The following is a 114,161-nucleotide window of genomic DNA, read 5'->3' as shown; positions in this document are numbered from 1 at the left end:
GGACCCCGGGGCCGTCGTTTTTTCGGCGCCGCCCCCGAGGTGGTCGGGGGCGGCGCCGGTGGGGGATGTTCGAGGGTCGTCAGCCTCGGTCAGGGCTGAGAGGCCGCCAGTAGGAGCGCGGTCCATTCGGCGGCGGGGACCTCCAGGTGACCGAGCCCCGGATTCTGTGAGTCACGCACGGCAACGGCGGACGGAAGGTCCGCGACCTCGACACAGTCGTTCGCGGTCGCGCTGTAGCTGGACTTGTGGAAGTTCGGGGGAGGGGGACCGCCGGTGTGCATCGTCGTGTCTCCGGGGATGGGCAACGCTGTCGTCTCTCGTCTGCTTGCCCCTCACACCTGTCCGCGACACCCGACCTGACCTCATGAGGCCACCGGGCTTCGCGGCCTTTCCCGTGCAGTACCGGGCTCAGGCCCTGGCGGCCTGACCTTCAATTAGCCGGTCCAACCATCGGGGACCAGTTCAAATTGAACCGGGTCTGCGACATCCGCCGCCTCTCCTCGATCCAGGCGTTGGGGGTGTGGGCGAGCGTCCACCACGTGCCCTTGCGCTACCTGGGGCCGACCCTCGAAGGGCACGCCGTCTACGCCGCCACCCACGGACGCGCCACCCGGGTCGCGGTCACCGCCGGACGCGACCGCACCCGCTCCCGCTCGTCTGGCGCAGCCCCTTGGAAGCGCTGTGACCACCGACCCGACGCCGCGCATGCCGGACGACCTCACCCCCGCCGAACGCGACGCGGTCCTGCGTCAGGGCAGGGTCATCGCCGACCAGCGCGCCGCCGGTGCCCCTCTCCTGGGCGATCCCGACCGTGACTACCGCCACGGCGACTGAACCCCGATCACCGCGACGCGACGGCGCCGGCCGGGAACACGTCCCGACCGGCGCCGTCCTCCGATTTCTCGCCGAGAGGTCACTCCTCCCAGCCGTAGTCGGCGTTCTGGTCCCGGAACATCGTGTGCTGGTGCACCTCGGAGGTCTCCACCCCGGGCTGGTTGGAGAACTCGATCCACGCCGAGGGCCCGTCCAGACGGATGTAGGTGTCCACGTCGTCGGCGTCGATGGAACCGCTCCACGACAGGCGGGTCTCGTCGTACTCGGACACGTACCGCTCGATCAGCGCGTCCGCGGCCTCCTCGTCCAGGTCGCCGACCCAGGCGCGGAGCATCGCGGTCACCCGGTCCTGCTGCTCCTGGCCCAGGTCGCTCACCAGGACCCCCTCCTCCTCGGGGAAGGGGCCGTCGGAACCCGGGCCCAAGAGCAGGTCCTCGGTCCCGCTGTCGATCTCGGCCTCGGCCAGCCGCTCCTCGTCCAGGGCCGCGACCGCGCCCAGCGCGGCGTCGCGCTTGTCCTCCAGCGGGGCGTAGGACTCCCCCTCGTACTCGAACTCCATCGGCTCGGTGCCGGTCAGGCTCGGTGACAGCGTCACGTCGTCACCGGAGTAGGTGATGTTGTAGGCGACGTGGTGCCCGCCGTACTGGACCATGAAGGACTCGGTCTCGTCGGGCTCACCGAAGAACGACAGGTAGTACTCCTCCTCGCCGAATTCGAGCTGTCCCGGCCCGCCGTCCTGCGGCGCCTGTCCGCCCCCACCCTCCCGGGGCGCCTGCCCGTCGCCGCCGGGCGGCTGTGAGGGCGGTTCGCCCTGCCGTCCGTCCTCCTCGGCCGGGGCGGTCCCGTCCTCTTCCTCCTCCGAGCCCTCCTCCCCGGTTCCGCCCTGGTTCTCGTTCAGGTAGCCGTCGGCCGCCTGGATGGCGAGCAGTTCCTCGTAGCCCTGCTCGCTCAGCGCCGCTTCCATGACCGCCAGCGCGGCCTCCCGCTGCTCCTCGGTGAGGTCCTTCAACGCGATGCCGTTGCGCTCGACCATCGACGCCGGGAAGTTGGACCACCCGGTCGTCTTGGCCTCGTCGTCGTAGTCGTAGAGCACCGACTCCCGCTGCTCCTCGGAGAGCGTGTCCAGGAAGGCCTCGGCGGCGGCCACCACCTCGGCGGTGTTTGCGTTGCCGGTCCGGCTCTCGGAACCCGTCGTCTCGGCCGTGGCCACGGAGTCGGCCGCCGTGCCGGTGGCCGTGCAGCCGGCCAGCCCTACGGCGGCGGCCACCGCCGCGGCCAGCATCGTCACCTTCGTGGCCCTGCGGCCACGGTGTGCGGTTGAAGTGCCGTCGGTCATGGGTCCCCCGGATGGTGTCCTGATCTTTTTCCGTTCCCCCGATGCTCGGTGAACAGGGTGATGGCGGGACCAGAGCCGGTTGAAGGACCCGTGAGAAAAGCGCCGAAGGAGCGCGGGCGCTTCACGGCGCGACGGCGAGGGCCTCGATCTCCACGAGGACCTCGGGGCGGGCGAACCCCGCGACCTGGAGCACGGTGATCGCGGTCGGGTGCGGCCCCCACACCTCGGCGGCGGCCCGGTATCCGGCGGTCACGTCACCGCCCGCCTTCAGGTGGACGGTCAGCTTGGCGACACCGGTCTGGTCGGCCCCCGCCTCGGCGAGCACCGCGAGCACGTTGCGCAACGCCTGCGCCGTCTGCTCACCGAGGTCGTCGGAGACGACCGCGCCGGTGGCGTCGGTGCCGTTCTGCCCGCCGACGACGATCAGGGATCCGCCGTCGACGCGGACCCCCTGCGAGAACGCGGGGTGGGTGTGGAGCGCGGCCGGGTTCAGGTGGGTGATCTCCGACATGTCAGTTCTCCTCGGGGTTCGCGGCGGCGCGGCGTTCGCGCAGCCGTCGGATCTTGTGGCGGTTGCCGCACCGGCGCATCGAGCACCAGGTGCGCGATCCCGCGCGCGAGGTGTCCAGGTACATGAGGGCGCAGTCGTCGGCGGCGCAGATGCGGACGCGGTCGGGGCGGCCGAGCGAGGTCACCGCGTCGCGCCCGATGACGGCGAGCAGCCGGTCGGACGTGGGCTCCACGCGCGCACCGAGCTGTGGCGGCAGGTCGGGCATCGCGGCGTACCGGTCGATCACGGCGGCGGCCTCGTCCGGGAGCGGCAGGTCGCGTGCGACCGCCATCACGGCTCGGGCGATCGCGTCACGCAGCTCGCGTGCGTCCCGGTACGCCGTCCCGTCGACCGGTACCGCCGCCTCGAACCGCTCCCGCCACCACCGCTCCACGTCGGCCGGACCGTGCCAGTGCTCCCACTCGGGTGGGCCCTCGAACCCGCCGGTGTAGGCGAAGTCGAACGCGAGCGCGCCGGAGTCGAACCACCAGCGCCGCCCGTCGGGGGCGTCCAGCCACTGACCCGTGGTCGGTGTGCTCATCATGTAACCAGACTAGGTGGTTACCGATGACGGCACAAGGACGTGGGCGGGTGACTCCCCGGTCACGGGCGGCGAGGCCGCCGGTCCTCCCCCCGGTCCGGGACCGCCGCCTCGGCGTACCGCTCGGCGAGGAGGGCGAAGGCGTCCTTGAGCGCGTCCGGGCCGACGACCTCGATGTCGGCGTCGAACCGGCCGAGGTCGGCGGCCAGTGCGACCCACGACCACGAGCCCAGGACGAGCCTGCACCGGTCGGGCCCCAGTTCCTCGACGACACCGTCGCGGGTGTACGCGGACACGGTGGTGGCGGGCAGGCCGAGGATCACCTCTCCTCGACAGGGGGGACCGCCGGGGCCGTCGGATCCACCGAACCGGGCGGCGACGAAGGCACCCGCGTCCCCTCCCGGAGGCTCGCGGGGGGTGAACCGCGGTCCGGTGGGCGTGCGCGGGGCGATACGGTCCGCGCGGAAGGTCCGCCAGTCGTCCCGGTCCAGGTCCCAGGCGAGCAGGTACCAGCGCCCTCCCCTGGTGACCAGGTGGTGGGGCTCCACCCGCCGTGGTGGGGGACCGAGGGGGTCGTCACCGCGTTCTCGCTCCGGTGAGGTGTGGTCGAAGCGCAGCACCTCGCGTGCGTGCACGGCGGCGCCCAGCGTCGTGAGGACGCCGCCGTCGACCGGTGTGTCCGGTCGGGGGCCCGAGGTCTCGACCGCCGCGACCTCCAGGGTGTCGATCCGGCGGCGCAACCGTGCGGGCATGAACTGCCGGACGGTGTTCAGGGCGCGCGTCGCGTCCTCGGCGATGCCGGCGCCCGCTGCGGAGGTGGCGGCCAGGCGGAGCGCCACGGCCAGGGCGACGGCCTGCCCGTCGTCGAACAGCAGCGGGGGCAGGTCGGCGCCCGCGTCGAGCCGGTAGCCGCCGTCGGGGCCCTTGACGGTCGCGACGGGATAGCCGAGCTCGCGCAGCCGGTCGATGTCACGGCGCACGGTGCGCGGGCTGACGTCCAGCCGTTCGGCCAGGAGCGCCCCCGGCCAGTCCCGACGTGCCTGGAGGAGCGAGAGCAGCGTCAGCAGCCGCACGGAGGTCTTCTGCATGTCCCCATTCTGTCCGGGGAAGAGGCCACACCCTGGCCTCTTCCCCGGCGATCGTGTCCATGGGACGGCGGGTCGCCGAACACGGTGATCCGCCATGGGAACGATCGAGTACGAGGAGTCGGACATGTCCGTCAATACCGTGGTCCACGCGAACTTCCGGGGGGACGCCCGTGCGGCGCTGGACTTCTATCAGGGCGTCTTCGGCGGGGACGTCGCCGTCATCACCTACGGGGACGCACACAACGTCACCGACGAGTCCGAGGCGGAGCAGGTGATGTGGGGGCAGGTGGTCTCCGCCGCCGGCTTCCACCTGATGGCCTACGACGTGCCCGGACACACCCCGTGGAACCGGGGGGAGAACGCCTACTTCGTGTCGGTGCGCGGCGACTCGGTGGAGGAGGTCACCGCCTACTGGAAGGGGTTGGGCGAGGGCGGCACCGTCGTACAGCCCTTCGCGGAGTCCCCGTGGGCGCGGGCCTACGGCATGGTCAGGGACCGTTTCGGCCTCACCTGGGTCCTGGACGTCCCGCGGCCCCACGGCGCCTCCTGAACGGGCCGGGGCCGGGCGACGCGCGCCCGTCCGGCCCCGGTCCGTCATCGAACCGGCCCGGCCCCCGTCGGGGGCCGGGTCTCGTTCATCCCTCCCGGGTCACTTGGTGACGAAGGGGACCAGCGCCTCGTTGACCTCGGCGGCGTGCGTCCACAGCAGACCGTGGGGAGCGCCCTCGATCTCGACGTACTCGGCCTCGGGCACGGCCTCGTGGAACGGGCGCGCGGTGGCGTCGATCGGCAGGATGTTGTCGGCGGTCCCGTGCAGGATCAGGATGGGCTTGCCCGCCTCACGGACGGCCGCGACGTCCGCGCGGAAGTCCTCGATCCAGGTCGGCACCACGGCGTAGGCCGCCACGGGGGCGCTGCCGACGGCCGTGTTCCAGTTGGCGGTCACGACCTCCTGGCTGATCCGGGTGCCCAGGTTCTCGTCCAGGTTGTAGAAGTTCTTGTAGAAATCCGTGAACCAGGCGTACCGGTCGGTGTACGCGGCGTCGGCGATGCCGTCGAAGACCTCCTGCGGTACCCCGGTCGGGTTGTCGTCGGTCTGGAGGAGGAACGGCTCCAGCGAGGCCAGGAAGGCCAGTTTCGCGACGCGCTCGTGGCCGTGGTTCTTGACGTACCGGGCGAGTTCGCCGGTGCCCATGGAGAAGCCGACGAGGATCACGTCGCGCAGGTCCAGGGTCTCCAGCAGGGTGTTCAGGTCGGCGGCGAAGGTGTCGTAGTCGTACCCCTCGCCGACCTTGGAGGAGCCGCCGAAGCCGCGCCGGTCGTAGGTGATCACGCGCTTGCCGGCCTTGATCAGCTCGCGCGCCTGGAGTTCCCAGCTGGCGCCGTTGAGCGGATAGCCGTGGATGAGGACGACCGGCTGCCCCTGGCCGTGGTCCTCGTAGTAGAGCTCGATGTCCGTGCTGTTCTCCGTGCCGACCTTGATGAACGCCATGATCTCGCCTTTCCCACTGTAGAGAACGGTCGTTCTCCCTCGTGTCGGCTACTATAGAGAACGATCGTTCTCATTGCAAGGAGGGGCTCGAAGTGATCGATGACGTGCAGGCCCGGGAGAGGATCGTGGTCGCGGCCGACGCCCTCTTCTACGCCCACGGGGTCAACTCGATCGGGATGGACGCGGTGCGCGAGCGGTCCGGTTTCCCCCTCAAGCGCATCTACAAGCTGTTCCCGTCCAAGGAGGACCTCGTCCTCGCCGTGCTCGATCACCGGTCGCGGAGCTGGGACTCGGGCATCGCGCGGGCCGCGGAGACCGCCGCCGACCCCACCGGCCGGTTGCTGGCCGTCTTCGACTTCCTCGCCGCCTGGTTCCGTGAGGACGACTTCCGGGGCTGCGCCTTCATCAACGCCTACGGCGAACTCGGCCCCGGCTCCTCCCGGGTGGCGGACGCGGTGCGCGCACAGAAGGAGTCCTTCCAGCGCTACGTCGACGACCTGGTCGGTCGGATCGGCGGTTCTCCCGGGCTGGCCGCGCAACTGGTGCTGCTCGCCGAGGGCGCGCAGACCGCCGCCGCCATCTCCGGCTCCCCGGCCGCCGCCGACGTGGCCCGCGACGCGGCCCGCACCCTCATCGAGGCCGACCGCGCCGCGGCCCGGGACCGGTGAGGCGACGCCCCCCATCGCGATGTCCGCCCCCTCGGGGTGGTCAGCGGCGCAACCACACGGCGGTGTCACCCGGCAGACGGTCCCCGACCGGGCCGCTGGCGAGCAGGACCCTCCCCTCGGGCAGCTCCACCGGTTCGGGGCCCGTGTTGACCAGGACCAGGGTCTCCGATCCCCGCCAGAAGGCCAGAACCGGGCCCTGGTCCGACGTGTCGTCCCAGACGAGGCCCTCGTCGGAGGCGAACCCGCGACGCAGTCCCAGGGCCCGCCGGTACAGGTGCAGTGTCGAGTCCGGGTCCCGTTCCTGGGCGGTCACGGAGTACCGCCCCCAGTCGGCGGGCTGGGGCAGCCACGACCCGTTCACGCCGAACCCGAAGGAGGTGCCCCCCTCGGTCCACGGGAGCGGCACCCGGCAGCCGTCCCGGCCCTTGTCGGTGCCGCCGCCGCGCACCCAGCGCGGGTCCTCCAGGGCCTCGCGGGGTAGATCGGCGACCTCCGGAAGGCCCAGCTCCTCGCCCTGGTGGATGTAGGCCGAGCCCGGCAGGGCGAACTCCAACAGGGCCAGCGCCCGTGCCCGGCGCGTGCCCAGGACGAGGTCCGGGGCCGGGTCGCGACCGTCCCCCAGGAGCCAGGTCCGGTGATCGGTGCCCGGGGGCAGCCCCAAGGACGACACCGGGCGCACCACGTCGTGGTTGCCCACCACCCACGTGGGCACGGTGCCCACCGCGCGGGCGTCGGCGAGTGAGGAGTCGATGACCTTCCGGTAGGCGTCCGCGTCCCACGGCGTGCGCAGGAAGTCGAAGTTGAACGCCTGGTCCAGTTCGTCCGGCCGGGTGTACAGCACGCGCCGGTCGCCCGGCAGCCACACCTCGCCCACGGTCGCGGGCGGCGGATCGAACTCCGCCAGCACCCGGCGCCAGTCCCGGTAGACGTCGTGCACCTCGGGCCGGTCCAGGAACGGGTGATCGGGGTTGGCCAGGATGTCCTCGAACCGATCGCCCTCCACCAGCACCAGGTCGCGCAGCGGATCCAGGTCCTTGACCAGGGCGTAGGCGACGTCGATGCGGAATCCGTCCACCCCGCGCCGGCTCCAGAACCGCAGGATGTCGCGGAACTCCTCGCGGACCCGCGGATGATCCCAGTTCAGATCCGGCTGCTCGGGGGCGAACACGTGCAGGTACCACCGACCGTCGGGCACCCGGGTCCACGCCGGTCCGCCGAAGGTCGAGCGCCAGTTGGTCGGCGGCAGCGCGCCGTCGGGCCCCCGGCCGGGGCGGAAGACGTACAGGTCGCGCTCGGGCGCGTCGGCGGAGGCCAGGGCGGCCCGGAACCACGGGTGCTCCTCCGAGGTGTGGTTGGGCACGATGTCCACCATCACCTTGAGGCCGAGCCGGTGCGCCTCGGTGACCACGGCGTCGAACCCGGCCAGGTCACCCAGCCGGGGGTCCACGTTCCGGAAGTCGCTGACGTCGTACCCCCCGTCGGCCCAGGGCGAGGTGTAGAACGGCGACAGCCAGACCCCGTCCGCACCCAGGTCCGCGATGTGCCCCAGCCGGTCGACGAGTCCCGCCAGGTCGCCGACCCCGTCCCCGTCGCCGTCCGCGAAACTGCGCGGATAGACCTGGTAGAGCACCGCGTCGCGCCACCATCGTCGTTCCATGGCCGCCTTCTCGTCCGCCGGATGTACCCGATGTCGCGTCCACGTTACGAGCGCGGTCCCTGAGGGTGCAATGCCCGGGTGGAGAGTGGCCGTATACACCATTCATGTGGCTTTTTGGGGGGTTTCTTCCGTGTTTCTATGTTGACCTGATCACACTTTGAGTGACATCGTTCTCACACGACCACGGGAAGCCTGACGACCCAGACGCACTCGGTGCCTCGCGACCGGACACCCTCCGGGCGCGGAAGGAGAGAGTCATGTCCGTACTGTCACGTCGTGGTGTGCGCGCGTTCGCCGCCGGCACCTCCGCCTTCGCCCTGGCCCTGGCCACGGGCTGCGGATCCCCTCCGGGCGAGGAGGTCGAGGGGGACGGGGAGAGCGCCGGTCTGGCCGACGACCCCCAGTTCGTGTGGGCCGTCACCGGGGCGGACCGGCAGATCCACGAGGACGTCGCCCGCCTGTGGAACGAGGTCAACCCCGAAGAGCAGGTCGAGGTCTTCTTCCTCGCCCCCACCGCCGACGAACAGCGCCAGGCCATGTTCCAGGACCTCCAGAGCCAGGCCGGGCAGTTCGACGTCCTGGGCCTGGACGTCATCTGGACCGGTGAGTTCGCGGACTTCGGCTACATCGAGAGCCTGGAGGACCTGCGCCCGGAGATCTCCGACGTCAGCCTGCCCGGCGCCATCGACAGCGCCCAGTGGCAGCAGGAGCTCTACGCCCTGCCCTACTCGTCCAACGGCGCGTTCCTGTACTACCGCACCGACCTGATCGACGAACCGCCCACCACCTGGGACGAGCTGTACGAGACCGGCACGGAGGCCGCCGAGGAGGCCGGGATCTCCGCCTACGTCGGCCAGGGCGACCAGTACGAGGGTTTCGTCGTCAACTACCTGGAGCTGTTCTGGGCCGCCGACGGCGAGCTGTTCGACGAGGGCCAGACGGAGAGCCTGTTCCTGGAGGGCGACGCCGCCACCACCGCGCTGGACTTCATGACCGAGGCCTATGAGAGCGGGTTCTACGCCGAGGGCTTCGACTCCATGGTCGAGGACGACGCACGCGCCCTCTTCCAGGCCGGCGAGGCCGTCTACATGCGGAACTGGCCCTACGCCGTGCCGCTGCTGGAGGGCCAGGAGGGCGAGGAGAGCGAGGTCGCCGAGGACTTCGCGGTGGCGCCGCTGCCCACCTTCGACGGTGAGGGCAGCACCAGCGCCCTGGGTGGGCTCAACAACGCCGTCAGCACCCTGAGCGAGAACAAGGAACTGGCCCGCGAGTTCGTCCTGTGGGCCGCCACCGACCCCGACGCCCAGGCGATCCTGGCCGACAACAGCCTGCCGCCCACCATGCTCAGCGCCTACGACGGGGCCGAGGACCCCAACTTCGAGATGCTCCGGGACATCCTGACCGACGCGCACGCCCGGCCGCCGGTGCCCGGCTACAACTCGCTGTCCCTGACGATCCAGGACAACCTGCACCCCGCCTACCTGGGGCAGGCCGACGCCGAGGAGTCGTTGGAGACGGTCGACGGGGCCGCCTCCGACGCGCTCGAACAGGAGTAGGGCCGCCCATGGCGACGATCCGCAGCGCCGGTCCACCGGTGCGTAAGAAGGACGAACGCATCCGTCGCGGACTGGGAGAACGGGCGATGGGGCGCATCTTCCTGGCCCCGTCGTTCACCTTCATGGCCGTGATCGCGCTGTTCCCGGTCTTCTACGCCCTCTGGATGAGCCTCTACCAGATCCGGGGCTTCCGCCAGGAGTTCATCGGTATAGACAACTACCTGCGGGCCCTGAGCGACCCCGGCTTCTACAACGCGGTCCTCAACACCCTGATCTTCACGCTCGCGTCGGTATCGCTGGAATTCGTCATCGGTCTGATGTTCGCGCTGATCATGCACCAGGTGTTCGTCGGTCGCGGCCTGGCCCGCGCGATCATCCTGGTGCCCTGGGTGATCCCGACCGCCGTCGCCGCCCAGGTGTGGCGGTACATGTTCGACCACAACCCCGGGTTCGTGAACGGGGTGCTGAACACGGAGATCAACTGGTTGCGCGATCCCGCCTGGTCGATGGTCGGGATCATCGCAGCCGACGTCTGGAAGACCGCGCCGTTCGTGGCGCTGCTGCTGCTCGCGGGGCTCCAGACCATTCCCAGGGACTACTACGAGGCGGCCAGGGTCGACGGGGCCGGGGCGATACAGCGCTTCTGGTCCATCACCCTGCCGCTGCTGCGTCCGGCGATCGTGGTGGCCCTGTTGTTCCGCACCGTGGACGCGCTGCGCATGTTCGACTTCGCGTACGTGTTCGCGGGGTACTCGAACTCGCTGGCGACGCTGTCGGTGTACGCGCAGCGCTTCCTGGTCGCCGAACCCCAGTTGGGGTACGCGAACGCGCTGTCCACGGTCACGTTCGTGGTCGTCATGCTGGTCGGTCTGGCCTTCATCAGCCGGATGGGCCGCCACATGGTCGGTGATGTGGCACGGCGAGGGGAGAAGCGATGACGGAGCGGACGGAGACGGACCGGGCGCGGGGGGCGGTGCGCCGCGCGCACCGGCCGCGCCGCACCACGCATCCGGCCGTGGTCGGCGGGCTCAAGATCCTGGGGCTGGCCCTGGTGCTGGGATGGTGCCTGTTCCCGTTCCTGTGGATGGGCATGACCAGTCTGCGCACCGGTTCGGTGGCGCTCACCGATCCCAACATCCTCCGGGGCCCGTTCAGCCTCGCCAACTACGAGCAGGTCCTCGACCTGGGGTTCCAGTACGCGCTGCGCAACTCGCTGATCGTGGCGGCACTGACCACGATCATCTGCATCCCGGTGGCCGCACTGGCGGGTTACGCGCTGGCGCGGCTGCCGCTGGCGGGCAGGTTCCTGCTGCTCGCGGCGACCCTGGTGGCGACGCTGTTCCCGCCGGTGGCGCTGGTCAACCCGCTGTACCAGATGTACCTCAAGCTCGGCGAGTGGACCGGGATCAACCTGCTCAACACCTACACGGGCCTGGTGATCCCGTACGTGGCCCTGACCCTGCCGCTGGCGATCTTCATCCTCGCCACGTTCTTCGCGGGCATCCCCCGCGAGATCGAGGAGTCGGCGAAGGTCGACGGGGCCACGCCGTTCCAGGCGTTCTGGCGTGTGGTGGTCCCGCTGGCGGCGCCCGGCGTCGGGGCGGCGGCCATCCTCACCTTCGTGTACGCCACCAACGAGTTCCTGCTCGCGTTCTCGTTCGCGCCCCGTGACCTCAACGTGCAGACCGTCCCCGTGTTCGTCGGCACGTTCGAGCGGGTCGGGTACGAGAACCCGATCGGGCAGATCATGGCCGCGTCGGTGCTGGTGTCGGTTCCGCTGATCGCCTTCGCGCTGATCCTGCAACGCCGGATCGTGGCCGGCCTGACGTCCGGGGCGGTCAAGGGCTGAGTCCGGGCGCCCGGGTGGCGGGACCCGGTCAGGACAGGCAGGCGCGGACCACGGCGGCCATCCGCTCCCGGGGTTCGAGGACCTCGGGGCGGGTGACCCCGCGCAGGATGAGCCCGTCGACGTAGGCCATGAGGCTGCGCGAGGCGGACTGCGGGTCGTCCGCCCCCAGGTGGTCGAGGATCCGCCCGCCCCACTCCTGGATGGCGGCGGCGCCCCGGGCCAGTGCCGCGGCGATCCGGGGGTCGTGGGTGGCCTCCACCGACAGCGCGTACCGGGCGACGGTGCGGATCCGGTCGGTGGTCACCGCCGCCCCGACGAATCGGGCCAGGGCGTCGATGAGGTGATCGACGGTGGGCTCGTCGGGGGTGTGCGTCCTCGCCCAATCCCGTCGGTCCAGCTCCTCCAGCCGTTCCACCACCCCGATGATCAGCGCGTCGCGGGTGCGGAAGTGGTTGGAGGTCGAGCCCTTGGGCAGGCCGGCCGCGGCGTCCACCTTTCCGTGGGTGAGGGCGTGCACGCCTCCGGTGCCCAGCAGGGTGATGGCGGCGTCCAGGGCGCGATCGCGGGTCCGTGACATGGCTCTACTATAAACGTAGTGACACTTCACTATGATCGTAGTAGCGTGGTGCCATGAACGGAAGAGCACTGATCGTCGGCGGCGGTATCGCCGGACTCGCGGCGGCCCGAGGACTCCTGCGCGCAGGCTGGGAGGTCGACGTCCGCGAACGCCTCTCCGAGCCCCCCGACATCGGTGGCGCCCTGGGCATGTGGTCGACCGCGCTGGACGCCCTGGACCGGCTCGGCCTCGTCGAGGAGGTGCGCGCCGTCGGATGCGCCCCCACCGGCGCCCTCATCGCCGACTCCGGCGGCCGGACCCTCGCCCGACTGGACTCCCGAGGTCCCTCCGTGCTCCTCGTCTCGCGTTCCACGCTGCTCCGGATCCTCGTCGCCGCCCTGCCCGCGGACACGGTCCGCTGGAACACCCCCGTCACGGCCGAGGAGATCGGACGGGCCACCGGGGCGGACGGGTTCGACGTGGTCATCGGCGCCGACGGAATCAACGGGACGGTCCGGCGCACCGTGTTCCCCGGCGCGCCCGCCTCCCGGCCGCTCGGCACCATCGCCTACCGCGGCGCGGTCCCCGGCCATGTGGACGCCTTCAGCGAGACGTGGGGGAACGGCCGGATCTTCGGGATCACCCCGATGGACGGTGAGAGGACCAACTGGTACGCCTCCCTCAACGCCGACCTGCTGCGCGGGCGCGACCCCGACGAGGACCCGGTCACGCTGCTGCGCGACCTGTACGGGGACTGGCATCCCGGGGTCGCCCGGGTCCTGGCGGGTCTGCCCGGCACCGCCATCGACCGGCGCGTCCTCCACGACCTGCCGGTCCTGTCCTCCTACGTGCACGGACCCCACGCCCTCATCGGCGACTCCGCCCACGCCATGGCGCCCCACCTGGGGCGGGGGGCCTGCGAGTCCCTGGTCGACGCCGCGGCCCTGGCGGAGGCGCTCTCCCTCGGACCCACGGTCGCCGACGGGCTGCGCCGCTACGACCGCCTCCGCCGCCGCCCCGCCGGACGGATCGTGCGCGCCTCGCGGGTGATGAACCGGGTCGCCATGGTCTCCCGCCTCGCGGGCGTCCGCGACGGCGTGCTGCGCACCGCCGGAACCCTGATGCGATGATCGCCGCGGTGCTCGGGGCCGACCGGAGCGGTCGGCCCCGTCCCTCGCCCCGGCCGGGGGAGCGGCCGGGGCGAGGGACCGGGAGGGATCGGCGACGATCAGACGGTCGCGGAGGGCTCGGGCAGATCGGCCCCGATCTCGGAGATGTGCAGGGCCGCCACCAGGTCCCGGTAGAGGCCGTCGCGTTCCAACAGCTCGGCGTGGGTCCCCTGGGCCCGTACCCGGCCGTCCTCCAGGAGGATGATCCGGTCGGCGTGGATCACCGTCGACAACCGGTGCGCCACCGTCACCACCGCCGCGTCGGCCGCGTGCCGGCGCACGCTCTCGGTGATCGCCGCCTCCGTGATGGCGTCCACCTGCGAGGTCGCCTCGTCCAGCAACAGCACGTCCGGAGAACGCAGCAGCGCCCGCGCCAGCGCCACCCGCTGACGCTGTCCACCCGAGAACGCGGTGGCGTCCAGCGGGGTGTCCAGCCCCTGCTCCAGGGAGTCGATCTTCTCGGTCAACCGGACGTCCTCCACCACCCGGCGGACCTCCTCCTCGGTGGCGTCCGGACGGCTGAACAGCAGGTTGTCCCGCAGGGTGCCCGGCACGACCGGGGTGTCCTGCTCCACGTAGGCGAAGTGCGCGCGCACCTCCTCGGGGGTCATCTCCCGGTAGGGGACGCCGTTCACCGAGACGCCGCCCCCCTCGGGCTCCAGGAAACGGAGCAGGAGGGACAGCACGGTCGTCTTGCCCGCCCCGGACGGGCCGACGATCGCGGTGTGCCCACGCCGCGGGATGGTCAGATCGACCCCCTTCAGGGCCGGCTCCGCGCCGGGGGCGTACCGGGCGGTGACCCCGTGCAGCCTCAGTAGCGCGCCCTCGGTCCCGGCGTGACCGTTGGCGGAGGGGCCGGCCTTCTCCACGGTCGACGCGGGTTCTTCGGCGGTCGGCTCCAACGGGATCGCCTCCACCTCGCGGATGCGCTTGGCCGCGGCGATGCCCGACTGGAGGGCGGTCATGCTCTGGGACAGCTCCATGACCGGGTTGAGCAGGGTGAACGCGTACAGCAGGAACGCGATCAGGGTGGACACACCGATGTCCCCGGAGGCGACCCGCAGGGCGCCCATGCCCAGGATGGCGATGATCGCCAACTGGACGCCGCTGAACGCGATCGTCCAGGCCACCGCCTCCCGGCGGACCGTCCGCACGCCGTGGTCGGCGGCCTCCTTCGCGTGGGCGAGGATCGTGTCCCCCAGCCGCCGCTCGGCCCGGCTGACCTTGACCGTCCGGACCGCCCGCAGCGCCCCGTCGAGGACGCCGCCCATGAGGCCGAGCGAGCCCTGTGCCTTCTCCTGGGCCGTGGCGATGGCGGGCATGAGGGTGAGGAACAGGACCGTCACGATGAGCACGGCCACGGCCGTGACACCGAAGAGGACCAGGTCCAGGATCGCCATCATCACCAGGGTGCCGACCAGCAGGACACCACCGTTGATCAGGCTGATGACACTGCTGGAGGCCGCCTCGCGGAGCAGGACGGTGTCGGAGGTGGCCCGGGTGACCAGCTCTCCGGAGGAGCGCTTGGAGAGCGGGATGAGGGCGGCGCGGAAGTAGCGGCGCACCAGGGAGGTACGCGCGTCCAGCACGACCTGCTCGGCGACGGTGCCGAGCAGGATCCAGTGGTACATGCCCAGGCCGGCGCCGACCACGAACAGGCCGAGCAGCAGCAGGATCGGCATCAGCAGCCCGCCGCCCTCGGAGAGGGTGTCCAGGACGAGCTTGATCACCATCGGGTTGGCCAACTCCAGGGCGGAGCCGAACAGGGCCAGGACGAGGCCCAGTAACAGCTTCCCCCGGTGCGGGCGAACGAACGACCACAGCACCTTGAGCTGGGCGAAGCGCGGCTCGGTGGATGCCGAAGATGGGGCATCACGGTTTTCGATAGGATGTGTCATGCTTCAAATTAGGTCATAGGTGACCGATTATTGTCAACAAAATATCCACAAGCCTAGGATGGACGCATGGTGAAGAGCGCTCCCGCAGACGAAGAGACGAGGACCCGTGCCCGAACCCGCCGCGCCATCCTCGACGCGGCGGTGGAGGTCCTCGGGGACAACCCGGCGGCACCCCTGTCCCACGTCGCCAAAGCCGCCGGGGTGGCCCGCAGCACCCTTCAGCGTTACTTCGCCGAACGCGCGGACCTGATCGCCGCCCTGGGCGAGTACGCGGACGAACTGGCAAACGAGGCCACCGAACGCGCCCGCACCACGGAGGGCACCGGCATCGAGGCGTTCACCCGACTGGTCGCGGAGTACTTCACGCTGCGGAAGATCATCATGCTGGCGTTCGGGTCGGAGGACTTCATCGACGCCCCTCCCGACGAGGAGAACTGTAGCCCCGCCGACCTGGCGCTCTTCGCGCTCGTCGAACGGGGACACGAGGACGGCACCATCGACCCCAAGATCACCCCGCTGTGGGCGCAGCAACTGCTGTGGTCCGGGCTGTACGCGGGGTGGACCTACGTCACCACGGCCAGGGTGCCCGCCTACGAGGCGCTCACCCTGTGCCTGCACTCGCTCGTCAAAGCGGTGGAACGACGGCCCGACCGGGGATAGGGACGAGCATCACAGGTACAGGCCGGTGCCCCGCTGGGGAGCCTCGTTCGCGATCGCGTGCACGTCCCGCTCGCGCAGGATGACGTACCGCTCGCCGTTCAGCTCGACCTCGCCCTGCTCCTCTGGGTCGAAGAGCACCCGGTCCCCGGTCTTGACGTGTCGGGCGCCGGTCCCCGCGCCGACGACCTCGCCCCAGGCGAGCCTGGTCGCCAACTTCACCGTGTCCGGGATGACCAGACCCGCGCTGCTGCGCCGCTCACTCTTGTCCGGGACCGTCTTCACCAACAGGCGGTCGTGGAGCATCTGGATCTCAAGCTTTGATTCGGCCACCACTCCAGGGTATTCGGCCGCGGACGGGGCTCGTCGCCCGCACCACGGACCCCGACGGCACCCCGTGGCGCAACCCGCACTTCACCTCCGGTACAGTATTTTCATCGCCGACCGGGGTAACCGAGCGGCGCACCAGGGGCTATGGCGCAGTTGGTAGCGCGCCTCCATGGCATGGAGGAGGTCTGGGGTTCGAATCCCCATAGCTCCACTCGACTCGGGACGACCCTGCTCGGGGGCCTTCGGCCGCCTCGCAGGGTCGTCTTCGTCATGTCCACCGGGGGGAGACCCCCCGAACCCCCCGAGGTGACCCCCTGTGGCTTGGGTCGCGTGGATCGGTGGGGTGGGTGGGGCCTGGTGCCTCAAGAGGACGGCTTCGCCTGTTCGCGGGGTCGTCCTTCGTGTTTCCGGGGGGAGACCCCCGGAACTTCCCGAGGTGACCCCCTGGGGTGGGGGCGTGGGTGGGGCCTGGTGCCTCGACGGGACGGTTTCGCTTGTTCGCGGGGGCGTCCTCGTCGTTCTGTAGGGAGCCCACCGGGTCGTCGTGGTGTGGCACGGGTCACGTGGGGCGAATCCTCTTCTTTCCTTTCGGGAATCACGTTCTCCGGTGTCGGAGAAACAACGGTGAACATTCCGCGACCGGTTCCGGTCACCGAGGAATGGTGTGGAGTTCGCGAACACCGCCACGGAAAAGGAGAATCCGCAGTTCACGCGGGCATCGCCACTTTCGTCGGTAGTGCCACCACCACCCGGGAGGTGGGCGTGGCGGGACGATGGTTCGGGAGTCGGCACCATCGAGCCCTCTGACCCGCGCGTCTAACGTCGGAGCACATGGGAAATCCCTCGATCCGACGGAGGAGCATGATCACCGCGGGCCCCCGAACCGCACCGTCCCCCACGCCCCTGCACTACGAGGAGCGAGAGTGGAACGGCCTCCGACTGTTGGCCTATGACGAGACCGGTGACGGGCGCATCGTCGAGGCGCTCGGCGATGTGGCGACCGCCGACCACATCGTCGTCCTCGTTCCGGGAAATGACAATTACCTGGGAAATTACTTCGACCCGAGCAGAGCCACCCGACCCCGGGTCAACGGCGCCACGCTGTTGAGGACCATGGGCGGTATCTCCCGGGGAGAACGGTTCGCCGTCGTGGTCTGGCTCGGCTATGACACCCCGCGCGGTTTCTTCGAAGGCGCCATGCGCGGCCCCGCGCGGGAGGGCGCTCGCGACCTGGTCCGGTTGACCCGCTTCCTGCCCCGTGACGCGCGGATCACCCTCATCGGCCACAGCTACGGCACCGTCGTGTGCGGGCTGGCCCTGGCCGAAGCGCGGGTCGACGACTGCATCGCCCTGGGCAGCCCCGGCATGGGCGGTTCCTCCGTCGCCGACCTGCGTTACGGCGGGAACCTGTGGGCCCTCCAGGGCGAGGAGGACTGGATCCGTTTCTTCCCGCGCGGCCGACTGGGCGACATCGGTCACGGCCCCACCCCGCTGCGGCCCGGCTTCGGGGCCGTGCGCGTCGAGACCGGACCCATCTCCGGACACTGCGCCTACTACACGGACGGCAGCGAGTCGGTGCGCAACATGGCCCGGATCGCGCTGGGCCGGTACGACGAGGTCACCCTGGTCGACCCCCTGACCCGGATCCCCCTGCCCCGGCCGGCCGTCGTCCTCTCGGAGGAGAGGATCCCCTCGTGATCACCCCGACGGGCCCGGTCATCCTCGCCGAAGGGGTGCGCAAGACCTACGCCTCCCGGAGCCGTCCCTCCCTGGACGGTTTCGACCTGACCGTGTTCCCCGGCACGGTGCACGCCCTGCTCGGCCCCAACGGCGCCGGCAAGACCACCGCCGTGCGGGTGATGTCCACCCTGACCCGCTTCGACGAGGGGCGGGTCCGGGTGGCGGGCCACGACGTGGTCGCCGAGAGCCGGCGGGTGCGCGAACGCATCGGCCTCACCGGCCAGTACGCCGCCCTCGACGAGGTGCTCAGCGGGCGACGGAACCTGGAGATGTTCGCCCGCCTGCACCATCTGCGCGCCAGGGCGGCCAAGGTCCGGGCCGCCGAACTGTTGGAGCGGTTCGGTCTCACCGACGCCGCCGAGCGGCCGGTCCGTCACTATTCCGGCGGCATGCGCCGCCGGCTGGACCTGGCCGCGAGCCTGATCCTGGACCCGAGGGTGCTGTTCCTGGACGAGCCCACCACCGGTCTGGACCCGCGCAGCCGCGCCGAGGTCTGGCGTGCCGTGCGGGACCTGGTCGACCGGGGCACCACCGTGCTCCTCACCACCCAGTACCTGGAGGAGGCGGACCGGTTGGCCGACGCGGTGTCGGTCGTCGAGGCCGGCCGGGTCATCGCCGAGGGCTCGCCCGAGGAACTCAAGAAACGGGTCGGGGGCAGCCGCGTGGAAGTGGTCCTCGCGGACCCCTCCCAGGTCGAGAAGGCCGCGGAGGTCCTGAAGAGGACGTGCGGGTCCCCCCTCGACGTGGATCCCGACACCCAGACGGTGCGCGCCCCCGTGGGCGGCCGTGGAAGTGAACTGGCCAGGGTCGTGCGGGCCTTGGACGAGGCCGGTCTGGAGGTGGAGGACATCGCGCTGCGCAGGCCGAGCCTGGACGAGGTGTTCCTCAGCCTGACCGGGCGCCGGACCGGGGAGGGGGCGTGATGACGCGCGTGGGATGGGCGGTGTCCGACACGTGGGTGGTGACCCGCCGCTACCTGTCACACCTGGTGTACAAACCCGACGAGCTGATCGGCACCCTGCTCATCCCGGTGCTGGCCGTGCTGTTGTTTGGGTTCGTGTTCGGCGAGACGATGGGCGCCGCCGCCGGGGTCGACGACTACCGCGACTTCCTGATGCCGGGCCTGTTCGCGCTGACGATGGCGTTCGGCATCGGCAACACCACGATCGCCGTGGTCACCGACGCCGGACGCGGTGTCATCGACAGGTTCCGCACCCTGCCGATGTCGCCCTCGGCGCTGTTGGCCGGGCGCAGCCTCTCCGACGTGATCTCCGGCGTGGTCGACCTGGTGGTGCTGGCGGGCATGGGCCTGCTCATCGGATGGCGCTGGCACGAGGGCTGGCTCTCGGCGCTCGCCGCGCTGGGACTGCTGCTGTGGCTGCGGCTGGCCTTCACCTGGATCGGCATCTACCTGGGCCTGGTGGTGCGCAGCCCCGAGTCGGCCATGAAGTTCTTCTCGCTGGTGTTCCCGTTGGCGATGGTCGCGGACACGTTCGTGCCGACCTCGGCCATGCCGGGCTGGCTGGCCCCCATCGCCGAGTGGAACCCGTTGTCGGCGACCGTGATCGCCGCCCGTGACCTGTTCGGTTCGCCCGGTGTCGTCTCCGACTCGTGGGTGGCGCAGAACGCCCTGCCGATGGCGCTGGTGTGGCCGCTGATCCTGTTGGCGGTGTTCGTTCCGCTCGCGGTGCACCGCTACCGCCGGGCCGCCCGGTAGCCGGCGGGTCGGGAACGCCGCCACCCGCGCCGGGGACCGCTTCAGGACACACCGCGCACCACCGTGCTCCTGTCGGCGCACGAGCACGTCGACCGCACCTCTTCAGGGACGGGGCGGCGCCGTGGAATCGCGCACCACCAGGGTGGGGGTGAGGACCTCGTGCCGGTCACCGGTACGGCCGCCCATGCGCTCCAGGAGGAGTTCGGTGGCCAACGTCCCCATGACCGCGCGGGGCTGGTCCACGCTGCTCAACCGGGGACGGACCACCTCGGCCAGGGACGTGTTGTCGTACCCCACCACGGAGACCCCGGGCGGGGCGTGGTCCAACACCGCGAGCGCGGCGAGGTCGTTGACCGCGAACACCGCGCTCGGACCCGCCGCCACGAGCGCGCCCGCCGCCTGCTCCCGGTCGGTGCCCACCGGCCGGACCAGCACCTCGTCGGCCAACCCCGCCTCGCGCATGGTCTCCCGGTAGCCCTCCTCGCGTGATCGCGACGACGGGCTCCCACTGCCGGACAGGTGCGCGATCCTCGTGTGGCCCAGCTCGACCAGGTGCCGGACCGCGGCCCGCGCCCCCGCGACGTCGTCGTTGGCGACCGTGTCCACACCGGGCGCGAACTCCCGCGGGCGTCCCACCATCACCACCGGCACCCGCCGCGCCGCGTCCGCCAGGGCCCGGGGCCCCACCCACGAGCTGACCACCACGACCCCGTCCACGTTGAGCTGCAACAGGGCGTCCAGCTGGTGTTCCAACCGCTTCCGGTCGCGGCGACCGTGGGCCAGCAGCACCGTGAACCCCCGGGCGTCGGCGGCCTCCTCCACCCCCGCCACGACCTCCGTGTGGTACGGGTTGGCCAGGTCGGTGAGCAGCACGCCCAGGATCATCGTGCGTCCCTGCACCAGCCCGCGCGCCAGCCGGTTGGAGCGGTACCCGAGCCGGTCGGCGGCGGCCAGGATGCGCGCCCCCGTCGCCTCGCTCACCCCCGGATCACCGCGCAACGCCAACGACACCAGGGATTTGGACACGCCGGCGGCCTCGGCCACGTCGACGATGGTGGGGCGGCGGCGGGGTCGTGTTCCTGTCACCCGGACATTGTGTCCCGAATCCGGTGTGCTCGCCCGATGTCGTCTGGAACGTTCCAGGTTCGTTTCCCGGCCATCCACCGCGTGTCCTTCCCGTGGCTCCGACCCCTGCCTAACGTCACCGGTGAACGCACACCGCGCCGGCACACCGAACCACGGGAGACATCTTGGAACCGGACATCCCCGCCCTGCGACGACGCCCCGACGCCCTCCTGTTGGACTTCGGCGGGGTCGTCTTCCAGACCCGCAAGCTCCCCGAGGGCCGCGACGCCGTCGCCCTCCACCTGCGGGAGACCCTGCTCCGAGCGGGCCACGACGTGCCGGCCCCCGTCCTGCGCGCCTCCCTGGACGCCGGCCTGGCCGCCCTCAAGGACTGGAAGAACGCCGCCGGTCGCCGCCGCACCCCGCGCGAACTGACCCACCGCGAGATCTGGATCGACTTCATCGCCTCCGACCTGCCCGAACCGGTCCGCGAGACCCTCGCCGGCAGCGCGGGCACCCTGCTCGCCGACATGTCCACCCTGATCTCCGAACACCGGGTCCGACCGGGCGTGCGCGACCTCCTGCACGCCGCACGCGCCCTGGGCGTGCGCACGGGCATCGTCTCCAACGCCCACGCGGGCCGTGCCCACCGCACCCTCCTGCGCGAGGCGGGCCTGGAGGACCGGATCGACGTGCAGGTCTACTCCGACGAGGTCGGCATCCGCAAACCCCACCCGGAGATGATCGGCCTGGCCGCCCGCGCCCTGGGCACCGTCCCCGAACGCTGCTGGTACGTGGGCGACACCCAGGACCGCGACGTCGTCGCCGGCCGCCGCGCCGGGGTGGCCGCCGCCATCCTCACCCGCCACCACCACACCGACACCCCGCCCTACCCGGTGCGCGAGAGCGCCGACGCGGTCTACGACACCCCCGAAGGGCTCGTCGACCCGCTCTGGCGCAGTGTTCCGGAGGAGGGCGTCCACCACGTGCCCGTCCTGCCGCGCCCCGCCGCGACCGAGGCCGGCGAGGACGCCGACCCCGTCCGGGTCGTCGCCCCGCGCACGGCCGACGCGACCCGCCCGCTCGGGCTCCGCCCCGAGGACCGCCTCCTCGACCACCACCCCGGCGCCCCGGGCGCGCTCCTGCTCGACCAGGGCGGCGTCATCGCCCTCTCCAAGGCCACCCCCGACGTCCAGCGGGACTTCGCCGCGTCCCTGGCCCGGCGCCTGGACCGGGCCGGCTACGCCACCACCACGGAGGCGGTCCTGTCCCTGGTGCGCGCCGGCCGCGAACGCTACCGCGCCTGGAAGGCCGAACACGACGAGGACGGGCCGATCCCCGAGATCACCCCCCGCGCGTTCTGGCACGACATGGTCGGCCGCGACCTGCCCGAACGCGCCCGTGCCTTCCTCCAGGCCGAGTCCGCGCAGCTCACCCTGGAGTACGCCGACTCCAAGAGCCTGGCCCGCATGCGCTCCGGGGTGCGCGAGGTCCTGGACTTCTGCGCCGAACGTGCGATCCCCGTCGCGATCGTCTCCAACACCGTGTGCGGACGGGCCGTCCGCGAGGAACTCGACCGGTTCGGCATCGCCCACCTCATCGGCGCCCACGTGTACTCCGACGAACTCGGTCACCGCAAGCCCGACCCCACCACCGCCCGCACCGCCCTCGCCGCCCTGGACGTCGACCCCTCCCGGGCCTGGTTCGTCGGCGACAAACCCTGGCGCGACACCGCCGCCGCCCGCCGGGCCGGCGTGGGCACCGCCGTCATCGTGCGCGGCGGCTCCGCCTCCGACGAGCGCATCCACGCCGCACTCACCGGCGACGACCCGCTGGTGCGCCCCGATCACGTCATCGACGAGATCGGCGACCTGCTCGGACTGTGGGCCGCGGAGCCCGCCCCCCTGGTCCCCTGACACCCGCCTCACCCATCCCCCGCCTCCCCTCCGCCGAAAGGTCGGTGCACCATGTCCGCCACCCCTCGCCCCGTCGACGTCCGCGACACCGCCGGACCGCCCGCGCTCAACTCCGGGCAGAAGCTCATGGTCTTCGTGCTGAGCATGACCCTGTTCGGACTGGCCAACATCCTCACGGAGGTCCTTCCGGAGGTCCGGATCGGCCCGGTCGAGATCTCGGTGTCCTACCTGGCGTTCGTCCCGGTCGTCATGGCCTCGCTGTTCCACCCGCTCTACGCCGCCCTGGGCGCCCCGCTCGGTGAGATCGTCTTCGTCGACCTGCTCATGGGCGACTTCTCCGGCCTCGGCGAACTGGAGGGCTACCTCCAGATGTTCCTGGCCGTGTACATCGGCGGCTGCCTGGTCCGCGACCCGCGCCGACGCGGCCAGCTGTTCCTGGCCGCGGTGACGGTCGTGGTCGTCGACAAGATGCTGTCGGCCATCGTCGACATCGGCAAGGTGATGGTCGGCGTCGAGGACGCCGAGTACGTGCCCGGCCTGCCCGAGTCGATCCTGCTGCTGGAGGGGGTCGGGTTCACCACCGACGTCATCATCAGCGGGGTGCTGTTCGGCGCCCTGCCCGCGATGATCCTGGCGCCCCGCCTCTACGGGAAGATCGAGCCTCTGCTCGGGCTGGCCCCGCGTGACCCGGCCCGCCCCCACCCGCTGACCGAACGCGGCACCGGCGCCTTCCTGCTGCTGGCCCTGGTGCTGGCGTTCGTGTCGATGATCGCGGCGTTCACCTCCGAGATCTTCGACAACTTCGGGGTGTGGGAGCCCGACTTCGTCGATCAGTACGGACAGCGGTTCCTGTGGATCGGGGTGTCCGCCGCGGTCATCGTCCTGGCCGCGCTGGTCGTCGCCATCAGGTTCGTCGTCCACTCCCGCCGCGAACGCGCCGCCCAGGAGGACCGATGAACAGCGGGCAGGAGCCGACGTCCGCCATCGAGGTCGACGGTCTGCGCTTCCGCTACCCGGGGGCCGACGTCGAGGCCCTCACCGGCGTCGACCTGCGGATCGAACGCGGGGACATCACCGCCGTCGTCGGCGGCAACGGCTCGGGCAAGACCACCCTGTGCAAGACCTTCAACGGACTCGTCCCGCACTACTGGTCGGGCGACTTCGCCGGCACCGTGCGGGTGTGCGGCGTCGACACCCGCACCACCTCCGTGGCCGACCTGTCCCATCTGGTCGGCTACGTCTACCAGGACTTCGGCAACCAACTGGTCCGGCCCACGGTGCGCGACGAGGTGTCCTTCGCCCCCGTCAACTTCGGGCTGGACGACCACGCCGAACGCACCGAGGAGGCCATGGAACTGCTCGGGGTGGCCCACCTCGCCGACCGGTTCACCTGGCAGCTGTCCGGCGGCCAGCAGCACCTGGTGGCGCTGGCCGGAGTGCTGGCGCTGCGGCCCGAGGTCATCGTCGTGGACGAACCCGTCGCCGAACTCGACCCGGCTCGGGCCGAGGGGATCTACGAGGCGCTCACCGGGCTCAACACCCGCCTCGGCACCACCATCGTCGTCATCGAGCACCACGCCGAGTTCGTCGCCCGGTACGCCCGCACGGTGCTCCTCATGGCCGACGGCGCGCCGGTGTGGCACCTGCCGGTGCGCGAGGCCCTGGAACGCCACGAGGAGCTCGACCGGCACGGCATCCCGGCACCCCAGATCGCGGGGGCGGTGCGCGCGCTGGCACCGGCGGCACCGGTCCCCCTCACCGTCCCGGAGGCGGCCGAGGCCCTGCGCGGGGTGCCCCTCGGCGGCCCCGCCGCGGCCACCCCCGCCCCGCCGGTGGGGGAGACCGTGGCCGAACTCGTCGGTGTGCACCACGGGTACCGCGAGGTCGGCGGTGGACTCACCCGGGTCCTCCAAGGCGTGGACCTCACCCTGCGCGCGGGCGAACGGGTGGCCCTCGTCGGCGGTAACGGGGCCGGCAAGTCCACCCTGCTACGGCTGCTCACCGGCCTCAAGGTGCCCCGCGAGGGCACCGTCCGGGTCGAGGGCACCGACACCCGCACCGTACGGCCCGCCGCCCTGGCCGACCGGGTCTGCCACCTGTACCAGCGGCCCGAGCAGATGTTCCTCAAGGACAACGTGCGCGAGGACATCGCCATGTTCCCCCGGGGGCGCGGCGTCCCGGACACCGACGCCCTGGTGGACTCGATCCTGGACCGCATCCGACTGACCGACCTCGCCGACCGCGACGGGCGGCTGCTCTCCGGCGGCCAACAACGCCGGGCCACCCTCGGCATCGGGTTGGGCGTGCGGCCCGCGCTGCTCCTCCTGGACGAACCCACGTCCAGCCTCGACACCGCCAGCCGGGACGCCGTCATCGCCATGCTCGACTCGCTCGCCGAGACCATCCGCTGCACGGTCGTGGCCACCCACGACATGCACCTGGTCGCCGCCTGGGCGCAGCGGGTCGTGGTCCTCGACGGCGGTCGCATCGTCGCCGACACCGACCCGGCAGCCCTGTTCGCCGACCCCGACCTCATGGACTCCGTGGGACTGATCCCGCCCCAGATCGTGCGGTTGGGCCTGGAACTCGGGATGGAACCACCACCGCTGTCCGTGGCCGAACTCCTCGACCGCGGTCTCGCCACCACCGGAGGGGGAAGCGATGCCCACCGCTGACCGACGCCGTGAACGCAAGGAGCGCGACACCCTCTCCGTCGAGTGGGTCAAGCTCGAACTCCTGCGCACCGCCTACGCCACCCGGGGCGGCCTGCTCGCGAGCCGGGACCCCCGGTTCGTCATCGGTTGGTACCTGATCTTCGCCGTGGTGCCCTGGTTCACCCACGACCTGACGGTGCTCGCCGGACTGTTCCTCGTGTGCGCGGTCGCCGTGGTCCTCAGCCGGGTGGGGCCGCTCATCCTCGGACTGTTCGTGTTCGGGTTCGTGCTGGAGAGCCTCTACGTGCTGTTCGCCGCCTGGTTCTTCGGGGGCGACCTCAGCACGGTGCTGGCGCTGGTGGAGCTGACCCTCAAACTGGCGACGGTCAGCCTGGCGAGCATGGCGGCGTTCGTTTCGCTGGACCCGGAGAAGCTGTCCGACGCGCTGCTGGCCCTGCACGCGCCCGCCATGGTCGCGTTCGGGGTGAGCTACGGGTACCGGATGCTGCCGATGCTCATGGAGGAGTTCCACACCGTCGTCGACGGACACCGGCTGCGGGCGGCGCCGCTGCCCTCGCCGGGGTTCCTGGGATGGCGGGCCGTGGTGCGGACGGGGAGCACGGTGGTGGCGGCGTTCTACCCGCTGATGCTCAACACCGCCAAGCGCACCCGCACCACGGTGGAGGCCCTGGAGACGAAGGGGTTCACGTACGCGGCCGAGCACCCGGCGGGACGGCGGATCCGACTGGCGCACCTGAAGGCGGACCGCTGGGACGTGGTGCTCATCGCCGCGACCGTGCTCCTGGTGGCGGGCTGTTTCACTCTGGGAGAGCTGTACCCGCTCCCGGTCCAGGTCGGCTGACCGAGGGTGTCGGGCGGCGGTGTGGGCCGCCCGACACCCGGCCCGGTCACGGCACCCTCCCGAATCCGATAGACTCGGTCATGTCGACGGGCCACGGCCCGGTCGGCACCCACAAGGGGCTATGGCGCAGTTGGTAGCGCGCCTCCATGGCATGGAGGAGGTCTGGGGTTCGAATCCCCATAGCTCCACCATAGACGGCATACTAGAACCCGGGGCCAAAGCAATGCCCCCTAGTAGGGCGTCTACGGTGTTAAACGACGCAAGCTCCCTCCCTTCGCGGGCAGGGAGCTTCGTCGTTTCGTGCAGCATCGGCGTTGTGGCTTCCACCACAGCCGAGCCGCTCATCTGGGCAGCCTGAAGCCGGTGCAGGGTCACGAACGGTTCGTTGAGCTCGAAGCCTTCGATCCCGCCCTCAACCACGTACAACGCCTCGAAGAACGCTTGGTTGAGCCAACGACGCTGCTCATCGTCACAGCGCAGGTACAGCCCCTGTGGATCCTCCAAGTACTTGATGGTGGCTTCCATGAGGCGTGCTGCCTGTGCGAGATCCTTGGACACATCTCCCAGCCGCCCGCTCAGCTTCTGGCGGCGTTGGTCGATCTCACGCAGCCGCGTCTTGATCTTCGCCTGGGGCAGTGTCCCGTCGGCCGCCAGGTCGAGGAGGTTCTCCTCCTGCGTGTCCAGAGCGGCAAGCTCCTTGGTGAGCTGCTCCTTCAACTGCCGTGCTGCCGCTTTCTCCTCGTTGATGCGTTCCTTCATGTGGGTGCGTACATGGTCGATGAAGTCTGGACGAAGGCGGAGACGGGCGTAGTGCTCCTCGACCGCTTCCTCCAGCCGCTGCACATTGACATAGGGCGTGTCACACGTATGGTTCTGCTTGCCGAGGCAGAAGAAGTACATGTATTCGGTGCCGTGGCGGTTGGTGGCTTTCTGAATGACCATCCGCTGTGTGATGCCTGCTCGCCGACACGCACCGCAGAACAGCGACCCTTTGAGGTAGTGGTGATGTACGCGCCGCTTTTCCTGGGCAGCGGCACGGGATTCGATGATGTCCTGCACTCGATCGAACAGATCTATGTCTATCAGTGCATCGTGTCGTCCCTTGATCTCCTCGTCTTTGTATGTCACGTAACCGATGTAGTAGCGGTCGCGTAGCATCTCCGACAACTTGCTCACCGATACCGCCTTGGCCGAATGCTTTGCCGTGGCTCGTGTGCGTAGACCCCTCTCGTAGAGTTCATCAGACAGATCAGCCAACGAGTAGTCACCCGTAGCGTATAGCTCGAAAGCGATTCGGATGAATGGGGCGCGTTCCGGATCGATTTGCACCGTACGAACTTCGTGCCCGTCGATTCGCACACGAGCGTTCAGATAGCCAAGCGGTGCCCTCCCAAGGGTGCCGCCGTTGCGTGCCTTGTTGGCCATCTTCGTTTTGATGTCCTCACCGCTCATGCGGACTTGCATTTCGTTGAAGATCGCCATCATGCCCTGCATGGCGTCGCCCAGGTAGCCCTCCCCGAAGTTCTCTTTCGCGGATGCGAGCGTGATGCCCATCTGTAGAAGTTGGGCCTTGGTCGTCAGTTCTTCCAGGGTGTTTCGGAAGGCTCGGCTCATCATGTAGACGATGACATACTTGATCGGCCGCCCTTGACGCTTGAGCTCCTTGATGTCGCGCATCATCTCTTGGAAGACCGGCCGCTTCTCGATGCTGGTGGCGGAACGACCTGGTTCGACGTACTCGCGGGCGACGGTTACACCGAGCATCTCAGCTTTCGCCATGCTGTGGTGCCGCTGGGTGGGGATGGAGTTGCCTTCGGGGTCGTAGTCAGATCCCGTATCCATCTGGCGTTTGGAAGAGACACGCAGGTACAGAATGGCTTCGTCGGGGGAGACTTCTTCCTCTTCGATAGCCTGGCGCTTCAACAGGGGAACCAGAGGAGAACCACGAAATGGTTCCTCCGCCGAGGAATTATCGAGGTAAGCACTTGGCATAGTCGACTTTTCCGTTTCGCTGCGAGGAGACGGGGCGGCGCTTGATGCGTATTCGTTGTTCGTCATGTTGCGCCTCCTTTCTTTAGTCCTTTGATTTGGATGATTTGGAGATGTTGCCGGAAAGGGTGGATCGGTATGCTTCATTTTGTTCGATGCGACAAACAGAATCTTCGATAGCCTGGATCGCTCTCTCCGGTAGGTGGCTGTAGCAGATCCGGAGATGCGTGGCTATACATGGCTTCCCACACGCATGCTCGTAGCCAGCGCGATGCATCAAATCGGCAAGAGGAACATCCAGCGCACGGGCCAGCGACTTCAGCGTGTCAACCTTCGGACGCTGGTAACCCTTCTCGAGTAGGCTAATCAATGACGGGCTGATTCCGCTGCCGCGTGACAGCTCCCGTAGGCCTAATCCTTTATTCTCACGCAGTGCTTTGAGGTATTCCCCAAAGCGCCGTGAATCCTCTTTCGTCATATCTCCTGAACTCCGTCGTTTGTTGACCCCATTTTACCTCCGAATTGCCTAAATTCCTAGGGTAATTATACGGTCACTTTCCGGAGTCGAATGGGTGTTCTATTTCTTTTCTCTTTCACCCTTGTCAATCGATGTAGCAGAGCCGACCATGGCATCGGTGAGTTGCTCCTCGGTAATGACCCGGAACATGTCCGCCTGCAAGCCGCGTTCAGTAGTCAGGGCGTCGTGCAACGCCTGTCGGCGTTTGGCATCGGGCACCACCCACAGCATCGCCGGGAACAACCCGTGCTCGGCCTGGTGGGCACCCGTCGCCGCATAGCGCTGGTAGACGTGGGCTTTGCGCAGCACCACGCCCAGGTGCTCGGTTGCCCGGTCCACCTCGATAAACCAGTGATCCTCAAACTCGCCGCTGGCGGTGATGGCGAACAGATCCGGCTTGAGCCACGACCGGGCGCCGTGGGGTGCCATGAACGAACGCCACGACTTCGGCTCAGGTTCCAAACCCACCACCTCCAAGGCGTCGTCACGCTCCAGCTCACGCAGCCGCACCGCCGCCTCGGCCACTGCCAGGGTGTGGTCGATGAACAGCGTCGAGGACGGCTCGCTGTAGCGGCGGCGCTTGTCCTCGCCGTAAAGCACCCGTAGGAACCGCTCACCGGCTGCCCCGAGCTGCCAGACGATCGAGGCCGATCCAGCCCGCACGCCGCCAATGCGGCGCATCAGTCGAGCGACCAGCCCGCGGGCCTCCAGACGCCCCATGACGCGCATTGCGGCCACGGCGGCGGCTGCCTCGGTAGTGTGCCCCTTCTTCCGGCCCGACTCCTCTTCGTTGTCGGACGTGTCGTCCTCCTGGTGGTGAAAGTGCAGGCGGCGAAGCTGGGTAGTGGTTAGCAGGCGCAGCTCGCGAAGCGAGTCAAGAATGCTGCGGTCGCGTTCGGACAGGTACAGCAGTAGATCGGCGACGTTGTCTCTGGTCATGATGGAAACCTCCTTTGCGTTAAAGGGCCGAGGTGTCGGCCACGATGACCGGCAGAATGCCGGTCAGTCCCCTCCAGGAAGGGCACGGGAAGCGGCAACGACCGGGGCGGATGGAAATCTGTGCTCGACGTGAAGACAGGGGCGAACACAGCAGCGAACCGACGACCGAACCCACGGGTTCCACCTCTGTCAGTCGGGTGATGTGAACGACTCATCGCTTGCCCCTGCGGCGTCGCTTGCGGCCGATCCGCTCGCCGTTGTGCTCCTCGTGCGGTGGCGTCTGGTCGGCCACCTGTTCTGACTCCAGGGGTGTGGGTGCTTCGGCCGCAGGCTCCTCGACGGGCGGTGGAGCGAAGTTGGCCCGCACCCGTGCACGCATGGCTGTCGCATCGTGCAGCACTGGGGGAGGTGGCAGAGTCTTCACCAGTGCCCAGCCGGAAGGTGCACCGTCGGCGACGAGGTTGGTGTAGGCGTGGAAGCGCGGCAGTGCCATGAAGTCCTCCGCTGTCAGGCTGGGGGCGAGTTTGGCCGCCGCCTGGGCGTCGCCGTGTTCGGTCGCAAACTGGATCTTGCTGCGCGCGTTGATATCCACCGCACTTTTGAGTGAAGGCGGGAACTGGTCGCGGAACTGTGAGGCCAGGAACCAGCCCACGCCCAGCGAGCGCGACACGGCGAGGGCATCGGCCAGGGATACGGGGAGGTTGAGAAATCTTGGAGCCTCGTCGATATAGACCACGCCGTGTTCCTGGTTGGTGCTCGTTTCGTTGGCGCGTTCCTGGGTGGCTTGCCACACCTCCGCGATGATCAGGCTGCCGAGGAGAGAGGCGGTGCCGGGGCCGATGAGCGCCTCGTTCAGGGGCACGAGCACGATCTTGTTGCTTTTGAACACATCGCGTAGACGGAAGGCGTCGGCTCGCTGGTCGAGCATCTGGATCAGGGCGGGCCGGAGGAGGAACTGGCGCAGCTTGTTCAGCGGTGGGGCGATGGCCGCTGCCTGCGAGGCGGGGGACTGATCCTCATACCAGGCCCAAAAACCTGCCAGGGCGACATCACCTTGGAGCCGTCCCACGTACGAACGACGGAAGGCGGCATCGGTGAACAGGCGCAGCAGGTCGACCAGCGTGGCCGGTGTCTCTGGGCGACTGGCTCGCGCCAGCGTGCGCAACCCGGCCGAGAAGATATCCGCAGTCCTCGGCCCCCACCCGTCAGCGAATACGGCTTGGAAGACAGCGAGGATGCCGTCAACGACCACATCGGGGTCGCGGCCGGTGACATCCAGCGGGTTGAAGCCGACAGGGGAGGCGTCGGCGGCGTTCAGCTCCACTACATCGCCCACGCGGTGCTCCGGTAGTCGGGCGAGGATGTCATCGATAAGTTGCCGCTTCGGATCCAGCACCACCACCGGCCGCCCCGCCTCGACGTCGGCGAGGATCAGGTGAAGGAGGGCGTTTGTCTTCCCTGAACCACTCGGCCCGTACGCCACGGCATGAAACGTCTGATCCTTCGCCCCAATACCAAGCAGCCGCTCATCTCCGGGTGCCGCACTTTGGGCGAAGACGCGCGATCCCGTGTGCGCGGTTGGAGAGGCACGTAGCGGCTTAGGATGTAGCGGTGGCAAGCCCGGAAGCTCACCCTCACCGAGCGGCCAGGCCAACAAGCCCACCAGCTCGGACACGCCCAGCGACAGCGGCCAAAAACGTGGCGACTGTGCCTTGTTGAAGCGGGTGGCCGCTTCGCGCACCAGTTCCAGACGCACGCCCGGCCCCTGGGCGGTGGTGAGCGCACCCAGCAGACTCATCACGAAGTGCCGTCGCCGCTCCGGTGTCCCACCCGTCGCACCGAGCCGGATCGTGGCGGCCACACCGACTTGCCCGAGCCGTTCCTTGAGACGGGAACGCAGCTCGGCATCAGCCGGGCGGGTGCCCTTGGTCAGCAGATGCCACCACGACACGCCAGGATCGTCCATCGTGCTCGGCACCAGACGCGGCGACCGACGCGGCCCGAGCACCACCTGCACGGCGACGGCTTCATCGCCGGTAAGCCGCACCGCGAAGGCAGACAGCAACGCCCGCGTCGTCACCTCGGCCATATCGGAGCGCAGCGGCAACCCCGTTGGACGCAGCCGCAGACGAGCCGCTGCCGTCATCGGTGACCGCAAGACAGGTTCACCGGCTTTCGGCGCCACGAGCACCGCACCGGGAAACAGATCCCCGAGCAGCCGGCGCACCCGCCCCAGTTCCGAGACACGGACCCCCAGCAGATGCCGCACCCCCTGGGCATCGGCACGAGCCTCCAACACCACCGGCGACAAGCCGGGTTCAGCCACGATTCGCTCCAACGCCGTGCCGACCGACTTCTCCTCCAATGGGCGCGGTAGGTGCAGCGCCGCGAATGCCAGGGGAGGCCGCTTAGCTGCCGCGCTGAGCATCCTGATCTCCTCCGCGCTGTGCGTCACCCTTGTGGTGCTCGGCCTCGGCTTGGCGCTCAGCTTCCGCCTGGGCGAGACTTAGTAGCGCACGACCGAGCTTGCGCATATCTGGCGGATCCCGGCGCACACCGCGAACGACAAAGTGCCGTTCGCGCTTACTGCGCCCCTTGTTAGTCTTCTTTCGTTTTGGCATAGGGTTACTCCTTCCTCTACGAGTGCTAGTGTTTAAAGAATTAAACACCAACGTTCGGCTCTAGTTATTAAATATTTCTGCTTGCGCGTCAAGGTAAAATGTCCATTCCACAACGCGCGACCTCTGTTATTTTCTGGTGCCGCACGTGCTTACCACTGGGACCGACGCCAGCGGATGAAGGCGATGGCGGCCCAGCCCACACCGACGATGAGCGCGATTCCGATCAGCCACGGCAGCAGATCACGCAACAGATCCATCGAATAGGTCAGTGCCAACATGGCGACCAACACCAGCAGGCTGGAGCGGAAGAACCACTGAATAGGGTTCTTGAACGGGCTTGACCCTTCATCGCTCACCGCTGCCACCTCCCCGGGCACGATCACTGGGAACCGGGTAGCCGGGGATCGAGATATCGGCTTCAATCTCGTTGCCCCACACAAACCACGGTGCGCGGCTGGGTGGTCGCCTGCGGGCGAACAGCTCCAGATACGGGCCAGGGGAGAGCCGTTCGATCATGGGGAACTGCTCTTCGGGCTTGTGTGAGTGGTCTTGCACCGGTGCATTGATCCACGTCGGCTGTGACCGGAACTGCACCGGTGCGTGGCCGCGTGTGGCGAACAGCAGATGCTCAGTGGCGTTGCGTAGGTAGGCGCCCAGCCCGAGCCGGAACTTGATCCAGGTCAGCGGTGAACGGACGGTGAACCCCCAGGCTTCGGCCACCTCGTAGCCATCGCGGAGAGTGGAGTTGGTGGTCCACAAGAAAAGATGGGCTTCGTCCTCAGCCAGCTTGCTCACAGGCATCGCCTTGATGCTCTCCATCGTCATCAGGCGGTAGTGTTGGCTGGCACCCTTGACGCCTTGCTGATGGACATCCCACGGCGGGTCAGCGAGGATCGTGCGGAATTTGCTCGGCACGGTGTTCGGCGGTCGTGCCGGTTGAGGATGGTCGATGGTCATTGATGTTTCTCCTTTCTGCCCCCAGCGCTGTGCTGGGATGCAGGCGTAGTTATGACGGAAACTGAGCGGCGTGGAAACCGTATGTTCGGGTGAATATTCATCCGCTTCTAGCGAGCGAAAACAGCCCACGCCGCTCTAGTAGGTGAAGGTGTTTGTGGTGACCCGTCGCTGCACAAATATCCGTTGTTGAATGCGCAGCGGCGGGCACTAAAGAGGAGCTACTTGGCGTCAGCGATGAAGCTGCCCGGCCGCTGGGCGACCAGACTGCGGAACAAGGCCCGTGCTACCGCACCGGGCGGATCCTCGCGCTGAATGGGTGTCACGGTGATGCGCGGGTCGAAGGCGTCGGCCGACATATACGAGCCGAGCACTACGGCATGCACCTCACCGGGAAAGGCAGCCAACTCGTGCAGGGCAGCAACCGGGTTGGCGTCAAACAGCATGAAGTCGCTCAGCACTACCAGCGTCGCGGCGTGCTGGGGATGAGTTTCGGCCAGCTTCACCGCCTGGCGCAGACTCGGCAACAACGCACTACTTCCCGCGCCATCGCTGGGCACCTGGAGGCCCGACCGCAACCGCCCCAACCCTTGACAGCTGAGTGGCACCGGAGGCACATCGCCCTTGGTCGGACTGTCAAAGTGCAGCACCGCACCAAGTTCGTGCTTGGCTGCCCGTCGCGCCACCGCGTGGAAAGCGTGCTCGACCTCCGCGAAGCGGTTGGACAGTGGATCCGTCCCGCTGGGACTGACCACCGAACCGGAGTTGTCGAAGTCGACGATCAGCAATGTCGGATCTGGCGACGGGGCGCCAGGGTAGCCGAGCCGAATCCGCCGAAGGGAGGAGTGAACACTTCCGCCCGCGGATGCCGGCCCAAGCAACCACCCAGACTGCAAGGAAGCGGGAAGGAGCGTCATCGCACACCGTTCCCGACGTAGCCGTTCGTCTCCGGCCGCAGCCGACGCCCTGTTGGGTGCTCACCTACAGGGAAACCGTGGCCGAGCACCTGCGGGTTGTTGTGCTGAATCCGGTAACGCAGCGACGCCATCCGATGGGCCGCCGCCTGACCCCTGGCCTGGTGCTCGGCGAACGTGGACCGGGCGGCCTCCGCGGCTGCGGCCCGCTCCTTGATCGCCTTGTCGCCAGCCAGGCGACGGAAGCGCGTTTCGGCCTGACGGGCACGCTTCTTGTAGGCGTAGACCACATCAGCCACCTCGTCAGCAGCCGAATAGCCCAGCAGGAATGACCCGAGCGCCGTGGCCGCCGCCAGCAACCCGAAGGTCATCCCGGCCGCTGCCCCCTCGACACTGCCCCGCAACAGGAAGATGCCAACGGCCACCAGCAGCACGACCACGAGGGAGACGACACCGACCAGGCCGACGAACCCGAGGCCCTTATCCGGCTTGCCAGAGAACAAGCGGGCATAGCGCCGCTCGTCTTCGGTCAGCAGTTCGGCGTCACGCTGGCGGGCACTGGCGTTTCGCAGGTGCTTGATCTCCGAGCCGACCAGCCCGGCGCTGCCCGCGGCGATACCTGACGCCAACGCCATGCTCACCGCCAGCACCGGCAGATCGCCGTGAATGATGGCCGCTGACGCTACACCGGCCATGTCACCCAGTACCAGGGCGTGCCAGCCGGTCCAATAGCGGAGCTTGTTGCCCGGTTCGCGGCGCATGTAGGGGGTGAGCACCCGGGCGGCGTGCTGGTGATCGGCCTTAGCCAGTCGCAGATCCTCCTCCTGGTGGACGAGCAATGTCTCAACGGCAGCGGCCGAACGCTCCAGACGACGGGCCTCCACCACGTGATCACGCGCCGCCTGTTCACCTTCGGCTGCCCACGAGGCGAGCTGCTCGTCGCCGAGTGCCCGGTATTGCTGTTCGGCGTACGTCTCCCCGATGTTGTTCGGCCGCGTCAGCCCACCGACTTCATCCAGACGGGGAATGGACACCGCATCGGCTTCGGCCGTCCAGGCATCCACCGACGAGGAAGCACCGAAGGGCAGCGAACCCGACAGGTTGAAACGCCTTGCCATGCTGTTCACCGCCCCACCGTGTAGTCGGTGACGGAGGTGCACGCCTTAGTCTTCGACTGCTGGCACAAGGCGTCGTAGTAGAAGACGAGCCCCTCCACGACGTCGGAGGCCACCGGATCCCCGGCCACACGACCGATCCCCGCAACCGTCACCGATGCGCCGGCCAGATTGGGCACGGTGGTCTCCTCGGCCAGGGCTTCGGCTTCCGACTGACTGAGTGCGCTGTCGCCCGGTTTGTGGCCCACGTTGTGAAACCCGTCGGTGAACACGTACAGGTGCAGGCGGTAGTCGTCGCCGAGCTGGGCAATGTGCTCCGCACCGAGGCGGTACTGCGCGGTGACATCACTACCGCCACCCGGCAACCCCTCGATAGCGGCTTCGTAGCCTTCGCTGATCTCAGTGATAGCGGCCTCGACGAGTTCCGGGACTTTTCGCAGCCGCGCGTTCGGGGTTGCGCCGTGGGCTTCGAGGGCACCGTCGAACAGCGTCGTCGTCGCACCGCTGGAGGAGCTGAACAGCAGCACCCGCAACCGGCCACCACACACCGCCGTCTGCCTGGTGATGTCTTCGACAGCAGCCAGCCGCTCGACGGTGATGGCTTCGTCATCGCTGGAGCCGGTGCCGTCGATGGCCACCAACGTCGCGGGCGGCTCGTCGCCGCAGTTGACGAGAAGCGCCTGGTCATCCTGAAGCTGATCGGGCGGCGGCGAGTCCGAGAGCAGGCTGCAAGCCGACAGCGACAGGGCAACCGCACCCGCGACGACGGGCGTCGCCATGCGCGAGGGGAGAGAAGGCCGGTGCCGCGGCACCGGGTTGAGTGTTGATCGCATGCTTACTGACTCCTTGAACGAAGGAAGAAGAGGCAGGGGGAGAAAGTGGGCCGGATGCGAGAGGGCATCCGGCCCGAGGAAGCCGTCACCAGCGCTGGTCAGCGGGGTTGGTGATCGGCACGATGTCGACCGCGTCCAGCTCGGCACGCAGGCGCTCACGACGAGGAGGCGTGGTGACTTCTGCTTCGGCCTCGAGGGTGCGGAGAACCCCGATGGCGGAGAGGTAGGTGGCGGCGAGGTTGCCGCGCAGGGTGATGAATTCGCCGACCGTTTCGGGCTTGAAGATGAGGGTCACTTGTTGTCACCGTCTTCCACGCTGAGCATGCGCCGGAGGGCGGCGTTCTCGTCGCGCAGCTCCTTGTTCTCGATAGCCAGAGGCAGACGGCTGATCTGCGTCACGCTGCCCGTCATGACACGCAGCGTCGTGCCCAGCACGAGGCAGACGATGAACCCGGTGATGAATGTGGCCGTCATCGGCACGAGGCCGATGACGTTTGCTGCGGTGCAGCCGTTCATAGGGAGTTCCCTTCCGCTGTGTGCAGAGGGAGGCGCCTCTCTCCTGCCGCTCTTGTTGGCGACAGTTCGAGGCTCGCCTAGTACTCCGTGTCCGTGAAAGATCGTTGGCGGACAGTCTGACGGAAGCGCCCTGTCCGTCAGACTTTCCGCCAGTGTTAGGGCAGGTCAAGGGGCTTATAATAATGGCGAGATTTATGCTGCAAAAATCCGCCACTATTGATTCGGAAGGCATGGTCGGTTAAAATTAAATTTAATAAACAAGGAAAAATCTCATGGTGGAGCAAGAACGCGCACCGCACACCCCGGAGAGGTGGTCGGAAAGAAGAACTGGAACTTTCAACTTGGAAAATCTCAATCCAGAGGAAGTTGCGCGCCTTGGCGAGGCACTAGTGTATGGAAGCAACGATAGGATTCGGAATAGGAGCGAAGGGCAGTATGATCCGATGAATCCAGACTTCCTTTTTGTGTGTGACTTCGAAGAGTATCTTGGTCGAGATTCGGATGGGGCAGAATCTGCTTATCTGGCGCTTCGGGAGGCAGATACGGACGAGGCACTTGAAATGGCTGCAAGGTTGTCATCAGCGATCGCTAGAAGCAATCCTCAGTTGGCAGCGAACACGATCTTAAAGATTGTTGGCCATCAGGAGCACCGCATCCGTGAGGCGAAAGAAGCAGCGATCTCCGCGCATGAGGCGGTGGTAGAAGCGCTGGAAGTATCGTCTCCAGAACAAGCGGCAGCGTTCGAACGAGCTTACGAAGATGCTTGGCAGAACCAGCCCTGAAGTTCGCTAGATCCCCTGACAGATACATGAATTTTGGCTAGGATCACTACAACATCCCCTAGAGCTTTGAAGGCGGCAGTCCATGGCTCGAGAAGAGCTGATTACCGAGCTGAGATTGGCTCTAAGGCGACCCCTGGTTGTGGGGATCTTCACTAGGCCGAGCGATGACGACCTATTTCCTCTTCTCGCCAGCATCTGCCGTGTGGTTGCTCCAGAGATGTGGGAGCGCTCAGGGAAGCGTTACACAGCTCGTGAGGTTATTCGTTCTGCCGTTGAACGACTGCCTGATGATGATTGCCCTGATGAGAATCCAGACCATGCCGCCGTGACTTGGCGTGAAGTCGGGATGACTCTGGGTGGCTTCCGAGAGGACCTTCCTAAACGAGAGAACGGGAAGGAGTACGACTATGATGCGCTGACCGCCGTGCTGAAATCTGATTCAAAGATTGATCCACGAGACTGGGAATCTAGAGGCCGAAAGAAGCTCGTGAAAGATTTCTATGGGCGCCTTGCGGATGCTCTCTTAGAGCTTGAGGAGCAAGCCCGTGGGGAAGGTGCAGGCAGCCCGGAGGGCAGGTCAGAGTCATTAGACGATGAATACATATATTCGGAACAGCCATCCAATAAGAGTGGACATAGTTCAGCTAACTACAGCAACTATGGCCTAGTCAACTTTGTTTTCCACGGGCCCACATCGATCAGGGCAAAAATTTCAAAAAGTAAACCCGTAGCGTCGGCTGCTCTAGTGATCATGCTTATAATTACTAGCGTGACAGCTAGCGCCAACTCGCGATTCTTTGCTGATGATTCAGAAACTTCTACCGAAGCGGCGGAAAGTGTCCCAGAAGGCGACGTTATAGTCACCTTAACTAGCGTCTTAGGCGCCGGTGCCTTGCCTGTGATCATGCCTCAGGGTTTGGAGCGGGAGACGCAGGAACTCGTTGATCAGCTCAATGGTGGATCGATCGAGCTTTGGGATTTCCAAGATTCGGCCATTTCTGAAGGCGGATATTTCAGAGGTTCTGTTGAAGTGCACGTGGAAATTGAAGGTAACAGTGATCGAGAAGTTACCATTTATGATATCCGCCCAGTGCCGGAAAAGAAAGATCTGGTAGACGGTTCAGTCCTCCTGCACCCTGGGGCAGGTGGGGCTGATACGCGCCGCATGCAATTCCTTCTAGACGAGCCAGAACCTTTGGCTCGAGAGTTCGTGCCAGGGGAATCGATTAACCCGCGCCAAAGGCCGTATTTTTTCCAGAGCCAAAGGATTGGTGTTGGGTCCGGAGAAAAGCAAACGATCGTAATGAAATTTATTGCCAATTGGGCGGCTTATGACTTCGAGATTGCAATCGACTATGAACTTTCTGGTGATCGGAAAACTGAAGTTTTTGCTAACGACCTGGATGGTGGTCGCCCCTTTAGGGTTAGCGGCTACCATTGCGTTAGGGAGCCCTGGGGTGAATGGTTGGAGAGCGAGGGAGAGCGCGTAGAAGACCGGGTTCTCGTTAAGAACCCCTGGGTGTATTACGAAGACCAGTTTGTGCCGATATCTTCTGAGGATTACTCGGCTTTCTGCGAAGGCTCTCTGGAAGTGTGGACTCAAGGGTGGAGCCCTGATGGGGAGGGAACTGAAGATCTAATTCCGGAAACTGATCTGTCTAGTTCCTTGGGTGATGACCTTTCCTGTGATGAATCTGAGTTTTCTCATTATGTTGAGTACAATTATAATACTCCTGAATCAATGGACACCTATTGCCGTGGGGGTCTTGCATACGTTCAAGCTTGGGGTGCTGGATTAAGTCTTCATGATCGTGTCGATCTCCTCTTTCAGGCAACAGAAGATGGTTGGAGTATGCTAGGTGGTGGAAGCAATAGCGACGGGACATTTAATGAAGTTTCTATCACCGGAATGGGCCTCGATGTTTCGGTGGTTAGAGAGCTTTTTCCAGAGATGGAGATCTCGGCTGAACGTTCTTGAAAAAAGACGAGAGTCACCCAAACCCACAGCTGTAGGTTCAGGCAGACCCCCGCCTTCACGCACAACCTCGAAGCACATCGCTCCTCGGCCAGCGTTCACGCGCGCAAGTTACTTCTTGCTGCGCGTCGATCGGGTCGAAGTACCCTCCGGCGTGCTGCTGGTGTCGTCACCACCGAGCATCGCGGACAGTGCCTGCTTCCGCTCCCGCAGCGCCCGCTCCTCAGCCTCCAGGTTGGCCATCGCCTTGTCGCGGACGGAGGCATCGGACAGGATTTTCGCTACCCAGTCCTCCAAGGCCTCGACGCCCGCGTTGTTCAGCGTCTTGTCCGTCAGGGAGACCACAGAGTCAAGCTGCTGCTTGAACGAAGGCGAGACACGGATCGCGACCGTGGCCTTCTTCTCCTCGCCCGATCCAGTCGGCTGTTCGCTCATCGAGCAAACCTCCTCAGTAAAATGCGGCCGACGAACCCGATCAGGTTCATCTCTTGAAGCCGCAGCAAACCGATGAGGTGCCGAGGAGGCAGCGGCCAGCGTTACTGCTGCTTCTCATGGCCTCGCCTCGCCCCTCGACACCTTCTGTTATGACGCATCCCGCCAAGTAGTGAAACCGTGTGTTCGCGCGAACCATCGACCGAACCCAACACGCGAACACATGCCCTCTCGCCCCTGATGCGTCGTCTCGTCACCGCTCCTGCCGTGCGTGGGATTCCTCGTTGTGGAATGTGCAGCACCTCTACGCCAGCAAAGCGCTCCTCACAGCCGCGCCAGCCCCGCCAACACGTGCTCCATGTCTTCCATGCCCAGCGGCGATGTTCTGTGAGGGATGTTCGAAGGTGGCGGGGTGTAGCCATGCGGCATCGTCCTGCGCGGCAACGGCAAGGGTGTAGCCGATGGGGGAGAAGCTTCGGCCGCCTGGTGCTCAGCCGGCCCCGCGGCGGCAAGGGCGAGCATGCACCACACCGTCTTGCCGTGATGAGGTGACGGCACCACACCCCATCGCTGACTGAGCATCTCCACCAGGAACAGTCCGCGGCCGTTCTCAGCGTCAGGGTGCACCGGCTTCCTCGAGGGGGTGCCGTTTCCGGCATCCCACACCTCGATCAGCAGCTGACCACCCTGAACGCTGATCGCCAGGTGGATGAAGTGCCACCGCGAGATCGCCGACACCGGCGTCGTCATCGTCAAGCCTCCGGCTTCGACCGCATTGGTCACCAACTCGGAGACAAGGAGCTCGGCGTTGTCCACCACGTCAGGAAACGGCATGCGGTGGAGGCTGCTGCGGGTGAACTCTCGAGCGAAGGCCACCGCGTTCGGCAACCCCACCAACGTCAACGAGACGTGCATCAGTCGCCGACCTCCCACACCGTCACGCCCAAGTCGTGCAGCTGGTCGATGACGCCGACCTGCAAGCTGGTGAACTTGGTGAAGTGCTCAAGCGTCGGCACCACCAGTTCCGTCGCCTCTCCGCCCTGGAGAAGCTCCACCAGGCGGACGAACGCCGAACGTTGTGCCAGTGGCGTATCCACCAGCACGCGTGCCAGGCGGTAGCCGCGCTCGCGGGCGTAGGTTTCCACTTGCCGGTGCAACTGCGCGAGGTGTGCGTGGTCGGTCGGATCGGGCACGCGCATGTAACCGAAGGCGACCGGTCTGGTGTCGAGGTCGTTCATCGCTGCTGCCCCTTCACCAGACGCAGACAGGGGCGAGCCTTCTCACGGCCGTGGGCGTGGGGCTGGTCACGGTAGGCGCGTACCAGATCGGCCACCTCGAAGATCTGCTCGTGGCTGCACTGGATCGTGCGCAGGCAATTGCCCTCGTCGTCGAAGTGCTCGAGCGTGTAGCGCTCACCCGTGGCGGAGATGCTCACACAGTCGATGTGCAGGAACGCTAGATCATCGCCGTCAACATCGGGCAGCGGGCGGATGCAGTCTTGGCGGAGGAGCGCGTCCAGGTGCTCAAGGGCGGTAGGCGCCGTTAGCGTATTCATTGATCGCCACCTTGGAAAAGTAGGGGCTTGGTAGTGGCTTAGCCACGCCCCGACCATTCCATTGCCCCAGGTAAGGCGGCTATGCGTACAAGCGGTTTGGCCATTAGCCGTAAAGTGGGGTTGTCATAGGTTGTGGCCGTGTAGTTAACTACCGGTCATGGCACGTATACCCCCCGGGGAAAACCCGGCTGTGCGGCGCTTCGGGCGAGAATTGGCCCGTTTGCGAAATTTGGCCGATATGTCGCAAAGCCAGCTTGCGAGAGCGATCAACGTGTCTGGTGCGTTGGTGGGGCACATCGAGCGGGCTGAGCGCACGCCGACACAGCGCTTCGCCAAGAAGGCGGATGAGGCGCTTGAGGCTGGTGATCACCTGGTTGACCTGTGGAAGGACGTACAGCAGGCGGCCTACCCCGAGTACGCGGGAAGCTTCATGCAGGCGTTGCCGCACGCCCTCATGATGCGCGACTACCACCCCATGATCGTCCCCGGCCTCCTCCAGTCGGAGTCGTACATCCGTGCCTTCTGTCGGGCCAACAACCCGATGGAGACGGATGACTATATCGACCGGGTAGTCGAGCAGCGGCTACGGCGACAGGAGCTGCTCATCGAGTCAGACCGGCCGGTGATCTGGGCGATCATCACCGAGTCAGTGCTGAGCTGCCTAGCTCATACCCCTGGCATCCTGCTCGAGCAGACCAGCCGCCTCCTAGAGCTGGTCGGATCTGGACGTGTCCAGCTCCAGGTCATCCTTGCTGGTGTCCGCTTCGACGAGCACCCCGGCATGGATGGTCCCTTCACCATCCTGTCGCTCCCCGACCGTCAGGAGGTGGCCTACATTGAAGGCGCTGCCTCCGGCAACCTCATCACTGAGTCGGCGGAGGTCGAGCGTCTGGCCCTCAAGTTCGGCAGCTTGCAGGGCGTTGCCCTCTCCCCGGGGCAGACAACTGAGTACTTGAAGAATGTGCGAGGCGAGATCGATGGACAACATTCAGTGGCGCACCTCGAGCTACAGCAACGCGCAGGGTGGCCACTGCGTGGAGGTGGCGGAGACTCTCCGAACGGCTCTGGTTCGGGACACTAAAAATCGCAATCGAGGACATCTGGCGTTTTCGCTTGCTGAGTGGGGTGTGTTCCTGAAGGGTGTAAGGAGGGAGAGGATTTAGGCGCTGATGACGTAGAGGTTAGATTCTTTCGATGCGGGTGCTCGGCACTAGATCTACCTGGGGTGCCCAGCTTGTGGCTATTGCTGGAGAAGAAATGATTTATTGGTATCGCCTTGATCCTGAGAAGATCGAACGGGCGGTAAGTATGCTTATCGTTAGGACGCATGAGGGAGCTCAGGCAATAGATGGTTCTGGTGGCGATGGTGGGCGTGACATTGTATGGCAAGGCCCAGAGGGACTTGTCATTTTTGAAGTGAAGTCGTTCAGTGATTCGTTGACTAGCTCGCGTAAGCGGCAGATCAAGCGATCGCTTCGGAGGGCTTCTGCGCACAACCCAATGCGTTGGGTGCTCATTCTTCCGCTCAATCAGACTCCTCCCAGCGAAAAATGGTTTAAAAGTCTGAAGAACGAATATCCAAATATACTTCTTGAGTGGCGTGGGAAGTCGTGGCTTGATGCGCAGTTTGCGCAGTTTGATGATCTTCGTCGGCTTGTTGAAGGTGATGAGTATGTACTTCATGAGCGAGCCAGGGAGTTTGAAAAAGAGCAGGCAGTGCTCGCGAACGGCATCGATGATGTAATGGATCGTAATCGCAATCTAGTGAAGAGGGCTCAGGATATTTCTCCGTGTTGGGGCGTTGGAATTACTGCAAATCCCGATGGAACACAGGAGATCACACTCAGTGAAAAGTATCCGGGTGCTGCTGATTTGGATCCTGTTTCGATTAAACCAACTTTCGCCTTCGAAATCGGTGATGAAGAAGCTGAGTCTGTCCGGGCTCAGCTTGAGGATGTGCTGAACTATGGAGGCGACATATCAGTCGATGAACGGTACCTCCAGTCGCTCGATATTGAGGCTTCCGAAGAGACAAAGAAGCTGATAGGAATGGATGGGAAGACTGGTAGATTTGAAATCTCATCTATCAGGGATAAAGAAGGGTTCCCTCTCCCTGCTGTCCTGGAGGTTTTGGACGGAACTTCTCAGGTGCAAGCAAACCTACCCGTCGTCTTCAATGAGCGTATTGGGGGATCCAAGGGAGTAAAGATAGTCGGCTCTGACGCTTCTGGCGTTCTTGCCGTGACTCAGACGCTCGACAATCCTGTAGATAGTCGCTACAGGGGTTCGCTAAATTTCTCATTTGGCGGGATAGCTGAAAAGATCCCTTATGCGCTACGTCCGATTGCTGATTTCCTATCTGCTCTGAGTTCGGATTCTACCATTGAGCTTCGTCTGGGTAGTTCGCCTATGAGTTGGGGTACGCTCGATGGTGGGCAACTCGAGGGTCTTAAGGAAACGGCTCGAGTGATCATTGCAATTGATGAGTTTCAGAAGATATTCTCAACACAGTTCAGGATTCCGGCTGATCTGACCCATGAAGACATTAGGAGGATTGAGATGGCTAATGATCTAATGCAGCATGGTTCGACTGATTGGATCTACGACGGCATTAAAATGGATATCCACCCAGATCGCTTGGAAAGCTTCCTTTCCAAGAGCGAGAACGAGCTAGGTGCTATCCTGGTTCGAATGGAATATCAGAAGTTTAAAATTGCAGACAAGGAGTTTGACTTGGGTCCAGTTCAGCTCCACTGCTCCAAGATGCGTATAGCCAATTGGGGAGAGTTGAAGGACATGTCTGCGGGTGATGGCCATCCTGTTGCACGTTGGGTGTGTATGGATGGAGAAAAGCTTCGTATCTCCCGTATCGCTAATGCAGAAAATAATGGGATTTCCATTTGAGTGTAAAGCTATCAAGTTGCTACGATGATGCTCCTCTGTATTGACGCTCTTTCGTGTCAGGCCTGAGGGTTGTTTCTTTTGTTAACTCCAGGTTCTCATCTCTCTACGTTGCGGCCGTGGGGGCTATGTAGGACGTCCATGAGTATCACGCATCTTTACGCCTCGCTCGGCAAGTCGATTCCAAACGGTCTTGCTATCAACGCTGAAGCGGTCGGCGATCTTGGCCAAAGACCAGCCGTCGGCATAGAGACGCTCTGCGTCGTCGAGCTGCTGTGAGGTGAGACCGGTGCCGCGCATCTTCACCCCGTTCTGCTTCAGGATTTTGCTGACCGTCACGCGACCGATCCGGTGTTTGATGGCCAGTTGGCGGATGGTGGCGCCTTCCTGGTAGCCGGTCACGATCGCTTCGATGTGCTTGTCAGTCGGGCGCTGCCTCGTCTGTGGCGCCTGCCGCGGTTCCTTCGGTGGGAGGGCCGTGTCCAGGCTTGGCAGCTTGGCCCACAGCGCCTCAAGGGCGGCGGCGTACCTACCGGGGTTGGAAAGAAGTCGCCCAAGGTCCACTCGACTCGGGACGACCTTGCTCGGGGGCCTTCGGCCGCCTCGCAGGGTCGTCTTCGTCATGTCCACCAGGGGGAGACCCCCCGAACCCCCCGAGGTGACCCCCTGTGGCTTGGGTCGCGTGGATCGGTGGGGTGGGTGGATCACCTCCTTGCGACGCGAGGCCGCGCCTCGTGGGTCGTGGTCGGTTCGTCCAGGGTCCACTCGACTCGGGACGACCTTGCTCGGGGGCCTTCGGCCGCCTTGCAGGGTCGTCTTCGTCATGTCCACCGGGGGGAGACCCCCCGAACCCCCCGAGGTGACCCCCTGTGGCTTGGGTCGCGTGGATCGGTGGGGTGGGTGGGGCCTGGTGCCTCAACGGGGCGGCTTCGCCGTCTCGGGACGACCTTGCTCGGGGGCGTGGGGTCAGCGGATTTTCCAGGCCTCTTCGAGGGTCCGCTTGGCCCGTTGGGCGTCCCCGCGTTCGGTGCGTGCGATCACCACGGCCAGCAGGGGGCGCAGGAGACGATCGCCTCCGGTCAGGGTCACCCGCTTGACGAGGTCCACCCGGCACGAATCCGCGCCGGTCGGGGTCACCGAGCGGCTGCCCTCGGCGATCGCGCCCTCGACGACGCGCCATGTGAACGAGTGCCCCTCGCGCACGTCCGAGACCTCGACCAGGCTTTCCACGACCCTGCCCAGCACGCGGAGGGTCTCCTCCACCCGGGCGCCGTCACGTACCGGGCCGGGCGGGCTCTGGACCATCTTCTCCAGGCCGGACCGCCAGGTCGGGTCGTTGTCGTAGACACGGAGGAAGTCCCACACGAACTCCGCGGGAGCGTGGACGGCGACAGAGGATCGTACGGCGATGGGTCTCATCGGAACACCTTTCCCATATGGTTAACCAGTTGACTATATACCGGTTGCGGTAGGATCTCGCTATGGCCGACAGATCCGAGACCCCGCCCGACTTCGCCGATGTCGCCGTCGCCCACTGGGAGCGCGAACGACCGGAACTCGACTTCACCGCCATGGCCCCGCTGGCGCGCTTCGCCCGCCTCTACATCGCCGGTAGCCGTTACGTGGAGGAGGTCTTCGCCGCCCACGGCCTGGACCGGGGCGAGTTCGACGTCCTGGCCGGCCTGCGCCGCACGGGAGCGCCGCACGAGCTGTCACCCTCCCGACTCGCGGACATCCTCCTCATCACCCGCGCGGGGATGACCAAGCGCGTCGATCGCCTTGAGGCGCGCGGTCTCGTCACCAGGCGTGTCGCCCCGGGGGACCGTCGCAGTCTCCGCATCCGACTCACACCGGAAGGGCTCGCGCTCATCGACGCCGCCGTCGCCGATCACGCCGAGAACGAGAACCGCCTCCTCGGACTGCTCACCGAGCAGGAGGCGCACGCGTTCGACGCGGTCCTGCGCAAGCTGTTGGCCGCCCTCGAAGAGCGTCCTTCGAAGCCGGTGTGATCGTCCGGCACGGAACGACGGGGGTCCGTCCCGGTGTTTCCGGGTACGTCGACCACGTGCGACCAACGGAGACGGACGTCGACGACCACCTGCGGAGAGCGGCCGACCGGACGCTGACCGAGATGGACGCGATCATCACCGGGATCCTCACCGGGCGGAGCCGACGCCTCTGGGTCGGCACGTTCTGGGGCGGTACCGAGCAGGAGATCATCGGGTACGCCGACATCGCGCAGCCGAGACCGCGCGGGCGTTCCGTGGAATGGTTCGCGGTCGGCCTGGCCCCACAGAAGAACCGTTACAGCCTCTACGTCAACGTCGCCGACGAGGGCCGTTACCTGTCCCGGAGGTACGCCGAGCGGCTCGGCCGGGTGAAGGTCGGTGCTGCCGCCATCGCCTTCGAGGACGTCGACTCGTTCGATCGGGACGCGTTGACGGAGATGCTCCGGCACGTCGATCGCCTGACCCCGCCCTGACCCGACGCTCCTGGGCTCAGCGGGTGTCGGCGGCGAGGTGCCGTTCGAGGCTGTCGAGGATGAGGTCGAGGCCGAACGCGAACTCGCCGCCGTAGGTGTAGTCCTTTCCCATGACGTGATCGGCGACCAGCTCCGCCAGGTGCGGATACCTGTCCGGGGGCATCTGCGGTCGGACCCCGCCGACGAACTCGTCGACGCTCTCGTCCGCGTCGAAGGGCAGGTTGAGCTCGGTCAGGACGAAGCCGTACACGTAGGCGTCGATCGCCGAGGAGGCGTGCGCCGCCAGCGGGATCGAGAAGCCGTTGTGCCGCAGGCACGCGAGGACCGCCTCGTGGTGGGAGAGCATGGCCGGCCCGGGCGAGCGCGACTCGATGACGCCGAGGGCCCACGGGTGTGTCGCGAGGGCACCGCGGGCCGACGCGGCCCGGTCCGCCATGGCCGGGCGCCACGGTTTCCGCGGCTCGGGGAGTTCGATCCGCGTGAAGATCCAGTCCGCGAGACCGTCGAGCAGGGCGTCCTTGCCGGCGAGGTGGTGGTAGAGCGACATCGCCTCGACGCCGAGTTCCCTGCCGACGTTGCGCATGCTCACCTGCGCGATACCGCCCCGGTCGGCCACGCGCGCCGCCGCTTCGATGATGCGCTCCTCGCTGAGCGCGGGACGACGGGGCATGCTTCTCCGAGACCATTGACGGGCTTACGGGTGTAAGGCTAGCATTCCCATCAGAGCCTTACACCTGTAAGGCGAGGTCGGGTGTGCGGCGGTCGTTCCTCGGTGCGAGCCCCCGGTCCCGGGCGCCCCCTTCCGACGGCACCGGCCGACCCGCCCGCGCATCAACGAAAGAGGCGCCCATGACCACCACGACGAACCTCGAACCGTCCCCCGTGAACGTGCGGATCAAGATCTCGGCGCTCTGGGTGACCGTGCTCCTGCTCTTCGCCTTCGTCGACATCTTCGGCCTCTACCGGCCCGACGTCCGAGCCGCCATCGAAGCCGGCGAGATCGGCGGATTCGCCGTCGACCAGGTGTTCCTCTTCTCGGCCGTCGCCTACGTGGTCGTCCCGAGCCTCATGGTGTTCCTCGTCCTCGTCCTGCGCCCACGGGTCAACCGGATCGTCAACATCGTGCTGGGCGTCGTGTACGCGCTCACCATCGTCGCCGCCGCGCTCGGGGAATGGGGCTACTACCTTTTCGCCAGTGCCCTGGAGATCGGCCTGCTCGCGGCCATCGTCTACTACGCCTGGACCTGGCCCAAGGAGCCCGCACGCGGTTCCACGCCCGGCCGGACCGAGGTTCCGTAACGCGCCGACGGCCTCACTCCGGGCGGGGCTCCAGGACCACGATCGCGGTGGGGCGTGAGCGGAGGGCCGCGTGGTCGTCGAGTTTCCCGTCCAGCCCCCGCCACAGATCCCACAGGCGGGCCCGTTCGGCTCCGACGGCCTCGCGGGCCCGGACCGGGCGCGGCCCCCCGGGGAGATCGACCTCCGCCTCGGGGTGCTCTCGGAGGTTGAGCCACCAGGCCGGCTCCCCGTCGGCCCAGCCGTTCATCGCCAGCGCGGTGAGGTTCGGCCCGTCCTCCAGGTAGGCGACGATCACGTCGCGCTTCCGGCCGGTGCGCCGCCCGGTGGTGGTCAGGCGCAACGCGCCCCAGCGGGTGTCCTTCGGACGCCAGGTACCGATCCGGCCGCCGGTCACGCGGTACAGGCCGCGGTGGAGGTACCAGAAGGAGCGCACGAACCAGCGCGGTGGGACCTTCACGGACTTCTCGCCCAGGTTCGACATGGCACCGGCCTCTCCGTGGTGACCAGCCGTCACATCTCGTGCGTGTCGGTCCGGCTCCCCGTCTCGATCGCCTTCAGCCTAGGAAGGCCCGCCTCCGGGCCGCAATCGGCCGGAAGGAGGATCCGGCCCCCGTTCCGAAGGAGGAGGCGGGCCCCGCGCTCAGGGGGCGACGGGCGCTGTCTCCTCGGCGGACTCCCTCTGCCGGGGCGGTCCTTCCCTGGGAATCCAGCGCAGCGCGAGCACCCCCAGGGCCAGGCACAGCGCCCCGCCCACGGCGACGGTGACGTGCAGGCCCGTCACGAACGCCTCCCTGGCCCGGTCGGCCGCGGCGGCGGACACCCCCGGTGTTCGGAGCGTCTCGTCGAGGGTGCCCGCCACGTCTGGACCCAGCAGCCGGAAGATCAGCGCCGCCAGCGACCCCAACAGGGCGATGCCCAGCGCGTGCCCGAGCTCGTTCCCGGTCTCGGCGAGTGCCGCCGCCGCGCCCGCGCGCCCGCTCGGCGCGGCCGAGACCGCGATGTCGGCCACCAGGCTGAAGGAGATGCCGTAACCCACGCCCGCGATCATCGTCGCGGCGACGAACGGGCCGACCCCGCCGGTCGCGGTCAGGGTCAGCAGGAGGAGCAGGCCCGCGCCCATGCAGAAGTGCGCCGTGATCAGCGCCGCCCGCGCTCCGATCCGCCGGACCAGCACCGGCGTTCCGACACAGGTCAGCGTCAGCACCGCCGCGCCCGGCAGGGCGAGCAGGGCGGCGATCAGCACCGGCAGCCCGAGCACCGATTGCAGGTGGATACCGGTCAGGTAGATCGACGCCGCCCACACCACCAGGGTCGACGCGCTGGTGATGATCGCGACGGTGAACACCCGATCGCGGAACAGGCCCACGTCCATCAACGGGTGTTCGAGTGTGCGCTGCCGCCGCACGAACCACACCAGGAGAGCCGTGCCGGCGAGCCCCGCCGCCATCGGGACGACCGCGATCCCGTGCGCGGCCACGTCCTTGACCGCGTACACCGCCAGTAGGAGACCACCGGCGGACAGCGCGACGCTCGCCACGTCGATCCTGCCGGGGCGCCCCGCACGTACCTCGCGCAGCACGATCGGCCCCAGGACCAGGAAACCCACCACGACCGGGACGTTGATCAGGAACACCGACCCCCACGGGAAACGGCTGAGCAGTAGCCCGCCCACGACCGGTCCGATCGCGAAACCGACCGCGAACGTCGCCGCGAAGATCCCGATCGCCTGGGCCCGCCGGCGCGGATCGGCGAACAGTTCACCGATCACCGCCAACGAGGAGGGCAGCAGCGTCGCGCCCCCGAGCCCCATGAGCACCCGGCATCCGATGAGCGCCTCCGGGGTGGGGGAGAGGGCCGCCCCCACGGACCCCGTGCCGAACACCACCGCCCCGATCATCAGCAGCCGCAGTCGTCCGTACCGGTCGCCCAGGTTGCCGAACGCGATGAGCAGCGAGCCCACCACGAAACCGTAGGAGTCCAGGATCCACAGGGCCTGGTCCGCGCTCGGCGCCAGGTCCGCGATCACCCGGGGCATGGCCAGGTACAGCACCGACGCGTCCATCGCGACCAGGAGCACCGGCCCCAGCACGATCACCAGTCCGAACCACGTCCGGGCGGACGTCCGTTCTCGATTCATGTCCATGGCCGCAACGGTGCCGTCGACACCGTCACCCGAACCGGACACCTGTCATGGGTACACCTCGCAGGGGCAGGCACGCCGCCCCGTCGGCCGTCTACGATCGGTCCCATGAAGCCGGACGGCCTCGGAGCCTTCCTCAAGACCAGGCGGGACCGCGTCACCCCGGAGGACGCGGGCCTGCGCACCTACGGCACGGTCCGGCGCGTCCCGGGTCTGCGCCGTGAGGAACCGGCCCAGCTCGCCGGGGTCAGCGCCGGCTACCACACCCGGCTCGAACAGGACCAGGCCGGCACCGCCTCGCCCCAGGTCCTGGACGCCCTCGCCCGGGTCCTGCGCCTGGACGCCGCCGAGACCGCCCACCTGCGCAACCTCGCCCACCGCCCGGCCGTGCCCCGGATGGTCCGCCCCCGGCCCGAACGGCCGCACGCCCGGGTGCTCACCCTGCTGCGGTCGCTCGGGGAGAGCGTTCCGGCGATCGTGCTGGGCCGCCGCGGGGACATCCTGGCGTGGAACCGCACCGGCCACGCCCTGGTGGCCGAGCACGCCGACTTCGACGCCCCCGGCGATCCGGCCCGACGCCCGTCCGTCCCCCGGATGTTCTTCCTCGATCCCCTCACCCGGGAGCTGTACCGCGACCGGGAGCGGATCGCCCGCGTCCACGTGGCCTATCTGCGGCTCACCTCCGGCCGCCACCCCACCGACGGGCGCCTGGCCGAGCTCATCGGCGAACCGGCCATGCACAGCCCCGAGTTCGCCTCCCTGTGGGCGGAGGGGGACGTCGCGGACTGCGTCACCGGGCCGATGCGCCTGGACCACCCCACCGTCGGCGCGCTCGACATCGACCACCAGATCTGGCTCCAACCGGAGAGCCCCGATCACCGTCTGGAGATCTACACCCCCAACGACCGGCCCTCGGCCGACGCGCTGCGCCTGCTCGCCGTCGAACAGGGGGCTTCGGCACCGGACCGCGCCCGGAGCGGGGCGCCGGCCTGACCTCGGAGCGCCGAGCCGAGGGGCGTGGACACGGGGGTCGTGGGTGCGGTCGCCACCGTGGTGCGGCCGGGGAGCCCTGTCGCCGACCGGGGTCAGCCGTCGAACCGCTCCCAGTCCACGGGCAGGTCCCGCAGCGGCGCCAGCGCGCCCCGGTGCGAGGCTCCGGCCCACACGTCGTACCGGTCGTCGGAGACGGAGACCGACACCACCAGGCCCGGCGCCGCGTACAGGCGGGTGGGCATCCAGGAGGCCAGGAACGGCCGCAGGGGCACCGGTCGCAAGACCCGGGTCACGGCTTCGGTCTGCTCGACAGGGGTGCTGAAGGTCAGGGCGACGTACTCGGCGCGGACGGCGGCCTCGTAGAGCGCGAACTGCAACAGGAACCCGCTGAGCGGTTCCTCCTCGGGCACCGGTTCCTCGCCGTCCCGCTGGAACCAGACGGTCGGGTCCTCCCCGAAACCGTCCTCCTCCCGCCGCAGCGTCCAGTGGAACACGCCCTGGTTCTCCCGGCCGATGACGTACCCGGCGTCCTCCTCGTCCTCCTGGGCGGGTCCTCCCGCCGGCCGGAGGAAGTTCTGTCCGCCGAGGAGTTCCGGCCTCGTCGCGGCCAGCCGGTGGAAGCGGCGCAGGGGCTCGGGCAGGTCCGAGGGCACCTCGGGGCCCGGCCCCGCCTCCGCCGGATACCGGTCGGCGGCGAACTCCTCCAGGGCCCGGACGGGGTCGGTGCCCACCCGGTCCAGCCAGAAGGGCCCGGACGGGTCGGCGACCCCGACGGGGCGCACCCGTTCGAGCAGGGCGCGCTCCAGGGGCTCGTCCAGGCGCAGGCACGGGTCGGCGAGCGACTCGGAGGGCGTCCCACCGCCCCGGGGACCGCCCGGTGTCGTCCATCGCGCCATGGTGGCGGTGCCGAGGTAGAGGTGTCCGTCGTCGAGGCGGACCGCGACGTGCAGGAGCGGCGGCTCGACGCGCGGGAGGCGCCACGGATCGGTGTCGAGGATCCCGCGCAGCCGGGGGGTGACGGGCACCTCGCCGAGGAGGCGGACCTCCCGGTCGCTCCAGACGCCGCTGCGGTCGGGGCCGTCGCCCGAGTCGACCACGACGAGGACGCCGTGTTCGCCGAGGAGGAGTTCGGCGTGGCGGAACACCGCGCGCTCCACGACTCCGCCCGTCAGGGCGGCCATGCCCGCCGCGTCGATCGCCGTCACCCGGATCCCCCCGCTTTCCTTCGAGGGAACCGTACCGGGCCTTGACGGCGGCCGTGCCCCGGAGGGCCTCGACGAACTCCGCGCACACGCCCGATCCGCCGGGGCGGTCCGGCGGACCGTACCTGTGGACGACGCACCGACGGTCCCCGCCGGCCGGTACTGTCGATCCGTGGCAGATCTCCCCGACGTTCCGACCCTGCTCGACGCGGCCGTGACCGCCCTCGGCGGCACCCGACGCGAAGGCCAGTCCACCATGGCGACCGCCGTCGCCGACGCCGTCGAAAGACGCGAGCACCTCGTCGTCCAGGCCGGCACCGGCACCGGCAAGTCCCTGGCCTACCTGGTCCCCGCCCTGCGGCACGCGATGGAGAAGGAGACCACCGTCGTGGTCTCCACCGCCACCATCGCGCTCCAGAACCAGCTCATCGACCGTGACCTGCCACGCCTGGCCAAGGCCCTCACGCCCATGCTGCGCCGCGAGCCCACCTTCGCCGTGCTCAAGGGTCGTCGCAACTACCTGTGCCGCAACCGGCTGAACACCGAAGCCGACGACTCCGACGAGACCGAGCTGTTCGACCCCCGGCAGTTGTCCTCGCTGGGCAAACAGGTGGCCCGCCTGCACGAGTGGGCCGACGAGACCATCACCGGCGACCGCGACGAACTCGTCCCCGGCGTCACCGACCTGGCCTGGCGCCAGGTGTCGGTGGCCGCCAACGAGTGCATGGGCGCCCGCATCTGCCCCTTCGGGCAGGAGTGCTTCGCCGAGTTCGCCCGCGAGGCCGCCAAGGGCGTCGACGTGGTCGTCACCAACCACGCCATGCTCTCCATCGACATGACCCAGGGCAACCACATCCTGCCCGAGCACGACACGATCATGATCGACGAGGCCCACGAACTGGTGGACCGGGCCACCTCCGTCGCCACCGGCGCCCTGACGGAGCGCGCGGTGACCGCCGCCGCCAAGCGCGCCTCCCGTCTCATCGAACCGATGGTCTCGGAGCGGTTGAGCGAGGCCGCCGACGGCCTGGCCCTGATGTTCGCCGACGCCCCCGAAGGCCGTATCGACCACATCGACGACGCCTTGGCCGGAGCGGTCGCCGCCGTCCGCGACACCGCCTCCGCCTGCCTCACCGCCATCGGCCCCTCGCCCGGCGAACAGGAGGCCGAGGCCGCCAGCGAACGCCGTCTGGCCCTGGCCGCCCTCACCGAGGTGCACGACACCGCCGTGCGGGTCCTGGAGTCCTTCGAACCGGCGTTGCGCGACCGCACCGACGTCGTGTGGCTCACCAAGGCCCCCGGTCGCCGCCCCACCCTCAGCGTCGCCCCGCTCGCCGTGGGCGGGCTGCTGCGGGAGAAGCTCTTCGGCGACCGCACCGTGGTCCTCACCTCGGCCACCCTGACCCTCGGCGGCTCGTTCGGCTCCCTGGCCCGCCAGTGGGGGCTGGGCCGCGAGGTCGCCCAGGAGGAGGCCGAACGCGCCGAACGCCCGCCCGCGGCCGAGGGCGACGACGAGGACGGCCCGCATCGCGCCGCCGGCGAGCCCCGGTGGCGGGCGCTCGACGTCGGTTCCCCGTTCGACCACGCCCGCAGCGGCATCCTCTACGTCGCCACCCATCTGCCGACCCCCGGCCGGGACGGCCTGGCGCCCGCCTACCTCGACGAGATCGCCGAACTGATCGAGGCCGCCGACGGCCGCGCCCTGGGTCTGTTCTCCTCGATGCGCGCCGCCCAACAGGCCACCGAGGAGTTGCGCGAACGCCTCGATCACCCGTTGCTGTGCCAGGGGGAGGACTCCACGGGGCAGCTCGTCCGCCGCTTCGCCGAGGAGGAGCGCGCCTGCCTGTTCGGCACCCTGTCCCTGTGGCAGGGCGTGGACGTGCCGGGCCCGTCGCTGTCGCTGGTCATCGTGGACCGGATCCCGTTCCCACGGCCCGACGACCCCCTCGCCTCGGCCCGCCAACGCGCCGTCGCCGCCCACGGCGGCAACGGGTTCCTGTCGGTGGCGGCCACCCACGCCGCCCTGCTGCTGGCCCAGGGCACCGGGCGCCTGCTGCGCTCCACCGACGACCGGGGCGTCATCGCGGTCCTGGACCCGCGCCTGGCCACCGCCCGCTACGGCGGTTTCCTGCGCGCCTCCCTGCCGCCCTACTGGGGCACCACCGATCCGGAGGTGGCCCGGTCGGCACTGCGCCGACTGTCGGGACGGGCCGCGTCGGCGGCCTGACACCCGTCGTGGACACGGGGACGGCCGGGCACCTCTCGGGGGTGCCCGGCCGTGATGCCCTCGTACCGGCTCAGCCGCGCGTGCGGTACCCGAAGAGCCGGACCGCGTAACCGGGGGAGTCGTCCTCGGCCTCCTGGATGAACCAGCGGTCGTCGTGCTCCCCCACGAGCAGCTCGTTCCACATCATGTCGATGAGTTTGAGCCGGGAGACCACCGACGCCTCGGGGTCCAGGACGATCGAGTACGCGCGGTCGGTCAACCGCTGGGTCACCATGCCCACGGACTGTCCGTCCCAGATGGCGGGGACGGGGGCGTGGCCGACGTCCACCCCGCACAGCCGCAGCTGCTCGACCTCCTCGTCGAGGGCCTCGGCGGCCAGAGCGCCGTCCAGGCGCAGGGCGTCCTCCAGTTCGTCGCGATCCTCGTCGACCCGCAGGTAGGCGTGGTAGGTGCGACGACCGCAGGCGCGGCATTTGCGCCAGACGACGCACCGGGCCAATCCGTAGGCGGACTGGGCCTCGCCGACGCTCTGGTAGTCGCTCACCTCGCGAATCGTGCCGCATTCGCAGCACAGGGCCGTGAGATCCTGCTTCATCAGAGTCCCCCCTCCCAGGTGAGTATGCGACGGATGAAGGCCGTTAGGGAACCCGTTCGGAGAGGAAGTCGCGGCAAGGAGTCGTCATCAATGCCCAAAATGACCCGGTGACGGGTTTCGGGTGGGCCGGTCCCGGTTCTCCACGTGTCCGGTCTCACCTCCTTCGTCCGGGCGTGTCCCCGTCCATGGGGACGATGGAACGGATCCGAGGGGGACGGGGAGTGACCTGCGTCTCATTGATCCGGTCGGGGTGCGCGGGAATCGGGTCGCGCCGTGATCAGTCCAGGGACCTGCCCTGTTTGTTGCGGGCGCTCCAATCGCGCATCCGCTGCGGGTAGCCCACGATCTGGACGTCGTACACCGGGATGCCCCGTTTGCCCGCCACCTTGCGGATGACGGAGGGGGAGCCGCAGCGGCGTCGGATCCATTCGCCGTCGGTGGCCACCGCCACCGCCGTGGTCTGCGTCGCGAAGGTCTCCGGTTCGACGAAGAACTCCACCCCGACCCGACTCTGGGTGAACTCGATCAGGGCCTTGATGTCACCGTCCTCGGTCTCCCGGTCGAATCGGGCCTTGCCGGTGCGGTTGGCCTTGCGCAAACCGAAGCGGTCTCGCCATCCCATCGGTGCTCTTGTCCCCTAACGGCGTTATCGAGGGCGGATGACACCGAGTCTATCGGTGGGTCTCTCACGATGGCAGGCCCTCACCGCCTGCCCTGCACCGGTTTCACGTGTTTTCCGGACAGGCCGATCCACCGACTGCTACTTTCTGTCTCCACTGCACTACAGGGGGAGACAAGATGCCGATGTGGACGTGGGCGGGGGAGACCGCGCGTCGACTCATCAACGCCGGACAGGTCGATTTGGCCGAAGCGGTCACGGGCCTTCCCGAACTCGCGGAGGCGGGCGACGCCGTCCAAGTGGAAGCGGTCGCCCGTTCGGCCCTGCGCACCGCACGTCGCCTGGTGGCCGAGGCGGGCACGGCCGAGGCGGAGGTGCCCGGGGTCTTCGGACCCGACACCCTCTTCTTCCTGGCCCACTGGCCCCTGGCGGTACGGATCTCTGCCCTGGCCGAGGGCGGCCGGGCGCTGCCCCGCGCCGTGGCGGCGGCCGAGGACGCCCCCGGCCCGCACACCCACGGGCCACTGCCGGTCTCCGCCCTGGAGACCCTGGTGCGATGCCACGCCAACATCGACGCGGCCGGCACCTCCGACCTGCGACGCGAACTGCTCTCCAGCCGCAACCTCGCGGGCTGGGAGCGTACCCCCGCCTGGCCCGCCCTCACCCTGGCCAGGGTGCACCTGCTCATCGACGAGGGCGCGCCCGACCGCGCCGAGGTCGAGCTGCGGCGCTACGAGCACACCGCCACCGGATCGGCCCTGCTCGGTGCCGACGGCGTCTTCACCCTGGTCCGCGCCCTGCGCCATCGCGACGCGCACGCCCAGGCGCTGGAGACGCTCGACCGGATGGAGGCCGAGCTCGCCCTCGACCCGCACAACACGCGCCGGCCCGCCCTGCGCAGGCGGATCCGCTTCGAACGCGCCCGCCTGCTGTCCTGGCTCGCCCGGCTGGGCCAGTGCCCGGCCCGCGACGCCGTCACGCCCCTGCCCACCGTCGAGGAGGCCGAGGCGCACCCGCACCTGCGCCCCGCCTGGGTGGAGGCGGTGGAGAACCTGGTCTGCCAGGGCATCGTCCGCAACGACTGGCGCCTGGGCGTGCGCGTCACCACCTGGTCCCGTTACTTCGAACGGGTGGGCGCCCCCCGACGCGGTGCCGAACTGGCCCTCGCCGCGACCCGCCTGGCCGTCGGCCGCGGCGCCCTGTGGGTGGCGGGCTGCTCCGCCCGCCGCGCCGAACGCCTCATCGGCGAACTCGGCCGCACCGAGGAGATCCTCGGCGACCTCGGCGAGGTGCACGCCATGATCGCGGCCATGCCACCGATCCGGCCGCTCGCCCCGCCCGACCGGATCCTCGACTTCCTGCGCGCCCAGAGCGCCGAGGAGGTCGACCCCGAGAACCAGGCCGAACAGGTCAACGCCGCCCTGGAGCACCGCCCGCACGACACCATGCTGCTCAGCGCCCTGGGTCAGGTCGGCCGCACGCTGATGCTCTCCGACGCCGCCACCGAACCCCAGTGGCGTCACGTCCGCCAACGTCCCGGTGACCAGCGCGCCGCCCTGTCGCTGCTGGAGACCCTCCTGCACGACAACGACACCGCCGGGGTCCGCGACCTGGTCCGCACCCTCGCCGCCGGGGCCCTGCCCGACGCCTCCGCCGACCTTCTCGCCCCTCGGGCCGCACTGGCCCCCCACTCCTGAGCGACGGCCCGGGCCCTGCCTCCGCCCACCACCACGATGCCGAACGGCCACGCACGTTCGGCGTCGTGTGTTCGCCACGTCGACGGCCGTCCGTCGCCGGGCGCACGGGGTCGGGCCGCGCCCCCGTCCGCTCTCACGGTCGGCCGCACCGCCGTCGAGACTCGACCGGTGCCCGGTCCGCGTGCTCTCACGCGGGCGGCATCGCGCCCTACCGGGTGGGGGCCGCCTCGCCGACCGCCAGGGCGCGCCCGGCCGGATAGGCCCTCGCCGCGTCGGGCAGCCGCGCCGGACGGCCGCTGGCCAGCACCCGCACCCGGCCCGCGCGCGCCTCCACCGGAACCTCTCCGATCCGGCGCAGTGTCTGCGCGGCCACCGCCCCCGCGGCGGTGAACAGCCCCACCCCCGCGGCGGCGCCCTCCCGTCCCAACGCCTCGGTGATCGCCCCGCCCACCAGGTCGTAATGCGTGCAGCCGAGCACGATCGCCCCCACCCGCGCCGGAGTGCGCTCCGCCGCGTACGAGACCGCCTCGGCGATCCGCCCCGGATCGGCCGACTCCACGGCCTCCGCCAACCCCCTACAGGCCACCGGGGTCACGTCCACGTCCCGCGCGAACGTCTCCACCAACCGGCGCTGGTACTCGCTGCGGGTGGTCGCCTCGGTCGACCACACCGCGATCGGGGCGCCCGAGGCCGCCGCCGGTTTGATCGCCGGCACCGTCCCCACCACCGGGACCTCCGGCTCGAACCGCGCCCGCAGCTCCGTCAATCCGTGCACCGACGCGGTGTTGCACGGCACCACCACCGCGTCCACGTCACCCCCGGCCGCCGCCACGGCGGCCTCCGCGCCGGCCAGGGCGCGTTCGATGACCTCGCCCGGGGCGCGCGGCCCCCACGGCATGTGGTCGGGGTCCATGGACAGGAACAGATCGGCGTCCGGCCGGGCCGCGAAGAGCGCCGCGGCGGTGGACAACATGCCGATGCCGGAATCTACGAGAGCGATGCGCACGACCCCCGATCCTATCCGCGCTCTTTCGTGACCCACTCGACACACCGATCGAACGCGCACGTCGTCACCTCTCCTCGCCCCCTCACGGGTCCGACACGACCGGGACACGAAGCAAATGGGGTGGTGCGATTCGGTTACCGGTAGGTAGAACTGAGGGAAGTCGGTCCGCTCCGGTCTCCCCACGACCGGCTCGACCGATCCCACGCTGTACACCACTCGCGCCGACCACCGGGAACGGGAACGGGAATGAGTCCTCAACGGCAGGGAACGAACAGCGAAACCGCCATCGGCGATGGAGTCGGCCTGGCCGCCCACATCGCGGCGGTCGCCCGACTGCGCCGCGACTACCGGGCGCTGCCCCCGGACGCACCCGTCCGGCTGGCCAAACCCACCTCCAACCTCTTCCGATTCCGCGAACCCACCGGAGCACCCGCCCTCGACGTCTCCGCCTTCGCCGGCGTCATCTCCATCGACCCGGTCGAACGCCTCGCCGACGTCGGCGGCATGACCACCTACGAGGACCTGGTCGCCGCCACCCTCCCGCACGGGCTCATGCCCACCGTCGTCCCCCAGCTGCGCACCATCACCCTGGGCGGTGCCGTCACCGGGATGGGCATCGAGTCCTCCTCCTTCCGCAACGGCCTGCCGCACGAGGCCGTCCAGGAGATGGAGATCCTCACCGGCTCCGGCGACATCGTCACCGCCACCCGGGACAACGCGCACTCGGACCTCTTCCACGGGTTCCCCAACTCCTACGGCACCCTCGGCTACGGCCTGCGCCTGCGCATCGCACTCGAACCGGTCTCCCCGTACGTGCACCTGCGTCACCTGCGCTTCCACTCCGCGGCCGAGGCCATGGACGCCCTCGCCCGCATCTGTGCCGACCGTTCCCACGACGGACGCCCGGTGGACTTCGTCGACGGCGTCGCCTTCTCCCGCGACGAGCTCTACCTCACCGTGGCCCGGTTCACCGACCGGGCGCCCCGGCTCAGCGACTACACCGGTAGGGACATCTACTACCGCTCGATCCAGCGCAACGCCGACCGCGGCTCCGGCGACCACCTCACCGTTCACGACTACCTGTGGCGCTGGGACACCGACTGGTTCTGGTGCTCGCGCGCCTTCGGCGTCCAGCACCCCCTGGTGCGCCCCCTCTGGCCGCGCTCCCTCAAACGCTCCGACGTCTACCGCAGGCTCGTGGCCTGGGACCGGCGCACCGCCTTCTCCCGGCTGCTCGACCACTACCGGGGCCACCGCCCCCGGGAACCCCTCATCCAGGACATCGAGGTGGGCGTGGAGCGCGGCGCCGAGTTCCTCGACTTCTTCCACGACGAGATCGGCATGACCCCGGTGTGGATGTGCCCCCTGCGCCTGAGCGAACCCCGCGGGGCGGCCCCGGACCTCGACGGCCACGTGTGGCCGCTCTATCCGCTGGAGAACGACCGCCTCTACGTCAACTTCGGCTTCTGGGGCCTGGTGGACATGAAACCCGGCCAGCGCCGCGCCCACCACAACCGGCGGATCGAGGAGCGCGTCGCCGAACTCGGCGGCCACAAGTCGCTGTACTCCGACTCCTTCTACACGGAGGACGAGTTCTGGCGGCTCTACAACGGTTCGGCCTACGCCGGTCTCAAGGAGACGTACGACCCGCAGGGGAGGCTGCTCGACCTGTACGCCAAGTGCGTACGCAACGGCTGACCCGTGCGACAACGGGAGGCGACCCGTGGGGCGGGCCGCGTCCACGAGAGGAAGGAACAGAACATGCGGCTTGCCGAGATCTTCGAGCGCATCGTCGGACCCGACGCGCCCATTCACTTCACCGCCTACGACGGCAGTGCCTCCGGGGATCCGAACAGCGGCGTCCGGCTGCACGTGCGCACTCCGGTCGCGGTCAACTACCTGGCCCAGTCGCCCAACGCCGTGGGGCTGACCCGCGCCTACGTGTCGGGGCATCTGGAGGTGGAGGGCGATATGTACACCGTCCTCAGGCGGATGGCCGATTTCGTCTTCGCCAAGGGGATCACCGTCGCCCCCCGCGACCTGGTGGCCATCGCCCGCTCCATCGGCTGGGTCAAGTTCGTCAACCGGGTCGCCCCGCCGCCCCAGGAGATGACGCGCGGGCGCCTGGCCGGGCTGGGCTGGCGCCACTCCAAGCAGCGCGACGCCGAGGCGATCCACCACCACTACGACGTCTCCAACGCCTTCTACGCCATGGTCCTGGGCCCTTCGATGACCTACACCTGCGCGGTCTTCGACGACGCCGACGGTGCCCTGGACCGGGTCGCGGCCGACGACGGCGCACTGGAGAGCGCCCAGTTCCGCAAGTACGAGCTGGTCTCGCGCAAGCTCGGCCTGGAACCGGGCATGCGCCTGCTCGACGTGGGCTGCGGGTGGGGCGGCATGGTCATGCACGCCGCCCGCGAGCACAAGGTCAAGGTCCTGGGTGTCACACTCTCCAAGGAACAGGCCGAATGGGCGGCCAAGCGCATCGCCCAGGAGGGACTGTCGGATCTGGCCGAGGTCCGCCACATGGACTACCGGGACGTCCCCGACGGCGGCTTCGACCGGATCAGCTCCATCGGCCTGACCGAGCACATCGGGGACCGCAACCTCCCGGCCTACTTCTCGTCGCTGCACGACAAGCTGGTCCCGGGCGGAAGGCTGCTCAACCACTGCATCACCCGGCCCCGCAACGACCTGCCGCCCATGCACACCGACGGTGTCATCAACCGCTACGTGTTCCCCGACGGTGAACTGGAGGGCCCCGGCCGGATCCAGACCGCCATGAACGACGCCGGGTTCGAGATCCGCCACCAGGAGAACCTGCGCGAGCACTACGCGCTCACCCTGCGCCACTGGGGCGCCAACCTGGAGCGTAACTGGGACGACGCGGTCACCGAGGTCGGCGAGGGCACCGCCCGCGTGTGGCGGATGTACATGGCCGGCTGCGTGCTCGGCTTCGAGCAGAACGTGGTGCAGCTCCACCAGATCCTCGGCGTCAAGACCGACGGCGCCGATTCCCGCATGCCGCTGCGTCCGAGTTTCCAGTGACCCCCCGAGCCGGGATCATCCCGACGGCGGTCCCGGCCTGTCCGGTCCACACCCGGGCCCGTGACACGGCATCATGGACCCGACACCGTACGAGGAGCGTTCCGTGACCGAGAACCCCGAGGGGCAGGGCCCCCTCGCACCGGATCCGCCCGATCACGTCAAGCGGACCGCGATCGATCTGATCGCGGCCTACGCCGACCACGATCGGGACGCCTTGGAGCGGGTGATCCCGCGGGCGACCGACGACGCCGAGGCGGTGCGGTCCGAACTGCGGATCATCAGCGCCTTCCTCGGCCGCCGCGTCCAGGAGACCGGGGTGGTGTGGAAACCCGCCGACTCGCGGGAGGCCGTCGCCCGCACCGTGGCCGAGATGCTCCCGCCCGAACTGGAGTTCGCGGTCTCCACCGCCTGGGAGGCGCACACGGTGGGCGAGGAGGAGGCCGCCGAACGTCTCACCCGCGGGGACCCCATGGTCTACGTGCACATGCTCGCCGCGTTCGGCGCCGCCATCGGGTCGGCCGTGTACAAGCGCGCCGAACTCGTCTCGATCCTGCGTCAGGTCACCGGGCTCTCCGAGTGAGGAGAACGGGCAGGGGCGTCACCGCGCCCCTGCCCTCACGGCGCTTCGGGGTGGTCGGGTGATCCCCCCTTAACGGCTCAGACACGAATGTCAGCGGTTTACTTCACTCCGGACGGTTCCTTACGTAGGTTTCCTACCAACCCCGAGGGGACCCACGAAAGGAACGGGAGGCGAGCCCATGGCCCGCACACGAACCCGCAAGTACGTTCCGCTCCCCGCGGTCGCGCTCGCCCTGACCCTGGCCGCGACCGCGTGCACGGGCGATGGCGGCGGTGACGCCGACACCCTCACCGTGTGGATCATGCAGGGCACCAACCCCGACGAGAGCGGTTTCTTCGACGAGGCCAACGCCGCCTTCACCGAGGAGACCGGCATCGAGGTCGACGTCGAGTTCGTGCCCTGGGACGGCGCCCAGGAGAAGATCTCCACCGCCATCGCCGGAGGCACCACACCCGACGTCATCGAACTCGGCAACACCTTCGTCCCCGGGTTCGCCGACTCCGGGGCCCTGCACGACCTGTCCGGGTACGGCGTCGACACCTCCCTCTACGTGCCGGGCCTCATGGACATGGGAGCCGTGAACGAGGGCGTCCACGGCGTCCCCTGGTACGCCTCGATCCGCTCCATGGTCTACCGCACCGACGTGTTCGAGGAGCACGACCTGGAGGTCCCCGAGACCTGGGACGAACTCCGCGAGACCGCCCTGGCGATCAAGGAGGCCGAGCCCGACATGATCGCCCTGCCCGTGCCGGGCGACGCCCAGTACTCGGTGATGCCGTGGATCTGGGGCGGCGGCGCCGAGATCGCGGTCCAGGGGGCCGACGGCACCTGGGTGTCGGAGGTGGACACCCCCGAGGCGCGCGCCGGGATCGAGTTCTTCACCGGCCTTGCCCTGGAGGACGACACCTCCACCACCGGCGCCGTCAACTGGAACGAGATCAAGATCATGGAGTCCTTCTCCGAGGGCGACGCCGCCATGGCCCTGCTCGGCAGCGCCAACCCCAAGGCCATCGTCGAGAACAACCCGGAGCTGGAGGGCGCCCTGGGTTCCTTCCCCATCCCCGGCCGGGAGGGCGGCGCGTACACGCCGTCGTTCGCCGGCGGTTCGCTGTTGTCGGTGTTCGAGGGCACCGGCAACGAGGAGGCCGCCTGGAGCTACGTGGAGCACCTCACGAGCGAGGAGAACATGATGCTCTGGGCCGAGCAGACCGGTTTCTTCCCCGGCCTGCTCTCCGGCGTGGACACCTTCACCGCCTCCGCCGACCCCGTCCTGGAGGCCTACGCGATCCAGCTCAACGAGGCGAGCAAGGGCGTGCCCACCGCCCCCGCCTGGAGCCAGGTCGAGGCCGAGCAGGTCCTGGTCGGCATGCAGCAGGCCATCCTCAACGGCACCTCGGTCGAGGAGGCCACCACCGAGGCCGCCGATGACATCGAACGCATCCTCAACGGGGGTTGACACGTGGGAACACCGGTCGGGCGGGCCGTCGACGGACACGGTGCGCGCCAGCACCGTCGTGCGCCGACGGGCCCGCCCGGCCGTGGGCGGCGCGCGTCCGCCCTCGGCCTGAGGCGGCGCCGCGCCCTCCTGCCCTGGGTACTGCTCGCCCCCGCCCTGGCGGTCATCGCGGCCCTGCTGCTCTTCCCCCTCGCCCGGATCGTGTGGCTGTCCTTCCGCGAGTACCGGCTGCGCAACCTGGTGTCGGGCGAATCCGAGTTCATCGGGCTCGCCAACTACGTCTCCCTGTTCACCGACTCCTACCTGTGGCGGATCGCGCTGCCCAACACGGTGGTGTTCGCCGCGGTCGCGGTCGTCGCCACGGTGGTCCTGGGCACGCTCGTGGCGCTGCTGCTGTCCCGGCTGCGACCGGTCACCCGGATCGTCGTGGTCTCGTGCGTCATGGTGGCCTGGGCCATGCCGGCCGTCAGCGGCACCTACGTGTGGCTGTGGATCTTCGACGTCGACGACGGCATCGTCGCCCAGGCCCTCATGCGGTTGGGGGTCATCGGCCCCGAGGGGTACAACTGGTTCGCCGACCGGCTGTTCTTCTACGCCATCGTCACCCTCAACGTGGTCCACGGCGGTTTCCCGTTCGTGGCCGTCACCGTCCTGGCCGGCCTGCTCACGGTGCCCCGCGAACTGCACGAGGCGGCCCTCATCGACGGCGCCGGCGCCTGGAAACGGTTCTGGCACGTCACCTTCCCCGTCCTGCGCCCGGTGTTCGCCGTCGTCACCATCCTGTCCACCATCTGGGACTTCAAGGTGTTCGCGCAGGTCTACCTGATGCCCGGCGGCGGGGTCGGCGGCTCGGAGATGCTCAACCTGGGCGTGTGGACCTACGTGAGCTCCTTCGGCCAGCGGGACTACGGGACGGGATCGGCCATCGCCGTCGTCCTCACCCTGCTCCTGCTGGGCGTCACCGCGATCTACCTGCGGGCCCTGTTCCGAGAGGACGAACTCCGTTGAGCGCCCCCGTCGACACCGACTGGGAACACCGGGTCCGTCGGGCCCGCCGACACGGCGACGCGCTGCGCATGACGCGGCTCCTCGGCCGGGCCGCCGGGGTGACCGCGATCCTGTTGTTCACCCTCTTCCCCGTCTACTTCATGATCGCCAGCGCCTTCTCCGGCCGGATGACCTCCGGCATCGGCACGCTGGTGCCCCGGGACCCCACCCTGGACAACTTCGTCCACGTCCTCACCGAGGGCGACTTCGGGTTGTACATGCGCAACTCGCTGGCGGTCGCCGGCATCACCGTCGTCGGGGCGTGCCTGCTCTCCCTGCTGGCCGCCGTGGCCGTGGCCCGGTTCCGCTTCCGGCTGCGCACCTCGGTCCTGGTGATGATCCTCATCGTCCAGATGGTCCCCCTGGAGGCCCTGGTCATCCCCCTCTTCCTCCAGGTGCGCGACCTCAGGCTGCTCAACACCGTGCTGGGCCTGGGCATCGCCTACATCGCGCTGTCCCTGCCGCTCGCGGTGTGGATGATGCGCGGATTCGTGGCCGCCGTGCCCAAGGAGGTGGAGGAGGCCGCCTACATCGACGGCGCCTCCTGGCCCGTCATGTTCTGGCGGGTGCTGTTCCCGCTGGTCGCCCCGGGCCTGGTGGCCACCGCGATCTTCTCGTTCATCATCGCCTGGAACGAGTTCGTGCTGGCTCTGACGTTCATGCAGCAGAGCGACAAGTACACCGTCGCGGTGGGGCTGCGCCAGTTCTTCGGCGAGTACGCCAACGAGTGGGGACACGTCATGGCGGCCTCGACCCTCATCACCCTTCCGGTGATGGTCTTCTTCGTTCTCGTACAGCGCTGGCTGGCCGCCGGACTCGTCCAGGGCGCCGTCAAGGGGTGAGGGGCCTCGGGGGAGGGGGGAAGAGGGGAGGGGCGGGACCCGCGCGGTCCCGCCCCTCCCACGTCCGAGAGCGTCAGCCGCGCAGCTCGCGCTTGAGGATCTTGCCGGTGGAGGTCATCGGCAGGCTCTCGCGGAACTCGATCTCACGCGGGTACTTGTACGCCGCCAGACGCGCCCTGGACCACTCGACCAGTTCCTCGGCGGTGATCTCGACGCCCTCCAGGGGGATCACGAACGCCTTGATCTCCTCGCCGTGGGTGTCGTGGGGGACGCCGACGACCGCGGCGAGGCTGACCGCCTCATGGGTCATCAGGACCTCTTCGATCTCGCGCGGGTACACGTTGTATCCGCCGCGGATGATCATGTCCTTGGACCGGTCGATGATGAAGTAGAAGCCCTCGTCGTCCCGCCGGGCGATGTCGCCGGTGCGGAACCATCCGTCCTTGAGCACCTCGGCGTTGGCCTCGGGCCGGTTGTGGTAGCCCTTCATCACCAGGTGGCCGCGGATGGCGATCTCACCGACCGGGTCCTCGTCGCCCTCCTTGACGATCTCGTTCCACTCGTGGTCGATCAGTTTCATCTCCACACCCCACAACGGCCGGCCGATCGAGCCGGTCTTGGCCTTGACGGCGGGGTTGTTGAAGGAGGCGGCCGGGGAGGTCTCGGACAGGCCGTAGCCCTCCTTGATCCCCACGCCGAACGTGTCCACGAAGTCCTGGGCGAGCTGGGCGGGCAGCGCCGCGCCACCGGAGACCGCGTCGACCAGGTTCTCCGCGATCGCCTTGAGGTCGTACTTCCCCTCACCGGAGGAGCGCACCGCGTTGAGCAGGCCCCAGTACATGGTGGGCACCCCGGCGAACCCGGTGACGCCCTCCTTCTCCATCAGGCGCAGCGCCTCGTCGCCGTCGAAGCGCGGCATGAGCACCAGGGTCGCGTGCCGGTACAGCGCCGCGTTGAGCATGACGGTCTGACCGAAGATGTGGAACAGCGGCAGCACCACCAGGGCCACGTCGCGGCCGTCCGGGTGGGGGTTGACCAGGCTGCACGAGACGATCGAGTTCATCATCAGGTTGTTGTGGCTCAGCTCGGCGCCCTTGGGCCTGCCGGTGGTGCCGCTGGTGTAGATGATGACCGCGGTGTCGTCGGAGTTCGCCTGCACGGTCTCGAAGTCGCCCGGCCGGCCCTCCAGTGCCTTCCACAGCGTCTCGGCGCCCTCGATGGCGGACTCGGTCGCGCCGGGGGAGGCGGGCAGGTCGATGTAGATCTCACAGGTGTCCACCTGGTTGAACGCCTCGAACGCGCGCTCGCCCAGCGGCAGCTCCGCAGTGCCGGTGAACGCGAAGATCGCCTTGGCGCCCGAGTCCTCCAGGTGGTAGGCGATCTCACGCGGGGTGAGCAGGACGTTGAGGGGCACGACCACCGCCCCCGCCTTGAGCGCGCCGTAGTAGACGAACGGGAAGTAGGGCACGTTGGGACTTGCCAGCGCGATCCGATCACCCGGCCGGATCCCCCGGGCGACGAGAAGGTTGGCGACCTGGTTGGCGATCATGTTGGTGATCGCGTAGTTCAGGCGCAGATCGCCGAAGACCAGGCAGTCCTTCTCGGGGACGGATCGGGCGCCGTCCTCCAGGACCACGGACAAGTTGAGCATGGGGCCTCCCGCAGGCGGATGTGCCGTGAAAACGGCAGAGATGGAACCCGGTGTGATCCGGGTCGCGTGTTCTGCGCCACTTTTACGGCAGAGTAACAAACCGGGCGGTCGGTGTGGAGGGGCGAGGGGTCCGTAATATCACGCGACTTCCCCTCACCCTCCGTGACGATGGTGTGCCGTGAAGGGCCGCCGCGGAACCCGTCCCCGACCCGCCCGAACCGCCCGGGGGCGGCCGAAAACCCGTCCGCGCCCCACCTCGCCAGCCGCTAACCTGAAACGGAGTGCACCGGCCGACACGGTGCGCGCGGACGGACCGACCCGAGGGAACAAGCAGCGATGACAGCGGTAGACGGCGACCAGACGACGGGCGACACCTACGACGCCCGCGCCCTCCAGGACAAGTGGCAGGCGCGCTGGGCCGCCGAACTCCCGTTCCAGGCGAGCGAGGACCCCGGCGACACCCGGCCCCGCTCCTACATCGTCGACATGTTCGCCTACCCCTCCGGGGACCTGCACATGGGCCACGCCGAGGCCTACGCCATCGGCGACGTCATCGGCCGCTACCGCTTCCAGCGCGGCGACAACGTGCTGCACCCCGTCGGCTGGGACTCCTTCGGCCTGCCCGCCGAGAACGCCGCCATCAAGAACAACTCGCACCCCGCCGAGTGGACCTACGCCAACATCGAAACCCAGGCGGCCTCCTTCGGCCGCTATGGCATCGCCGTCGACTGGTCCCGGCGTCTGCACACCAGCGACCCCGAGTACTACAAGTGGAACCAGTGGCTGTTCACCCGGTTCTTCGAGCGCGGCCTGGCCTACCGCAAGGACGGCCAGGTCAACTGGTGCCCCAAGGACCAGACCGTGCTGGCCAACGAGCAGGTCGTCCAGGGGCGCTGTGAGCGCTGCGGCACCGATGTCGTGCGTCGCAGCCTGAACCAGTGGTACTTCAAGATCACCGACTACGCGCAGCGCCTGCTGGACGACATGGACCAGCTGGAGGGCGGTCACTGGCCGGACGAGATCCTGGCCATGCAGCGCAACTGGATCGGCCGCTCCACCGGCGCCGACGTCGACTTCTCCATCGAGGGACGCGACGAGCCGGTCACCGTCTTCACCACCCGGCCCGACACCCTGTACGGCGCCACCTTCTTCGTGGTGGCCGCCGACGCCGACCTGGCCGACGAACTGTGCGCCCCCGAGCGGCGCGAGGCCTTCGAGGCCTACCGCTCCGACGTCGCCAAGCTGTCCGACATCGAACGTCAGACCACCGAACGCCCCAAGACCGGCGTTTTCCTGGGGCGTCACGCGATCAACCCCGTCAACGGCGAGCGCATGCCCGTGTGGGCCGCCGACTACGTGCTGGCCGACTACGGCCACGGCGCCATCATGGCGGTGCCCGCCCACGACCAGCGCGACCTGGACTTCGCCCTGGCCTTCGACCTGCCCGTCCGGGTCGTCGTCGAGACCGGAGAGCCCGACCCCGTCGAGACCGGCGTCGCCACCACCGGCGAGGGCACCCTGCGCGACTCCGGCCCCCTGGACGGCCTGTCCAAGACCGCGGCCATCGAGCGGATCATCGAGGTCCTGGCCGAGCGCGGCACCGGCAAGGGCACCATCAACTACCGCCTGCGCGACTGGCTGCTCTCCCGCCAGCGCTACTGGGGCACGCCCATCCCGATCATCCACTGCCCCTCCTGCGGCGAGGTGCCCGTCCCCGACGAGCAGCTGCCCGTCACGCTGCCCGAGCTCAAGGGCGCCGAACTGGCGCCCAAGGGCGTCTCCCCGCTGGCCGGGGCCACCGACTGGGTCAACGTCGACTGCCCCTCCTGCGCCGGCCCCGCCCAGCGCGACACCGACACCATGGACACCTTCGTGGACTCGTCCTGGTACTTCCTGCGCTACTGCTCGCCGCGCCTGGACACCGCGCCCTTCGACACCGAGCTGGTGAACCGGTGGGGCCCCGTCGACCACTACATCGGCGGCAAGGAGCACGCGACCCTGCACCTGATGTACGCGCGTTTCTTCACCAAGGTGCTGCACGACATGGGCCTGGTGTCCTTCACCGAACCGTTCCGCCGCCTGACCAACCAGGGCCAGGTCATCAACCAGGGCCGGGCCATGTCCAAGTCCCTGGGCAACGGTGTCGACCTGGGCAAGGAGATCGACGCCTACGGTGTCGACGCGGTCCGCCTGACCATGCTGTTCGCCAGTCCGCCCGAAGAGGACGTCGACTGGGCCGACGTGTCCGTCGGCGCCGCCCAGAAGTTCCTCAACCGGGCCTACCGCGTGATGAACGAGGCCGGTGCCGCCTCGAAGCCGGGCGTCGACGTCACCACCGGCCACACCGAGCTGCGGCGGGCCACCCACCACGCCATCGACCAGGTCACCACCCTGGTCGAGGCCAAGCGGTTCAACGTCGCCATCGCCCGCGTCATGGAGCTGGTCTCCGCCGCCCGCAAGGCGATCGACTCCGGCCCCGGTGCCGCCGACCCGGCGGTGCGCGAGGCCGCCGAGTTCCTCGCCGTCGCCCTGTCCCTGTTCGCGCCCTACGTGGCCGAAGAGGGCTGGGAGCGGCTCGGCCACACCGGTACCGTCGCCGTCGGCAACTGGCCCGAGGCCGACCCCGCCCTGCTGGTCCAGGAGACCGTGACCTGTGTCGTGCAGGTGCAGAGCAAGGTCCGTGACAAGCTGTCCGTTGCGCCCGACATCGATCCGGCCGAACTGGAACGGCTCGCACTGGCATCGGAGAAGGCGCAGGGCTTCATCGGCGACAAGCAGATCCGCAAGGTGATCGTGCGCGCGCCGAAACTGGTGAACATCGTCGTCGGCTGACCCGGCACCGCGACGGCGGCCGTGATGGGCGGCCGTCGTCGCGATGCCGTCCGACCGGCGAACGGACAGGGAGGCGGTGACCGGGTGGGTCCCCTCGTACGGGCGGCCGTGATCACGGCGGGCGTGGCGGTGGTGTCCGTCGCGGCGATCGGCGGCGGGCTGTGGGCCGCGCGGGACGACCCCGACCGACCCCACCCCGGTGACGTCCACACCTCCGCACCCGACTGCGGTGACCTGGACGGACCGCTCGACGAACACCTGCCCGGCGCCGTCTTCGACCTCGACGGGCGAGGACCCCTCTCCGGTGGGGAGGGCGTCGTCTGCCGATGGACCTCCGCGGGTACCTCCGACGACGCCCGTCAGGGCGCCCTGCGAGTGGAGTTCTCCGCGCTGTTCACCGACCCCACCGACGCCGAACCCGTCCCCGGCGCCGACCGGGCCCGCGAGGCCTACGAGGCCCTCACCCCCGGAACCGCCGAGGCGGTGGCGCTGCCCACCGGTGAGGGGCGGGTGTGGCGGGGCGGATCGCCCGGCGACACCGAACTCGCCTTCTTCGTCGACAACCTTCTCGTCCGCGTCTCCTACGCGGCCGTGGACGGGACCGAGCCCGTCGGCGCCGACGAGGGTCGGGACACGGTCGTGGCCTTCGCCGAACGGATCGGGGAGGGCCTGTGAACCCTCACCACCCGACGCCCGAGACCGTGCCCGCCGGTCAACCCCACAGCCGTGGCTGCGCCGCCGTCGGCGTGATCCTCGCCGCGGTGCTCCTCCTCGGCGCGGCGGGAGGGGCCGCCTGGTACGTCCTCACCCGGGAGGACCCCGAGACCGGTGCCTACGACGCGGCCCCCGGCTGTGAGGTGGGGGAGACCGAGGCCCTCGACGCCCGGGTCCCCGACCACGAACCCACCCTGGAGGAACCCCTCGGCACCGCCGTGGACGTGTTCGGCCGGGGGTGGCAGTGCCGTTGGGCCACCCCCGGCGGCGACGGTGACTCGGTGCCCGCCACCGCCACCCTCGTCCTGGTGGCCGCGCCCAACCCCGGCGGGGTGCCGACCGCGCGGGACAACTTCGACTCCACCACCTCCCGCCACGCCGTCACCCCGGTCGAGGACCTGGGGGAGGAGTCCGTCGCCTGGATCGCGGAGGACGGCTACACCACCGCCTGCGTGGCCACCCGTGTCTCCAACCTGTACGTGGAGACCTGCCACAGCACGGCGGCCGGCTACGACGCACGCGAACCCGCGGACGAGGAACGCGTCATCGCCGGGGCGGAGGAGATCGCTCGCGCCACCGTGGCCGCGCTCCCCGATGAGGTGGTCGAGGCGGGCGACTGAGCCGCGGGTGGGAGGTGGGGCGTCGGCGGCCTCGATGACGGCCGCCTCCCCCGGGGCGTCCCCGGCCCGGTCGCGTTCCTCCATCCGGGCCGACGGGTCGCGGGGACCGGACCGCGTCGGGTGCTCGGGGTCCGTCCCATCGGGATCGCGTGCCGGGCCACCGGGGGGTTCTCCGGGCCGGTGGGCGCGGGGTTCACCAGGCGGAGTCGACGAACTCCGTCAGTGCCGGACCGACCTGCGGCGCGAGGGGACGCTCGGAGTCCAGCACGGTCGCCCCCGGCTCGTCCTCGTAGATCCGGAAGATGTGGTCGGCCTCGGGGACGTCCACCCGTTCGGCGTCGGGCAGCCCGGTCATCAACCGGTCCACGTCCTCCCGGGAGACCTGGGCGTCCGCCTCTCCCCACAGCACCAGGACCGGGGTGTCCGCGGGCAGCGCCCCGGCCAGTTCCACCGGGTCCAGCGCGTCCATGGCGGCCAGGAAGTCGGCGTTCTGACGCGAGTACAGGGAGCCGATGAAACCGCTCAGGTCGTCGGGCACCGCCCGACCGCCGCGTACGGCGGCCCGCCCGGCCCGGGCGTCGGAGAGCAGCGTCACCGCCTCGGTCTCGGCGATCCCTCCTTGTGCTTCGAGCGTCCGCACCTGTTCGGTGAGCTGACGGTCCAGGAGGTCCAGGTAACGGTTCCCGACCGGGGCGGCCAGGATCAGCGCGGGTTCGGCGTCCACCAGTTCGTGGGCGCGCAGGGCGTACAGCGAACCCTCGCTGTGCCCCACCACCGCGGTGCGGTCCGGGTCCACCTCCCGCTGGTCCACCAACGAGGTGTAGGCCGCCGCGACCTGGGCCTCGAACAGTCCCGGGTCCACCGGGTCGTCGGGATCGAGGTCGCCCATGCCGGTCTCGCCGCTGCCGAGCTTGTCGTAGCGCAGCGACGCCACCCCGGCCTCGGCCAGCAGCCGCGCGAAGTTCAGGTTGGTGTTCGCCTCCGGACGCATGTCGCCGTTGCCGTCGCGGTCCGTGGGGCCGCTGCCCGAGATGATCAGCGCCCCCGGCACCGGGCCGGACACGTCCTCGGGCAGGGTGAGGGTGGCGAACACCTCCAGTCCGTCCACGGTGAAGCTCAGCTCCCGTTCCAGCCCCGTCACCCCGGGCTGGGGGGCGGTCTCCTCCTCTGCCGTCGGAGTGCAGGCGCAGGTCGACGCCACCAGGGTCACGGCCACGGCTGCCGCCGTGGCGCGCCCACGGGCGGAGCGGGAGGAGGAGAGGGAAGCGAACACCCCCTCAGCTTAGGGGAGGGGCGGTCCGGGGGGATTGCGGCGGCCGGAGGACGCGACCCGGGGTGAGGGACGGCGAGGAGGACGCCCGCCCGAGCCCGGGGTCCCGTGGCGGTCGCCCCGTCGGTACGCCGGTCGAGGTCCCGCCGGGGGGCGGGGGTGATCGCGGGTGGTGGGCGAGGGCCCGTGGGTCCCGTGGCCGGTCCTCTTGCGGGAGATCCACCGGGCGTCCGCCGGTCGAGGTTCCGCCCGGGGCGCGACCGTGGGATCCCACGGGTACCTCCCGCCCGCCCCCGTGCGGCGGGGGCGGGCCGAGCGGTCAGATCCGGCGCATCACGGTGACGACCTTGCCCAGGATGGTGGCGGCGTCCCCGTTGATCGGCTCATAGGCGTCGTTGCGCGGCATCAGCCACACGTGCCCGTCCTCGGTGCGGCGCAGCACCTTGACCGTGGCCTCCTCGTCCAACAACGCCGCGACGATGTCACCGTTCTCGGCGTCGGGCTGTTGGCGGACCACCACCATGTCGCCGTCGGTGATGGCGGCGTCGGTCATCGAGTCGCCGACCACGGTGAGCATGAACAACCGGCCCTCGCCGACCAGCCGGCGTGGGAGCGCCAGTACGTCCTCCACCGACTCCTCCGCCAGGATCGGCCCTCCCGCGGCGATCCGACCGATCAGGGGCACTCGGGCGGAGCTCGCCGACTCGGGCTCCTCGGGGGTCGGAACCCGCATGCCGGGGCGGCCGGGCCGGCGCAGCTCCACGGCGCGCGGCCGGTTCTGATCGCGGTACAGGTACCCCTTGCGCTGGAGCACCTTGAGCTGATGCGCGACGCTGGAGGGGCTGGACAGGCCGACCGCTTCGCCGATCTCCCTTATCGACGGCGGGTAGCCGCGCTCTCGCAGGTACCGCTGGATGCAGTTCAGGACGCTCTGCTGACGCGCGGTCAGCTTGGGCGCCTCTTCGGGTGCACCCGGCTCGCCCACGGGCGCGAGAACGGTGGTGGTTCCGGAATCCAGGGTTCCGGGATTCTCCTCCGGCACGGCCGGCCTCCTCGGCATTGGTTCGGTCAGGGCCTGTGGCCACCACCGGTCCGCGCCCGCACCGGACCTCAGTCCGCGCGATGGCGAAACCGGCGTGAAATCAAGGCCAACGTTAGTCGTTGCGCACGGTGATATCAAACAAGCGTTCGAGGCCTGTGGATAATTGCCGTGGGATTTCCCGGACGATTTTCCGACCTCACTTACGTGTGTACACGTGTTCACGTCGCGTCGTCCCCGGAATGGCGCAAGATGTGCGCCCGGGGTCGAGAACTCGGGGATGTGGGGCTCATCTCTTCCGCGCAAAGGTCGGTCCGAAAACCGGCGAGGCACGTTGGGCGCCGATCCGCGGCGATATCCTGGGCCGCGTTCCCCGTGTGACACGCGTACCTGCGGAGCTTGCGGCACGCCCGACCCCCGGCTAGGTTCGACCACAACATCTGGTGTCGATCTTTGAAGTTTCGGCCTAGGAGTTGTGGTTTAGTAGACCCAGGGGTTGTCAGTTCGGCGAGGGGAGCAGGTGAACCGGGATGCATTGTCCGTTCTGTCGCCATCCGGACACCCGAGTGATCGACAGCAGGTCCACCGACGACGGTGCGGCCATCCGTCGGCGCCGCTCCTGCCACGCCTGCGAACGCCGTTTCACCACCCAGGAGACCGTCCTGCTGATGGTCGCCAAACGCTCCGGGGTCACCGAGCCCTTCAGCCGCACCAAGATCATCGCCGGGGTCCGCCGCGCCTGTCAGGGCCGCCCCGTCTCCGAGGACGCCCTGGCCAAGCTGGGTCAGCAGGTCGAGGAGGAGATCCGCGGACGGGGCGTCGCCGAGGTCCCGGCCCATGAGATCGGCCTGGCCATCCTCGGCCCGATGCGCGACCTCGACGAGGTCGCCTACCTGCACTTCGCCAGCGTCTACCGCGGTTTCGAGAGCCTCGCCGACTTCGAGGCCGAGATCGCCAGCCTGCGCCGCGACCGCGAGGCCGAGGCCCGGGCGGGGCAAGAGGCCGACAGCACGGCCTGACACCGCTCTCCGGGGGCGGTGGAGGGGCCGCCCCCGCGTACCCACTTCGCGCCACACCTTCGGGGGACTCCGCCATGACGGAAACCACCAGCGGATCGACGGGACGTAAGGGCAAAGGGAAGCGCAAGGGGCTGAAGATCCCACGGATCTTCACCACCGAGGGCGTTCATCCCTACGACACCCTGGAATGGGAACGCCGGGACGTCGTCATGACGAACTGGCGCGACGGCTCGGTCAACTTCGAACAGCGCGGGGTGGAGTTCCCCTCGACGTGGTCGATGAACGCCACCCAGATCGTCACCGGGAAATACTTCCGGGGCGCGGTCGGCACCCCCGAACGGGAGTGGAGCCTCAAACAGCTCATCGACCGCGTCGTCGGCGTCTACACCCGCACCGGACGCGAACACGGGTACTTCGCCACCGAGGCCGACGCCGAGACCTTCGACCACGAACTCAAGTACGCCCTCTCCCACCAGTTCTTCAGCTTCAACTCACCCGTCTGGTTCAACGTCGGCACCTCGTCGAAGGCGCAGGTCAGTGCGTGTTTCATCCTGTCCGTCGAGGACACGATGGAGTCGATCCTGGACTGGTACAAGGAAGAGGGGATCATCTTCAAGGGCGGCTCCGGTGCGGGGGTCAACCTCTCCCGCATCCGCTCCAGCAGGGAACTGCTCTCCTCCGGTGGCACCGCGTCGGGGCCGGTCTCGTTCATGCGCGGAGCCGACGCCTCGGCGGGGACCATCAAGTCCGGCGGCGCCACCCGCCGGGCCGCCAAGATGGTCGTGCTCGACGTCGATCACCCCGACATCGAGGAGTTCGTCGAGACCAAGGCGCGGGAGGAGCACAAGATCCGCGCGCTGCGCGACGCCGGGTTCGACGTCGACCTGGGCGGTGCCGACATGGTCAGCGTCCAGTACCAGAACGCCAACAACTCCGTGCGCGTCTCCGACGACTTCATGCGGGCCGTCGAGGCCGGCGACGACTTCGGACTGGTCTCCCGGACCACCGGCGAGGTCATCGACGAGATCGACGCCAAGACCCTCTTCCGGAACACGGCGCGGGCCGCCTGGGAGTGCGCCGATCCGGGGATCCAGTACGACGGCACCATCCAGGACTGGCACACCACCCCCGAATCCGGCCGCATCAGCGCGAGCAACCCGTGCTTCCCGGCCGATCAGAGGGTCGCGACGGACAAAGGGCAGATCGCCATCGGCGACCTCGTACGCCGGGCCGCGCTCGGTGAGACGTTCGCGGTCTACACCGACGACGTCACCTCCGAGGGGGAGCCCGGGGAGGGGGTGACGGCGACGGTCCCGGTCCGCTACATGGTCACCGGCACCCATGAGATCCTCGAACTGCGCTTCTCCGACGGCTCGCGGCTGCGCTGCACCCCCGGCCACCGTGTCTGGACGGGCAACCGCGGGTGGGTGCACGCCGAGGACCTGGACGAGGACGACCGTGTGGTCCGCTCCTTCCACTACGCGCCGCGGTCGAACCCCGACCCCGGGCTGCCCGCCGCCGCGCTGGAGGCCGCACGGGAGGCCGCGGCCGGTCCCCACGCCCGCCCCGTCGCCCTGCCCGACAAGTGGGACGAGGACCCCGACCTCGCCCACTACCTGGGATGGCTCATCGGTGCCGGGTCGGTCACCGGCGACGAGGTCACCACCGTGTACGGCACCGCCGAGGAGCGGGAGAGCGTCCTGCCCCGGCATCTGGCGCTGATCGAGCGGCTCACCGGGCATCCGAGCGAGCCCGGTGTCCGGGCCGACGGCACGGTCCGACTGCGCGTCACCCACCGGGGCATGGCCGCGTTCGTGCGCGCGCTCGGCATCGGCGTCGCCGCCGAGCACGCGTCGGTGCCCCCGGCCCTCTTCGAGGCCCCGGAGGAGGCCGTACTGGAGTTCCTCCGAGGCCTGTTCGACGCGGACGGGTGCGTGGTGGACGCGCCCGAGGGCACCCGCCACGTCGGCCTGAGCGGCCGTTCGGACCGGCTTCTGCGGGAGGTGCAGGAACTGCTCGCCCCGCTGGGCATGGCGAGTCGTGTCCATCGCGCGTCCCGTGGCGGGCCGACGGGCTTCTCCCGTCTCCGCGAGGGCGGCGACGGCTCCTTCCATGAACTGCGCATCACCGGCCGATCGCTGCGCGAGTTCGCCGCGGTGGTCGACTTCTCACTTGAGGAGAAGAGGGAGAGGCTGCGCGGGACGACGGACCTCCGCCGGTCGTACGCCACCGACGAGACGGTCCGACTGGTCTCCCGAGAGCCGCAGGGCCACGAGACGACCTACAACCTCACCGAGCCCCGCAACCACTCGTACATCGTGGCGGGAACGGTCGTCGCCAACTGCTCCGAGTACATGCACCTGGACGATTCGTCCTGCAACCTGGCGTCGATCAACCTGCTCGCGTTCCTGCGCGAGGACGGCACCTTCGACGTCGACGGCTTCACCCGTCTCACCGAGCTGATCATCACCGCGATGGACGTCTCCATCACCTTCGCCGACTTCCCCACCGAGAAGATCGGTGAGATCACCCGCGCCTATCGCCAACTCGGCATCGGCTACGCCAACCTCGGCGCCCTGCTCATGACCACCGGGCACGCCTACGACTCCGAGGGCGGCCGTTCCATCGCCGCCGCGATCACCTCGCTGATGACCGGCGTCGCCTACCGGCGCAGCGCCGAACTCGCGGGCGCCGTCGGAGCCTACGACGGCTACCGGCGCAACGCGGAGTCCCACGAGCGGGTCATGCGCAAGCACGTCGCCGCCAACGACGCCCTGCGCACCGTCGGGACCCTGGAGGAGCCGATCCACGCCGCCGCCACCCGCGCGTGGGCCGCGTGCCTGGAGACGGGTGGGCGGCACGGCTGGCGCAACGCCCAGGCGAGCCTGCTGGCGCCCACCGGGACCATCGGCTTCATGCTCGACTGCGACACGACGGGGATCGAGCCGGACTTCTCACTGGTCAAGTTCAAGAAGCTGGTCGGCGGCGGGTCCATGCGGATCGTCAACCGGTCGGTGTCGCGGGCCCTGCTCAACCTCGGCTACCAGCCCGAGCGGGTCGAGGCGATCGTCGAGTACGTCGCCGAGCACGGCCACGTGGTCGACGCCCCCGGTCTGCGTGAGGAGCACTACGAGGTCTTCGACTGCGCCATGGGCCGCCGGTTCATCGAGCCCATGGGGCACGTGCGCATGATGGCCGCCGTGCAGCCCTTCCTGTCCGGGGCGATCTCCAAGACGGTGAACGTGCCGGAGACGGCCACGGTCGAGGACTTCGAGCACATCTACCTCGAAGGCTGGCGGCTCGGTCTGAAGGCGCTCGCGGTCTACCGGGACAACTGCAAGGTCGGCCAGCCGCTGTCCACCTCCCAGGAGACGCCGAAGGCGGCCGAGACACCCCGGCCGGTCCGGCGGCGGCTGCCCAAGCAGCGCCCCAGCGTGACCACCTCGTTCTCGGTGGGCGGCGCCGAGGGCTACATCACCGCCGGTTCCTACCCCGACGACGGGCTGGGCGAGGTGTTCATGAAGCTCGGCAAGCAGGGGTCCACCCTGGCCGGGGTCATGGACGCCTTCTCCATCGCGATCTCCATCGCCCTCCAGTACGGGGTGCCGCTGGAGACGTACGTGGAGAAGTTCACCAACATGCGGTTCGACCCCGCCGGGATGACCGACGACCCCGACATCCGCATGGCCCAGTCGGTGATGGACTACATCTTCCGCCGGCTGGCGCTGGACCATCTGTCCCCCGAGGAACGGACCGCCCTGGGCGTGCTGTCGGCGGCCGAGCGGGAGGCGCAGCTGGCGGGGGAGGACACGGCGCAGGTCGCCGCGCAGGTGGAGTCCTACGCCCAGTCCGCGCCCACGGGCGAGCGGGAGCCGAAGGTCGCGCCGCCCACCGGTGAGGCGCACTCCACCACCGAGGTGGTCGAGCGCGCGCAGGGGTTCGTCGCCGACGCCCCGCTGTGCGTCACCTGCGGCACCAAGATGCGCCCGGCCGGGAGCTGCTACGCCTGCGAGGGCTGCGGCTCCACCAGCGGTTGCAGCTGATCCCGGGCCTCTTTCCCAGAGGACGTTGTCGAGCGAGGGCCTGCCACCGCGTAGGCCCTCGCTTTCTCAGGCGGTGGGCTCCATGCCGTTTCGATCACGGTGTCTCGGGTTCCCCTGCCGACGGAGTAATGACCTCACGTACTTCCCTGGTCATGGCAGGCTGGCAGCACGCCCGGACGGAGGTACCGCCATGACGACCGTGCACTACGACGGCTACACCGAAGCCCGCACGCATCTCAGGACACTCCTGGACGCGGCGGAGAGGGGCCGAGTCGCCACAGTACGTCGTGAGTCGGCCAGAACCGCCTTTGTGGACGCCGAGAGACTGCGCCGCTGCCTCGCGACGGTCGCTCCGTCGCGTGCGCAGGTGGTACCTGAGGCGGAAGGGTGGTCCGTGTTCATTCCAGGACTGCCCGTCGCCGCGGACGGAGCCTCCTTCGAGGAGGCTCTCACCGAAATGGTCGACGCCCTGCGGGAGTACGCGGAGGACTGGCAGGACCACCTGCTGGACGCGCCCGACCATCGCGAGAACTGGGGTCTGGTCCAATTGATCGGCCTCAGCGACGATGAGAGGTTGCGCGACTGGCTGGTGGGCAAGGCGCGGTGACCTGGCCGCAACCCACACGCGAGCATCACGATCGCTTCTGCGCGACGGAAGGATGGCGTCGGGTGCGAAACGCCCGCGGTGGCACGGGCGCCCATCACCTGACCTGTGAACCGGATGTGCCGGATGGTCGGATCCTGAGGACGCGGGTGTCCTGGTCTGTGGATCGAACCGACTACGCGGAGGGATGTGGGCGCATGTCCTCCGGGGTCGACTCGACGTCGACGAAGCCACGTTCTGGGCATGTGTTCAGGACGGAGTCGTTCCCGATCGGGGCGTGCCCGCGCCCCCTCGGAGGCTCTGCCCGCTGATCTCGTTCACTTGCTGATCTCCAACCTCGGTCTTGACAAGACCGAGATCGCGCGGATGAACAAGGAGGAGGCGGTGGGCAGACTTCAGCGGTACTGGATGGAGGGTGGCCGGTCGGGCGACCCGGGGAATACCGCCCCCTCCGAATGAGGGCGCCGCGCCGTCGCCCCGGTATCGTCCCGAGGATCGGAGAGGGGACCCGTGCCACGCACCGCCCACCATGTGGAGGCCCGCCGGCGGGGCCGGTCGATGTTCGTCCTGCGCCGGGATCGCTCGCCCGGGGTCCGTCGGGTACGGGTGCGCGAACTCGCCCGGGGCCTGCTCGGGGGCGGCTCCCCGGGCCCTGAGGAGACCGTCGCCGAACGCCGCCGCGCGCGCCGGGCCGCCGACCCGTCCCGCCGCGCCGTCGTCTTCGACGGCCGTCCGAGCCCCGAGGCCGCCGAGGAGATGGTGCGGCCTCCCGGCCGCCACCGCGGGAGCGCCCTCTGGTCCGTCTGAAATCGTCACGGTGTATCCGCGGGAAGTCGGGGAATGATTTTGCCACCGCCGGTAGCATCACTCGTGTGAAGGTCGAACCCATGGAATCCGGAGACACCGAACGGATCGCACGGCTCCGTCGAGCGCTGGCGTCCTCGCACGCCGCTCCCGGTGACGTCCCCCGGCTCCTGCGCCTCGACGCGTTGCTCGACGCCTTCGAGGAAGTGCTTCCGGAAGGCCGTACCGCCGAAGACAGGGGCGGCCGTGCGCGCAAGGTCAGTGTCTCGATGCCCGAGGAGTTGACCACCGCCGTCCAGCGCCGCGTGGGACGGGGCGAGTTCAGCCGCTATGTCACGGAGGCCGTCGCCCGGCGCCTGGAGGCGGACCTGCTGGCCGAACTCGTCGCGCTGCTGGAAGAGGAGCACGGCCCCGTGGACGAGGCCGCGTTGGCGGAGGCGGAGGCGTTGTGGCCGGACGCCGACTGAAGGGCGGAGGAACGCTGGTCCTCGACAGCGAAGGGCTGTCGAAACTCGCCGCCGGTGACGAACGCGCCAGGGCCCATCTCCAGGTCGCCCTGAAACGCGGTGCCCGCGTCGTGGTCAGCGCGCTCACGCTCACCGAGGTCCTGCGGGGCGGTCCCCGCGACACCGAGGTCCACCGTGTTCTGTCCCGCGTCACCGTGGTCCCGGTGTCGCCGGAGATCGCCCGCGCCTCCGGCGAACTCCTCGGACGGACCGGTCTGTCCGGTCACCGGTGTGCGATCGACGCGGTCGTCGCCGAGACCGCCCTCGGGCGGGAACGTCCCGTCCTCCTGTTGACCAGTGACCCCGACGACATGTGCCGGCTGGTCGAGGAGCCCGACCGCCCCAAGGGCGAACGGGTGGTGGTGGTCCACGTGTGAACGCCTCGCACGGACCGGGGGCGCTCGCCCGTGTCCTGCTCCGAAGCGGCTCCCCGGGCCCTGAGGAGACCGTCGCCGAGCGTCGCGAACGCCGCTGCGCGCCGTGCGCGCCGGGCCGCCGACCCGTCCCGCCGCGCAGTCGGAGAGTTCGCGGAGCGGCCCGGCGTCCCCGGGGGAGAGCACCGGTATGGCCGGGAGGAGGCGGAGGCACCGGATCGGAGGCCTCCGACCCGGCGGTGGTTGGGCGGTGCCGACGGCGGGTAGCCCTTCAACAGCGACACGTCGGCGGAAGGTGGTCCCATGCTGATAGCCGCGATCCTCCGGACCAAGGGGGCGGAAGTGGTGCGCGTCGCCCCGGACGACACCGTCGCCCTCATGCTCACCCGACTGGCCCGGCACAACATCGGCGCCGTCGTCGTGGCCGACGGTGACCGTCTGCACGGCATCGTCTCCGAACGCGACGTGGTGCGCGGGCTTGAGCGTCAGGGCGCCGACCTGTTGGCCGCGCCGGTCTCCTCCATCATGACCGCCGACGTCGTCACCTGCGCGCCGCGCGACACCGTCGAGGACATCGGGGAGACCATGACCCGCGGCCGGTTCCGGCACGTTCCCGTCGTGGAGGACGGTCGGTTGACGGGCATCGTCAGCATCGGTGACATCGTCAAGAGCCGGGTGCGGGGGCTGGAGTACGACCGGGCCCAGTTGGAGGCCTACATCCAGGGCGGCTAGGGCCGTTCCTCGCGTGCTCTTGCGCGTCCTCCGGGGCGCGAGGGCGCCCACGGGGTTTCGCCGTGAGGCCCGGAGCGAACCTCCGCGCAACGAGGACGTGAGCGCGGTGCCGACGGTCCCCGCCCTCCGGGCGCACCGAGTACGCACCGGAGCGCGGGTTCGCCGCTAGTCGCGTTCGGCGGCGACCGCCAGCGCGGCGGTGGCCGCGGTCACGCCCAGCACCGCGGGCCAGGAGCCGACCTTCTTCGCCAGCGGGTGGGCCAGCCCGAACGCCCCCACGTACACGCCGGTCAGGGCGATCGCGGTGCCCAGGCCGGGACCGCGTCGCCAGGTCTCGAACGCGGCGGCGCCGAACCCCGCCAGCACGGCGCCGCCCAGCGGCCGGTTCCCGGTGGCGCGGGCCACGGCGTAACCGCCGATGAGACCGGCGGTGGTCAGGACGGCGCTCGGCACGGTGGCCATGGGGACTCCCTCTTGTCGTTCGGTGCGTGCGGAAACGACGTTATCGCCAGGTTCGACGGCCCTGCCCACCGGCACGCGTGCGGTCCGGGAGGATCACCGTCCGGCCACGCTCCGGGCTCGCCCCCTGGGTTCCGGGTCTGACATATGCCAAGGTCGGAACCGTCCACTATGTCGTCGACCCGCGTAGGATCACCGCCCACCTGGAACCGGTCACCCGTACGCGGCGTCGAAGCGGATAGTTCCCGCATCTCCCGACTAGGAGTACCCGCACATGTCGTTCGCGCAGACGGTGCGCGGTGCGGCCGCCGCGGTCGCCCAGGGAGGCGATCCGCGGCAGGCCGTGACCGACGTCCTGCAACAGACCTCCCAACAGGTCACCGAAGGGGGTGGACTCGACCCGAGCGACTTCGTCGCCGCCCGTGACCAGGGCGGTTCCGTGGGCACCCGGATCGAGCAGAAGACCGCCTCCCTCAACAACGCCGGCGAGGCCATCAACCGAAGCAGCTACGAGCGCGGCCCCGGCGGTCCCGTGCACGTGGTCTGCCCCATGGTCATCCCGCGCGGTCGCACGTTCATCACGATGCTCCCGGCGGTCGCCCTCATCGCACTGGGCCTCTTCGGCGCGGTCGCGGTCCTCATCCCGCAGTCGCTGGCCGGCGGAAACCCGCTCATCAACCCGTTCTTCGGGGTCCACTACTGGATCATCACCTTCGCCATCACCGCGTTCATGTGGTGGCGGCAGGGCATGGTCATGGTGCCGGAGGGCTGCGTCGCCATCGTCACCCACTTCGGTCGGATGGAGCGCATCTACCCGCCCGGTCTGGTGACCCTGTTCAACCCCTGGAAGCGGGTCTCCTACATCGTCAACGTGGTGCGCGAGTACCCCTTCAACGCGCCCATCCGGTCGGCCCCCACCAAGAGCGGTGTGCAGGCCTCGGTGGACCTGTTCGTCCAGTTCAAGATCAAGAACCCGGAGGGGTTCGTCTACACGCTGGGCGGTGTGCACGGCTTCCAGGAGAAGCTCAACAACGCGATCAGTGAGACCACCCGCAGCCTCATCTACGAGCAGGAGGCCTCGGCGATCTACGACCTGGTCGGCGAGAGCACCCAGACCCTGTTGACCCAGCTCAACCGCCAGTTCAGTGACATCGTCGTGCTGACCAGCGCCAACATCACCCACGCCGAGCCCTCCAACCAGGAGTACCGGATGGACCTGGCGGCCCCGGAGATGGTGCGGGTCGCCAAGGACGCCTACACGTTCGAGTACGAGCTGCAACTGCGCAAGGAGCAGAACGAGGGTGACCTGAACAAGGAGCTCGCCACCCTCAACGAGACGCTGTCGGCGATCCAGGCCGACATCGCCCAGTACCAGGCGCAGATGGACACCGCACTGGAGCGCGAGACCAACCGGGCCCGCTCCCTGGCCCGTCAGCGGTTCGTCGAGGCCGAGTCCGAGGCCAACGCCAACGCCGCCCTGTTGCAGGCCCAGGCCCTGGACATCCGCGCGGTCAGCGCGGCCGAGGCCCCGGAGATCCTCAACTACCGGTTCCGGGAGAGCCTCCTGGACAAGCTCGCCGACGTCGCCGACAGCCTGCCGCAGGTGCTGCGGATCGGTTCGGGAGACGCGGCCAGCGTCGACTACCTGCGCATCGCCCAGGAGATCATCGGCCAGGCCGACACCGCCCTGTTCTCCCAGGAGGACATGGACGCCATCCGCTCCCGGCTGGGCGAGATCAACGCCCGCATCGCCGAGCGCCAGGAAGAGATCGACGTCCTGCTGCGCGAGGACGGCGCGGCACCGGCGCGGACCCGTACCGAGGACGCCGACCCCGGTCGCGACCCGGTGGAGGAGATCCGCCAGTCGGTCTCCGACGAGGCCATCGGCGAGCGGTTGGCCGAGGCCCGGGAGACGCTGGAGCCGCCGGCGGAGGAGTCGCGGTTCGACGCTCCGCCGCCCACCGGTGAACCCTACGGGGGGCCGCCGTCTCCGCCGTGGTCCCAGGGGCCCGGCCCGCACGAGGGAGGTCGCTAGATGAACCAGCTCGCCAATGTCAGGAGCGGCTCCAGCATCAAGGAGTCCCTCGCCTCCTGGGGCGACCTCGCCGGTCTGCTGCGCGGCGGCGACCAGGGCGCCGTGGTGCCCGTCGTCATCCCGCGGGACAACCGCGGCCTGCGGTGGATGATCCTGGTGTGGTTCGGTCTGTTCGCGCTGACGTCGGCGTTGATGATGACCGTCAACGCCGCCGTCGGCGGCCCCGCCACCGGTCTGGTGAACACGGTGCTGGCGGTGCCCACCCTGTTCGTCGGCATCGTCGCGATCATCGTCGCGGTGCTGTGGTGGTGGCGCGGTTCCATCATCGAGATCGAGCACGGCACCCAGGGCATCCTCACCAAGTACGGCAAGGTGCAGGGCGTCATCGCCCCGGGCCGACACTACCTGTGGCACCCGTGGAAGCGCGTGGACTACGTGGTGGACACCAGCACGGAGATCCCGTACACGGCCCCGGTCGTGGCCTGTCCCACCCGGGAGAACGTGCCGCTGAAGTCGATCGAGTTCTTCCTGAAGTTCCGCATCGACGACCCGCAGCGGTTCGTGCTGACCATCGGCGCGAGCAACTTCGACCTGGTGCTGTCCAGCGCGGTCCAGGACGCGATCCGTCAGCGCAGCCGTCAGGTGCGCACGGAGTCCGCCTACGACCTGCGCGGTTCCAACGTCGAGGACATGCGCCGCCTGCTCAACCAGCAGCTGGAGAAGTACGGCGTGGTCATCACCGGCTGCAACATCCCCGACGTGCAGCTGCCCAACCAGTACCAGCAGCACCTGGCCACCCGGGAGCGGGTGTCCAAGGAGCTGGTGGCCTACGAGCAGGAGTGGGAGCTGACCCGCAAGCGGCGCATCGACACCCTGCTCATGGACATCGAGCGGTCCAAGAAGGTCTGCGACGCGAAGATCATCGAGGTCAACGCATCGCTGAACAAGGCCCGCAAGGACGTCGCCCAGATGCTCCAGGAGCAGGAGACCGAGGCGCAGCGGGTGCGCTACGAGATCGAGACGCGCGGCCGGGCCGACCTGGTCGCCGCCGAGAACGAGGCCAAGGCCCAGCGACGTCTGGCCACCGCCTATCGGGACAACCGGGCGGTGCTGGAGTACGAGCTGGCCCGTCGCCGCCTGGACGTGGGCGCGACGCTGGCCGAGCGGGCCCCGCGCCCGGTGGTGGTGCAGATGGAGGCGGGCTCGGGGGACACCTCGGCGTTGTCGACGCTGCTCACCGCCCAGCTGTTGCCGCAGGTGCTGGGCAACGGCCCGGCGGGTGGCCGGGCGGCCGTGGGCCCGTCGGCGTCCCAGGTGGCCGAGGGCCTGGAGTCGGTGCGCGGATCGGTCGCGTCGGCGGCCTCTCGTCAGCAGCAGCTGGCCGAGGAGTACCAGGAACAGCAGGAAGCGGCGATGCGCCGGCAGTTCGAGAACGGTGAGGGCTACGGCGGGGGTTCGAACCGCCGCCGCTGATCACCGGCGAGGGCCCCGCGACCACCACGAGAACCCGGCGGTCGCGGGGCCCTTCGTCGTCCGGTGTCAGGCCCGGACGTAGAGGTCCGCGTAGCCCGCGCCGAGGTCGATGCCGTTGCGGGCGGCGAGTTCCACCAGGTCCTCGACCTCTCCCGCCTGGCAGGTGGCCAGGTCGTCGTCACCGCGGGCGTGGGCGCGCCGCAGGGCGGTGATCGAGTCATGGATCCGCAGGTGGAGGGTGAGCGTGAACTCGCGCATGAATCCTCTTCTCGGAAAGGCTGCGAGGAGGGGATCAGGGGGATCCCCTCCGGGGGGTGGCCCCAGGTCTACACGGCCAAGGTGAGAGCCGTGTTGGAGAAGCGCATGAGCGGGCAAAGGGACGGCGGGGTCCGGAGAACGACGAGGGCCGGGTCGGAGGCGACGCGCCCTCCGAACCCGGCCCGTGATCGGATCGTGGTCCCTAGTGCTCGACCCACACGTACCAGTCGTCGGTGACGTGCTCGTAGATCCGCGCGCCCTGACCGGGGACGAACACGCCCTCGGGGATCTCGTCGGCGCTGTGCGCCAACCCGGCGCGCCCCCACAGGCCGGCGCCCTGCACCTCGTAGTGGACGACCTCGTCGGCCATGGTGATGCTGCGCAGCGCGTACATCCCGGCCCGCTCCCCGTTGAGGGGGATCGTGGTGGACTCGTCGGCCCGTTCCCGCAGGTCCAGCAGGTCCTCGGCGGAGGCCTGCACCCGGGCGCTCAGCGGAACGTCGGCCGCCGAGATCCCGATGGCCAGGGCGGCGATGAGCGGAGCGGAGATCCACCGCAGCCAGTAGTGGCGGATCATCGGCCGGGCGACGGCCAGGGCGATGCCCAGCCGCAGCGCGCCCATCCCCGCCAGCAGCAGGCCACCGGCGAGGCCCACGATGAAGGAGGGAAGGTGGCCCGAGGGGACGCTGTCCTCGAAGAGGATGATCAGGGCCACCGCCGCGCAGGCGGGGATGTAGAGCCGCCCCGGGGGTCGTGAGGCCCAGCTGATCAGGCGCCGGCCCAGCGTGGGCTTCTCGGCGATCTCGATCAGTTTGGCCACGGACCCGTCAGAGGTCGGGCCGGAACCTACGGCGGACATGGTGTTCCCCCCACCGAATCCATGCTGGCGACGGACGCGGGCCCGAAGGCCGTGAAGGAGGAGCCGGAAGGGGCCGCGTCACAGTTGATACGGCCGTCGTACCGCGGCCTGACCCACAGGATAGAGCAGTGGAGGGGCGTGTTCGGGGCGACGAGTGGAAATGGCGGGAGGTTTCCCCGCCGTGACATTCGGGTGACGGCGGCGCCTTCCGAGGTCCCCGGGCCGCTCGGGGGCCTCGGGCGCCAGGACGAGGTGGTCCCAGGACCAGCGTCCGCCGTTGACCGCCATGAGCAGGCACACCGCTGTGACCAGCACCGTCACCGGCCAGGAGTCGAACGGGGACAGGCTCGGCGACCCCGGGGCGAGGGCCCCGAGGAGCGCGCAGAGGGCGAGGAGGGGGCCCGCGGTCCATGTGAGCAGGCCCACGGCGAAGGACAGGGAGGCGGCCACGATGAGCGCGGGCAGGAGGGGGACGAGGAAACCGGGCAGGGGCGTTCCCGCCTCGGTCAGGTGCGTCGCCAACGGGCTCTCCCGGCCGCGCAGGGCCAGGCCGTGATCGGCGAACACCCAGCCGACGCCGACCCGGGTCAGGGCGGCCCCGATGTCGTACAGGCCGCGGCGGCGCAGGCGGACGCGCGGGCGGGGACGTGGCCTCCGACGCCGGGAGTGCGGGGTGGAGCGCTGCATGTCCATTCCTCCGGGTCACACCTGTGCGCGGTCCTGACAAGCGGAAACTACCGAAAGTCATGACCCATGACCCGCTGTGATGTTCGGCGAGTCGCACAAAGACCCTCTTCGACTCCGGCCCGCGGGCCGGATCGGATCTCAGGCGGCCCCCGGGGGCCGCTCGCGGTGTCGGCGCACCCGCATGCGGGTGGAGCACCGGGGGGAGCAGTAGTGCCGGTTCGCGCGGTGCGAGGAGTCCAGAAACGGGGTCTCGCAGCCGTCGGCGCCGCAGACGCGCACGCGCGAGGTCAGGCCGGCCGCCCAGGCGAGCATGACGCCCGGGACCAGGACCTCGGCGGCGCGGGCCACCGGGCGCGGGTCGGGGCTCACATGGCGGATCGGGCCGCCGACGGAGTCCACCGCCGGCCTGAGGCCGAACTCCTCGGCCAGCGCGGACAGCTCCACGGGGGCCGCGTCCGGGTCCGGCGACAGGACGAGCGGGGCCAGGCGGTCGCGCAGGGCGCGCACGTCGGCGATGTCGGTCGCCGTGGCGTCCTCTGTTCCGGGCAGGATCTCCGAGAGGCGTTCCAGGGAGTGCAGTTCCTCCGGCCAGGCGCCCGCCAGGGGGCGGGTGGCGACGAGGGCGAGGGTGATCCGGAGCAGGTCTTCGGGGGAATGTTCCGAGGTCATGCCCCCATGATCGCATGTAACGCATAAATGTCATAATCATGCGTTACATTGGTCCGTATGACCTCACCCCTCAGGGAGACCCTCACCTCCCGCCGTTTCTGGTCCTACTCCCTGGTCGCCGCCCTGTGCCGGGCCCCGGCCCTCATGGTCGCCGTCGCCACGACCACCACTTCCCTCATGCTCACCGGCCGCATCGACACCGGCGCCCTCATGACCACCTGCCACGTGGTCGGCACCCTCGCGGCCACCCCCATCGCCGCCCGGATCGTCGGTGGTCGTCCTGCCCGCCGTGTCCTGGGCGTCCAGATGGCCGCCCACGGCCTGCTCTGGCTCGCGCTCTGGGCCGCCATCGGCACCGGACAGCCCGTGTGGACCTGGTATCTCGGGGCGGCCCTGGCCGGCACGGTCATCGCCGGATCCGGGGGAGTGATCCGCTCACTGCTGCCGTACACCGTGCCCGAGAACGCCGGCCGCTCCGCCTCCACGGTCGACGTGACCTTCATGGACCTGCTCATCTTCCTCGCGCCGCTCGTCGTCGCCGCGACCGCGCCCCTGCACCCCCTCGGCCCCATCGCCGCCATGGCACTGGTCAGCCTGATCGCCGTCGCGGTGCTCCCCTTCACCGGACTGCCCTCCCCGGAGACCGACACCGACCGCCGGGGGTCCCGGCTCCGCTGGAACACGGCCGCCGTCGCGTGGATCGTCTTCGGCGCCGCGATCGGCGTGTACTTCGCCACCGTCGAGGTGGGCGCCACCGCTCTGATCACCTCCTACGGCCTCGACGTCGGTCTGGCCTGGATCGTCTTCCTCCTCCTGTCCATCGCCAGCGTCGTCGGCGGGTACCTCGACGCCGCTCGGACCCCCGGGCGGCACGAGGCCCTGTGGGCCTTCGGCGCGGTGGCCCTGCTCGTGGCGGGCTGTCTGCTGCTGGCCTCCGGGCCGCCCCTGCCCCTCGCCGCGCTCGCCCTGCTCCTGAGCGGACTCCCGGTGGCCGCGCTCCTGGGCCTGCGCTCGCACATGATCGACGTCGCCGTTCCCCCCGCGCAGCGCGCCGGGTACTTCTCCTGGGCCTTCGCCACCCAGAACGTCGGCTTCGCCATCGGGAGCACGGCACTGGCCGTGATCGGGCAGCCCGCGCTCCTCACGGCCGCCTCCCTCGCCACCATGGTCGCCCTCGTCGTCGCCGTGGGGGTGTCCCGTTCCGTTCGCGAACAGGCACCGGAGGCCGCCGTACGGTCTTAGGCTGGGGGACGTGCCGACGACATCCAAGACCGTGACCAAGGCCCCCGCACCGCCCGCCCCCACCTACGAGGTGGAGGACGAACTCCGCGCCGCCGGCGCGCGCGTCGTCGCCGGCATGGACGAGGTCGGTCGCGGGGCCTGGGCCGGCCCCCTCCTCGTCTGTGCCGCCGTCCCCGGCGAAGGTGAGCCCCCCTCCGGCCTGACCGACTCCAAACGCCTCACCCCCGCGCGCCGCCGAGACCTGGCCGCCCGCCTGGAACCCTGGGTGGCCGATCACGCCTTCGGCTGGGCGGCGGCCGTCGAGATCGACGAGGTCGGCATGACCGAGGCACTGCGCCGTGCGGCCCGCCGCGCCCTGGAAGGGCTCTCCGTCCGTCCCGACGCCGTCGTCCTCGATGGCTCCCACGACTTCATCGGCCACCCCTGGCGCGTCCGCACCCAGGTCAAGGGGGATCTGACCTGTATCGGCGTCGCCGCCGCCGCGATCCTGGCCAAGGTGCGCCGCGACGCGCACATGGCCGAACTCGCCGAGGAACACCCCGGCTACGCCTTCGAACGGGCCGCCGGGTACCCCTCGCCCGTCCACCGCGCCCACCTGGAAGAACACGGTCCCACCCCCGAGCACCGGATGAGCTGGTCCTACCTCGACGGCCTGCCCCGGTGGAGCCATCTGCGCACGTCCCGTCCCGCTCCCGGGGGACAGATCCCCCTGTTGTGACCCGGCCTCCGGCGACGACACGCCGCCCCGTACTGGACAACCGGGGGCGGTTGGGGCAAGGCTGAAGGCGTGGCCGTCGACCCCTCGACGCCCCTCCGACCCGTAACCCCCGGGCGGAGAGCCCGTCTCCCCACGGACCCCCACGCAGGAAGGGGCACCGATGACGCGCGACACGCGCCCCGGTACCGCGGCCTCCGGACCCTCCGGCCTGGACCGACTGCGCGGCCGTTACCAGGCCGTTCCCCTGGGCAGACGCCTGGTCGGCGGCGTGGTCGTGCTCACCGTCGTGGCGGTCGTCGCCCTGGTCGTCTCGGTGCCCGTGATCACGGCGGTCACCGTCGCCCTCGCCCTGCTCCTGCTCTTCGCCGCCCTGATGCGCTCCGCCGACGCCTTCGTCACCGTCATCGTGTGCCTGGTCTGGCTCGCGGTCGCCGTCCCCCTCTTCCAGATACCGCTCCCCGGCGAACCCGTCACCCTGCTGGTGCCGCCCCTGCCCCTGTTGGTGGTCCTGGCCGCCACCGCCGTACGCGAGTTCCCCGTCTGGCACACCGCGGCCCTGTCCCTCACCGCCGGCCTCATCGGCGGCTTCTCCCTGGCCCTGGTCGGCATGATCACCACCGCCCTGCCCTCGGGCTGGGGCGTCGGGGCGCTCTACGTCGCGGCGGGAGCCTGCCTGCTGTGGCGGCTGTCCGCCTCCCGCCAGATCCGACGGGAGGCGAGCTCAGCCCGGGAGAGCGCCCGCAGCGATCCCCCTCCCGTCAGCCGACGCCCCCGTACCGAACGCGTACAGGGCCGCGCCGACAACGCCCGCCCCGTGGGCTCCTCCCGTGAACGCGCCGCCCCCGATGACGACGCGGAGCCGGTCCCCGTCGACGAGGCCCTGGCCGAACTGGAGGCGATGATCGGCCTGGACCCGGTCAAGCAGCAGGTCCGGGGACTGGCCGCGTCCATCGAGGCGGCGCGGTTGCGCGCCGACGCCGGCTTCCCGGTCGAACGCCCCCTGCGCCACCTGGTCTTCTCCGGACCTCCCGGAACCGGCAAGACGAGCGTGGCCCGCACCTTGGCCACGATCTTCCACTCCTTCGGCCTGCTGCCCACCGCCCGCGTCGTGGAGGCCCAACGCGCCGATCTGGTGGGGGAGTACCTGGGCGCCACCGCCATCAAGACCAACGAGCTCATCGACAGCGCCCTGGGCGGGGTGCTGTTCGTCGACGAGGCCTACTCCCTCGTCAACGAGGGCGACGGGCAGAGCGACCGGTTCGGGAACGAGGCCGTGCAGACCCTCCTCAAGCGCGCCGAGGACGACCGGGAGCGGCTCGTCATCGTCCTGGCCGGTTACGAGAAGGAGATGGACGCCTTCCTGTCCTCCAACCCCGGTCTGGCCTCACGCTTCGCCACCCGCATCACCTTCCCCAGCTACACCGCCGACGAACTGTTCCGGATCGCCGAGTCCCTGGTCCGCCAGCGCGGCGACGTCCTGGACCCCGAGGCGGTCCGGACCCTGCGGCGAAGACTGGACCAGACCGTGCAGCGGGAAGCGGTCGACGACCTCGGCAACGGCCGCTTCGCCCGATCCCTGGTGGAGAAGGCGGCGCAGGCCCGCGACGTGCGGGTGGTCACCACCGGGGCGGCGGGCGACCGCCCCGCGCCCCGCCCCGAGGCCGAGGACCTCATCACCCTGCGGGCCGCCGACGTCGTCACCGCCTATGACGAGTTGACCGCGCGCCTGCCCGGATTCGGCGAGGCGCCCGGCATCGAGGAGGCCCTGGCCGAACTCGACTCCATGATCGGCCTGGAACCGGTCAAGTCCCAGGTCCGCTCCCTGGTCGCCCAGTTGCGGGTGGCCCGGCTGCGCGAGGAGCAGGGCCTGCTCAACCACGCGCCCATGCGGCACTTCGTCTTCTCCGGTCCGCCCGGCACCGGCAAGACCACCGTCGCCCGGGTGCTGGGCCGGGTCTTCGCCGCGCTGGGCATGCTGGCCCGCGCCGACGTCGTGGAGGCCCAGCGCGCGGACCTGGTCGGCGAACACCTGGGCGCCACGGCCATCAAGACCAACCGGCTCGTCGACCGGGCCCTGGGCGGGGTGCTGTTCGTCGACGAGGCCTACGCGCTCGTCAACCCCGGCTACAGCGGCGGCGACGCCTTCGGCAACGAGGCCGTGCAGACCCTCCTCAAGCGCGCCGAGGACGACCGGTCCCGCCTGGTGGTGGTGCTCGCCGGCTACCCCGCCGAGATGGAACGGTTCCTGGCCTCCAACTCGGGGTTGGCCTCACGGTTCAACGTCCGGGTGCGGTTCCCCTCCTACACCGCCGACGAACTCACCGAGATCGCCGAGACGCTGGCCGCCCGCACCGGCGACGCCTTCGACGACATCGCCGTGGAGGACCTGCGCAGCATCTTCTCCCACGTGTGCGAGGAGGGCTGGATCGACGAACTCGGCAACGGTCGGTTCGCCCGCTCCCTGTTCGAGAAGGCGTGTTCCCAGCGCGACCTGCGGGTCTCCCAGGAGGTGGGCGACGAGGCGACCGCCGCCGAACTCACCGTGCTCACCAGCGCCGACGTCCGTTCCGCCTACGCGGAGGTCACCCAGCAGACGTGACGGTGAACGGCCCACGGGGGCACCGGACGCGGATCTTCGCGTACTGCTAGTGTCCGACCTTGACTTCTCTCCCGGCCGAAGCGGGGAGGACCTTCCCTCACAGGTCGGGTCCTTCGCGCCGCGGCCGGCCGCCGACCCGGATCAGCGGCGGGGACGGTGTACCGCATCGGTCTCACCGGGCTCCACGGGCGTCACATCCCGGGGGCCCGGCGGTGGACCGACCCGGGCCCGGCCCCCGCCCGGGTCGCGGGACGAGTCAGCGCCGGCGCAGGTGCGGATGTGCGGGTTTCGCCGAACCGGTGGGAGACGGTCCTCTCCGAGGCGGACCGCCGTTCCCCGTCCTGCTCCGCAGAGGCCCGATCTCCACCCGGCCGGACGGCCGAGGTCTCCTCGGAAGGATCCCGATGACCGCTTCACCCCCGACCCCCGCGCCCCCCGTCACCCAGGCGTTGATCCTGGCCGGCGGACAGGCCACCCGGCTGCGGCCCTACACCGACACCCGCCCCAAGGCGATGGTGGAGGTGGCCGGCAGACCCATCATCGACTACCAACTGGAATGGCTGGCGGGTCACGGCGTCGAACACGTCGTGGTCTCCTGCGGCTACAAGGCCGAGGTGCTGCGCGAGTACCTGGACGCCCGCACCGGCGGACCCGAGATCACCCTGCTGGTGGAGGACGAACCCCTCGGCCGGGGCGGGGCACTGCGTTACGCCTCCCAGGGTCTCGCCGACCCGGACGCTCCCTACTTCGCGCTCAACGGTGACGTCCTCACCTGGTTCCCCCTGGACGAGATGACCGCCCATCACCGTGCCAAGGGCGGTCTGGCCACGCTGGCCCTCGCCCAGTTCCGCACCACCTGGGGCATCGTCGACGTCGACGACGAGGACCGGATCGAGGGGTTCACCCAGAGCCCGTTGCTGCCGGTGTGGATCAACGCCGGCGTCTACCTGTTCGAGCCCGCTATCACCCCGCTCCTGCCGGTCAAGGGCGACCACGAGTCGTCGACCTTCCCCGACCTGGCCGGAGAGGGGCGGCTCACCGCCTACCGCATCACGGGTTTCTGGCGCGGTGTGGACACCGCGAAGGACGTCAAGGAGGCGGGAGAGCAGATCACCGCCATGCGGCCGGGGCAGGAGGTCGGCTGACCGCCTCGACCGCGGCCACCGGCCGAGGGGCGCCGGAGCGGCAATGGGTATCGTCGTTTTCGTGACGAACGACGGTTTCATCCTCTCCAGCGCCCCCAACTTCCGCGACCTCGGCGGCCACCGCGCCGCAGGGGGAGGCACGGTCCGCCACGGCATGCTGTACCGTTCGGACGCGCTGCACACCATCTCCGAGCCGGACCTGCCGGTCTACAACGGTCTGGGCATCCGCCAGCTCATCGACCTGCGCACCGAGCACGAACGCGTGAACCTGCCGGACATCACCCCCGAAGGCGCCGCCTACACCGCCGTCTCCGTGCAGGGTCCCCGGGCGGCCGGGGGGAACTTCTCCGAGGCCCTCATGGACCGCGAACGCGCCCGTGCCATGTTCGCCGACGGCGCCGCCGAACGCTTCATGTTCGCCGTCTACCGTGAGCTGGTCACCGACGAGATCGCCCTCACCGGCTACCGCGACCTGGTGGAACGCGCCGCCAAGGGTCCCACCGCCCTGGTCTTCCATTGCAGCGCCGGCAAGGACCGCACCGGCTGGGGCGCCGCACTGCTGCTCAGCCTCCTGGGCGTGGACCGCACGGTCGTCGTCGCCGACTACCTGGCCAGCAACGAGCGGCAGGAGAACACCGACAAGTGGATGCGCATGCTGTCGGAGCACAGCGGCCTGACATGGGAGGAGGTCGCACCGATGGCCCGCGTGCGCGCCGAGTACCTGGAGACCGCCTTCACCCACGTCGACGAGGTGTACGGGTCCTTCGACGGTTATGTGTCCGACGGCCTGGGCCTGTCCTCCGCCACCGTGGAGTCCCTGCGCGAACGCATGATCTCCTGAGCGGGGGCGCCCCCGGGCGCGAGGGCGCGCACGGGGCTCCGAAGGCCGGCGGGGGAGAGACCTCCGAGGCATGAGGCCGTCGCTCTCCCGTCGGCCCCCAAGGGAGGACGGGGGTCACGACGGCCGTCTCGGCCCCCGGAACCCGGTGCCCGTTCGTCGGGGCCGGAGCGGTCCCCGGGGGCGGCCGGGTCCGGGTCAGAGGGCGTCGAGACGGCGGCGCAGGTCGGCGTTGTCGGAGGCCGCGTCCAGCACCTCGCCCAGGGCGGCCAGGACCGCGGATCGGTCCCGGCCCTGGTCGAGCAGCCGCCGGGCCGCCGACCACAGCTCCGCCGGACGCCCGAACCACAGGCGCTCGGCCAGCCGTTCGTGTCGGGCCAGCTCCCGTTCCCGATCCGGGTCGTCCCCGGTCACCGGCCGGTACCAGTGGTCCCGGCCGGTGGAGTGGCGGCCGTTGTGCGGGGTGGCCGCCTCGTACTCGCCGTAGTGGTCCAGGCGCAGGAGGGCCCGTCGTCCCCGCGGGGTCGCCGGGTCGAACTCCTCAAGCGCTCCGCTGACCAGTTCGCTGGTCAACAGCGGGAACGCGAACATGCGCCGGGCCAGTGCGGAGAAGTCGCCGTCGGGCAGCAGCCGGCGCACCGCCTCCTGACGCAGTCCCAAGGGCCGGGCCGGGTCCCGGTAGACCCGGGTGAACTCGGCGATGGACTCCCACACCGTGTCCAGGGTCGCCCCCACGGCGACCTCCGGCAGCCCGGTGCGCGGTCCGGCCCAGCGCACCCATGCCGCCAGCACGTGCGGCATGGCCTCCTGCTCCTCCGGCAGCAGGACCACCCGTCCCGGCAGCCAGCGCAGCAGGAAGGCCTCCACCTTGCGCGGGCTCACGCGCAGGGGCCGACCGGCGTCCACGTCGCAGCCGTAGGCGATGATGTGGTCGGCGCACCGGCTCGCCGTGTAGGAGTCCGACAGCTCCGCGGCCTCGTCGGAGGCCAGGAACCGGGCGGCCAGCACCGCCCGACGATCGCGTCGCCACACCGGGAGAACCTCCCCTGCGGCGCCCTCGCGGGGCTCGGGCAGCGCCCGCACCCGGGCGTTGGCCAGCGCGAAGTGGGCGGCCAGGGAACCGCCCGCCAGATCGGCGGCGGTCAGACCCGCGGGCAGGGGCAGGGCGTCCGCGCCGCCGCCCCCGATGACCCGTTCGGTGACGCGCAGCGCGCGGACCAGCCGCACCCGGGCCTGGGCGGGGTCCAGTTCGGCGAACCGCGTGAACTCGTCGGTGGCGGCCCGTTCCCGGCACCCCTCCAGGAGCCGCTCGACCTTGGTGGTGACCCAGGCGTCGCGCAGCACGCCGCCGGCGTTGTGGTCGACCACCAGGATGAGGGCGTGCTCGGGTTCCGGGACGGGGGTGCTCTCCCCCCGACCGAACACGCACACCACGTCGTCGGTGTCCCCGAACAGGTCGCTGTTGACGTAGGCGGCCAGCGGCACGACCCGGCCCAACTGGGACGCCCATTCGGGTACCTGGAGGCCCTGTTCGCGCAGCGCGATCATCCCCTGCTCGGCGAGCAGGCGCCGATCGGGCGCGGTGCCCAGGGCGGCGATCGCGGCCAGGACGCCGAGGCCGGCCGGTTTGCCGGAGGCCGCGGCGTGGGTGATCAGGCCCTCGCCGAGCAGACGCTCGACGTCGAGGCCGGGCACGCGTTCGCCCCACCAGGTGCCGAGCAGTTCGCTGAAGGCGATCTCGGCGTCGAGCGGATGCCGCATGGCCAACAGCGCCCTGGCGGCGCGGAGCATCTCGTCGAAGACGGCTCCGGGAACCGGTTCCGGGTTCGCGGCTGAGGGAGGTGTAGGGGAGGGCACGATCCGAGCGTATGACAGCCTCGGGGCCGGGACTCACGCTCCGGTGTTTTCGCATGGTTTCTCGCGGTTCGTCCCTGCTTGCCGGGACGCAAACGGGGCGCGTCCCGGCGGGCGCGCCCCTCGTCCGCGTGATGCGACGGGTCAGTGCGGTTGTGGCACGGCCCGGTGTCCCGTGAACAGTGTCGTGCTCTGTCGCCTGGTGGTCTTCCGGGTGATCTGCGAGGGCGGCACGGAGTTGATCATCGCCTCCAGGTGTTCGCGGGCGACCCGCTCGACCAGGTGCGGTGTGACCGCGATGCCCAGATGTTCGATGCAGTGCCAGGTGTCGCTGACGCACTGCTCGACGCAGCGGTGGGACAGACCGTTGAACTCGTCGTGCAGACGTGCCGAGATCCGCCGTAGATCCTGGACCGGGAAGGTCTGGAGCATTCTCGCTCACACTCCTGGTTGAAGATGGCCTGGACGGTGACCTCCACCCATTCCACTTGTTCTGAGCGGACTGTCAACCCCTCTCCCGGTGCGCTGTTGATAAAACCTCGGGGGTGCATCGTTTACTTGAGCACCACCATCACCGCAGGTCAACAAGGCGAAAGGGACGTTTCGGACATATGACAGATCTGTTTCCGAGTCGCGAGTCCAAACCGGACAAGCATCTCCATCCTTAGTAATTCAGGGAAAAACGTCTGAGGAAAACCAATGGTCTTCCCGAACGATGGCCCCCGGTGGCCTATTATTTACCTTCCATGGCCGCGCGCGGCCCCCTCCCCGTCGGCCGTTGCGCCCGCACCGGTGTGTCCTATGCTTGAGCCGTGACAGCGGCCGAGAGGAGTCGTGGGACGTGACTCCCGAGGGCCGTGGATCCCCCCGATCACATTCGGCACCGCGCCCTCGACGTTCTCCCGTTCGCGGTCCGATCGCACGGTCGACGGGTCCGCGCGGTCCAGGCAGCCGATCCCCCGGGATCGGGAAATCCGAGGGTTTTGCGGAGGTGTCGAGCAGGTGAGCGCCGAGACGTCCATTCCGCCGCCCCGGACCGATGATGTCGTTCTGACCGACGCGGTCCGATCGCTTCTGGACGATTCCCCCATCGGATTCGCCCTCGTCGGTTCCGATGGCCGGATCGTCGCCGTCAACCGACTCGTGGCGGAGATGCTCGGTCTGGCACCCGAACTCTGTCCGGGCCACGACCCGGCCGAATTACTGAGCGCCTGCGGAGTCCCGGTCGGCGACGCGGAGACCGTCGACCACGGGGGAGGTCGGGTCGTCCGCGGCCGGCATCGCACCGCCGACGGCCGACTGTGGGACCTCACGTGGTTCCCCGTCTCCGACCCCGCCACCGGGGACCCCCACGTCGCCCTCATCGCCGTCCGTGACGGCGGCGAGGTGCACCGGGACGAACAGCGCCTGCGCGCCCTCCTCCAGGTCGGCAACCAGATCGTCTGGACCGCCGACGCCGAGGGCGAGGTCCACGAGGACAGCCCCCCATGGCGCAACGTCACCGGCCAGAGTCCGCAGGACTACCTCGGCCGGGGCTGGTTCGCCGCCCTGCACCCCGATGACCGCTCCGGCGTCGAACGCGCCTGGGACGACGCCGTGCTGGACCGCACCCCCTTCGACGCCCTGTTCCGCGTGCGCACCCGCTCCGGCGGCTACGCCCACTACCGGGCCCGCGCCAAACCCGTCATGGAGGGCGGCGAGGTCGTCGAGTGGGTCGGCAGCCTCGTCGACGTCACCACCGAGCGCGAGGCCGACGAACTCCGCCAGCGCCTCAACCAGCAGCTCAGTGAGGCGGCCATGCGCACCGCCCGTCTCCAGAAGGCCACCTCCGACCTGGCCGAGGCGCTCACCGCGGACGAGGTCGTCGCCGCCATGTCCGAGATCGGCCGCTCCGGTGTGGGCGCCGACCACACCTGCGTGGTCCTCCTCGACCGCAACCGTCTGCGCCTGGACACCGTCGTCGCCTACGGGGACCGCCCGCTGCCCCTGGCCTCCTTCCCCCTCGAACACCCCGACATCGCGGCCCGCGCGATCGCCGACCGCCTCCCCCGGATGGCCGCCGACCCGACCGAGCTCGGCGCCCTCCTGGAGGACGCCCCCGAGGTCGACGAACTGGTCCGACTCACCCCCGAGCGCGCCTGGGCCGCCCTGCCCATGATGGTGGCCGGCCGCCCCATCGGCGCGCTGCGCTTCGCCTTCTCGGCCCCCCGCGAGATCGGCGACGAGGAGCGGGTGTTCCTGGAGGCCCTGGCCGGGCAGTGCGCCCTGGCCATCGGCCGCGCGGCCCTCTACGAGCAGGAGCACAACACCGCCGAGGAACTCCAGCGCAGTCTGCTGCCGGACGAACTCCCCGAGGTGCGCGGCGTGCGCCTGGCCGCCTACTACCGATCCGGTTCCCGCCACGTCCAGGTCGGCGGCGACTGGTACGACGCCTTTCCGCTGCCGGACGGCCGTGTCGCCGGCGTCCTGGGCGACGTCATGGGCAAGGGGATCCCGGCCGCCGCGGGAATGAGTCGCATCCGTAACGCGTTGCGCGCATTGGCGTTCTCCATGCCGGAGCCCGCCGACGTTCTCACCGGCCTGGACCGCATGTTCAGCGCCACAGAGGGCATGGACCAGGTCACCACACTGGTGTACTTCGTCCTGGACCCGGTCACCGGCCAACTCGACCTCAGCAACGCGGGACACCTTCCGCCGCTGGTCGTGGCGGGCGGGGCCCGGCCCTCGCTGTTGGACACCGACCCCGACACACCGTTGGGGATCACCTCACCGAGAGGTCATCACAAATTCTTCGTGCAACCCGGTAACACCGTCGCCCTCTACTCCGATGGACTGGTAGAGAACCGCAAACGGTCCGTCGACTCCGGACTCGACGAACTCGTCGACGTGGCGTCCTCGGCTCCTCCGGAGGTGGTGGGCGATCCACAGCAGATGCTGGAGTACCTTGTTGAGAGCATGCTCGAAGGGTATGAGCAGGACGATGACGTCACTCTGCTCGCCGTCCAACTCCCGGTGATCGATTCCGTGCCGGACCTGAGGTCGCACACGGAGGAGGCTCACCGTGAGAAGGAGCGGTAGACCGTACGAACAAGTCCATTGCCTTGCCTACAGTGAAGAAGCCGTTCCGCCCCGCACGGGGGTGATCCCACGCGGCAGCCCGAGGAGCCGACCGCTTCCGGTGCGTCTCTTGCGGGGGATGATCTCCGAGAGCGCATACGCTTGAAAGACAAACGGCTTCCCCGCTCCGGCGGGGACGATCCCAGGCCGCAGGCGGGAGAGGGCGCGGTGCCCGGTCCCGGTCAGGCGGATCACCGGGTCCGACAATCTCGCCACACGTCCGTTCGAGAGGTGTTTGTGTCATCTGCCAGTTCGACTCGCTCGAAGCAGTCCGAGTCACTGCAAGAGCCCGTCATTCAGCAGCTGATCGAGCGTGGGCGGTCCCAGGGCTATCTTGAGCCCGAGGACGTGCGCCGTGCCTTCGAAGAGGCCGAAATCCCGATGTCGCAGGCGCAGTCCGTGCTCCGCAGCCTCGCGAAGGAGGGCGTGACCGTGCTCGTTCCCGAGTCGGCATCCTCCCGACGCAAGACCACGCGGCGCAAGACGGCGACCACGCGGTCCACCTCGACCAGGTCCACCACGGTCACCACGACCACGAACCGGGCCGCCAAGCCGGTGCGCGCCGCGGCCGCCCAGGAGCAGCCGGAGACGGTCACCGCCGTCGTCGACTCCTCCGAGGCCGAAGCCGACGCCGCCAAGAAGGCCCCTGCTCGCAAGGCCGCGGCCAAGAAGGCGCCGGCCGCGAAGAAGCCCACCGCGACCGCCGCGAAGAAGACCGCGCCGGCCGCCAAGAAGACCACCGTGAAGGACCCCGCCGCGGCCAAGAAGACCGCCGGTCGCAAGACCGCGGGCAAGAAGGACCTGGAGCTGGCTCCGGACGCGGAGGAGTTCGACGAGGACGACCTCGCCGACCTTGAGCACACCGGCGCCGAGCTGGAGCTGGTCGAGGACACCACCGAGGAGGCGCCCGAGAAGGACGCCAAGCCGGTCCGTCCCGAGGCCGTCGGCGCTCCCGTCAAGACCGGGAACGAGGACGAGTCCTTCGTCCTGTACGACGATGACGACGACGCCCCCGCCGCCCAGGTGGTCGCCGCCGGCGCCACCGCGGACCCGGTCAAGGACTACCTCAAGCAGATCGGCAAGGTGCCCCTCCTCAACGCCGAGCAGGAGGTCGAACTCGCCAAGCGCATCGAGGCCGGCCTGTTCGCCGAGGAGAAGCTCGCCGAAGAGGGCGACGTCCTCTCCTTCGAGCTGCGCGACGAGCTGGAGTGGATCGCCGAGGACGGCGGCCGTGCCAAGAAGCACCTGTTGGAGGCCAACCTCCGTCTGGTGGTGTCGCTGGCCAAGCGCTACACCGGTCGCGGCATGCTCTTCCTGGACCTCATCCAGGAGGGCAACCTCGGTCTGATCCGCGCGGTGGAGAAGTTCGACTACACCAAGGGCTTCAAGTTCTCGACCTACGCCACGTGGTGGATCCGTCAGGCGATCACCCGCGCGATGGCCGACCAGGCCCGCACCATCCGCATCCCGGTGCACATGGTCGAGGTCATCAACAAGCTGGCCCGCGTCCAGCGCCAGATGCTCCAGGACCTGGGCCGCGAGCCCACCCCGGAGGAGCTGGCCAAGGAACTCGACATGACCCCTGAGAAGGTCGTCGAGGTGCAGAAGTACGGCCGTGAGCCGATCTCCCTGCACACTCCGCTGGGCGAGGACGGCGACAGCGAGTTCGGTGACCTCATCGAGGACTCCGAGGCGATCCAGCCGGGCGAGGCGGTCAGCTTCACCCTGCTCCAGGAGCAGCTGCACTCGGTGCTGGACACCCTGTCCGAGCGCGAGGCCGGTGTGGTGTCGATGCGCTTCGGTCTCACCGACGGTCAGCCGAAGACCTTAGACGAGATCGGCAAGGTCTACGGGGTCACCCGAGAGCGCATCCGGCAGATCGAGAGCAAGACGATGTCCAAGCTCCGTCACCCGTCGCGTTCCCAGGTGCTCCGCGACTACCTGGACTAGGCCGTCCCGAGTACGTCACGGCCTGAAGCGGCCTGAACCCGTGTGCCCTCACGCTCCAGAGCGCGAGGGCACACGGGTTCTTCGGTGCCTTCGTCGGTCGACGGGTGTGGCGACGCCCGCGTTCCGCACCGTGCGGCCGTCGCGCTCCCACACGCGCCGACCGGACCGGGAACCGCCCGGCCGCGGTGAATCGATCCCAGGTGTGTCGTCCATCCGACGGGTCCATGCTTTCGCAGGGCCTGTAGGTGCGGCATAAAGTCGCGATACCGGGTCGTTATCTCACGGACGGCGATCGCGCGACCCCGCCCTCAGTCCCGGACGACCACGTCGAGGATGCGCGGGGTGCCCGCCGCGGTCTCGGGCGTCTCCACCGTGTGACCCAGATCCCGCAGGGCCGAGGCCAGGCCCGCCACGTCGGCCGCCTCGACCCCTTCGGCCAGCAACGACCTGGCGATGTCCCCCCGGGTGGCCTTGGCCATGTGGCTGACGACCGAACGCCTCACCTCCGCTCCGACGACCCGTTCGCGCAGCACGCGCACCGACACCGACCGTTCGGCGTCGGCGCCCTTGGGCTTGAAGGCGGTGGCGTAGGTCGCCGAGCGGCAGTCCACCAGCAGCCGCCCCTCGGCCAGTGCACCGAGCGGTCCGGCCAGCGCCTTGCGCCAGTACGCGCCCAGCCCGCCCAGGGGCGGCAGCTTCACACCCATCGACAACCGGTAGGGCGGCAGCGCATCCGTCGGCCCGACCACGCCCCACAGGCCGGAGAAGATCAGCACCCGCTCCCGGACACGGTCGGGACGCTCCGCCAGCAGGGAGGGCAGCCCGAGACGGTCGTAGAGCACGCCGGTGTACAGCTCGGCGGCCCGCAGGGTCGGGGCGGAGGCCACGTCCAGATCGCGTTTGACCGCGTCGGCCCGCCCCGGGGTCAGCCCCAGCACCTCCATCGCCGTGTCCTCCGGTCCCGAGCACAGTTCCGTCAACGCCGCCACGACCTCCCGACGGGCGGGGGTCAACACGGGCAGGGTCAACGACTCCAGGGCCACCCGAGGCCCTTCACCGGAGGTGGCCTTGCCCTCGGACGGCGGCAACAGGATGAGCATGATCGCAAGGTCTCCCGGGTCGAACAGCGTGGTCAGCCCACATGGTAGGGCGTGGTCGGCGCCCCGGGGGCGGGTGTCGGAGAGGCCGCCCGCTAGGATCCACGGTCTTCGCCACGGAGGAGGGACACCGGACATGCGCGAGTGGGCGGCACGGGTGACGCGGGACTGGCCGGCCTTGGAGGTCGTCGAGCGCGGCGGATGGCGGTTCGGGGTGGCCGAGGGGGTGACCAAACGGGCCAACAGCGCCCTGCTCATGGACCCCGACGCGGATCCGGCCGAGGTCACCTCCTTCTACCGGGAACGGGGGATGACCCCGTGCGCCCAGATCTGGCCGGGGGAGGAGGAGGCGGACGCCCGCCTGGCCGCACACGGGTACGCGATGGTCGAACCCACATCGGTGCTGGTCCGGGAATCACGGGAGCGCCCCGACGCCCCCGGCGTCACGACGGTCTCCGACACCCCGGGGGCCGATTGGCGTTCCCCGGCGCCGGAGGGGGCGGACGCGATCGCCCGCATCCTGGGGCGGACCACCGCCCTGTACGCGACCGCGCCCGACGGGACCGGCCGCGGATGCGCGGTGCTGTCGGGGAGGTCGGCGGCCGTGTGCGCCATGGTCACCGTCCCCCGGGCCCGGCGGCGGGGCGTCGCCTCGGCGATCCTGGCCGACCTGATGGCGGCGGCCCACGACAAGGGCGCCGACGACGTCTACCTGTGCGTGGTGACGGAGAACACGTCGGCGCGGCGTCTCTACGAGCGCTTCGGCTTCACCGAGCGGTCCCGGTACCACAACCGGGTCCTGGGCTGAGCCGCCCTGAACGCACATCGGCGGCGACCCCCTGCGAGGGGCCGCCGCCGTGGTCCATGTGTGTCCGACGCTACTTGTCGGTGAGCTTGTCGGTCTCGTCTTGGATGTCCGAAGCGATCTTTCGAAGGGAATCGTCGTGCTTGCGCATGTGGTGCGCGCAGAACAGCAGCTCACCGCCGGAGTTCAGCAGCACCCGAACGTAAGCCTGTGCACCACAGCGGTCGCAACGGTCAGCAGCCGTCAGCGGCTGGGTGGGGGCAAGGGTTCCAGTCACTTCGCCATCCTCAATACTCGGCGTCGGTCACCTCAGACAACATCTAACCCGACCCAGACGTTCCCAACCCGGGGCCCTGTACGCCGACAGCGGAATCCGCCTGATTGGTGCCTGGAAATCTCCCTTTGGGGCCTTTGCGGCCGGACATCATTTCTACTCCTCGTTGTACCCCCGGAAGGCCCCGCGCATCCCCGGAAAAGGGGAGTATCCAGGTCGCATCCACCAGAGGTGGTAGTCTCGCGCGGGGCAGCACCCTTCCGACCGCGATTCCCGCTCTCCGGGCCGTACCCGGTCACCATGGAGCCCGCCCCGGGCGACCCGGCCGGCGACGACGCCGGACCCGTACGAACCAGCCCGAACCTCCCTCGGCGCACGAGGTGAACAGACCCGTACGTCGTGGCCTGGCCCTTTTCGTCGGTGCGGCGCGGTACAAAGGGCACGCACCGTATCCGAGCCCCGATGGCCCCCAAGACGCAGGAGATGTCCGAGTGACCGCCTTGACCGCAGCCGTCCACGACCCCGAGGACTATTCCGCCCGGCACCTGTCGGTCCTCGAAGGTCTTGAGGCGGTGCGCAAACGTCCGGGCATGTACATCGGGTCCACCGACAGCCGGGGCCTCACCCACTGCATGTGGGAGATCATCGACAACTCCGTCGACGAGGCCCTCGGCGGGTACTGCACCCGCATCGACGTCGTCCTGCACGGCGACGGCTCGGTGTCGGTCGCCGACGACGGCCGCGGCATCCCCGTCGACATAGAGCCCAAGAGCGGTCTGTCCGGTGTGGAACTGGTCATGACCAAGCTCCACGCCGGCGGTAAGTTCGGCAGCGGCTCCTACACCGCCTCCGGCGGCCTGCACGGCGTCGGCGCCTCCGTGGTCAACGCCCTCTCCGCCCGCGTCGACATCGAGGTCGACCGGCAGGGGAACACCCACGCCATCTCCTTCCGCCGGGGCATCCCCGGCCGCTTCGCGGGGGCGGGTCCCGACGCGGACTTCACCCCCGTCTCCGGGCTGGAACAGGTCCGCAAGATCGCCAGGAAGCTCTCCGGCACCCGCATCCGGTTCTGGCCGGACATGCAGATCTTCATCAAGGGCGCCGAGATCGCCCGGGAGTCCCTCCTGGAGCGGGCCCGTCAGACCGCGTTCCTCGTGCCGGGTCTGACCATCGCCGTGCGCGACGAGCGCGTGGAGGGTGAGGAGAAGCCCTACGAGGAGGATTTCCGTTTCGACGGCGGAATCGGCGAGTTCTGCACCTTCCTGGCTCCCGACGACCCCGTCAGCGACGTCCTGCGCATCCAGGGCAGCGGCAACTTCACCGAGACCGTTCCCGTGCTGGACGAGGCCGGGCACATGGTGCCCGCCGACGTCGAGCGCCGCCTGGACGTCGACGTCGCCCTGCGCTGGGGCACCGGATACGACACCACGGTCCGCTCCTTCGTCAACGTCATCGCCACGCCCAAGGGCGGCACCCACATCAACGGCTTCGAGCGGGCCCTGGTCCGGGTCATCAACGACCAGCTGCGCGCCGTCAAGCTGCTCAGGAACAGCGACGACCCCGTCACCAAGGACGACACCCAGGAGGGGCTCACCGCGGTCGTCACCGTCCGCCTGCCCGAGCCCCAGTTCGAGGGGCAGACCAAGGAGATCCTGGGCACCTCGGCGGCAGCCCGCATCGTCTCCCAGGTGGTCGGCCGGGAACTGCGCGAATTCCTCACCTCCGCCAAGAAGACGGACAAGGCCAAGGCCCGCACCGTCATGGAGAAGGTCGTCAACGCGGCCAAGGCACGGTTGGCCGCCCGCCAGCAGCGCGAGACCCAGCGGCGCAAGACCGCCCTGGAGAACTCGGCGCTGCCCGCGAAGCTGGTGGACTGCCGCAGCGAGGGCCTGGACCGCAGCGAACTGTTCATCGTCGAGGGTGACTCGGCGCTGGGCACCGCCAAGCTGGCCCGCGACTCCGAGTTCCAGGCGCTGCTGCCCATCCGCGGCAAGATCCTCAACGTGCAGAAGTCGTCGGTCGCCGACATGCTCAAGAACGCCGAGTGCGCCGCGATCCTCCAGGTGATCGGCGCCGGCTCGGGTCGGAGCTTCGACATCGACGCAGCCCGCTACGGCCGGATCATCCTCATGGCCGACGCCGACGTCGACGGCGCGCACATCCGCTGCCTGTTGCTCACCCTCATCTACCGCTACATGCGGCCCATGCTGGAGGCCGGTCGGGTGTTCGCCGCGGTCCCGCCCCTGCACCGCATCGAGCTGACCAACGTCCGCCGCAAGCGGGGGGCCAAGCCCGAGGACCGGTACATCTACACCTACTCGGACGCCGAGCTCCGGCGCACCCTGCTCGACCTGGAGAAGCGCAACGTCTCCTGGAAGGAGCCGATCCAGCGCTACAAGGGTCTGGGCGAGATGGACGCCGACCAGTTGGCCGAGACCACCATGGACCCGCGCCAACGCACCCTGCGCCGCATCCGGGTGGAGCAGGCCGAAGAGGCCGCCGCCGTGTTCAACCTGCTCATGGGCAACGAGGTCGCGCCGCGCCGCCGCTTCATCCAGCAGGGCGCCCAGGAACTGGACGTCGCCCGTATCGACGCCTGATCCGGTGCCCGCGGTACGGACTCGGAAGTGCCCCGGGGGTGGGTGGATGCCAGGGGGCTTCGCGACACCTCGTTGATCGAACGGGTTCGATCGGACGCTCGGCCGGGGTCTCCCGGCCGAGCGTCTCGCGTGGTCGGTCGTTGGGCCCGGGTGCGGGGCGCCCTCAGGCGGGAGGCGCCCACACGCCCTCGTCCAGGAAGCGGTCGATCGCCTCCCGGTACGGGGCGGGGTCCAGCCCGCGCTCGGCCACCCAGGCGTCGTTGTAGTAGCTGTGCCGGTAGCGTTCGCCGCCGTCGCAGATGAGGGTCACCACGCTGCCCTGACGGCCCTCACGGAGCATCCGGGCCATCAGGTGCCACACCCCCCACAGGTTGGTGCCGGTCGAACCGCCCGCCGACAACCCGGTGCGGTCGTACAGATGGCGCATGGCGGCGATGCTCGCCGCGTCGGGCACCGGCATCATCAGGTCGATCACCGAGGGCACGAAACTGGGCTCCATACGGGGACGGCCGATGCCCTCGATGCGCGAGGGCATCCCCGTGGCGTGGTCCGGGGTGCCCGTCACCCATCCCGGGAAGAACGCCGAGTTCTCCGGGTCGACCACCGCGAGCCGGGTGTGCAGACGGCGGTAGCGCAGGTAGCGGCCGATCGTCGCCGAGGTGCCGCCGGTCCCCGCGCCCACCACGACCCACTCCGGGCACGGGTGGCGCTCCATCGACAACTGCTCGAAGATCGACTCGGCGATGTTGTTGTTGCCCCGCCAGTCGGTGGCCCGCTCGGCGTAGGTGAACTGGTCCATGTAGTGGCCGCCGCTCTCCGCGGCCAGCCGCTCCGCCTCCGAGTACATCTCCGGCGGGGTGTCCACGAAGTGGCAGCGACCCCCGTACCGCTCGATGAGGGCGATCTTCTCCGGGCTCGTCCTGCGCGGTATGACCGTGATGAACTCCAGCCCGAGCAGCCGGGCGAAATAGGCCTCCGACACCGCCGTGGAACCCGAACTGGCCTCCACGATCGTGGTGCCCTCCTCGATCCACCCGTTGGCCAGCCCGTACAGGAACAGGGACCGCGCCAGCCGGTGTTTGAGACTGCCGGTCGGGTGGACCGACTCGTCCTTGAGGTAGAGGTCGATGCCCCACTCGGGGGGCAGTGGGAACACGTGCAGGTGGGTGTCGGCCGAGCGGTTGGCGTCGGCGATCACCTTGCGGACGGCCTCATCGGCCCATGACCTGCGGGAGTCGCTACATCGGTCCACCCACGGGGTGCCGTCCGGATCTGTTGAGGGTGCCATGGGCAGCAGCGTAGCGGGCGCACGACGAGGCCCCCGGGACGGTGTCCCGGGGGCCTTCGGTCTCGGGCCTCAGTCGAGGGAGCCGCCCGACATCACCGCGTGCATACGGCGGTAGGTGGCCGCCTCCTCGTGCCGGCTCTGCCGCTCCAAGGTCCGGGCCAGCGCGATGTGCGCCCAGTTGTCCACCGGATCCAGTTCGATGATCCGGCGGAAGGTCCGTTCCGCCCGGGTCAGCTGTGCGGAGTGGAAGTAGGCGCGACCGAGCAGCTCCAACAGGGAACGGCTGTCGGGTTCGTCCTCGATCGCCGGTTCCAGCGTCTTGGCCGCGTAGATGGGGTCGCCCAGTTCCATGAACATGCGGGCGCGGTTGTAGATGTCGTACGTGCTCTCTTCCACGAGTGCTCCTCCCGGCGGCACGGGGGCCGTCCTCGGGTCACAACGGTCGGGGAGACGACCGCATTCCCCTGATTGATCCCCGGTCACCGTCGGCGCACACGCCCGCGCCGCCCCGGCTCAGAAGTCGACGGGCGAGATCCGTCCGGTGTCCACGTCGTAGATCGCCCCGGCCACCGCGAGCCCGGCGGGCAGCAGCGGGTGGTGCCGGATGCGCTCCAGGTCGTGCCGCAACGCCCCCTGCTGGTCGTTGTCGGTGTGGAACTCCAGACTGCGGGTGTCCACCCCGTGCTCCTCCATGATGACGTCGTGCACGGCGTCGTCGCCGGGCACGGACGCCATCTTGCAGCGGGTGTGCGGCAGGACCAGCACCCGGTCCACCCCGAGCAGGTAGACGGCCAGCACCAGGGTGCGCAGGGTGTCATCGGTGACCCTGGCCCCCGCGTTGCGCAGGATCTTGGCGTCGCCGGGCTTCAGGCCCAGCATGTCCAGCGGTTCGATCCTGGAGTCCATGCACGTCACCAGCGCCAGGCCGCGTGCGGCGACGGGCTTGAGCCCCGCCAGCGCGTACTGTGCGGCGTAGTCGGCGTTGGCCGTGAAGACGTCCTCGAACGCGCCGCCCGTCGGAGCGGCTCCGTTGTCGTCACTCACCGGTGAATCCCCTCTTTCCGTTGTCACGACGATGCCGTGCACATCGAACCAGATCGATGTGCACGGCATGTTGCGACGAATTCAGCCGCCGGACCTCGGCGTCGTGATGCCGAACTCGGTCCGTCCGCTTCCCACCGTAACGATCGCGCGGGGCAGGGTCTCGCCCGACCCGTCCCGACGGTCGGTCGTGTCGGGCAGCCGGACCGGTTTCCCGTCGGCGCGGGCGGCCCGGGCCGGGCCCCGACCGATCCACGCCATCAGCAGCGTGTCCTCGTCCTTGAGGTAGCGGTGGCAGCGCACACCGCCGGTGGCACGGCCCTTGGCCGGGTAGGCGGTGAACGGCGTGACCTTGGCCGAACCGGCCTGGGTGCCCTCCAGGACGTTGCCCGCGCCCGACACCGTGACCACCACGGAGTCGTCCGGACTGCTCACCGCGCCGAACCACAGCACGCGCGCCTCCTCCGAGAGGCGGACGCCCGCGACGCCGCCGGCGGGACGGCCCTGCGGTCGCACGGTGGTGGCGGAGAAGCGCAGCAGCTGCGCCTCGGAGGTGACGAAGGTCAGGTCCTCCTCACCGGTGGACAACTGGGAGACACCGATGATCCGGTCGCCCTCCTTGAGGGTGATGACCTCGAAGTCGTCCTTGTTGGACGGATAGTCCGGGGCGACCCGCTTGACGACGCCGCCGACGGTGCCCAGCACGAAGCCGGGACCCGGGGAGTCCATCGACACCACCGACACCACCCGTTCGCCCTCGTCCAGCTGGACGAACTCGGTGACCGGGAGTCCGGACGCCAACGGTGGCGCCTCCTCGCCCTCGTCGGGCAGTTCCGGCAGCTCCACCACGGGGACCCGGATCATCCGCCCCAGGTCGGTGACCAGTCCCACGTCCGACCTGGAGGTGGTCGGGATCGAGACGGCGATCGCGTCGTGGCGCACCCGCAGACCCTCGTACATGCGCGGCGGGGTGGCGCCCTTGCTGCGGCCGATCCGCCCGTCGACGTCCATGAGGACGTGGCAGGGCTGGTCGGCCATCTCCAGCGGGATGACCGCGGCCCGAGCGGCGCCGTCGCTCTCGCGCAGGCGGGTACGGCGCGGGGTGGCGAACGCCTTGGAGACGTCGCCCAGTTCCTTGGAGACGACCCGACGCAGCTTCTTGTCCGACTCCAGGATGGAGGTGAGCTCGTCGATCTCCTTGTTCAGCTGATCGCGCTCGGTCTCCAGCTCCAGCCGGTCGAACCGGGTCAGCCTGCGCAGCGGGGTGTCCAGGATGTAGCGGGCCTGGATCTCCGACAGGTCGTAGGCCGCCATGAGCGACTCGCGGGCCGCCGTGGAGTCGTCCGCCTCGCGGATGAGCGCGATGACCCGGTCGATGTCGAGCAGGGCCACGAGCAGGCCGTCCACCAGGTGCAGGCGCTCGCGGCGCTTGCGGCGACGGAACTCGCTGCGCCGGCGCACGACCTCCAGACGGTGCCCGACGTAGACCTGGAGGAGTTCGCGCAGGCCCAGGGTCTGGGGCTGGCCCTCCACCAGGGCGACGTTGTTGATGCCGAAGGACTCCTCCATCGGCGTGAGCCGGTACAGCTCCTCCAGGACGGCCTCGGGGTTGAAGCCGTTCTTGAGCTCGATGACCAGGCGCAGACCCTGGTTGCGGTCGGTGAGGTCCTTGAGGTCGGAGATGCCCTGGAGCTTCTTGGACTGCACCAGCTCCTTGATGCGGGCGACGACCTTCTCCGGGCCCACGTTGTAGGGGAGTTCGGTGATGATCAGGCCGGTGCGGCGGGCGCTGACCTTCTCGATGGAGACGGTGGCGCGGGTCTTGAACGTGCCCCGGCCGTTGCGGTAGGCGTCGCGGATGCCGTCCAGGCCGACGATGGTGCCGCCGGTGGGCAGGTCGGGTCCGGGGACGAACTCGGTGAGCTCCTCCAGGGTGGCCTCGGGATGGGCGATGAGGTGGCGGGCCGCCGCGACGACCTCGCCCAGGTTGTGCGGGGCCATGTTGGTGGCCATGCCGACCGCGATGCCCGAGGCACCGTTGACCAGCAGGTTCGGGAAGGCGGCGGGAAGGACCTCCGGTTCGGTCTCCTGTCCGTCGTAGTTGGGCTTGAAGTCGACGACGTCCTCGTCGATGCCCGAGACCAGGAGTTCGGCCGCCTTGGCCAGACGGGCCTCGGTGTAGCGCATCGCGGCGGGGGCGTCGTCGCCGCCCAGAGAGCCGAAGTTGCCGTGGCCGTCGACCAGGGGGACGCGCATGGCGAAGGGCTGGCTCAGGCGCACCAGCGCGTCGTAGATGGCGCTGTCACCGTGAGGGTGCAGGCGGCCCATCACCTCACCGACCACGCGGGCGCACTTGACGTGCCCCTTCTCCGGACGCAACCCCATTTCGTTCATCTGGTAGAGGATGCGGCGCTGAACGGGTTTCATGCCGTCGCGCGCGTCGGGCAGCGCGCGCTGGTAGATCACCGAGTAGGCGTACTCCAGGAAGCTGCCGCGCATCTCCTCGGAGACGTCGATGTCGATGATCTTCTCGGCGAGATCCTCGGGGGGGTGGGAAGTTGTACGGGCCATGTCCGTAATTCTGGCCCTAGCCAGAGACTGAAACGTACGCGGGCGCGTGGTCGGGCGTGTGTGAGTCGCGCGACTGATGGGTTTCGTCCCACGGAAGACCGCTTTTCGACCTCGGATGTCGGCCCCGAACAGGCGGATCCGCCCCGGCGCTGCCGGGACGGATCCGTGGCCGGTCGGCCGGTGGAGGCGGGCGGGGGTCAGCCGGTGAAGGGGACGGTCAGGGTCGCGCCTCCCTCCGGTCCGGTCCGGACGACGGAGTCGGCCGAACCCAGGGCGCTCCAGATCCGCAGGCGCACGGTCCCGCCGTCGAGATCGGCGAAGTCCCCGGTGACCGGGCCCGGTGCCTGCGTGTAGGTCTCCCATCCGGGAACGTCGTCGGTGGCGAAGTAGCGGTGGGTCTCCACCCGGTCGGCGGTGCCGTCACCGTCGAAGTCGTACTCGACGCGGACCTGCACGGCGTTGGCGACCGAGCCTCCGGAGTCCACCGGCAGGGAGAAGGCGGTGGTGCCACCGGTGAAGGTGCCGCTCACCCCCTCCAGTTCGAGCACGACGGCGTCCGCGGGCGGGGTGCCGTCGCGGTTGACGCCGCCCGCGTCGGGCACCGTGATGAGTCCCTCGGTTCCGGGCGGTGCGGCGGACAGGCCGCCGGAGCCCGCGTGCAGCACGCCGTCCCCCAGGTCGCCCTCCCCGGGGTCGGGCGACGGGGACGGGTCGGGGTCACCGGGGTCACCGGGGTCACCCCCGCCGCCCTCGCCCACGGTGGAGGCCAGGGTGCCCGGAGCCACCTCCAGCTCGGTGCCGTCGGAGAACGTGACGGTGATCGGGGAGGCCCCGGGGTTGAAGGCGGTGTACGCCCGCCCGTCGCCGTCGGAGAACACCGCGTAGTGGGCGGTGTCGGCGGTGACGGAGGCGTCCACGGTGCCGACCTCGGCCAGCGTGGAGACCCACTGGTAGGTGTGCGGCTTGGAGCCGCCCGCCTCGGGCTCGTAGTTCTGCCACTGCGCCTCGAACATCCCCAGGGCGTCGTCGCCGTCCGACAGCGCCCGGTGCGCCCAGTGGATGTCCCGCCAGATCTCGGGCTCGCGGCCCAGCCGGTCCACGAGCGACGTGTACATCGCCCCGGCGTGCTCCGGGTCGTGTCCGAGGTAGAGGGAGCCGGCGGTGATGGGCAGGTAGTTGATGCCGTAGTGCTCCTCGTCGCCGCCGTCCCACCAGATGCGGTAGTCGCCGCCGTCGCCCCAGACCATGCCGACCACGTCGTGGTCGAACCCGTCGGGGAAGGTCTCCCCGCCGTGGTCCTGCCAGTAGCGGGTGACGGTGGAGGCCTGGGTGGTGTGCAGGAACACGCCCAGGTCGCGGAGTTCCTCGTCGCCGGTCAGGGCGCCGAACAGGGCGGTGGCCGAGGCGAAGTGCATGCCCTCGGAAGAGGACTCCTGGTTGTTGCCCGCGGCGAACCCGGCGTGGCCGGAGGCCCAGCCGTGCCCGGCGTAGGGGGAGAAGGAGCGCAGCCGCGGGAACGCGCCGTCCTCGGTGGCCGCCACGTCGTCGATCACCATCCGCACCATGCCGCCCCAGGCGTCCTCGTCCGCCCAGTCGCGGTCGTAGCGGGCGATGGTGGCGGCGGCCGTGACGAGGTAGCCGTAGTGGAAGTCGTGGTCGTTGAGCTCGGTGGTGGCGCCGAAGCTGTCGGGGTAGCCGAGCAGGGTGCCCCAGCCCGCCTCGTAGTGCAGGCCGCGGTCGCCGCCGGCCGTCAGCCACTCCTGGACCCGGCCCTTGAGCAGGCCCAGGAGTTCGTCACGGGCCTCGGTGTGGCCGATGGAGTCGGCGATGGGCACCAGCTGGGCCAGCCGCCCCATCGCCTTGCCGTCCCAGTAGGTGTCGCCGGGCGAGGGGAAGTGCTCCTCCTCCGCCAGCACCTCGTCCAACAGCAGGCGCAGCCGGTCGTGGTCGGCGGAGTCGACGGTGGGCAGGCTCGGCAGGATGCCGTGGGCGGTCAGCTCCGTGGTGAAGGAGGTGCCCAGGGCCACCCGCATCTCCCCGCGCGGGGAGGGGTAGGCCAGGTCGGGGACCTCGTCGTCGCTGTTGTCCCAGTGGTGGGGGTACATCGCCAGGACGGTGCCCTCGGTGTCGCCCTCCAGCGCCTCGGTCTCCACCCGGTAGGTGCTGGTGAGGGTGGCGCCGGCCTCGTCGTAGTCGTACTCGACCACCGAGCCGGTGACGGCGGAGTGGGCGTAGGGGGCGAAGTCCGCCAACGCCTCGGGAGAGGGCAGCAGGGCCACCGAGTAGTGGCCTCCGCCGCCGGTGGGCGCGGTGAAGGTGTTCCCCGACCGCGACCACGCGTCCCCGGTGGGGGCGAACAGGGCGTAGTGGTTGCCGTTGACGGTGACGCCGACCGTGGCACCGTCCTCGTGCCAGACCTGCGGCGCGGCCGTGAAGGACACCTCCGCGTCACCGCCGTCGGTGCGGGCGTGCGCGAAGGGCAGCCCCTGGCCGATGGTGACGTCGAGGACGGCGCCGCCCTCCCACCGGGCGGTCACGGTCCAGTCGCCGCTGTCGGCGACCCGGGTGTCGGGGGAGTCGAGGCCCACGGCGCCCAGGGAGAGGTCCGCGGTGTGCGGGAACTCGTACTTGAGGCCGTCGGCGACGATCCGCGGCTCGCTCGGGTGGCCCATCTCCAGTCCCTCGGAGTGGGGGCGGTAGGTGGCCGGGTGGGCGTACAGGTTCTCGCCGTAGGGGTTGTCGGGGTAACGCTGGAAGATGAGCGAGGACCACCACTCGTTGGTGGGGGCCGGGCCCTCGAAGTCGTCGGTGACCTTGGGCGAGACCGGGGTGCCGTTCAGGTCGGCGGGGCCGGTGGCGCCCGGGGGGAGCGCGTCATCGTAACTTCCCGAGCCGACCGGGACGAGGGCCGTGGCGGCTGCCGCGGGTTCGGCGTCGGCGCCCGCGCCGACGGTGATGAC

104 protein-coding genes, 2 tRNA genes and 2 pseudogenes are annotated in these 114,161 nt (G+C 69.3%); 56 read left to right on the top strand and 52 right to left on the bottom strand.

The genetic code is table 11. From position 1 onward, the window contains the following. Positions 1-89: 89 nt before the first annotated feature. Positions 90-281: a DUF397 domain-containing protein gene (locus RM479_RS21100; protein WP_311513511.1), complete on the bottom strand. Its 192-nt coding sequence runs from the start codon at positions 279-281 to the stop codon at positions 90-92. A 400-nt stretch (positions 282-681) separates the two neighbouring features. Between RM479_RS21100 and RM479_RS21095 the strand changes: the two genes are divergently transcribed. Further along, positions 682-834, top strand: coding sequence for a hypothetical protein (locus RM479_RS21095; RefSeq protein ID WP_311513501.1), 153 nt, complete (start codon positions 682-684; stop codon positions 832-834). A gap of 79 nt (positions 835-913) precedes the next feature. Here RM479_RS21095 and RM479_RS21090 read toward each other — a convergent pair. The 4 genes and pseudogenes from RM479_RS21090 to RM479_RS21075 form a co-directional block, all read right to left on the bottom strand. Further along, positions 914-1,987, bottom strand: a pseudogene (locus RM479_RS21090) (DUF3500 domain-containing protein); the annotation flags it as partial. 304 nt (positions 1,988-2,291) lie between these two features. Then, the gene (locus tag RM479_RS21085; RefSeq protein WP_311513499.1) at positions 2,292-2,681 is read right to left on the bottom strand and encodes a RidA family protein; all 390 of its coding nucleotides are present in this window, start codon (positions 2,679-2,681) and stop codon (positions 2,292-2,294) included. Between the two features lies 1 nt (position 2,682). Continuing rightward, a complete protein-coding gene (locus RM479_RS21080; protein WP_311513498.1) occupies positions 2,683-3,264 on the bottom strand; it encodes a CGNR zinc finger domain-containing protein in 582 nt (193 codons plus the stop codon). A 59-nt stretch (positions 3,265-3,323) separates the two neighbouring features. Next, complete coding sequence (locus RM479_RS21075; RefSeq protein ID WP_311513497.1) at positions 3,324-4,349, bottom strand: helix-turn-helix transcriptional regulator; 1,026 nt, start codon at positions 4,347-4,349, stop codon at positions 3,324-3,326. Between the two features lie 94 nt (positions 4,350-4,443). Between RM479_RS21075 and RM479_RS21070 the strand changes: the two genes are divergently transcribed. Then, a complete protein-coding gene (locus RM479_RS21070) occupies positions 4,444-4,899 on the top strand; it encodes a VOC family protein (protein ID WP_311513496.1) in 456 nt (151 codons plus the stop codon). A gap of 99 nt (positions 4,900-4,998) precedes the next feature. On the opposite strand, the gene RM479_RS21065 is transcribed toward RM479_RS21070, so the two are convergent. Continuing rightward, entirely contained in the window at positions 4,999-5,841 is an 843-nt protein-coding gene (locus RM479_RS21065; protein WP_274810348.1) for an alpha/beta fold hydrolase, read from the bottom strand. A gap of 92 nt (positions 5,842-5,933) precedes the next feature. Here RM479_RS21065 and RM479_RS21060 point away from each other — a divergent pair, with 92 nt between their 5' ends. Next, positions 5,934-6,509, top strand: a complete 576-nt coding sequence (locus RM479_RS21060) for a TetR/AcrR family transcriptional regulator (RefSeq protein WP_311513495.1) — start codon at positions 5,934-5,936, stop codon at positions 6,507-6,509. A gap of 40 nt (positions 6,510-6,549) precedes the next feature. Here the strand turns inward: RM479_RS21060 and RM479_RS21055 are convergent, their stop codons facing one another. Further along, the gene (locus RM479_RS21055) at positions 6,550-8,166 is read right to left on the bottom strand and encodes a glycoside hydrolase family 13 protein (protein WP_311513494.1); all 1,617 of its coding nucleotides are present in this window, start codon (positions 8,164-8,166) and stop codon (positions 6,550-6,552) included. Positions 8,167-8,423: 257 nt separating this feature from the next. Between RM479_RS21055 and RM479_RS21050 the strand changes: the two genes are divergently transcribed. The 3 genes from RM479_RS21050 to RM479_RS21040 all read left to right on the top strand — a co-directional run bounded on the left by RM479_RS21050 (position 8,424) and on the right by RM479_RS21040 (position 11,571). Continuing rightward, positions 8,424-9,722 (top strand): ABC transporter substrate-binding protein, encoded by a 1,299-nt coding sequence (locus RM479_RS21050; protein WP_311513493.1) that lies wholly within the window; start codon positions 8,424-8,426, stop codon positions 9,720-9,722. Between the two features lie 86 nt (positions 9,723-9,808). Then, positions 9,809-10,660, top strand: a complete 852-nt coding sequence (locus tag RM479_RS21045; RefSeq protein WP_311513510.1) for a carbohydrate ABC transporter permease — start codon at positions 9,809-9,811, stop codon at positions 10,658-10,660. Next, on the top strand, positions 10,657-11,571 hold the full coding sequence (locus tag RM479_RS21040; RefSeq protein WP_311513492.1) for a carbohydrate ABC transporter permease: 915 nt from the start codon (positions 10,657-10,659) through the stop codon (positions 11,569-11,571). Before RM479_RS21045 ends, RM479_RS21040 begins: the two co-directional genes overlap by 4 nt. Positions 11,572-11,599: 28 nt before the next feature. Here RM479_RS21040 and RM479_RS21035 read toward each other — a convergent pair whose 3' ends face one another. After that, positions 11,600-12,148 (bottom strand): TetR/AcrR family transcriptional regulator, encoded by a 549-nt coding sequence (locus RM479_RS21035; protein ID WP_311513491.1) that lies wholly within the window; start codon positions 12,146-12,148, stop codon positions 11,600-11,602. 53 nt (positions 12,149-12,201) lie between these two features. Between RM479_RS21035 and RM479_RS21030 the strand changes: the two genes are divergently transcribed. Further along, positions 12,202-13,257 carry an FAD-dependent monooxygenase gene (locus tag RM479_RS21030; protein WP_311513490.1) on the top strand — a complete coding sequence of 352 codons (1,056 nt, stop codon included), beginning with the start codon at positions 12,202-12,204 and terminating at the stop codon, positions 13,255-13,257. Positions 13,258-13,355: 98 nt separating this feature from the next. Here the strand turns inward: RM479_RS21030 and RM479_RS21025 are convergent, their stop codons facing one another. Then, positions 13,356-15,122, bottom strand: coding sequence for an ABC transporter ATP-binding protein (locus RM479_RS21025; protein ID WP_311513509.1), 1,767 nt, complete (start codon positions 15,120-15,122; stop codon positions 13,356-13,358). 138 nt (positions 15,123-15,260) lie between these two features. Between RM479_RS21025 and RM479_RS21020 the strand changes: the two genes are divergently transcribed. Then, complete coding sequence (locus RM479_RS21020; protein ID WP_311513489.1) at positions 15,261-15,854, top strand: TetR/AcrR family transcriptional regulator; 594 nt, start codon at positions 15,261-15,263, stop codon at positions 15,852-15,854. Between the two features lie 9 nt (positions 15,855-15,863). Here the strand turns inward: RM479_RS21020 and RM479_RS21015 are convergent, their stop codons facing one another. Next, the gene (locus RM479_RS21015) at positions 15,864-16,157 is read right to left on the bottom strand and encodes a GroES family chaperonin (protein WP_274810400.1); all 294 of its coding nucleotides are present in this window, start codon (positions 16,155-16,157) and stop codon (positions 15,864-15,866) included. 162 nt (positions 16,158-16,319) lie between these two features. Between RM479_RS21015 and RM479_RS21010 the strand changes: the two genes are divergently transcribed. From RM479_RS21010 to RM479_RS20995, 4 genes are all read left to right on the top strand, one after another. Further along, a tRNA-Ala gene (locus RM479_RS21010) sits at positions 16,320-16,392 on the top strand. Between the two features lie 650 nt (positions 16,393-17,042). Continuing rightward, positions 17,043-17,879 (top strand): alpha/beta hydrolase, encoded by an 837-nt coding sequence (locus RM479_RS21005; RefSeq protein WP_311513488.1) that lies wholly within the window; start codon positions 17,043-17,045, stop codon positions 17,877-17,879. After that, the gene (locus RM479_RS21000) at positions 17,876-18,844 is read left to right on the top strand and encodes an ATP-binding cassette domain-containing protein (RefSeq protein ID WP_311513487.1); all 969 of its coding nucleotides are present in this window, start codon (positions 17,876-17,878) and stop codon (positions 18,842-18,844) included. Before RM479_RS21005 ends, RM479_RS21000 begins: the two co-directional genes overlap by 4 nt. Continuing rightward, the gene (locus RM479_RS20995) at positions 18,844-19,638 is read left to right on the top strand and encodes an ABC transporter permease (protein WP_311513486.1); all 795 of its coding nucleotides are present in this window, start codon (positions 18,844-18,846) and stop codon (positions 19,636-19,638) included. The genes RM479_RS21000 and RM479_RS20995 overlap by 1 nt, the downstream gene beginning before the upstream one ends. 102 nt (positions 19,639-19,740) lie before the next feature. Here RM479_RS20995 and RM479_RS20990 read toward each other — a convergent pair whose 3' ends face one another. Further along, the gene (locus RM479_RS20990) at positions 19,741-20,724 is read right to left on the bottom strand and encodes a LacI family DNA-binding transcriptional regulator (RefSeq protein ID WP_311513485.1); all 984 of its coding nucleotides are present in this window, start codon (positions 20,722-20,724) and stop codon (positions 19,741-19,743) included. A gap of 164 nt (positions 20,725-20,888) precedes the next feature. Here RM479_RS20990 and RM479_RS20985 point away from each other — a divergent pair, with 164 nt between their 5' ends. From RM479_RS20985 to RM479_RS20965, 5 genes are all read left to right on the top strand, one after another. Then, on the top strand, positions 20,889-22,619 hold the full coding sequence (locus tag RM479_RS20985) for an HAD family hydrolase (RefSeq protein ID WP_311513484.1): 1,731 nt from the start codon (positions 20,889-20,891) through the stop codon (positions 22,617-22,619). 51 nt (positions 22,620-22,670) lie between these two features. Beyond that, positions 22,671-23,576 (top strand): cell division protein FtsQ, encoded by a 906-nt coding sequence (locus tag RM479_RS20980; RefSeq protein WP_311513483.1) that lies wholly within the window; start codon positions 22,671-22,673, stop codon positions 23,574-23,576. Further along, the gene (locus tag RM479_RS20975; RefSeq protein ID WP_311513482.1) at positions 23,573-25,294 is read left to right on the top strand and encodes an ABC transporter ATP-binding protein; all 1,722 of its coding nucleotides are present in this window, start codon (positions 23,573-23,575) and stop codon (positions 25,292-25,294) included. Before RM479_RS20980 ends, RM479_RS20975 begins: the two co-directional genes overlap by 4 nt. Continuing rightward, positions 25,281-26,135 (top strand): energy-coupling factor transporter transmembrane component T family protein, encoded by an 855-nt coding sequence (locus RM479_RS20970; protein ID WP_311513481.1) that lies wholly within the window; start codon positions 25,281-25,283, stop codon positions 26,133-26,135. Before RM479_RS20975 ends, RM479_RS20970 begins: the two co-directional genes overlap by 14 nt. Before the next feature lie 115 nt (positions 26,136-26,250). Next, a tRNA-Ala gene (locus RM479_RS20965) sits at positions 26,251-26,326 on the top strand. Positions 26,327-27,002: 676 nt separating this feature from the next. On the opposite strand, the pseudogene RM479_RS27625 reads toward RM479_RS20965, so the two are convergent. The 11 genes and pseudogenes from RM479_RS27625 to RM479_RS20910 form a co-directional block, all read right to left on the bottom strand. After that, positions 27,003-28,127 (bottom strand): annotated as a pseudogene (locus RM479_RS27625) (recombinase family protein); the annotation flags it as partial. A gap of 82 nt (positions 28,128-28,209) precedes the next feature. Beyond that, the gene (locus tag RM479_RS20955) at positions 28,210-28,602 is read right to left on the bottom strand and encodes a helix-turn-helix domain-containing protein (protein ID WP_311513479.1); all 393 of its coding nucleotides are present in this window, start codon (positions 28,600-28,602) and stop codon (positions 28,210-28,212) included. A 99-nt stretch (positions 28,603-28,701) separates the two neighbouring features. Then, positions 28,702-29,580, bottom strand: a complete 879-nt coding sequence (locus tag RM479_RS20950; protein ID WP_311513478.1) for a replication-relaxation family protein — start codon at positions 29,578-29,580, stop codon at positions 28,702-28,704. A 211-nt stretch (positions 29,581-29,791) separates the two neighbouring features. Continuing rightward, the gene (locus RM479_RS20945) at positions 29,792-32,008 is read right to left on the bottom strand and encodes a type IV secretory system conjugative DNA transfer family protein (RefSeq protein WP_311513477.1); all 2,217 of its coding nucleotides are present in this window, start codon (positions 32,006-32,008) and stop codon (positions 29,792-29,794) included. A 342-nt stretch (positions 32,009-32,350) separates the two neighbouring features. Beyond that, entirely contained in the window at positions 32,351-32,557 is a 207-nt protein-coding gene (locus tag RM479_RS20940) for a hypothetical protein (protein WP_311513476.1), read from the bottom strand. Then, positions 32,547-33,158, bottom strand: a complete 612-nt coding sequence (locus RM479_RS20935; RefSeq protein ID WP_311513475.1) for an MT-A70 family methyltransferase — start codon at positions 33,156-33,158, stop codon at positions 32,547-32,549. The genes RM479_RS20940 and RM479_RS20935 overlap by 11 nt, the downstream gene beginning before the upstream one ends. Positions 33,159-33,376: 218 nt before the next feature. Beyond that, the gene (locus tag RM479_RS20930; protein WP_311513474.1) at positions 33,377-33,943 is read right to left on the bottom strand and encodes a hypothetical protein; all 567 of its coding nucleotides are present in this window, start codon (positions 33,941-33,943) and stop codon (positions 33,377-33,379) included. Positions 33,944-34,068: 125 nt separating this feature from the next. Further along, positions 34,069-35,196 carry a hypothetical protein gene (locus RM479_RS20925; RefSeq protein ID WP_311513473.1) on the bottom strand — a complete coding sequence of 376 codons (1,128 nt, stop codon included), beginning with the start codon at positions 35,194-35,196 and terminating at the stop codon, positions 34,069-34,071. Continuing rightward, entirely contained in the window at positions 35,193-36,017 is an 825-nt protein-coding gene (locus RM479_RS20920) for a hypothetical protein (RefSeq protein ID WP_311513472.1), read from the bottom strand. The genes RM479_RS20925 and RM479_RS20920 overlap by 4 nt, the downstream gene beginning before the upstream one ends. Positions 36,018-36,102: 85 nt before the next feature. Next, positions 36,103-36,312 (bottom strand): hypothetical protein, encoded by a 210-nt coding sequence (locus RM479_RS20915; RefSeq protein WP_311513471.1) that lies wholly within the window; start codon positions 36,310-36,312, stop codon positions 36,103-36,105. Further along, positions 36,309-36,533, bottom strand: coding sequence for a hypothetical protein (locus RM479_RS20910; protein WP_311513470.1), 225 nt, complete (start codon positions 36,531-36,533; stop codon positions 36,309-36,311). The genes RM479_RS20915 and RM479_RS20910 overlap by 4 nt, the downstream gene beginning before the upstream one ends. Positions 36,534-36,805: 272 nt before the next feature. Here RM479_RS20910 and RM479_RS20905 point away from each other — a divergent pair, with 272 nt between their 5' ends. Together RM479_RS20905 and RM479_RS20900 are read left to right on the top strand one after the other, a co-directional pair. Beyond that, positions 36,806-37,315, top strand: a complete 510-nt coding sequence (locus RM479_RS20905) for a hypothetical protein (RefSeq protein ID WP_311513469.1) — start codon at positions 36,806-36,808, stop codon at positions 37,313-37,315. A 202-nt stretch (positions 37,316-37,517) separates the two neighbouring features. Beyond that, positions 37,518-39,293 carry a hypothetical protein gene (locus RM479_RS20900; protein ID WP_311513468.1) on the top strand — a complete coding sequence of 592 codons (1,776 nt, stop codon included), beginning with the start codon at positions 37,518-37,520 and terminating at the stop codon, positions 39,291-39,293. A gap of 108 nt (positions 39,294-39,401) precedes the next feature. Here RM479_RS20900 and RM479_RS20895 read toward each other — a convergent pair whose 3' ends face one another. The 4 genes from RM479_RS20895 to RM479_RS20880 form a co-directional block, all read right to left on the bottom strand. Beyond that, entirely contained in the window at positions 39,402-39,725 is a 324-nt protein-coding gene (locus RM479_RS20895; RefSeq protein WP_311513467.1) for a hypothetical protein, read from the bottom strand. Between the two features lie 321 nt (positions 39,726-40,046). Then, positions 40,047-40,637 (bottom strand): ATP-binding protein, encoded by a 591-nt coding sequence (locus tag RM479_RS20890; protein WP_311513466.1) that lies wholly within the window; start codon positions 40,635-40,637, stop codon positions 40,047-40,049. Beyond that, a complete protein-coding gene (locus tag RM479_RS20885; protein ID WP_311513465.1) occupies positions 40,637-40,960 on the bottom strand; it encodes a recombinase family protein in 324 nt (107 codons plus the stop codon). The genes RM479_RS20890 and RM479_RS20885 overlap by 1 nt, the downstream gene beginning before the upstream one ends. Next, positions 40,957-41,277, bottom strand: a complete 321-nt coding sequence (locus tag RM479_RS20880; protein WP_311513464.1) for a hypothetical protein — start codon at positions 41,275-41,277, stop codon at positions 40,957-40,959. The genes RM479_RS20885 and RM479_RS20880 overlap by 4 nt, the downstream gene beginning before the upstream one ends. Before the next feature lie 157 nt (positions 41,278-41,434). Between RM479_RS20880 and RM479_RS20875 the strand changes: the two genes are divergently transcribed. The 3 genes from RM479_RS20875 to RM479_RS20865 all read left to right on the top strand — a co-directional run bounded on the left by RM479_RS20875 (position 41,435) and on the right by RM479_RS20865 (position 44,181). Then, positions 41,435-42,358, top strand: a complete 924-nt coding sequence (locus RM479_RS20875) for a helix-turn-helix domain-containing protein (protein ID WP_311513463.1) — start codon at positions 41,435-41,437, stop codon at positions 42,356-42,358. Continuing rightward, positions 42,312-42,440: a DUF397 domain-containing protein gene (locus RM479_RS20870; protein WP_311513462.1), complete on the top strand. Its 129-nt coding sequence runs from the start codon at positions 42,312-42,314 to the stop codon at positions 42,438-42,440. Before RM479_RS20875 ends, RM479_RS20870 begins: the two co-directional genes overlap by 47 nt. Positions 42,441-42,513: 73 nt before the next feature. Further along, positions 42,514-44,181 (top strand): hypothetical protein, encoded by a 1,668-nt coding sequence (locus RM479_RS20865; protein WP_311513461.1) that lies wholly within the window; start codon positions 42,514-42,516, stop codon positions 44,179-44,181. 123 nt (positions 44,182-44,304) lie between these two features. Here the strand turns inward: RM479_RS20865 and RM479_RS20860 are convergent, their stop codons facing one another. Both RM479_RS20860 and RM479_RS20855 read right to left on the bottom strand, forming a co-directional pair. Then, the gene (locus RM479_RS20860) at positions 44,305-44,580 is read right to left on the bottom strand and encodes a hypothetical protein (RefSeq protein ID WP_311513460.1); all 276 of its coding nucleotides are present in this window, start codon (positions 44,578-44,580) and stop codon (positions 44,305-44,307) included. Positions 44,581-45,144: 564 nt separating this feature from the next. Continuing rightward, on the bottom strand, positions 45,145-45,597 hold the full coding sequence (locus RM479_RS20855; protein WP_311513459.1) for an SRPBCC family protein: 453 nt from the start codon (positions 45,595-45,597) through the stop codon (positions 45,145-45,147). Between the two features lie 62 nt (positions 45,598-45,659). Between RM479_RS20855 and RM479_RS20850 the strand changes: the two genes are divergently transcribed. Next, on the top strand, positions 45,660-46,187 hold the full coding sequence (locus tag RM479_RS20850) for a MarR family winged helix-turn-helix transcriptional regulator (RefSeq protein WP_311513458.1): 528 nt from the start codon (positions 45,660-45,662) through the stop codon (positions 46,185-46,187). Positions 46,188-46,243: 56 nt separating this feature from the next. Continuing rightward, positions 46,244-46,660: a hypothetical protein gene (locus RM479_RS20845; protein ID WP_311513457.1), complete on the top strand. Its 417-nt coding sequence runs from the start codon at positions 46,244-46,246 to the stop codon at positions 46,658-46,660. Between the two features lie 16 nt (positions 46,661-46,676). On the opposite strand, the gene RM479_RS20840 is transcribed toward RM479_RS20845, so the two are convergent. Beyond that, positions 46,677-47,330, bottom strand: a complete 654-nt coding sequence (locus RM479_RS20840; protein WP_311513456.1) for a TetR/AcrR family transcriptional regulator C-terminal domain-containing protein — start codon at positions 47,328-47,330, stop codon at positions 46,677-46,679. Between the two features lie 179 nt (positions 47,331-47,509). Here RM479_RS20840 and RM479_RS20835 point away from each other — a divergent pair, with 179 nt between their 5' ends. Further along, a complete protein-coding gene (locus tag RM479_RS20835) occupies positions 47,510-47,959 on the top strand; it encodes a DUF6326 family protein (protein ID WP_311513455.1) in 450 nt (149 codons plus the stop codon). Between the two features lie 13 nt (positions 47,960-47,972). On the opposite strand, the gene RM479_RS20830 is transcribed toward RM479_RS20835, so the two are convergent. Beyond that, positions 47,973-48,440 (bottom strand): nitroreductase/quinone reductase family protein, encoded by a 468-nt coding sequence (locus tag RM479_RS20830; RefSeq protein ID WP_311513454.1) that lies wholly within the window; start codon positions 48,438-48,440, stop codon positions 47,973-47,975. A 159-nt stretch (positions 48,441-48,599) separates the two neighbouring features. After that, positions 48,600-50,102 (bottom strand): MFS transporter, encoded by a 1,503-nt coding sequence (locus tag RM479_RS20825; protein ID WP_311513453.1) that lies wholly within the window; start codon positions 50,100-50,102, stop codon positions 48,600-48,602. Between the two features lie 105 nt (positions 50,103-50,207). On the opposite strand from RM479_RS20825, the gene RM479_RS20820 reads away from it, so the two are divergent. Beyond that, positions 50,208-51,092, top strand: coding sequence for a helix-turn-helix transcriptional regulator (locus RM479_RS20820; RefSeq protein ID WP_311513452.1), 885 nt, complete (start codon positions 50,208-50,210; stop codon positions 51,090-51,092). 92 nt (positions 51,093-51,184) lie between these two features. Here the strand turns inward: RM479_RS20820 and RM479_RS20815 are convergent, their stop codons facing one another. After that, positions 51,185-52,297: a hypothetical protein gene (locus RM479_RS20815; RefSeq protein WP_311513451.1), complete on the bottom strand. Its 1,113-nt coding sequence runs from the start codon at positions 52,295-52,297 to the stop codon at positions 51,185-51,187. Positions 52,298-52,466: 169 nt separating this feature from the next. On the opposite strand from RM479_RS20815, the gene RM479_RS20810 reads away from it, so the two are divergent. After that, entirely contained in the window at positions 52,467-54,521 is a 2,055-nt protein-coding gene (locus RM479_RS20810) for an ATP-dependent DNA helicase (protein ID WP_311513450.1), read from the top strand. A gap of 70 nt (positions 54,522-54,591) precedes the next feature. On the opposite strand, the gene RM479_RS20805 is transcribed toward RM479_RS20810, so the two are convergent. Further along, complete coding sequence (locus RM479_RS20805) at positions 54,592-55,116, bottom strand: DUF6315 family protein (protein ID WP_274810321.1); 525 nt, start codon at positions 55,114-55,116, stop codon at positions 54,592-54,594. A gap of 277 nt (positions 55,117-55,393) precedes the next feature. Then, positions 55,394-55,738, bottom strand: a complete 345-nt coding sequence (locus RM479_RS20800) for a hypothetical protein (protein WP_311513449.1) — start codon at positions 55,736-55,738, stop codon at positions 55,394-55,396. Between the two features lie 176 nt (positions 55,739-55,914). Here RM479_RS20800 and RM479_RS20795 point away from each other — a divergent pair, with 176 nt between their 5' ends. Further along, positions 55,915-57,432, top strand: a complete 1,518-nt coding sequence (locus RM479_RS20795) for a hypothetical protein (protein ID WP_311513448.1) — start codon at positions 55,915-55,917, stop codon at positions 57,430-57,432. A gap of 208 nt (positions 57,433-57,640) precedes the next feature. Here the strand turns inward: RM479_RS20795 and RM479_RS20790 are convergent, their stop codons facing one another. After that, a complete protein-coding gene (locus tag RM479_RS20790) occupies positions 57,641-58,438 on the bottom strand; it encodes a glutamate racemase (RefSeq protein WP_311513447.1) in 798 nt (265 codons plus the stop codon). A gap of 246 nt (positions 58,439-58,684) precedes the next feature. On the opposite strand from RM479_RS20790, the gene RM479_RS20785 reads away from it, so the two are divergent. From RM479_RS20785 to RM479_RS20760, 6 genes are all read left to right on the top strand, one after another. Further along, the gene (locus tag RM479_RS20785) at positions 58,685-60,136 is read left to right on the top strand and encodes an FAD-binding oxidoreductase (RefSeq protein WP_311513446.1); all 1,452 of its coding nucleotides are present in this window, start codon (positions 58,685-58,687) and stop codon (positions 60,134-60,136) included. 63 nt (positions 60,137-60,199) lie between these two features. Further along, the gene (locus tag RM479_RS20780; protein WP_311513445.1) at positions 60,200-61,489 is read left to right on the top strand and encodes a cyclopropane-fatty-acyl-phospholipid synthase family protein; all 1,290 of its coding nucleotides are present in this window, start codon (positions 60,200-60,202) and stop codon (positions 61,487-61,489) included. A gap of 73 nt (positions 61,490-61,562) precedes the next feature. Continuing rightward, entirely contained in the window at positions 61,563-62,069 is a 507-nt protein-coding gene (locus tag RM479_RS20775; RefSeq protein ID WP_397222743.1) for a hypothetical protein, read from the top strand. 178 nt (positions 62,070-62,247) lie between these two features. Further along, entirely contained in the window at positions 62,248-63,525 is a 1,278-nt protein-coding gene (locus tag RM479_RS20770; protein WP_311513443.1) for a sugar ABC transporter substrate-binding protein, read from the top strand. A 108-nt stretch (positions 63,526-63,633) separates the two neighbouring features. Further along, entirely contained in the window at positions 63,634-64,533 is a 900-nt protein-coding gene (locus tag RM479_RS20765; RefSeq protein WP_311513508.1) for a carbohydrate ABC transporter permease, read from the top strand. Between the two features lie 68 nt (positions 64,534-64,601). Further along, the gene (locus RM479_RS20760; RefSeq protein WP_311513507.1) at positions 64,602-65,414 is read left to right on the top strand and encodes a carbohydrate ABC transporter permease; all 813 of its coding nucleotides are present in this window, start codon (positions 64,602-64,604) and stop codon (positions 65,412-65,414) included. A 73-nt stretch (positions 65,415-65,487) separates the two neighbouring features. Here the strand turns inward: RM479_RS20760 and RM479_RS20755 are convergent, their stop codons facing one another. After that, positions 65,488-67,065, bottom strand: coding sequence for a long-chain-fatty-acid--CoA ligase (locus tag RM479_RS20755; protein WP_311513442.1), 1,578 nt, complete (start codon positions 67,063-67,065; stop codon positions 65,488-65,490). Positions 67,066-67,401: 336 nt separating this feature from the next. On the opposite strand from RM479_RS20755, the gene leuS reads away from it, so the two are divergent. From leuS to RM479_RS20740, 3 genes are all read left to right on the top strand, one after another. Beyond that, entirely contained in the window at positions 67,402-69,897 is a 2,496-nt protein-coding gene (gene leuS, locus RM479_RS20750) for a leucine--tRNA ligase (protein ID WP_311513441.1), read from the top strand. An 84-nt stretch (positions 69,898-69,981) separates the two neighbouring features. Continuing rightward, complete coding sequence (locus tag RM479_RS20745; protein ID WP_311513440.1) at positions 69,982-70,572, top strand: hypothetical protein; 591 nt, start codon at positions 69,982-69,984, stop codon at positions 70,570-70,572. Then, positions 70,569-71,231, top strand: coding sequence for a hypothetical protein (locus RM479_RS20740; protein ID WP_311513439.1), 663 nt, complete (start codon positions 70,569-70,571; stop codon positions 71,229-71,231). Before RM479_RS20745 ends, RM479_RS20740 begins: the two co-directional genes overlap by 4 nt. Before the next feature lie 193 nt (positions 71,232-71,424). Here the strand turns inward: RM479_RS20740 and RM479_RS20735 are convergent, their stop codons facing one another. Next, entirely contained in the window at positions 71,425-72,504 is a 1,080-nt protein-coding gene (locus RM479_RS20735) for an alpha/beta hydrolase family protein (protein WP_311513438.1), read from the bottom strand. Between the two features lie 316 nt (positions 72,505-72,820). After that, entirely contained in the window at positions 72,821-73,543 is a 723-nt protein-coding gene (gene lexA / locus RM479_RS20730; protein ID WP_311513437.1) for a transcriptional repressor LexA, read from the bottom strand. Positions 73,544-74,070: 527 nt separating this feature from the next. Here lexA and nrdR point away from each other — a divergent pair. From nrdR to RM479_RS20690, 8 genes are all read left to right on the top strand, one after another. Further along, positions 74,071-74,559, top strand: a complete 489-nt coding sequence (gene nrdR, locus RM479_RS20725) for a transcriptional regulator NrdR (RefSeq protein WP_274810307.1) — start codon at positions 74,071-74,073, stop codon at positions 74,557-74,559. A gap of 74 nt (positions 74,560-74,633) precedes the next feature. Continuing rightward, on the top strand, positions 74,634-78,602 hold the full coding sequence (locus RM479_RS20720) for a vitamin B12-dependent ribonucleotide reductase (RefSeq protein ID WP_311513436.1): 3,969 nt from the start codon (positions 74,634-74,636) through the stop codon (positions 78,600-78,602). A gap of 394 nt (positions 78,603-78,996) precedes the next feature. Next, positions 78,997-79,209 (top strand): type II toxin-antitoxin system HicB family antitoxin, encoded by a 213-nt coding sequence (locus RM479_RS20715; RefSeq protein ID WP_311513435.1) that lies wholly within the window; start codon positions 78,997-78,999, stop codon positions 79,207-79,209. Between the two features lie 318 nt (positions 79,210-79,527). Continuing rightward, positions 79,528-79,665 (top strand): hypothetical protein, encoded by a 138-nt coding sequence (locus tag RM479_RS20710; protein ID WP_311513434.1) that lies wholly within the window; start codon positions 79,528-79,530, stop codon positions 79,663-79,665. Positions 79,666-79,716: 51 nt separating this feature from the next. Next, positions 79,717-80,013, top strand: coding sequence for a hypothetical protein (locus tag RM479_RS20705; protein WP_311513433.1), 297 nt, complete (start codon positions 79,717-79,719; stop codon positions 80,011-80,013). A gap of 65 nt (positions 80,014-80,078) precedes the next feature. Further along, entirely contained in the window at positions 80,079-80,477 is a 399-nt protein-coding gene (locus tag RM479_RS20700) for a hypothetical protein (protein WP_311513432.1), read from the top strand. Continuing rightward, a complete protein-coding gene (locus tag RM479_RS20695; protein WP_311513431.1) occupies positions 80,459-80,893 on the top strand; it encodes a type II toxin-antitoxin system VapC family toxin in 435 nt (144 codons plus the stop codon). Before RM479_RS20700 ends, RM479_RS20695 begins: the two co-directional genes overlap by 19 nt. Before the next feature lie 300 nt (positions 80,894-81,193). Then, positions 81,194-81,622 (top strand): CBS domain-containing protein, encoded by a 429-nt coding sequence (locus RM479_RS20690; protein ID WP_311513430.1) that lies wholly within the window; start codon positions 81,194-81,196, stop codon positions 81,620-81,622. Positions 81,623-81,787: 165 nt separating this feature from the next. Here the strand turns inward: RM479_RS20690 and RM479_RS20685 are convergent, their stop codons facing one another. Then, positions 81,788-82,084, bottom strand: a complete 297-nt coding sequence (locus RM479_RS20685) for a hypothetical protein (RefSeq protein ID WP_311513429.1) — start codon at positions 82,082-82,084, stop codon at positions 81,788-81,790. 271 nt (positions 82,085-82,355) lie between these two features. On the opposite strand from RM479_RS20685, the gene RM479_RS20680 reads away from it, so the two are divergent. Both RM479_RS20680 and RM479_RS20675 read left to right on the top strand, forming a co-directional pair. Continuing rightward, positions 82,356-84,116 carry an SPFH domain-containing protein gene (locus RM479_RS20680; RefSeq protein ID WP_311513428.1) on the top strand — a complete coding sequence of 587 codons (1,761 nt, stop codon included), beginning with the start codon at positions 82,356-82,358 and terminating at the stop codon, positions 84,114-84,116. Then, complete coding sequence (locus tag RM479_RS20675; protein ID WP_311513427.1) at positions 84,117-85,589, top strand: SPFH domain-containing protein; 1,473 nt, start codon at positions 84,117-84,119, stop codon at positions 85,587-85,589. A gap of 66 nt (positions 85,590-85,655) precedes the next feature. On the opposite strand, the gene RM479_RS20670 is transcribed toward RM479_RS20675, so the two are convergent. From RM479_RS20670 to RM479_RS20655, 4 genes are all read right to left on the bottom strand, one after another. Then, entirely contained in the window at positions 85,656-85,847 is a 192-nt protein-coding gene (locus RM479_RS20670) for a hypothetical protein (protein WP_311513426.1), read from the bottom strand. Positions 85,848-86,049: 202 nt separating this feature from the next. Beyond that, positions 86,050-86,706: a hypothetical protein gene (locus RM479_RS20665; RefSeq protein WP_311513425.1), complete on the bottom strand. Its 657-nt coding sequence runs from the start codon at positions 86,704-86,706 to the stop codon at positions 86,050-86,052. 78 nt (positions 86,707-86,784) lie between these two features. Continuing rightward, a complete protein-coding gene (locus RM479_RS20660; protein ID WP_311513424.1) occupies positions 86,785-87,393 on the bottom strand; it encodes a DoxX family protein in 609 nt (202 codons plus the stop codon). Positions 87,394-87,531: 138 nt separating this feature from the next. Further along, entirely contained in the window at positions 87,532-88,062 is a 531-nt protein-coding gene (locus tag RM479_RS20655) for a CGNR zinc finger domain-containing protein (protein WP_311513423.1), read from the bottom strand. A 57-nt stretch (positions 88,063-88,119) separates the two neighbouring features. On the opposite strand from RM479_RS20655, the gene RM479_RS20650 reads away from it, so the two are divergent. The 5 genes from RM479_RS20650 (at position 88,120) to RM479_RS20630 (ending at position 94,607) form a co-directional block, all read left to right on the top strand. Beyond that, complete coding sequence (locus RM479_RS20650) at positions 88,120-89,304, top strand: MFS transporter (RefSeq protein WP_311513422.1); 1,185 nt, start codon at positions 88,120-88,122, stop codon at positions 89,302-89,304. A gap of 10 nt (positions 89,305-89,314) precedes the next feature. Further along, positions 89,315-90,022, top strand: coding sequence for a ribonuclease HII (locus RM479_RS20645; protein WP_311513421.1), 708 nt, complete (start codon positions 89,315-89,317; stop codon positions 90,020-90,022). Between the two features lie 160 nt (positions 90,023-90,182). After that, the gene (locus RM479_RS20640; protein ID WP_311513420.1) at positions 90,183-92,621 is read left to right on the top strand and encodes an AAA family ATPase; all 2,439 of its coding nucleotides are present in this window, start codon (positions 90,183-90,185) and stop codon (positions 92,619-92,621) included. Positions 92,622-93,025: 404 nt separating this feature from the next. Next, positions 93,026-93,766 carry a nucleotidyltransferase family protein gene (locus RM479_RS20635; RefSeq protein ID WP_311513419.1) on the top strand — a complete coding sequence of 247 codons (741 nt, stop codon included), beginning with the start codon at positions 93,026-93,028 and terminating at the stop codon, positions 93,764-93,766. Positions 93,767-93,809: 43 nt separating this feature from the next. Beyond that, the gene (locus RM479_RS20630; RefSeq protein WP_274810288.1) at positions 93,810-94,607 is read left to right on the top strand and encodes a tyrosine-protein phosphatase; all 798 of its coding nucleotides are present in this window, start codon (positions 93,810-93,812) and stop codon (positions 94,605-94,607) included. 195 nt (positions 94,608-94,802) lie between these two features. Here the strand turns inward: RM479_RS20630 and RM479_RS20625 are convergent, their stop codons facing one another. Beyond that, on the bottom strand, positions 94,803-96,395 hold the full coding sequence (locus RM479_RS20625) for a hypothetical protein (RefSeq protein WP_311513506.1): 1,593 nt from the start codon (positions 96,393-96,395) through the stop codon (positions 94,803-94,805). Positions 96,396-96,602: 207 nt separating this feature from the next. Further along, positions 96,603-96,890 carry a hypothetical protein gene (locus RM479_RS20620; RefSeq protein WP_274810287.1) on the bottom strand — a complete coding sequence of 96 codons (288 nt, stop codon included), beginning with the start codon at positions 96,888-96,890 and terminating at the stop codon, positions 96,603-96,605. A gap of 570 nt (positions 96,891-97,460) precedes the next feature. On the opposite strand from RM479_RS20620, the gene RM479_RS20615 reads away from it, so the two are divergent. Both RM479_RS20615 and RM479_RS20610 read left to right on the top strand, forming a co-directional pair. Beyond that, a complete protein-coding gene (locus RM479_RS20615; protein WP_311513418.1) occupies positions 97,461-99,536 on the top strand; it encodes a SpoIIE family protein phosphatase in 2,076 nt (691 codons plus the stop codon). Positions 99,537-99,812: 276 nt separating this feature from the next. Continuing rightward, on the top strand, positions 99,813-101,525 hold the full coding sequence (locus RM479_RS20610; protein ID WP_311513417.1) for an RNA polymerase sigma factor: 1,713 nt from the start codon (positions 99,813-99,815) through the stop codon (positions 101,523-101,525). A 308-nt stretch (positions 101,526-101,833) separates the two neighbouring features. Here RM479_RS20610 and yaaA read toward each other — a convergent pair whose 3' ends face one another. Beyond that, complete coding sequence (gene yaaA / locus RM479_RS20605; RefSeq protein ID WP_311513416.1) at positions 101,834-102,625, bottom strand: peroxide stress protein YaaA; 792 nt, start codon at positions 102,623-102,625, stop codon at positions 101,834-101,836. A 133-nt stretch (positions 102,626-102,758) separates the two neighbouring features. Here yaaA and RM479_RS20600 point away from each other — a divergent pair, with 133 nt between their 5' ends. Then, positions 102,759-103,430, top strand: coding sequence for a GNAT family N-acetyltransferase (locus RM479_RS20600; protein ID WP_311513415.1), 672 nt, complete (start codon positions 102,759-102,761; stop codon positions 103,428-103,430). Positions 103,431-103,500: 70 nt separating this feature from the next. Here the strand turns inward: RM479_RS20600 and RM479_RS20595 are convergent, their stop codons facing one another. Continuing rightward, complete coding sequence (locus RM479_RS20595) at positions 103,501-103,704, bottom strand: DUF7455 domain-containing protein (RefSeq protein ID WP_274810282.1); 204 nt, start codon at positions 103,702-103,704, stop codon at positions 103,501-103,503. 488 nt (positions 103,705-104,192) lie between these two features. Here RM479_RS20595 and RM479_RS20590 point away from each other — a divergent pair, with 488 nt between their 5' ends. Then, the gene (locus tag RM479_RS20590) at positions 104,193-106,301 is read left to right on the top strand and encodes a DNA gyrase/topoisomerase IV subunit B (protein ID WP_311513414.1); all 2,109 of its coding nucleotides are present in this window, start codon (positions 104,193-104,195) and stop codon (positions 106,299-106,301) included. Between the two features lie 163 nt (positions 106,302-106,464). On the opposite strand, the gene RM479_RS20585 is transcribed toward RM479_RS20590, so the two are convergent. The 5 genes from RM479_RS20585 to RM479_RS20565 all read right to left on the bottom strand — a co-directional run bounded on the left by RM479_RS20585 (position 106,465) and on the right by RM479_RS20565 (position 114,158). Continuing rightward, a complete protein-coding gene (locus RM479_RS20585; RefSeq protein WP_311513413.1) occupies positions 106,465-107,589 on the bottom strand; it encodes an L-cysteine desulfhydrase Cds1 in 1,125 nt (374 codons plus the stop codon). A gap of 69 nt (positions 107,590-107,658) precedes the next feature. Next, a complete protein-coding gene (locus tag RM479_RS20580; RefSeq protein ID WP_274810279.1) occupies positions 107,659-107,985 on the bottom strand; it encodes a tetratricopeptide repeat protein in 327 nt (108 codons plus the stop codon). Positions 107,986-108,102: 117 nt separating this feature from the next. Next, positions 108,103-108,633 carry a beta-class carbonic anhydrase gene (locus tag RM479_RS20575; protein ID WP_311513412.1) on the bottom strand — a complete coding sequence of 177 codons (531 nt, stop codon included), beginning with the start codon at positions 108,631-108,633 and terminating at the stop codon, positions 108,103-108,105. Positions 108,634-108,714: 81 nt separating this feature from the next. Beyond that, positions 108,715-111,201, bottom strand: coding sequence for a DNA gyrase/topoisomerase IV subunit A (locus RM479_RS20570; RefSeq protein WP_311513411.1), 2,487 nt, complete (start codon positions 111,199-111,201; stop codon positions 108,715-108,717). A 197-nt stretch (positions 111,202-111,398) separates the two neighbouring features. Further along, a complete protein-coding gene (locus tag RM479_RS20565) occupies positions 111,399-114,158 on the bottom strand; it encodes a glycosyl hydrolase (protein ID WP_311513505.1) in 2,760 nt (919 codons plus the stop codon). Positions 114,159-114,161 lie beyond the last annotated feature (3 nt).

Origin of the sequence: Nocardiopsis lambiniae (genome assembly GCF_031845465.1) — a bacterium.
GTDB lineage: Bacteria > Actinomycetota > Actinomycetes > Streptosporangiales > Streptosporangiaceae > Nocardiopsis > Nocardiopsis lambiniae.
The sequence above is the reverse complement of the archived record's forward strand: the minus strand, read 5'-3'. Positions and strand labels throughout refer to the sequence as shown.

Excerpts from the sequence above, each read along its gene's own strand:
- RM479_RS21100 (WP_311513511.1), bottom strand. The coding sequence starts at position 281 with ATGCACACCGGCGGTCCCCCTCCCCCGAACTTCCACAAGTCCAGCTAC.
- RM479_RS21085 (WP_311513499.1), bottom strand. The coding sequence starts at position 2,681 with ATGTCGGAGATCACCCACCTGAACCCGGCCGCGCTCCACACCCACCCC.
- RM479_RS21080 (WP_311513498.1), bottom strand. The coding sequence starts at position 3,264 with ATGATGAGCACACCGACCACGGGTCAGTGGCTGGACGCCCCCGACGGG.
- RM479_RS21075 (WP_311513497.1), bottom strand. The coding sequence starts at position 4,349 with ATGCAGAAGACCTCCGTGCGGCTGCTGACGCTGCTCTCGCTCCTCCAG.
- RM479_RS21070 (WP_311513496.1), top strand. The coding sequence starts at position 4,444 with ATGGGAACGATCGAGTACGAGGAGTCGGACATGTCCGTCAATACCGTG.
- RM479_RS21065 (WP_274810348.1), bottom strand. The coding sequence starts at position 5,841 with ATGGCGTTCATCAAGGTCGGCACGGAGAACAGCACGGACATCGAGCTC.
- RM479_RS21055 (WP_311513494.1), bottom strand. The coding sequence starts at position 8,166 with ATGGAACGACGATGGTGGCGCGACGCGGTGCTCTACCAGGTCTATCCG.
- RM479_RS21050 (WP_311513493.1), top strand. The coding sequence starts at position 8,424 with ATGTCCGTACTGTCACGTCGTGGTGTGCGCGCGTTCGCCGCCGGCACC.
- RM479_RS21045 (WP_311513510.1), top strand. The coding sequence starts at position 9,809 with ATGGGGCGCATCTTCCTGGCCCCGTCGTTCACCTTCATGGCCGTGATC.
- RM479_RS21040 (WP_311513492.1), top strand. The coding sequence starts at position 10,657 with ATGACGGAGCGGACGGAGACGGACCGGGCGCGGGGGGCGGTGCGCCGC.
- RM479_RS21035 (WP_311513491.1), bottom strand. The coding sequence starts at position 12,148 with ATGTCACGGACCCGCGATCGCGCCCTGGACGCCGCCATCACCCTGCTG.
- RM479_RS21030 (WP_311513490.1), top strand. The coding sequence starts at position 12,202 with ATGAACGGAAGAGCACTGATCGTCGGCGGCGGTATCGCCGGACTCGCG.
- RM479_RS21020 (WP_311513489.1), top strand. The coding sequence starts at position 15,261 with ATGGTGAAGAGCGCTCCCGCAGACGAAGAGACGAGGACCCGTGCCCGA.
- RM479_RS21015 (WP_274810400.1), bottom strand. The coding sequence starts at position 16,157 with ATGCTCCACGACCGCCTGTTGGTGAAGACGGTCCCGGACAAGAGTGAG.
- RM479_RS21005 (WP_311513488.1), top strand. The coding sequence starts at position 17,043 with ATGATCACCGCGGGCCCCCGAACCGCACCGTCCCCCACGCCCCTGCAC.
- RM479_RS20995 (WP_311513486.1), top strand. The coding sequence starts at position 18,844 with ATGACGCGCGTGGGATGGGCGGTGTCCGACACGTGGGTGGTGACCCGC.
- RM479_RS20980 (WP_311513483.1), top strand. The coding sequence starts at position 22,671 with ATGTCCGCCACCCCTCGCCCCGTCGACGTCCGCGACACCGCCGGACCG.
- RM479_RS20975 (WP_311513482.1), top strand. The coding sequence starts at position 23,573 with ATGAACAGCGGGCAGGAGCCGACGTCCGCCATCGAGGTCGACGGTCTG.
- RM479_RS20970 (WP_311513481.1), top strand. The coding sequence starts at position 25,281 with ATGCCCACCGCTGACCGACGCCGTGAACGCAAGGAGCGCGACACCCTC.
- RM479_RS20955 (WP_311513479.1), bottom strand. The coding sequence starts at position 28,602 with ATGACGAAAGAGGATTCACGGCGCTTTGGGGAATACCTCAAAGCACTG.
- RM479_RS20950 (WP_311513478.1), bottom strand. The coding sequence starts at position 29,580 with ATGACCAGAGACAACGTCGCCGATCTACTGCTGTACCTGTCCGAACGC.
- RM479_RS20945 (WP_311513477.1), bottom strand. The coding sequence starts at position 32,008 with ATGCTCAGCGCGGCAGCTAAGCGGCCTCCCCTGGCATTCGCGGCGCTG.
- RM479_RS20935 (WP_311513475.1), bottom strand. The coding sequence starts at position 33,158 with ATGACCATCGACCATCCTCAACCGGCACGACCGCCGAACACCGTGCCG.
- RM479_RS20920 (WP_311513472.1), bottom strand. The coding sequence starts at position 36,017 with ATGCGATCAACACTCAACCCGGTGCCGCGGCACCGGCCTTCTCTCCCC.
- RM479_RS20910 (WP_311513470.1), bottom strand. The coding sequence starts at position 36,533 with ATGAACGGCTGCACCGCAGCAAACGTCATCGGCCTCGTGCCGATGACG.
- RM479_RS20905 (WP_311513469.1), top strand. The coding sequence starts at position 36,806 with ATGGTGGAGCAAGAACGCGCACCGCACACCCCGGAGAGGTGGTCGGAA.
- RM479_RS20895 (WP_311513467.1), bottom strand. The coding sequence starts at position 39,725 with ATGAGCGAACAGCCGACTGGATCGGGCGAGGAGAAGAAGGCCACGGTC.
- RM479_RS20890 (WP_311513466.1), bottom strand. The coding sequence starts at position 40,637 with ATGCACGTCTCGTTGACGTTGGTGGGGTTGCCGAACGCGGTGGCCTTC.
- RM479_RS20885 (WP_311513465.1), bottom strand. The coding sequence starts at position 40,960 with ATGAACGACCTCGACACCAGACCGGTCGCCTTCGGTTACATGCGCGTG.
- RM479_RS20880 (WP_311513464.1), bottom strand. The coding sequence starts at position 41,277 with ATGAATACGCTAACGGCGCCTACCGCCCTTGAGCACCTGGACGCGCTC.
- RM479_RS20875 (WP_311513463.1), top strand. The coding sequence starts at position 41,435 with ATGGCACGTATACCCCCCGGGGAAAACCCGGCTGTGCGGCGCTTCGGG.
- RM479_RS20855 (WP_311513459.1), bottom strand. The coding sequence starts at position 45,597 with ATGAGACCCATCGCCGTACGATCCTCTGTCGCCGTCCACGCTCCCGCG.
- RM479_RS20850 (WP_311513458.1), top strand. The coding sequence starts at position 45,660 with ATGGCCGACAGATCCGAGACCCCGCCCGACTTCGCCGATGTCGCCGTC.
- RM479_RS20840 (WP_311513456.1), bottom strand. The coding sequence starts at position 47,330 with ATGCCCCGTCGTCCCGCGCTCAGCGAGGAGCGCATCATCGAAGCGGCG.
- RM479_RS20835 (WP_311513455.1), top strand. The coding sequence starts at position 47,510 with ATGACCACCACGACGAACCTCGAACCGTCCCCCGTGAACGTGCGGATC.
- RM479_RS20830 (WP_311513454.1), bottom strand. The coding sequence starts at position 48,440 with ATGTCGAACCTGGGCGAGAAGTCCGTGAAGGTCCCACCGCGCTGGTTC.
- RM479_RS20825 (WP_311513453.1), bottom strand. The coding sequence starts at position 50,102 with ATGGACATGAATCGAGAACGGACGTCCGCCCGGACGTGGTTCGGACTG.
- RM479_RS20820 (WP_311513452.1), top strand. The coding sequence starts at position 50,208 with ATGAAGCCGGACGGCCTCGGAGCCTTCCTCAAGACCAGGCGGGACCGC.
- RM479_RS20805 (WP_274810321.1), bottom strand. The coding sequence starts at position 55,116 with ATGAAGCAGGATCTCACGGCCCTGTGCTGCGAATGCGGCACGATTCGC.
- RM479_RS20800 (WP_311513449.1), bottom strand. The coding sequence starts at position 55,738 with ATGGGATGGCGAGACCGCTTCGGTTTGCGCAAGGCCAACCGCACCGGC.
- RM479_RS20795 (WP_311513448.1), top strand. The coding sequence starts at position 55,915 with ATGCCGATGTGGACGTGGGCGGGGGAGACCGCGCGTCGACTCATCAAC.
- RM479_RS20785 (WP_311513446.1), top strand. The coding sequence starts at position 58,685 with ATGAGTCCTCAACGGCAGGGAACGAACAGCGAAACCGCCATCGGCGAT.
- RM479_RS20780 (WP_311513445.1), top strand. The coding sequence starts at position 60,200 with ATGCGGCTTGCCGAGATCTTCGAGCGCATCGTCGGACCCGACGCGCCC.
- RM479_RS20775 (WP_397222743.1), top strand. The coding sequence starts at position 61,563 with ATGGACCCGACACCGTACGAGGAGCGTTCCGTGACCGAGAACCCCGAG.
- RM479_RS20770 (WP_311513443.1), top strand. The coding sequence starts at position 62,248 with ATGGCCCGCACACGAACCCGCAAGTACGTTCCGCTCCCCGCGGTCGCG.
- RM479_RS20760 (WP_311513507.1), top strand. The coding sequence starts at position 64,602 with ATGACGCGGCTCCTCGGCCGGGCCGCCGGGGTGACCGCGATCCTGTTG.
- RM479_RS20755 (WP_311513442.1), bottom strand. The coding sequence starts at position 67,065 with ATGCTCAACTTGTCCGTGGTCCTGGAGGACGGCGCCCGATCCGTCCCC.
- leuS (WP_311513441.1), top strand. The coding sequence starts at position 67,402 with ATGACAGCGGTAGACGGCGACCAGACGACGGGCGACACCTACGACGCC.
- nrdR (WP_274810307.1), top strand. The coding sequence starts at position 74,071 with ATGCATTGTCCGTTCTGTCGCCATCCGGACACCCGAGTGATCGACAGC.
- RM479_RS20720 (WP_311513436.1), top strand. The coding sequence starts at position 74,634 with ATGACGGAAACCACCAGCGGATCGACGGGACGTAAGGGCAAAGGGAAG.
- RM479_RS20690 (WP_311513430.1), top strand. The coding sequence starts at position 81,194 with ATGCTGATAGCCGCGATCCTCCGGACCAAGGGGGCGGAAGTGGTGCGC.
- RM479_RS20685 (WP_311513429.1), bottom strand. The coding sequence starts at position 82,084 with ATGGCCACCGTGCCGAGCGCCGTCCTGACCACCGCCGGTCTCATCGGC.
- RM479_RS20680 (WP_311513428.1), top strand. The coding sequence starts at position 82,356 with ATGTCGTTCGCGCAGACGGTGCGCGGTGCGGCCGCCGCGGTCGCCCAG.
- RM479_RS20675 (WP_311513427.1), top strand. The coding sequence starts at position 84,117 with ATGAACCAGCTCGCCAATGTCAGGAGCGGCTCCAGCATCAAGGAGTCC.
- RM479_RS20670 (WP_311513426.1), bottom strand. The coding sequence starts at position 85,847 with ATGCGCGAGTTCACGCTCACCCTCCACCTGCGGATCCATGACTCGATC.
- RM479_RS20665 (WP_311513425.1), bottom strand. The coding sequence starts at position 86,706 with ATGTCCGCCGTAGGTTCCGGCCCGACCTCTGACGGGTCCGTGGCCAAA.
- RM479_RS20660 (WP_311513424.1), bottom strand. The coding sequence starts at position 87,393 with ATGCAGCGCTCCACCCCGCACTCCCGGCGTCGGAGGCCACGTCCCCGC.
- RM479_RS20655 (WP_311513423.1), bottom strand. The coding sequence starts at position 88,062 with ATGACCTCGGAACATTCCCCCGAAGACCTGCTCCGGATCACCCTCGCC.
- RM479_RS20650 (WP_311513422.1), top strand. The coding sequence starts at position 88,120 with ATGACCTCACCCCTCAGGGAGACCCTCACCTCCCGCCGTTTCTGGTCC.
- RM479_RS20640 (WP_311513420.1), top strand. The coding sequence starts at position 90,183 with ATGACGCGCGACACGCGCCCCGGTACCGCGGCCTCCGGACCCTCCGGC.
- RM479_RS20635 (WP_311513419.1), top strand. The coding sequence starts at position 93,026 with ATGACCGCTTCACCCCCGACCCCCGCGCCCCCCGTCACCCAGGCGTTG.
- RM479_RS20630 (WP_274810288.1), top strand. The coding sequence starts at position 93,810 with ATGGGTATCGTCGTTTTCGTGACGAACGACGGTTTCATCCTCTCCAGC.
- RM479_RS20625 (WP_311513506.1), bottom strand. The coding sequence starts at position 96,395 with ATGCTCCGCGCCGCCAGGGCGCTGTTGGCCATGCGGCATCCGCTCGAC.
- RM479_RS20620 (WP_274810287.1), bottom strand. The coding sequence starts at position 96,890 with ATGCTCCAGACCTTCCCGGTCCAGGATCTACGGCGGATCTCGGCACGT.
- yaaA (WP_311513416.1), bottom strand. The coding sequence starts at position 102,625 with ATGCTCATCCTGTTGCCGCCGTCCGAGGGCAAGGCCACCTCCGGTGAA.
- RM479_RS20600 (WP_311513415.1), top strand. The coding sequence starts at position 102,759 with ATGCGCGAGTGGGCGGCACGGGTGACGCGGGACTGGCCGGCCTTGGAG.
- RM479_RS20585 (WP_311513413.1), bottom strand. The coding sequence starts at position 107,589 with ATGGCACCCTCAACAGATCCGGACGGCACCCCGTGGGTGGACCGATGT.
- RM479_RS20570 (WP_311513411.1), bottom strand. The coding sequence starts at position 111,201 with ATGGCCCGTACAACTTCCCACCCCCCCGAGGATCTCGCCGAGAAGATC.